At 69.3% G+C, this 112,784-nt stretch carries 107 protein-coding genes, 4 tRNA genes and 1 pseudogene (2 of these 112 only partly in view); 53 read left to right on the forward strand and 59 right to left on the reverse strand.

Features of this window, described 5'->3' with window-relative positions:
* Together JYK18_RS14915 and JYK18_RS14920 are read left to right on the forward strand one after the other, a co-directional pair.
* Positions 1-800: the 3' portion of a polyprenyl synthetase family protein gene (locus JYK18_RS14915; RefSeq protein WP_206802642.1), read on the forward strand. 199 nt of this gene lie to the left of the window's left edge; 800 of the gene's 999 nt are visible here — the last part of the coding sequence; the start codon falls outside the window, past its left edge; it ends in the stop codon at positions 798-800.
* Positions 801-882: 82 nt separating this feature from the next.
* Positions 883-2,247 carry a hypothetical protein gene (locus tag JYK18_RS14920; RefSeq protein WP_206802643.1) on the forward strand — a complete coding sequence of 455 codons (1,365 nt, stop codon included), beginning with the start codon at positions 883-885 and terminating at the stop codon, positions 2,245-2,247.
* A gap of 34 nt (positions 2,248-2,281) precedes the next feature.
* On the opposite strand, the gene JYK18_RS14925 is transcribed toward JYK18_RS14920, so the two are convergent.
* The 4 genes from JYK18_RS14925 to JYK18_RS14940 all read right to left on the reverse strand — a co-directional run bounded on the left by JYK18_RS14925 (position 2,282) and on the right by JYK18_RS14940 (position 6,668).
* Positions 2,282-3,346 (reverse strand): 2-oxoacid:ferredoxin oxidoreductase subunit beta, encoded by a 1,065-nt coding sequence (locus tag JYK18_RS14925; protein WP_206802644.1) that lies wholly within the window; start codon positions 3,344-3,346, stop codon positions 2,282-2,284.
* A complete protein-coding gene (locus tag JYK18_RS14930; protein ID WP_206802645.1) occupies positions 3,343-5,262 on the reverse strand; it encodes a 2-oxoacid:acceptor oxidoreductase subunit alpha in 1,920 nt (639 codons plus the stop codon). Before JYK18_RS14930 ends, JYK18_RS14925 begins: the two co-directional genes overlap by 4 nt.
* 178 nt (positions 5,263-5,440) lie before the next feature.
* Positions 5,441-6,214: an enoyl-CoA hydratase gene (locus tag JYK18_RS14935; protein WP_206802646.1), complete on the reverse strand. Its 774-nt coding sequence runs from the start codon at positions 6,212-6,214 to the stop codon at positions 5,441-5,443.
* Between the two features lie 7 nt (positions 6,215-6,221).
* A complete protein-coding gene (locus tag JYK18_RS14940; RefSeq protein WP_206802647.1) occupies positions 6,222-6,668 on the reverse strand; it encodes an Lrp/AsnC family transcriptional regulator in 447 nt (148 codons plus the stop codon).
* Positions 6,669-6,742: 74 nt separating this feature from the next.
* Here JYK18_RS14940 and ddaH point away from each other — a divergent pair, with 74 nt between their 5' ends.
* On the forward strand, positions 6,743-7,600 hold the full coding sequence (ddaH, locus tag JYK18_RS14945) for a dimethylargininase (RefSeq protein ID WP_374195016.1): 858 nt from the start codon (positions 6,743-6,745) through the stop codon (positions 7,598-7,600).
* Positions 7,601-7,671: 71 nt separating this feature from the next.
* On the opposite strand, the gene JYK18_RS14950 is transcribed toward ddaH, so the two are convergent.
* From JYK18_RS14950 to JYK18_RS14965, 4 genes are all read right to left on the reverse strand, one after another.
* Complete coding sequence (locus tag JYK18_RS14950; RefSeq protein WP_206802648.1) at positions 7,672-9,732, reverse strand: glycosyltransferase; 2,061 nt, start codon at positions 9,730-9,732, stop codon at positions 7,672-7,674.
* Positions 9,729-10,520, reverse strand: a complete 792-nt coding sequence (locus JYK18_RS14955) for a WecB/TagA/CpsF family glycosyltransferase (RefSeq protein ID WP_206802649.1) — start codon at positions 10,518-10,520, stop codon at positions 9,729-9,731. The genes JYK18_RS14950 and JYK18_RS14955 overlap by 4 nt, the downstream gene beginning before the upstream one ends.
* Positions 10,521-10,627: 107 nt before the next feature.
* Positions 10,628-11,605 carry a hypothetical protein gene (locus JYK18_RS14960; protein WP_206802650.1) on the reverse strand — a complete coding sequence of 326 codons (978 nt, stop codon included), beginning with the start codon at positions 11,603-11,605 and terminating at the stop codon, positions 10,628-10,630.
* Positions 11,589-12,839, reverse strand: a complete 1,251-nt coding sequence (locus JYK18_RS14965) for an MFS transporter (RefSeq protein WP_374195017.1) — start codon at positions 12,837-12,839, stop codon at positions 11,589-11,591. The genes JYK18_RS14960 and JYK18_RS14965 overlap by 17 nt, the downstream gene beginning before the upstream one ends.
* A 120-nt stretch (positions 12,840-12,959) precedes the next feature.
* Between JYK18_RS14965 and JYK18_RS14970 the strand changes: the two genes are divergently transcribed.
* From JYK18_RS14970 to JYK18_RS15005, 8 genes are all read left to right on the forward strand, one after another.
* Positions 12,960-13,814: a glycosyltransferase family 2 protein gene (locus JYK18_RS14970; protein WP_206802652.1), complete on the forward strand. Its 855-nt coding sequence runs from the start codon at positions 12,960-12,962 to the stop codon at positions 13,812-13,814.
* Positions 13,811-14,680: a DUF6492 family protein gene (locus tag JYK18_RS14975; protein WP_206802653.1), complete on the forward strand. Its 870-nt coding sequence runs from the start codon at positions 13,811-13,813 to the stop codon at positions 14,678-14,680. Before JYK18_RS14970 ends, JYK18_RS14975 begins: the two co-directional genes overlap by 4 nt.
* Before the next feature lie 8 nt (positions 14,681-14,688).
* Positions 14,689-15,420, forward strand: a complete 732-nt coding sequence (locus tag JYK18_RS14980; RefSeq protein ID WP_206802654.1) for a class I SAM-dependent methyltransferase — start codon at positions 14,689-14,691, stop codon at positions 15,418-15,420.
* Positions 15,421-15,530: 110 nt separating this feature from the next.
* Positions 15,531-15,971, forward strand: coding sequence for a hypothetical protein (locus tag JYK18_RS14985; RefSeq protein ID WP_206802655.1), 441 nt, complete (start codon positions 15,531-15,533; stop codon positions 15,969-15,971).
* A 1-nt stretch (position 15,972) separates the two neighbouring features.
* The gene (locus JYK18_RS14990; RefSeq protein WP_206802656.1) at positions 15,973-16,602 is read left to right on the forward strand and encodes a DUF3558 domain-containing protein; all 630 of its coding nucleotides are present in this window, start codon (positions 15,973-15,975) and stop codon (positions 16,600-16,602) included.
* Positions 16,603-16,690: 88 nt separating this feature from the next.
* The gene (locus JYK18_RS14995; protein WP_206802657.1) at positions 16,691-17,461 is read left to right on the forward strand and encodes a hypothetical protein; all 771 of its coding nucleotides are present in this window, start codon (positions 16,691-16,693) and stop codon (positions 17,459-17,461) included.
* An 11-nt stretch (positions 17,462-17,472) separates the two neighbouring features.
* Positions 17,473-18,846 (forward strand): O-antigen ligase, encoded by a 1,374-nt coding sequence (locus JYK18_RS47995; protein WP_206802658.1) that lies wholly within the window; start codon positions 17,473-17,475, stop codon positions 18,844-18,846.
* Positions 18,843-20,264, forward strand: coding sequence for a lipopolysaccharide biosynthesis protein (locus JYK18_RS15005; RefSeq protein ID WP_206802659.1), 1,422 nt, complete (start codon positions 18,843-18,845; stop codon positions 20,262-20,264). The genes JYK18_RS47995 and JYK18_RS15005 overlap by 4 nt, the downstream gene beginning before the upstream one ends.
* On the opposite strand, the gene JYK18_RS15010 is transcribed toward JYK18_RS15005, so the two are convergent.
* From JYK18_RS15010 to JYK18_RS15080, 15 genes are all read right to left on the reverse strand, one after another.
* A complete protein-coding gene (locus JYK18_RS15010) occupies positions 20,256-21,101 on the reverse strand; it encodes an aminoglycoside phosphotransferase family protein (protein ID WP_206802660.1) in 846 nt (281 codons plus the stop codon). The two genes, JYK18_RS15005 and JYK18_RS15010, sit on opposite strands and share 9 nt — an antisense overlap.
* 22 nt (positions 21,102-21,123) lie before the next feature.
* On the reverse strand, positions 21,124-22,422 hold the full coding sequence (locus tag JYK18_RS15015; protein WP_206802661.1) for a hypothetical protein: 1,299 nt from the start codon (positions 22,420-22,422) through the stop codon (positions 21,124-21,126).
* A complete protein-coding gene (locus JYK18_RS15020; RefSeq protein ID WP_206802662.1) occupies positions 22,419-22,991 on the reverse strand; it encodes an acyltransferase in 573 nt (190 codons plus the stop codon). Before JYK18_RS15020 ends, JYK18_RS15015 begins: the two co-directional genes overlap by 4 nt.
* Entirely contained in the window at positions 22,988-24,094 is a 1,107-nt protein-coding gene (locus JYK18_RS15025) for a DegT/DnrJ/EryC1/StrS aminotransferase family protein (RefSeq protein WP_206802663.1), read from the reverse strand. The genes JYK18_RS15020 and JYK18_RS15025 overlap by 4 nt, the downstream gene beginning before the upstream one ends.
* Complete coding sequence (locus JYK18_RS15030) at positions 24,091-25,338, reverse strand: glycosyltransferase (protein WP_206802664.1); 1,248 nt, start codon at positions 25,336-25,338, stop codon at positions 24,091-24,093. The genes JYK18_RS15025 and JYK18_RS15030 overlap by 4 nt, the downstream gene beginning before the upstream one ends.
* On the reverse strand, positions 25,335-25,970 hold the full coding sequence (locus JYK18_RS15035) for a NeuD/PglB/VioB family sugar acetyltransferase (RefSeq protein ID WP_206802665.1): 636 nt from the start codon (positions 25,968-25,970) through the stop codon (positions 25,335-25,337). The genes JYK18_RS15030 and JYK18_RS15035 overlap by 4 nt, the downstream gene beginning before the upstream one ends.
* On the reverse strand, positions 25,967-27,094 hold the full coding sequence (locus tag JYK18_RS15040) for a DegT/DnrJ/EryC1/StrS aminotransferase family protein (protein ID WP_307795913.1): 1,128 nt from the start codon (positions 27,092-27,094) through the stop codon (positions 25,967-25,969). The genes JYK18_RS15035 and JYK18_RS15040 overlap by 4 nt, the downstream gene beginning before the upstream one ends.
* Positions 27,091-28,287, reverse strand: coding sequence for a glycosyltransferase (locus JYK18_RS48000; RefSeq protein WP_206802666.1), 1,197 nt, complete (start codon positions 28,285-28,287; stop codon positions 27,091-27,093). Before JYK18_RS48000 ends, JYK18_RS15040 begins: the two co-directional genes overlap by 4 nt.
* Positions 28,284-32,396 (reverse strand): DUF4082 domain-containing protein, encoded by a 4,113-nt coding sequence (locus JYK18_RS15050; protein WP_206802667.1) that lies wholly within the window; start codon positions 32,394-32,396, stop codon positions 28,284-28,286. Before JYK18_RS15050 ends, JYK18_RS48000 begins: the two co-directional genes overlap by 4 nt.
* Before the next feature lie 206 nt (positions 32,397-32,602).
* Positions 32,603-34,132: an MBL fold metallo-hydrolase gene (locus JYK18_RS15055; RefSeq protein ID WP_206802668.1), complete on the reverse strand. Its 1,530-nt coding sequence runs from the start codon at positions 34,130-34,132 to the stop codon at positions 32,603-32,605.
* Positions 34,133-34,141: 9 nt separating this feature from the next.
* On the reverse strand, positions 34,142-35,101 hold the full coding sequence (locus JYK18_RS15060; RefSeq protein WP_206802669.1) for an NAD-dependent epimerase/dehydratase family protein: 960 nt from the start codon (positions 35,099-35,101) through the stop codon (positions 34,142-34,144).
* Positions 35,098-36,141, reverse strand: a complete 1,044-nt coding sequence (locus tag JYK18_RS15065; RefSeq protein WP_206802670.1) for a Gfo/Idh/MocA family protein — start codon at positions 36,139-36,141, stop codon at positions 35,098-35,100. The genes JYK18_RS15060 and JYK18_RS15065 overlap by 4 nt, the downstream gene beginning before the upstream one ends.
* A 101-nt stretch (positions 36,142-36,242) precedes the next feature.
* Complete coding sequence (locus tag JYK18_RS15070) at positions 36,243-37,454, reverse strand: BtrH N-terminal domain-containing protein (RefSeq protein WP_307795914.1); 1,212 nt, start codon at positions 37,452-37,454, stop codon at positions 36,243-36,245.
* Positions 37,455-37,530: 76 nt separating this feature from the next.
* On the reverse strand, positions 37,531-38,403 hold the full coding sequence (locus JYK18_RS15075) for an LLM class F420-dependent oxidoreductase (protein ID WP_206802671.1): 873 nt from the start codon (positions 38,401-38,403) through the stop codon (positions 37,531-37,533).
* 64 nt (positions 38,404-38,467) lie between these two features.
* Positions 38,468-39,403 (reverse strand): YncE family protein, encoded by a 936-nt coding sequence (locus JYK18_RS15080; protein WP_206802672.1) that lies wholly within the window; start codon positions 39,401-39,403, stop codon positions 38,468-38,470.
* A 193-nt stretch (positions 39,404-39,596) separates the two neighbouring features.
* On the opposite strand from JYK18_RS15080, the gene htpX reads away from it, so the two are divergent.
* Positions 39,597-40,457 carry a zinc metalloprotease HtpX gene (htpX, locus tag JYK18_RS15085; protein WP_206802673.1) on the forward strand — a complete coding sequence of 287 codons (861 nt, stop codon included), beginning with the start codon at positions 39,597-39,599 and terminating at the stop codon, positions 40,455-40,457.
* A gap of 158 nt (positions 40,458-40,615) precedes the next feature.
* Here the strand turns inward: htpX and rfbA are convergent, their stop codons facing one another.
* Entirely contained in the window at positions 40,616-41,494 is an 879-nt protein-coding gene (gene rfbA / locus JYK18_RS15090; RefSeq protein ID WP_206802674.1) for a glucose-1-phosphate thymidylyltransferase RfbA, read from the reverse strand.
* An 87-nt stretch (positions 41,495-41,581) separates the two neighbouring features.
* Between rfbA and JYK18_RS15095 the strand changes: the two genes are divergently transcribed.
* Together JYK18_RS15095 and JYK18_RS15100 are read left to right on the forward strand one after the other, a co-directional pair.
* Entirely contained in the window at positions 41,582-42,448 is an 867-nt protein-coding gene (locus tag JYK18_RS15095) for an alpha/beta fold hydrolase (protein ID WP_206802675.1), read from the forward strand.
* A gap of 4 nt (positions 42,449-42,452) precedes the next feature.
* Positions 42,453-43,067 carry a TetR/AcrR family transcriptional regulator gene (locus JYK18_RS15100; protein ID WP_206802676.1) on the forward strand — a complete coding sequence of 205 codons (615 nt, stop codon included), beginning with the start codon at positions 42,453-42,455 and terminating at the stop codon, positions 43,065-43,067.
* On the opposite strand, the gene JYK18_RS15105 is transcribed toward JYK18_RS15100, so the two are convergent.
* Both JYK18_RS15105 and JYK18_RS15110 read right to left on the reverse strand, forming a co-directional pair.
* Positions 43,040-44,197, reverse strand: a complete 1,158-nt coding sequence (locus tag JYK18_RS15105) for an exo-alpha-sialidase (RefSeq protein ID WP_206802677.1) — start codon at positions 44,195-44,197, stop codon at positions 43,040-43,042. The two genes, JYK18_RS15100 and JYK18_RS15105, sit on opposite strands and share 28 nt — an antisense overlap.
* A 111-nt stretch (positions 44,198-44,308) precedes the next feature.
* Positions 44,309-44,800, reverse strand: coding sequence for a YajQ family cyclic di-GMP-binding protein (locus JYK18_RS15110; RefSeq protein WP_206802678.1), 492 nt, complete (start codon positions 44,798-44,800; stop codon positions 44,309-44,311).
* Between the two features lie 117 nt (positions 44,801-44,917).
* On the opposite strand from JYK18_RS15110, the gene JYK18_RS15115 reads away from it, so the two are divergent.
* Positions 44,918-44,999: transfer RNA gene (locus tag JYK18_RS15115), tRNA-Tyr, on the forward strand.
* 122 nt (positions 45,000-45,121) lie between these two features.
* Here the strand turns inward: JYK18_RS15115 and JYK18_RS15120 are convergent.
* The 12 genes from JYK18_RS15120 to JYK18_RS15175 all read right to left on the reverse strand — a co-directional run bounded on the left by JYK18_RS15120 (position 45,122) and on the right by JYK18_RS15175 (position 54,744).
* Entirely contained in the window at positions 45,122-46,483 is a 1,362-nt protein-coding gene (locus tag JYK18_RS15120) for a tyrosine-type recombinase/integrase (protein WP_206802679.1), read from the reverse strand.
* Positions 46,483-46,671 carry an AlpA family transcriptional regulator gene (locus tag JYK18_RS15125; protein WP_153036086.1) on the reverse strand — a complete coding sequence of 63 codons (189 nt, stop codon included), beginning with the start codon at positions 46,669-46,671 and terminating at the stop codon, positions 46,483-46,485. Before JYK18_RS15125 ends, JYK18_RS15120 begins: the two co-directional genes overlap by 1 nt.
* A 160-nt stretch (positions 46,672-46,831) precedes the next feature.
* Positions 46,832-48,199 carry a DUF3631 domain-containing protein gene (locus JYK18_RS15130; protein WP_206802680.1) on the reverse strand — a complete coding sequence of 456 codons (1,368 nt, stop codon included), beginning with the start codon at positions 48,197-48,199 and terminating at the stop codon, positions 46,832-46,834.
* Positions 48,199-49,101 (reverse strand): bifunctional DNA primase/polymerase, encoded by a 903-nt coding sequence (locus JYK18_RS15135; RefSeq protein ID WP_242579128.1) that lies wholly within the window; start codon positions 49,099-49,101, stop codon positions 48,199-48,201. Before JYK18_RS15135 ends, JYK18_RS15130 begins: the two co-directional genes overlap by 1 nt.
* Positions 49,102-49,390: 289 nt before the next feature.
* The gene (locus JYK18_RS15140) at positions 49,391-51,547 is read right to left on the reverse strand and encodes a cell division protein FtsK (RefSeq protein ID WP_206802682.1); all 2,157 of its coding nucleotides are present in this window, start codon (positions 51,545-51,547) and stop codon (positions 49,391-49,393) included.
* Positions 51,544-52,647: a hypothetical protein gene (locus tag JYK18_RS15145; protein ID WP_206802683.1), complete on the reverse strand. Its 1,104-nt coding sequence runs from the start codon at positions 52,645-52,647 to the stop codon at positions 51,544-51,546. Before JYK18_RS15145 ends, JYK18_RS15140 begins: the two co-directional genes overlap by 4 nt.
* Entirely contained in the window at positions 52,644-52,919 is a 276-nt protein-coding gene (locus JYK18_RS15150; RefSeq protein WP_206802684.1) for a hypothetical protein, read from the reverse strand. Before JYK18_RS15150 ends, JYK18_RS15145 begins: the two co-directional genes overlap by 4 nt.
* A complete protein-coding gene (locus JYK18_RS15155; protein WP_206802685.1) occupies positions 52,919-53,155 on the reverse strand; it encodes a hypothetical protein in 237 nt (78 codons plus the stop codon). The genes JYK18_RS15150 and JYK18_RS15155 overlap by 1 nt, the downstream gene beginning before the upstream one ends.
* Positions 53,152-53,571 (reverse strand): RRQRL motif-containing zinc-binding protein, encoded by a 420-nt coding sequence (locus JYK18_RS15160; RefSeq protein WP_206802686.1) that lies wholly within the window; start codon positions 53,569-53,571, stop codon positions 53,152-53,154. Before JYK18_RS15160 ends, JYK18_RS15155 begins: the two co-directional genes overlap by 4 nt.
* The gene (locus tag JYK18_RS15165; protein ID WP_206802687.1) at positions 53,568-53,993 is read right to left on the reverse strand and encodes a hypothetical protein; all 426 of its coding nucleotides are present in this window, start codon (positions 53,991-53,993) and stop codon (positions 53,568-53,570) included. Before JYK18_RS15165 ends, JYK18_RS15160 begins: the two co-directional genes overlap by 4 nt.
* A complete protein-coding gene (locus JYK18_RS15170) occupies positions 53,990-54,424 on the reverse strand; it encodes an RNase adapter RapZ (RefSeq protein WP_206802688.1) in 435 nt (144 codons plus the stop codon). The genes JYK18_RS15165 and JYK18_RS15170 overlap by 4 nt, the downstream gene beginning before the upstream one ends.
* On the reverse strand, positions 54,424-54,744 hold the full coding sequence (locus JYK18_RS15175; protein ID WP_206802689.1) for a hypothetical protein: 321 nt from the start codon (positions 54,742-54,744) through the stop codon (positions 54,424-54,426). The genes JYK18_RS15170 and JYK18_RS15175 overlap by 1 nt, the downstream gene beginning before the upstream one ends.
* A 115-nt stretch (positions 54,745-54,859) precedes the next feature.
* Here JYK18_RS15175 and JYK18_RS15180 point away from each other — a divergent pair, with 115 nt between their 5' ends.
* Positions 54,860-55,201, forward strand: coding sequence for a winged helix-turn-helix domain-containing protein (locus JYK18_RS15180; protein WP_206802690.1), 342 nt, complete (start codon positions 54,860-54,862; stop codon positions 55,199-55,201).
* On the opposite strand, the gene JYK18_RS15185 is transcribed toward JYK18_RS15180, so the two are convergent.
* Entirely contained in the window at positions 55,198-55,401 is a 204-nt protein-coding gene (locus JYK18_RS15185; RefSeq protein ID WP_206802691.1) for a hypothetical protein, read from the reverse strand. The two genes, JYK18_RS15180 and JYK18_RS15185, sit on opposite strands and share 4 nt — an antisense overlap.
* Positions 55,402-55,601: 200 nt before the next feature.
* Here JYK18_RS15185 and JYK18_RS15190 point away from each other — a divergent pair, with 200 nt between their 5' ends.
* Together JYK18_RS15190 and JYK18_RS15195 are read left to right on the forward strand one after the other, a co-directional pair.
* Positions 55,602-56,315, forward strand: coding sequence for a helix-turn-helix transcriptional regulator (locus JYK18_RS15190; protein ID WP_242579130.1), 714 nt, complete (start codon positions 55,602-55,604; stop codon positions 56,313-56,315).
* A gap of 10 nt (positions 56,316-56,325) precedes the next feature.
* Positions 56,326-56,802, forward strand: a complete 477-nt coding sequence (locus JYK18_RS15195) for an NUDIX domain-containing protein (RefSeq protein ID WP_206802693.1) — start codon at positions 56,326-56,328, stop codon at positions 56,800-56,802.
* On the opposite strand, the gene JYK18_RS15200 is transcribed toward JYK18_RS15195, so the two are convergent.
* The gene (locus tag JYK18_RS15200) at positions 56,790-57,344 is read right to left on the reverse strand and encodes an HD domain-containing protein (protein WP_206802694.1); all 555 of its coding nucleotides are present in this window, start codon (positions 57,342-57,344) and stop codon (positions 56,790-56,792) included. The two genes, JYK18_RS15195 and JYK18_RS15200, sit on opposite strands and share 13 nt — an antisense overlap.
* Positions 57,345-57,479: 135 nt before the next feature.
* On the opposite strand from JYK18_RS15200, the gene JYK18_RS15205 reads away from it, so the two are divergent.
* Together JYK18_RS15205 and JYK18_RS15210 are read left to right on the forward strand one after the other, a co-directional pair.
* The gene (locus tag JYK18_RS15205) at positions 57,480-58,700 is read left to right on the forward strand and encodes an ATP-binding protein (protein WP_206802695.1); all 1,221 of its coding nucleotides are present in this window, start codon (positions 57,480-57,482) and stop codon (positions 58,698-58,700) included.
* Positions 58,701-58,714: 14 nt separating this feature from the next.
* Positions 58,715-59,656 (forward strand): DUF4435 domain-containing protein, encoded by a 942-nt coding sequence (locus JYK18_RS15210; protein WP_206802696.1) that lies wholly within the window; start codon positions 58,715-58,717, stop codon positions 59,654-59,656.
* 536 nt (positions 59,657-60,192) lie between these two features.
* Here the strand turns inward: JYK18_RS15210 and JYK18_RS48300 are convergent.
* Positions 60,193-60,897, reverse strand: coding sequence for a serine hydrolase domain-containing protein (locus JYK18_RS48300; protein WP_374195018.1), 705 nt, complete (start codon positions 60,895-60,897; stop codon positions 60,193-60,195).
* 69 nt (positions 60,898-60,966) lie between these two features.
* Here JYK18_RS48300 and JYK18_RS15220 point away from each other — a divergent pair, with 69 nt between their 5' ends.
* Positions 60,967-61,959 (forward strand): hypothetical protein, encoded by a 993-nt coding sequence (locus JYK18_RS15220; RefSeq protein ID WP_206802698.1) that lies wholly within the window; start codon positions 60,967-60,969, stop codon positions 61,957-61,959.
* 67 nt (positions 61,960-62,026) lie between these two features.
* Positions 62,027-62,461, forward strand: coding sequence for a hypothetical protein (locus JYK18_RS15225; protein WP_206802699.1), 435 nt, complete (start codon positions 62,027-62,029; stop codon positions 62,459-62,461).
* On the opposite strand, the gene JYK18_RS15230 is transcribed toward JYK18_RS15225, so the two are convergent.
* Complete coding sequence (locus JYK18_RS15230; protein WP_206802700.1) at positions 62,454-63,053, reverse strand: TetR/AcrR family transcriptional regulator; 600 nt, start codon at positions 63,051-63,053, stop codon at positions 62,454-62,456. The two genes, JYK18_RS15225 and JYK18_RS15230, sit on opposite strands and share 8 nt — an antisense overlap.
* Positions 63,054-63,064: 11 nt before the next feature.
* Positions 63,065-63,727 (reverse strand): TetR/AcrR family transcriptional regulator, encoded by a 663-nt coding sequence (locus JYK18_RS15235; RefSeq protein WP_206802701.1) that lies wholly within the window; start codon positions 63,725-63,727, stop codon positions 63,065-63,067.
* Positions 63,728-63,971: 244 nt separating this feature from the next.
* Between JYK18_RS15235 and JYK18_RS15240 the strand changes: the two genes are divergently transcribed.
* On the forward strand, positions 63,972-65,363 hold the full coding sequence (locus JYK18_RS15240; RefSeq protein WP_206802702.1) for an AarF/ABC1/UbiB kinase family protein: 1,392 nt from the start codon (positions 63,972-63,974) through the stop codon (positions 65,361-65,363).
* Between the two features lie 473 nt (positions 65,364-65,836).
* Here the strand turns inward: JYK18_RS15240 and JYK18_RS15245 are convergent, their stop codons facing one another.
* Together JYK18_RS15245 and JYK18_RS15250 are read right to left on the reverse strand one after the other, a co-directional pair.
* Positions 65,837-66,481, reverse strand: coding sequence for a response regulator transcription factor (locus JYK18_RS15245; protein ID WP_206802703.1), 645 nt, complete (start codon positions 66,479-66,481; stop codon positions 65,837-65,839).
* Entirely contained in the window at positions 66,472-67,602 is a 1,131-nt protein-coding gene (locus JYK18_RS15250; RefSeq protein WP_206804246.1) for a histidine kinase, read from the reverse strand. Before JYK18_RS15250 ends, JYK18_RS15245 begins: the two co-directional genes overlap by 10 nt.
* Positions 67,603-67,767: 165 nt before the next feature.
* Between JYK18_RS15250 and JYK18_RS15255 the strand changes: the two are divergent.
* Positions 67,768-68,397: pseudogene (locus JYK18_RS15255) on the forward strand (DedA family protein); the annotation flags it as partial.
* A 178-nt stretch (positions 68,398-68,575) separates the two neighbouring features.
* Here the strand turns inward: JYK18_RS15255 and lon are convergent.
* The 3 genes from lon to JYK18_RS15270 form a co-directional block, all read right to left on the reverse strand.
* A complete protein-coding gene (gene lon / locus JYK18_RS15260) occupies positions 68,576-70,969 on the reverse strand; it encodes an endopeptidase La (protein ID WP_206802705.1) in 2,394 nt (797 codons plus the stop codon).
* 106 nt (positions 70,970-71,075) lie between these two features.
* Positions 71,076-71,924: an SAM-dependent methyltransferase gene (locus JYK18_RS15265; protein ID WP_206802706.1), complete on the reverse strand. Its 849-nt coding sequence runs from the start codon at positions 71,922-71,924 to the stop codon at positions 71,076-71,078.
* Between the two features lie 40 nt (positions 71,925-71,964).
* Positions 71,965-72,918: a GNAT family N-acetyltransferase gene (locus JYK18_RS15270; protein ID WP_307795915.1), complete on the reverse strand. Its 954-nt coding sequence runs from the start codon at positions 72,916-72,918 to the stop codon at positions 71,965-71,967.
* A 219-nt stretch (positions 72,919-73,137) separates the two neighbouring features.
* Between JYK18_RS15270 and JYK18_RS15275 the strand changes: the two genes are divergently transcribed.
* The 7 genes from JYK18_RS15275 to JYK18_RS15305 all read left to right on the forward strand — a co-directional run bounded on the left by JYK18_RS15275 (position 73,138) and on the right by JYK18_RS15305 (position 78,616).
* Positions 73,138-75,750 carry a bifunctional diguanylate cyclase/phosphodiesterase gene (locus tag JYK18_RS15275; RefSeq protein ID WP_206802708.1) on the forward strand — a complete coding sequence of 871 codons (2,613 nt, stop codon included), beginning with the start codon at positions 73,138-73,140 and terminating at the stop codon, positions 75,748-75,750.
* A gap of 75 nt (positions 75,751-75,825) precedes the next feature.
* Positions 75,826-75,898 (forward strand) — tRNA-Thr (locus JYK18_RS15280).
* A gap of 52 nt (positions 75,899-75,950) precedes the next feature.
* A tRNA-Met gene (locus JYK18_RS15285) sits at positions 75,951-76,023 on the forward strand.
* Between the two features lie 179 nt (positions 76,024-76,202).
* Entirely contained in the window at positions 76,203-76,367 is a 165-nt protein-coding gene (gene rpmG / locus JYK18_RS15290) for a 50S ribosomal protein L33 (protein ID WP_005152047.1), read from the forward strand.
* Positions 76,368-76,583: 216 nt separating this feature from the next.
* Positions 76,584-77,684: a S1 family peptidase gene (locus JYK18_RS15295; RefSeq protein WP_206802709.1), complete on the forward strand. Its 1,101-nt coding sequence runs from the start codon at positions 76,584-76,586 to the stop codon at positions 77,682-77,684.
* Positions 77,685-77,759: 75 nt separating this feature from the next.
* Positions 77,760-78,209, forward strand: coding sequence for a MaoC family dehydratase N-terminal domain-containing protein (locus JYK18_RS15300; RefSeq protein WP_206802710.1), 450 nt, complete (start codon positions 77,760-77,762; stop codon positions 78,207-78,209).
* Positions 78,206-78,616 carry a MaoC family dehydratase gene (locus tag JYK18_RS15305; RefSeq protein WP_206802711.1) on the forward strand — a complete coding sequence of 137 codons (411 nt, stop codon included), beginning with the start codon at positions 78,206-78,208 and terminating at the stop codon, positions 78,614-78,616. The genes JYK18_RS15300 and JYK18_RS15305 overlap by 4 nt, the downstream gene beginning before the upstream one ends.
* Here the strand turns inward: JYK18_RS15305 and JYK18_RS15310 are convergent.
* From JYK18_RS15310 to JYK18_RS15330, 5 genes are all read right to left on the reverse strand, one after another.
* Positions 78,609-79,511 (reverse strand): SGNH/GDSL hydrolase family protein, encoded by a 903-nt coding sequence (locus JYK18_RS15310; RefSeq protein WP_206802712.1) that lies wholly within the window; start codon positions 79,509-79,511, stop codon positions 78,609-78,611. The two genes, JYK18_RS15305 and JYK18_RS15310, sit on opposite strands and share 8 nt — an antisense overlap.
* Positions 79,512-79,529: 18 nt before the next feature.
* The gene (locus JYK18_RS15315; RefSeq protein WP_206802713.1) at positions 79,530-80,471 is read right to left on the reverse strand and encodes a hypothetical protein; all 942 of its coding nucleotides are present in this window, start codon (positions 80,469-80,471) and stop codon (positions 79,530-79,532) included.
* The gene (locus tag JYK18_RS15320) at positions 80,468-80,818 is read right to left on the reverse strand and encodes a GntR family transcriptional regulator (protein ID WP_206802714.1); all 351 of its coding nucleotides are present in this window, start codon (positions 80,816-80,818) and stop codon (positions 80,468-80,470) included. Before JYK18_RS15320 ends, JYK18_RS15315 begins: the two co-directional genes overlap by 4 nt.
* Positions 80,819-81,082: 264 nt before the next feature.
* Positions 81,083-81,970, reverse strand: a complete 888-nt coding sequence (locus tag JYK18_RS15325) for a TIGR03619 family F420-dependent LLM class oxidoreductase (RefSeq protein ID WP_206802715.1) — start codon at positions 81,968-81,970, stop codon at positions 81,083-81,085.
* Positions 81,970-83,178, reverse strand: coding sequence for a pyridoxal phosphate-dependent aminotransferase (locus tag JYK18_RS15330; protein ID WP_206802716.1), 1,209 nt, complete (start codon positions 83,176-83,178; stop codon positions 81,970-81,972). Before JYK18_RS15330 ends, JYK18_RS15325 begins: the two co-directional genes overlap by 1 nt.
* A gap of 178 nt (positions 83,179-83,356) precedes the next feature.
* Between JYK18_RS15330 and JYK18_RS15335 the strand changes: the two genes are divergently transcribed.
* The 5 genes from JYK18_RS15335 to rplA all read left to right on the forward strand — a co-directional run bounded on the left by JYK18_RS15335 (position 83,357) and on the right by rplA (position 86,087).
* A tRNA-Trp gene (locus tag JYK18_RS15335) sits at positions 83,357-83,429 on the forward strand.
* Positions 83,430-83,460: 31 nt separating this feature from the next.
* Complete coding sequence (gene secE, locus JYK18_RS15340; RefSeq protein ID WP_206802717.1) at positions 83,461-83,874, forward strand: preprotein translocase subunit SecE; 414 nt, start codon at positions 83,461-83,463, stop codon at positions 83,872-83,874.
* Between the two features lie 82 nt (positions 83,875-83,956).
* The gene (gene nusG, locus JYK18_RS15345) at positions 83,957-84,775 is read left to right on the forward strand and encodes a transcription termination/antitermination protein NusG (RefSeq protein WP_206802718.1); all 819 of its coding nucleotides are present in this window, start codon (positions 83,957-83,959) and stop codon (positions 84,773-84,775) included.
* 77 nt (positions 84,776-84,852) lie between these two features.
* The gene (rplK, locus tag JYK18_RS15350) at positions 84,853-85,287 is read left to right on the forward strand and encodes a 50S ribosomal protein L11 (protein WP_113695832.1); all 435 of its coding nucleotides are present in this window, start codon (positions 84,853-84,855) and stop codon (positions 85,285-85,287) included.
* A gap of 80 nt (positions 85,288-85,367) precedes the next feature.
* Positions 85,368-86,087 (forward strand): 50S ribosomal protein L1, encoded by a 720-nt coding sequence (rplA, locus tag JYK18_RS15355; protein ID WP_153036045.1) that lies wholly within the window; start codon positions 85,368-85,370, stop codon positions 86,085-86,087.
* Between the two features lie 229 nt (positions 86,088-86,316).
* Here the strand turns inward: rplA and JYK18_RS15360 are convergent, their stop codons facing one another.
* Both JYK18_RS15360 and JYK18_RS15365 read right to left on the reverse strand, forming a co-directional pair.
* Positions 86,317-87,318, reverse strand: a complete 1,002-nt coding sequence (locus JYK18_RS15360; RefSeq protein ID WP_206802719.1) for an ABC transporter substrate-binding protein — start codon at positions 87,316-87,318, stop codon at positions 86,317-86,319.
* Between the two features lie 78 nt (positions 87,319-87,396).
* Positions 87,397-88,356, reverse strand: a complete 960-nt coding sequence (locus JYK18_RS15365; RefSeq protein ID WP_206802720.1) for a hypothetical protein — start codon at positions 88,354-88,356, stop codon at positions 87,397-87,399.
* Positions 88,357-88,944: 588 nt separating this feature from the next.
* Between JYK18_RS15365 and rplJ the strand changes: the two genes are divergently transcribed.
* The 17 genes from rplJ (at position 88,945) to JYK18_RS15450 (ending at position 110,726) form a co-directional block, all read left to right on the forward strand.
* On the forward strand, positions 88,945-89,496 hold the full coding sequence (gene rplJ / locus JYK18_RS15370; protein ID WP_206802721.1) for a 50S ribosomal protein L10: 552 nt from the start codon (positions 88,945-88,947) through the stop codon (positions 89,494-89,496).
* A gap of 47 nt (positions 89,497-89,543) precedes the next feature.
* Complete coding sequence (rplL, locus tag JYK18_RS15375) at positions 89,544-89,930, forward strand: 50S ribosomal protein L7/L12 (RefSeq protein WP_153036041.1); 387 nt, start codon at positions 89,544-89,546, stop codon at positions 89,928-89,930.
* 219 nt (positions 89,931-90,149) lie between these two features.
* On the forward strand, positions 90,150-91,313 hold the full coding sequence (locus JYK18_RS15380; RefSeq protein ID WP_206802722.1) for an ABC transporter ATP-binding protein: 1,164 nt from the start codon (positions 90,150-90,152) through the stop codon (positions 91,311-91,313).
* A complete protein-coding gene (locus tag JYK18_RS15385; protein WP_113695839.1) occupies positions 91,310-92,101 on the forward strand; it encodes an ABC transporter permease in 792 nt (263 codons plus the stop codon). The genes JYK18_RS15380 and JYK18_RS15385 overlap by 4 nt, the downstream gene beginning before the upstream one ends.
* Before the next feature lies 1 nt (position 92,102).
* Positions 92,103-92,951, forward strand: coding sequence for an ABC transporter permease (locus tag JYK18_RS15390; RefSeq protein ID WP_242579132.1), 849 nt, complete (start codon positions 92,103-92,105; stop codon positions 92,949-92,951).
* Positions 92,948-94,279, forward strand: a complete 1,332-nt coding sequence (locus JYK18_RS15395) for an MCE family protein (RefSeq protein WP_206802723.1) — start codon at positions 92,948-92,950, stop codon at positions 94,277-94,279. Before JYK18_RS15390 ends, JYK18_RS15395 begins: the two co-directional genes overlap by 4 nt.
* Complete coding sequence (locus JYK18_RS15400) at positions 94,276-95,304, forward strand: MCE family protein (protein ID WP_374195019.1); 1,029 nt, start codon at positions 94,276-94,278, stop codon at positions 95,302-95,304. Before JYK18_RS15395 ends, JYK18_RS15400 begins: the two co-directional genes overlap by 4 nt.
* Positions 95,301-96,287, forward strand: a complete 987-nt coding sequence (locus JYK18_RS15405) for an MCE family protein (protein ID WP_206802724.1) — start codon at positions 95,301-95,303, stop codon at positions 96,285-96,287. The genes JYK18_RS15400 and JYK18_RS15405 overlap by 4 nt, the downstream gene beginning before the upstream one ends.
* A complete protein-coding gene (locus JYK18_RS15410; protein WP_206802725.1) occupies positions 96,284-97,462 on the forward strand; it encodes an MCE family protein in 1,179 nt (392 codons plus the stop codon). Before JYK18_RS15405 ends, JYK18_RS15410 begins: the two co-directional genes overlap by 4 nt.
* A gap of 2 nt (positions 97,463-97,464) precedes the next feature.
* Positions 97,465-98,682, forward strand: coding sequence for an MCE family protein (locus tag JYK18_RS15415; RefSeq protein WP_206804249.1), 1,218 nt, complete (start codon positions 97,465-97,467; stop codon positions 98,680-98,682).
* Positions 98,682-99,950, forward strand: coding sequence for an MCE family protein (locus tag JYK18_RS15420; RefSeq protein WP_206802726.1), 1,269 nt, complete (start codon positions 98,682-98,684; stop codon positions 99,948-99,950). The genes JYK18_RS15415 and JYK18_RS15420 overlap by 1 nt, the downstream gene beginning before the upstream one ends.
* A gap of 25 nt (positions 99,951-99,975) precedes the next feature.
* Positions 99,976-100,554 carry a hypothetical protein gene (locus JYK18_RS15425; RefSeq protein WP_242579134.1) on the forward strand — a complete coding sequence of 193 codons (579 nt, stop codon included), beginning with the start codon at positions 99,976-99,978 and terminating at the stop codon, positions 100,552-100,554.
* A 13-nt stretch (positions 100,555-100,567) separates the two neighbouring features.
* Positions 100,568-101,671: a hypothetical protein gene (locus JYK18_RS15430; RefSeq protein ID WP_206802727.1), complete on the forward strand. Its 1,104-nt coding sequence runs from the start codon at positions 100,568-100,570 to the stop codon at positions 101,669-101,671.
* 561 nt (positions 101,672-102,232) lie between these two features.
* Positions 102,233-105,742 (forward strand): DNA-directed RNA polymerase subunit beta, encoded by a 3,510-nt coding sequence (locus JYK18_RS15435; protein WP_206802728.1) that lies wholly within the window; start codon positions 102,233-102,235, stop codon positions 105,740-105,742.
* 124 nt (positions 105,743-105,866) lie between these two features.
* Complete coding sequence (locus tag JYK18_RS15440; protein WP_206802729.1) at positions 105,867-109,778, forward strand: DNA-directed RNA polymerase subunit beta'; 3,912 nt, start codon at positions 105,867-105,869, stop codon at positions 109,776-109,778.
* 109 nt (positions 109,779-109,887) lie between these two features.
* Positions 109,888-110,370 carry a hypothetical protein gene (locus tag JYK18_RS15445; RefSeq protein ID WP_206802730.1) on the forward strand — a complete coding sequence of 161 codons (483 nt, stop codon included), beginning with the start codon at positions 109,888-109,890 and terminating at the stop codon, positions 110,368-110,370.
* Between the two features lie 20 nt (positions 110,371-110,390).
* A complete protein-coding gene (locus JYK18_RS15450; RefSeq protein WP_242579135.1) occupies positions 110,391-110,726 on the forward strand; it encodes a hypothetical protein in 336 nt (111 codons plus the stop codon).
* Positions 110,727-110,743: 17 nt separating this feature from the next.
* On the opposite strand, the gene JYK18_RS15455 is transcribed toward JYK18_RS15450, so the two are convergent.
* The 4 genes from JYK18_RS15455 to JYK18_RS15470 form a co-directional block, all read right to left on the reverse strand.
* The gene (locus JYK18_RS15455; RefSeq protein WP_307795916.1) at positions 110,744-111,373 is read right to left on the reverse strand and encodes an NAD(P)H-dependent oxidoreductase; all 630 of its coding nucleotides are present in this window, start codon (positions 111,371-111,373) and stop codon (positions 110,744-110,746) included.
* A gap of 83 nt (positions 111,374-111,456) precedes the next feature.
* Positions 111,457-111,669, reverse strand: coding sequence for a hypothetical protein (locus tag JYK18_RS15460; RefSeq protein ID WP_206802732.1), 213 nt, complete (start codon positions 111,667-111,669; stop codon positions 111,457-111,459).
* Positions 111,666-112,394: an ABC transporter permease gene (locus tag JYK18_RS15465; RefSeq protein ID WP_206802733.1), complete on the reverse strand. Its 729-nt coding sequence runs from the start codon at positions 112,392-112,394 to the stop codon at positions 111,666-111,668. The genes JYK18_RS15460 and JYK18_RS15465 overlap by 4 nt, the downstream gene beginning before the upstream one ends.
* A protein-coding gene (locus tag JYK18_RS15470; RefSeq protein ID WP_206802734.1) for an ABC transporter ATP-binding protein crosses the window boundary here: on the reverse strand, positions 112,391-112,784 show its 3' portion. 512 nt of this gene lie beyond the right edge of the window; the window shows 394 of its 906 coding nt (coding positions 513-906); the start codon falls outside the window, past its right edge; it ends in the stop codon at positions 112,391-112,393. Before JYK18_RS15470 ends, JYK18_RS15465 begins: the two co-directional genes overlap by 4 nt.

A 112,784-nucleotide genomic window follows, 5' to 3' on the forward strand; every position in this document is an offset into this window, starting at 1 on the left:
CGCAGTTCGGCGTCGGCGGCCGGGACGCGGTGGTGACCGCGGCGGCCGCGGTCGAGCTGGTCCACCTGGCGACGCTGTACCACGACGACGTGATGGACGAGGCGACCATGCGCCGCGGCGCGCAGAGCGTGAACGCCCGCTGGGACAACACCATCGCCATCCTCACCGGCGACTTCCTCTTCGCGCACGCCTCGCGGCTGGTCGCCGACCTCGGCACCGACGCCGCCCGGATCATCGCGGAGACCTTCGGCGAGCTGGTCACCGGTCAGATGCGCGAGACCGTCGGCCCGCTCGACGGCGAGGACCCGGTCGAGCACTACCTCTCGGTGATCGCGCAGAAGACCGGTTCGCTGATCGCCACCGCCGGCCGGTTTGGCGGCATGCTGTCGAACGCGCCCGCCGAGCACATCGACGCGCTCCGCCGCTTCGGCGACATCATCGGCACCTCGTTCCAGATCTCCGACGACGTCATCGACATCGCGTCGGCCTCGGAGCAGTCGGGCAAGTCGCCGGGCACCGACCTGCGCGAGGGCGTGCGCACGCTGCCGATGCTCTACGCACTCGCCGACCCGGCCACCGACCCCCGACTGGTTGAACTGCTCTCCGGGCCGATCACCGAGGATCACCTGGTCGAGGAGGCGCTCGGGCTGCTCCGGGTCTCTTCCGGACTCGATCGGGCGAAGGACACGCTGGCCGACTACGCTCAGCGCGCGCGGGTCGAACTGGCTTCGCTCCCCGCGTCACCGGCGCGGGACGCCTGCGAGTCGGTCGCCGACTACCTGGTGGCCCGCACCGGCTGAGGGGTCCCCCGAAAGGGGCGTAAGGAAGGCTGCCCGGTCCCGTCACTCAACCGAGGGGACCGGAAGGAGGGACGCGGCGGAGATGTCCATTTTCACGCAGGTCTGGCTGTGGAGCGTGGCGGCGTTCGCGATCGGGGTGCTGCTGACCGTTCTGCTGCTCGTCCTGCCCGCGCGCAAGCAGGTCAAGGAGCTGCAGCGACGGCTGACCGCCGCCGAGGCGGCGCCGCGCGAGGCGACCCGCCAGTTCACGCCGGAACCGAGGGCCGAACGCGAGCCGACGCGCACCTTCGACCCGGGGCCCGCCGCCGCGGCCACGGCGTACCAGCCCGCCTTCGAGCCGGAGGCACCACGCGGTTTCGAGTCCGAGGCGCCGCGGGGCTTCGAGTCCGAGCGGACGGAGGCTGTGGTGCCGACGCGCACGTTCGAGCCCGAGCCGCCGCGGGGCTTCGAACCGGCTGATCAGTCCCGTCAGACGTATGAGGCTGAGCAGGCCTACGCGGGACAGCAGGAGTTCGAGAGCGAGCGGACGTTCGAGCCCGAGCAGCCGTATGCCGCCGAGCGTCAGTACGAGGCCGAGCAGGAGTTCGGCGGTGACCGCCAGCACGAGGGCGAGCGCCAGTACGACGCCAGCCAGCCGTACGAGGGCGAGCAGTTCGAGGCCGAGCGCGGCAACAATGAGCCCGCCTACGACAACGGGCAACCCTACGAAGACGGGCAGGCCTACGCGAACGAGTCGACCACCGCGTACCAGCCGGCGCTCGACCCCGAGCCCATCCAGTCCGACATCGAGCTGCGCCCGCACTACGAAGAAGAAGCCGAGCCCCACCACGAGTCCGTGGAGCAGAGCTGGTTCTCCAGGGAACAGAAGGCCGAGGAGACCGTCTACTACAACGGCAGCGGCCTCCTCGACAAGGACGAAGACCGCCCCGGCAGCCTCTTCACCCCGGCGCCCGCCGAAGAAGAACCGCCCGCGTACGCCTTCAGCGACGAAGAAGCCGAGCCCTCCTACGAAGAGGAACTGGCCGCCGAGCGCACCCAGGTACTGCCCAAGCGCCAGCCCCGCCAGGCGCCGCCCGGGGGGTTCGATCCGCCCCAGCCGATCGAGCCGTCGGTCCGCCAGATCGAGCGTCGCGAACCGGCACTGGAACAGGGCCAGAACAGCGGTTCGCTCTTCGAGCCCGCCGGGACCAACGGCAGCATCCCCGAACCCCCGCCCGCGCGGGACTTCGTGCCGGAGACCTCGGTGCCGCTGGGACCGTTCGGCCCCGGCTCGGCCATGCCGAAACCGGGCGGCGGCCGCCCCTCCGACGACTTCACCGTCAAGGCCAGCGTGACCGCCCTCCGCTACTGCACCGAGGACTCCCCGCAGTTCCCGCGCATGGTCGCCGAGGTGTGGTTCCGCAGCGCGACCGACGCCGAGCGGGTCGGCTTCCGCCCGCTCGGCTGACCGCCGAAGCGCCCGCTCGGCTGAGCCACCAGAATCAGACGACCGTCCAGGTGTCCTTGCCGTGCAGCAGGGACTGCAGGTCCGGCTTCTTCGTCGCCGCGGCCTGCTCCACCTGGGTGCGGGCCTGGTCGTCGTAGGTCGGCCGGGAAACCTGGCGCAGGATGCCGATCGGCGTGTGGTTCAGGTTCTGGTCGCCGATCCGCGACAGCGCGAACGAGTACGAAGTGTCCTCAATGGACGGATCGTGCACGACCAGGTTGTCCTCGCCGATCTCGCTGACCTTGGCCACTTCGAGACCGCCCCAGCCGCCGCGCGTCACGCCGAACTCGTTCTCCGGCCCGAACCGGATCGGCTCACCGGCCTTCAGCGGGATCAGCCTGCGCTGCGCCTCGTCCTTGTCCTTGAGCACCTCGAACGCGCCGTCGTTGAAGATCGGGCAGTTCTGGTAGATCTCCACCAGCGCCGAACCGCGGTGCTCGGCCGCGGCCTGCAGCACCTCGGTCAGGCCCTTGCGGTCGGAGTCCAGCGCGCGGCCGACGAACGAGGCCTCCGCGCCGATCGCCAGCGACAGCGGGTTGAACGGGGTGTCCAGGCTGCCCATCGGGGTGGACTTGGTGACCATGCCCGGCCCGGAGGTGGGCGAGTACTGGCCCTTGGTCAGCCCGTAGATCCGGTTGTTGAACAGCAGGATCTTCAGGTTCACGTTGCGGCGCAGGGCGTGGATCAGGTGGTTGCCGCCGATGGACAGCGCGTCGCCGTCCCCGGTCACCACCCACACCGACAGGTCCGGCCGGGTGGTGGCCAGCCCGGTGGCGATGGCGGGCGCGCGCCCGTGGATCGAGTGCATGCCGTAGGTGTTCAGGTAGTACGGGAAGCGCGACGAGCAGCCGATGCCCGAGATGAACACGATGTTCTCGCGCTTGAGGCCCAGCGTCGGCAGGAACGACTGCACGGCGTTGAGCACCACGTAGTCACCGCAGCCGGGGCACCAGCGGACTTCCTGGTCGCTCTTGTAGTCCTTGGCCTTCTGCGGCTCGTCGGTGGTCGGCACGCCGTCGAGGCCGCCGAGCGTGGGCAGGCCCAGATCGATCGCGGTCATTTGCCCTCGACCCCCTTGATGATGTCGGTGAAGACGCCCTGCAGTTCCTCCGCCTTGAACGGCAGCCCGGCGACCTTGGTGTAGGAGTGCACGTCGACGAGGTACTTGGCGCGGAGCACCATGGCCAGCTGGCCCAGGTTCATCTCCGGCAGCACCACGGTGTCGTAGGAGTTCAGGATGTCGCCGAGGTTGGCTGGCAACGGGTTCAGGTGCCGCAGGTGCGCCTGCGCGATCGGCAGGCCCGCCTTGCGCACCCGGCGGCAGGCGGCACCGATCGGGCCGTAGGACGAACCCCAGCCGAGCGCGAGCACCCTGGCCTTGCCGCCGCTCGGGTCGTCGACCACCAGGTCCGGCACGTCGATGCCGTCGACCTTGGCCTGGCGCAGCCGCACCATCTTGTCGTGGTTGTCCGGGTCGTAGGAGATGTGCCCGGTGCCGTCGGCCTTCTCCAGCCCGCCGATGCGGTGCTGCAGCCCGGCCGTGCCGGGAATGGCCCACGCGCGCGCGAGCGTCTCGGGATCTCTGACGTACGGCCAGAACTCACCGGATCCGTCGGTGGCGTTGGGTTCCTTGGCGAACTCGACCCGGAGGTCGGGCAGGCTGTCCACGTCCGGGATCAGCCACGGCTCGCTGCCGTTGGCGATCGCGCCGTCGGAGAGCAGCAGCACCGGCGTGCGGTACTTCAGCGCGATCCGGGTGGCCTCGATGGCGGCGTCGAAGCAGTCGGCCGGGGTCTGCGGCGCGACCACCGGCACCGGGCTCTCGCCGTTGCGGCCGTAGAGCGCCTGCAGCAGGTCCGCCTGCTCGGTCTTGGTCGGCAGGCCGGTGGACGGGCCACCGCGCTGCACGTCGATGACCACCAGCGGCAGCTCGGTCATCACGCCGAGGCCGATGGTCTCCGACTTCAGCGCGACCCCGGGACCGGAGGTGGAGGTGACGCCGAGCGCGCCGCCGTAGGAGGCGCCGAGCGCGGCGCCGATGCCGGCGATCTCGTCCTCCGCCTGGAAGGTCAGGATGCCGAAGTTCTTGTGCTTGGACAGCTCGTGCAGCACGTCCGAAGCCGGGGTGATCGGGTAGGTGCCGAGCAGGATCGGCAGCCCGGACCGCTGCCCGGCGGCGACCAGCCCGTAGGCCAGCGCGGTGTTGCCGGTGATCTGGCGGTAGGTGCCGCGCGCCAGCTTGGCCGGGGCGACCTCGAAGGTGGTGGCGAAGGACTCGGTGGTCTCGCCGTAGTTCCAGCCGGCGCGGAAGGCGAGGATGTTCGCCTCGGCGATGTCCGGCTTCTTGGCGAACTTCTCGCGCAGGAAGCGCTCGGTGCCCTCGGTGGGCCGGTGGTACATCCAGGACAGCAGCCCGAGCGCGAACATGTTCTTCGCCCGCTCGGCGTCCTTCTTCGACAGCCCGGTCTCCTCCAGCGCCCCGCGGGTGAGCGTGGACATGGCCACCTTGTGCACCTGGAACGGCGCCAGCGTCTCGTCCTCGAGCGGGTTGCCGTCGAAGCCGACCTTGGTCATGTTGCGACCGGAGAACTCGTCGGTGTTGACGATCACCGTCCCGCCATGTGGGACGTCGGCGAGGTTCGCCTTGAGTGCGGCGGGGTTCATCGCCACCAGCACGTCCGGCCGGTCTCCCGGGGTCAGGATGTCGTAGTCGGCGAAGTGCACCTGGAAGCTGGAGACGCCGGGGATGGTGCCCTGCGGCGCGCGGATCTCGGCCGGGAAGTTCGGCATGGTGGACAGGTCGTTGCCGAAGGCGGCCGCCTCCGAGGTGAACCTGTCCCCGGTCAGCTGCATACCGTCGCCGGAGTCACCGGCGAAGCGGATGACCACGCGGTCCAGCTTGCTGATCTCGGTCTGCCTGGACGGCGACAGCGCGGTCAGTGCGTCTGCGCCGTTGCCGTTCGCACTCGTGCTCATGGGTCAGGGATTCCCTCTCTCCCGACTGGCAGTGCCTAGCACCGGGGATCTCACAATGCCGCCTCTACCTCAAGGCTACTTGGAGAGCTTCTGGTGTATCTCGTGGTGTGAGCCGACTTACCTGTGACTCATGGTAACAGGTACCTGTGGTAGCCCCGAGTGTGGCCGGTCACCCCACCTACTTGATAGCGCCGGGACCTATATCGCGGCTAATGCGTGCGCGGAGCGCACCGAGCCGCCTGGCGAACTCCGGCGACTCCAAAGACTCCAGTTGGGGCGCTATCTCGATGTTGACCGCGGCTTCGTGGGACGGCTCGACGGCGGTCGCGCGCATCGATTTCTTGGTCGCGATGACGAGTTCGCGGGGTGCCTCGGCGGCCGGGCCGGCGAGTTCCACAGCGGCTTCGAGAAGTTGGTCGTGGTTCCCATCGACCGTCCGCATGGTGAGACGGGCGGCCTCGGCGGCGGCCGCGTCGAGCACTTCGCCGAACAACGTCATCGCGGTCGCGCGCTGGCTCCCGACCGCGCGCTGGAGCATCCAGGTCATGCCGCCACCCGGGTGCAGTCCGAGTTCGAGGAACCGGGCGACGAACTTCGCGCGCGGACCGGCCAGCCGGACGTCGGCGGCCAGCGCCAGGTTGAGCCCGGCGCCGACGGCGGCCCCGCCGACCGCGGCGATGGTCGGCAAGGTGCACCTGGCCACCGAGAGGAAGCCCTCGTAGATCGCCCGCAGTCCTTCTTCCTTCGCCTCGCCCAGCGCGGAGAGGTCGGCCCCGGCGCAGAAACCGGGCGGGGTGCCGGTGACCACCACGGCGTGCACGCCCTCGTCGGCCTCCGCGGCGGCGACTTCGGCGGCCAGCCGAGCGGAAAGGTCCAGGGTGAGGGCGTTGCGGGTGTCCGGGGCGTCGATGGTGAGCACGGCGACCTTGCCGCGCTTCTCGCTGCGGATCATCCGTCCATCATGCGCTCGGGTTCGGCGGGCGCTCCAGCAGCCTCGACAACACCACGGTGGACACGGTCCGGTCGACGATCTCCAGTCCGCGCAGGCGTTCGAGCGCGGTTTCCAGCTGGTGGATGTCCCCGGCGCGCAGGTGCACGATGGCGTCGGCGGCACCGGTGACGGTGTAGGCGGCGACCACCTCCGGCAGCGGTTCGAGGCGGGCGCGGATGCGGGCGGGCGCGATGTTGCCCTGGCAGTGCACCTCGACGAAGGCCTCGGTGCCCCAGCCCAGCGCCTCCGGGTTGACCACCGCGGTGAACCCCTTGAGCACCCCGGTCTCCAGCAGCCGGTCGACGCGGCGCTTGACCGCGGGCGCGGACAGCCCGACCACCTTGCCGATCTCGGCGTAGCTGGATCGCGCGTTGGTCACCAGACACGAAACGATCCGCTGGTCGATGGTGTTCATTCGCAATGTTTAGCACGAATATGCGCAAGGAACGGCGATTGCTTGCACAGTCAGGTCACCCTTACCTTGGCGCTATGACGGTTGTCGATCAGGCTGTGCGGGACGCGGTGCGCGTTCCGACCACGCGCCGGTACCTCATGTGCGAGCCGCGGTACTTCGCGGTCGAGTACTCGATCAACCCCTGGATGGACCCGAGCAAACCGGCGAGCGCCGAGCGCGCCGTCGAGCAGTGGCGCGAGCTGCGGGACACCTACCGCCGCCTCGGCCACACCGTGGAGGAGATCACCCCGCAGCCGGGCCTGCCGGACATGGTCTTCTCGGCGAACTCCGGCACGGTGATCGACGGCCGCGTGCTCGGCTCGCGGTTCCGCGCGCCGCAGCGGACCGCCGAGGCCGAGCACTTCCGCCGCTGGTTCGTCGAGCACGGCTACCGCGACCTGACCATGCCGTCCAAGATCAACGAGGCGGAGGGCGACTTCGCCTGGACCGGCCGCCTGCTGCTGGCGGGCACCGGCTTCCGCACCGATCCCGAGGCACACGGCGAGGCGCAGGAGGCGCTGGGCGTGCCGGTGGTCTCGCTGCGGTTGATCGACCCGAAGTTCTACCACCTGGACACCGCGCTCTTCGTGCTCGCGGAGGCCACCGACAGCACCCCGGCGCAGGTCGCCTACTACCCGGCGGCCTTCTCGGCGGGCTCCCTGCGCGTGCTGCGCCGGCTCTTCCCGGACGCCGTCGAAGCCACCGCCGCCGACGCCGAGTGCTTCGGCCTCAACGCGGTCTCCGACGGCCGGAACGTGGTGCTGCCGGTCGAGGCCACCGCGCTGGGCGCCCGCCTCGCCGAGCGCGGCTACGAACCGGTGTACGTCGACATCTCGGAACTGCGCAAGGCGGGCGGCGGCCCCAAGTGCTGCACGATGGAGATCCGCAAGTAGTCAGACGAACAGCAGGGCCAGTGCGAGCACGCTGACGCCGATCACGGCCAGCAGCAGCGTGCCCTCCCTGGTCAGCGCCGGGCCGTCTCGGCGATCGCGGTGAGCGCCGCGGCACGGGAGCGCCACGAGTAGTCGGCGACCGAGGCCCGGAGCTGTTCCGGAGTGGACGAGCCGCCCCGGTGCAGGGTCTCGCGGACCGCTTCGACGAACCGGGCGTGCCCCGACGTCGCGCGCACGCGGCCGTCGTACTTCGCCAGTTCGGCGAACTCCGTGCTGACCACGGGCAGCCCGAGCGCAAGATATTCCTTGAGCTTGATGGGGTTCGAGTGGTGAATCCATGGGGTGTCCTGCCAGGGCATGAGTGCGACGTCGAAACCGGAGCCGTACGCGGGAATGGTTTCGTACGAACGGAAGCCCAGCCAGTACACGTTCGGGTACTTGTCGAAGCGGTCCATCGGGTGGCCCGAGTCGCCGATCAGCACGAGGGAGGCTTCCGGCAGCTCGGCGGCCACGCGCTCGAGCAGTTCGAAGTCGACCACGAACTCGTCCAGCGCGCCGAAGAACCCGATCCGGGGACCCGGGATCCGGCGCAGGTCGGCAGGCTGCTCGGAGACCGGCCGCGGCCGGAAGTGGTCGACGTCCACGCCGTGGTCGAGGAAGTGCGCGCGCTCGCCGGTCAGCGACCGCTCCTCGTCCATCAGGGCCTGGCTGACGTAGAGCACGGTGTCGGCGCCGCGCATCAGGCCGCGTTCCAGCTCCTGGATGGTCGCGCGGTCCGATTCGGGGAAGTCGGAGTGCCGGTCCGAGCGGTTGTAGACCAGCGAGCGGCGGGCCATCGGGCGCACCACGTCCCAGGCGGTCGGAATGGTCACCATGATCACCGGCTGCCGCAGGCCCAGCGCCCGGCTCACCGCCGTCACCTGCGCGCGCACCACGAAGGCGTTGATCCGGCGCAGCAGCGGGGAACCGTAGAACGGCAGCGGCAGCGGCGACATCACGTGGAAGTTCGGCAGCTCGGGCAGCGGCCGCCGGACCAGCATCGCCACGCTGCGCAGCTTCCGCAGGATCTTCCGGACCACCTGGGTGCTGCGGCCCGGTGACGGCATGCGCATGCCGATGCTGTTGACCACCAGCACCTTCCGGTGCTCGGCGACCGCGCGCATCAGCTGGAAGTCGGAATGGGCCCGGTTGTGGTACCACCAGTCCTGCGCGGAGAAGCAGATGTACCCGGTGTCCTCCCCGGGCGGCGACGGCCAGCGCCGCCAGCGAACCAGGTCGCGCAGCGCGAGCCGGTGCTTCGGCCCCCGCCGGACCCGCAGCAGTTCGTTGAGCACCACGGCGAACCACATCGCCAGCGCGGCGAGCCGTCCGGCGCGCTGGCGCCGCAGGCGCACCCGGTTCGTCGTCGCCATCGACCAGAGCTCGGGCGAGGTCGACTGCTCGCCGCCGAGGTGGGTCGCCGCGGCCCGCGGGGCGAAGCGGACCGCGAACCCCGCGTCGCCCGCCCGGAGCATGTACTCGGTTTCCTCGGAGTAGAGGAAGTAGCGCTCTTCGAGGCGGCCGGTCGCGGCGAGGCACTCCCGCGAGACCAGCCACGCGGCGCCGGTCGCCCAGTCCGCCGTGCCGGGTTCGCGGTACCGGCTGTGGCGGACCACGAGCTCGCCGAAGGCCGGGACGAGCCCGGCCCTGGTGCCGCCGAGCAGCGCCTCACCCAGCGCGCGCAGGGCGGTCGGCTTGCGGCGCAGGGAGAACGCCGGGCGGCCGATCTTGTCCAGCAGCAAGGGGACCGCGATGCCGGTGCCCGGCACCTCCAGCGCCTCCCGCAGGGCCCGGATCGCGCCCGGTTCGAGCCGGATGTCCGGGTTCAGCACGAGCACGTCCGCGCCACCGGCCGCGGTGATGCCCGCGTTGACCCCGGCCGCGAAGCCGAGGTTGCCGGGCAGGCGGACGATCTCGGCCTCCGGGCAGGTGGTCGCGGCCACTTCGAGCGTGCCATCGCCGGAGTTGTTGTCCACCACGATGATCCGCGCGTCCGCGATGCCCTCCAGCGCGATCCGCACCGAACCCAGGCACTCGGCCAGCACGTCCGCGCTGTGGTAGGTCACCACCACCACGGCGAGTGGTTCGGTCATCTCGTCACCCGCCGCGCCGCCGCCCCCGCCAGCAGGCGCAACGCGAACGGCGCGTCGTCGACGAAGTACCGGCGCGCCAGGCGTTTCGGCTCCAGCGCCAGCCGGTGCAGCCACTCGCCGCCCAGGCGCTGCACCCGCTCGGAGGCCCGTTTGAACTCACCGGCGGCCATCGGGATGCCCGCCCCGCAGCCGACGTACCAGGCCTCCGGGTGCACCTCGCGCAACCGCTCGATCAGCCGCTCCTGCTTGGGGAAACCGAGTCCGACCAGCACCAGGTCCGGGTTCGCCGCCCGCACCCGGTCGATCACCTCGGCCAGTTCGGCGGGGTCGCGCTCGAACCCGAACGGCGGCGAGTGCGTGCCTGCCACCTTCAGTTCCGGGTACTGCGCGCTCAACGCGTCGGCGGCGGCCTCCGGTACCCCGGGCTCACCGCCGAGCAGGTAGATCGAGCGACCGGCGGCGGCCGCGGCGGCGGACAGCGAGAACACCAGCGAGGAGCCGGTGACGCGTTCGGGCAGGTCGTCCCCGGCCAGCCGGGCCGCCCACACCAGCGGCATGCCGTCGGCGACCACCACGTCCGCCTGCCGGATCAGCTCGGCCAGTTCGGGGCGGCGGGTGGCCGCGCGGGCGATGTCGACGTTCGCGGTGACGACCCAGCCGCCCGCACCGCGGGTCCACGCGTGGTCGACGAGTTCGACGAGTCCGGTTTCGGTCAGCGGCGCTATTTCCAGCACACCGACCGTTACCGTTTCCTGCCTGGTTCGAACGCTGACCAGCTCAGCAGTCATGCACGCCGCCTCGAATTCCGGGGGGTGGGGAATTGCGCGACCGCGGGATGATCAGGGGTCGCGTGGAATTTAGTCGACCCGGCCCGGAAAACGTTACAGCTTCTCGTTCACCGCAATGGAACCGGAGATGAAGCTTCGGCGACGAGCAGTTCCGGCGGCGCCGATCCGTCGGCCGGAACGGTGAAGACGGAAGATTTCTGACCGTCCCCGGGAACTCGTCCATAGGCCAATCGGGTGTTGTCCAGCCAGACCGCCTGGTCGTCGATTCCGGTGGTTCCGGGAAGAACCTGCTCGTGGCGACTGGTCAGATCGAGCACCCCCAGTTCCCATTGCCCGAAGCGCCCGACCCGCTTTTTGTACGCCACCTTGGTGCCATCGGGTGAAAGTGACGGGCATTCGGGTCCCGGTCGCACTTCCACCATGGTTCTGGTGATCAGGTCGCCTTTCACCAACCAGGTGCGGTTCTGGGAAGAAACCGTCGCGTAGAAGGTGCGGTCATCACCGGCGACGGTCACGCCCCAGTAATTGCGGTCCGCCGAGAGCAGTGGTTCCCCGGCCACCGTGGTGGAGAAGTCCTCAAGGGACTCGACGAGCGCACCGGTGCGCAGGTCGAGCACGCCGGTGCGGGTGGAGAAGCCGCCGGGCACCGCGTACGAGTCGCCGGTGACGAACGAGGTCCACGAGACGATCTGGCCGGAGGCGGACACCCTGGCGCGGTTGGGGATCCCGGCCAGGCCGAGCGTGCGCAGGGCGCGGCCGTCCGCGCCGAGCACGGCCACCTCGTAGCTGGGACCCGGTCCGGCCAGGCGCAGGCACACCGTGGTGCCCGCCGCCGAGTAGACCCGCTGGCAGCGTTCCGCGGTGTCCTGCCGCGGCCCGTCCGGATCGGACAGCGGCACCCGCTGCACCACGTCCCGGCCGTCGGACTGGTCGATGAACAGCAGGTCACCGGGGATGGGCGCGCCCACCGAGGCGCCCGCGCGCTCGGTGGCCGAGGTCCAGAAGACGTACCCGCCGCCGGCCAGCACCACCAGGACCATCGCCACGATCCCCGCCCCCACGCGGTGTTCACGCAGCCAGCGCATCCGACCTCCGCTGTCGCACCAGGAACGCCGACCCGGCCAGCGCCAGCACGAAGGCGATGAGCACCAGCAACACCGCCGAACGCATGGTCATCGCGGCCAGCAGGAAACCGAAGGCCACCGAGGAGACCAGGCGCGCCACGGCCTGTCCGGTCTGGACCACGGCCAGTCCGCTGGCCCGCAGCGACTCCGGCACCAGCGGCCCAGCGCAGGCCATCAGCACCCCGTCCGTGGCCGCGTAGAACAGGCCGTGGCCGAGCAGCGCGGCGATCGCGACCGGGAAGCCGCCGCCGGGCACCAGCAGCACCGCGTACACCCCGAGCAGCACCACGTGCCCGGCGAAGAACACCGGCCAGCGTCCGAACCGGTCGGCGGCCAGGCCCATCGGCACCGCCGCGGCCAGGAACACCAGCGCGGTGCCCAGCGGCAGCAGCGGCAGGAGTTCCAGCGGCACGCCGGAGGTCTTCTGCAGCACCACAAAAACGAAGGCGTCGCTGATGGTGACCAGGCCGAGCAGGCCGGCCGCGAGGGTGATCCGCCGGATGCGGCGGTCGCGCAGCAACCCGGCGCAGGCCCGCCAGGACACCGGTGAGCGCGCCGGTTTCGGGGACGGTGGTTCGTGCTCGCGGACGAAGGTCGCCAGCACGATGCAGCCCAGCACGGCGAAGCAGAAGCTGACCACAAAAACCGGGGAGGCGCCGGTGCCCAGTTCGGCCAGGATCCAGAAAGTGACCAACGGGCCGAGCAGCGCGCCGAAGGTGTCCATCGCCCGGTGCACGCCGAACGCGCGGCCGAGCCGTCCCGGCGGGGTGGCCAGGGTGATCAGCGCGTCGCGCGGCGCGGTGCGCAGGCCCTTGCCCGCGCGGTCGAAGGCGAGCACCCCGCCGATGCCCGCGCCCGAGGCGCCGACCAGCGGGAAGGCCAGTTTGGCCAGTGCCGAGGTGCCGTACCCGGCCAGGGCGACCATTTTCGGTTTGCGCAGGCGATCGGAGACAAAGCCCCCGAACAACCGCAGCATCGCGGTGGCCCCGTTGTACAGCCCGTCGAGCAGTCCGAACTGGACATAACCGAGCTGCAACGTGTACAGCAGGTAGACCGGCAGGAACGCGGTGATCATTTCGGCGGACACGTCGGTGAGCAGGCTGACGAACCCCAGCGCGAACACCGTGGAGGGCAGCTTTCCGCCCGCCACCGGCTTTTCGGTGACCCGTGGGCTGTTCCGCGTAGTCAGATACACCAGTCGGCGCCTTTCGTCCGGCTGTTGCATCGATTAACCGGCCCATGCCGTTATCGGCCGCCAGGTCTCGGATCGGCATCCTTCGGTAACGGGCCGCCGAAACGACCCGATTAGCCGAGCATGCCGGTTGCGGTGATCGTGACCTACAACAGTGCTCGTGATCTTCCCGCGTTGCTCGCGGGGCTCGCCGAAGCGGATCTCCCCGCCGTGGTGGTCGACAACGATTCCGGGGACAACACCGTCGCCGTGGCCAGGGAAGCGGGGGCGCGGGTGGTGGAAACCGGGGCGAATCTCGGTTACGCGGGCGCGCTCAACGTGGCTTGGCGCCACGTCGGCGCGCGGGACGCGGTGCTGGTGCTGAACCCGGATTCCACTGTGGATGGCGAATCGGTGCGCGCGCTGGTGCGGGCGGCCGGAGAGGGCGTGGGCGTGGCGGTGCCGGTGCTCAGGGAGGCGGACGGGGCGCTGGCCCGGTCGCGCCGCTTCGAGCCGTCCCGGCGGCGCGCGCTGGTCGACGCCCTGCTCGGCAGGCGCGCGGCGTGGCTCCCGTCGGGCTGGAGCGAGACCGAATGGGCCGAAAGCGCGTACCGGCCCGGTGCCGCCGATCCCGAATGGACCTGTGGTGCGGCCCTGTTGATCACGGCTCGTTGCCGGGAACTGGTGGGGGACTGGGACGAACGGTTCTGGCTCTACTCCGAAGAGGTCGATTTCTTCCGCCGCGTCCGGGCCACCGGCCTGCGCACGGTTTTCGTGCCCGAAGCCACGGTGACCCACCGCGGTGGCGGTTCGGGTTCCGGGCCCGCGTTCACCGCCCTGCTCGCGGTCAACCGGGTGCGGTACTTCGCCAAGTACCACGGTCGTGGTGCGGTCGCGGTCTTCCGCTCGCTGGTGGCCCTGCACGAACTGCTGCGCTTCCGCGACGCCGGGCACCGGGCGGCCTTCAGAGCTGTTGTGAGACGGGAATGTGCTGGATGACCGATTTCGCCGTGCTGACGCCGAGTTACGCACCGGATGCGCCGCTGTTCGAGGCGTTGCACCGGTCCGTGCTCGACCACACCGACGCGGTGCACTACGTGGTGGTGCCGCCCGCGGACCGCGCGTTGTTCGCGCGTTACGAGGGTGACCGTTGTCGCGTGTGGACTTACCCGGAACTGTTGCCGAAGCGGTACCTGGCCACGCCGAAACCGGGCATTTGGCTCAACGCCAGGCGCCCGTGGCCGCCGGTGCGCGGCTGGGTGCTGCAGCAGGCGGTGAAACTGGCCGCCGCCGCGCGGTTCGACGCGCGGGCCGTGCTGATGATGGACTCCGACGTGGTGCTGGTCCGGCGCACCACGGCGGAGAGCTTCGCGGTGAACGGCCGGATCGGCTTGTTCCGCGCGGAGAACGCGGTGCACGCCGGCATGCCGAGGCACGTGCGGTGGCACGCCGTCGCCCGTGAACTGCTCGGGCTGCCGCCGTCGGCCGGGCCGCCGCTGCCGGACTACGTGAGCCCGTTCAACGTCTGGGAGCCCGCAGTGGTCCGGTTGCTGCAGAACCGGATCCAGGAGGTCACCGGCAAGAGCTGGCTCGACCTGTTCACCGGGCAGCTGCACATCTCGGAGTTCATCCTCTACGGCGTGTTCGCCGACGAGGTGCTCGGCGGTTCCATTCCCCGGGTGCCCTCGGATTCGCTGTACTGCCACACCTACTGGGACACCACCCCGCTCGACGAGGCCGGTGCGCGGGAGTTCGCCGGCCGGCTCGCCCCGGACGCGCTGGCCGTGATGATCTCCGCGAAATCCGGCACCTCCCCCGAAAACCGGCACGTGGCGCTGAGGGCCTGCGCCGAAGCGACCAGATAGGACCGATCATGCGCGCATTCGGCTCGGCGGACTTCACCCGTGCCTTCGACCAGGTGGTGCTCGCCGGGAGCTGGCAGGAGGAGCCGCAGTACTACCCGCGGTACCAGACCCGGTACGAGGCGGTGTTGCACCGGTTCGCCGCGCTGGCCCCGGAAGAGCCGGTGGACGTGCTGGAGGTCGGCGGCGGTCAGCTCGCGGCGATGGCCAGGCACCTGTGGTCCGACCGCGCGACGGTCGCCGACATCACCGACGCGTGCTTCCCGACGTTGGCCGAGCAGGGCATCGAGACTTTCCGCTTCAACCTCGCGGTGGACGAGAGCGGCGGGGACCGGAAGTTCGACGTGATCCTGCTGTCCGAGGTGATCGAGCACCTGCCGGTCCCGGGGCACGTCGCGCTCCGGCGGCTGCGGGCCATGCTGCGCCCCGGTGGGTACCTGATCTGCACCACGCCGAACCTGTACCGGTTGCGGAACATCGTGTACCTGGCACTGGGGCGGCCGATCTTCGACCACTTCGACACCCCCGGGGACAAGGGGTGCGGGCACGTGCTGGAGTACTCGGCCGAGCACCTGCGCTGGCAGATAGAACGCGCCGGTTTCGCCGACATCGAGCTGGAGCTGCGGGAGTTCGCGCACGTGCCGAACCGCCGCACGGACCGGCTGCTGATGCGCGTGGGCAAGCCGCTGCTGCGAGTCCCCCGTTTCCGGGACAACCTGCTGGCCACGGCGGTGGCCCCCTGATCCGCTGAACGCCGACCAAGCGGGGGCCGCGAGGGTGTAATTTACGAATTACGCACGGCGTTCGGATGGTGACCCGTTCGGTCGCCGTTGGCCTCGGGGAGGGGACCAGCTTGAGCGCGCCTGACCAGCCACCGGCGTACACGCCGCCCGGCGGTGGCTTCCTGGACCAACTCGGCGAGAGCGTGGGGCAACTGGGTAAACTGGCCCATGCCACTGGGGGTGCCGCCAATGCCCCAGCAGGTGGCTACTCGTTCGAACCGGAACAACTGCTCGAGATCGCCCGCGAGTGGGATGAGCTGGCTGATGGCTACATGGCGGACATGGAGCATGCGGAGGTGCTCGCGCGGGTGGAGGGGCCGGGTGCTGAATACGCTTCGGGGGACAACGCTCAGCTCGTGTGCCGATCGGGTGAAGCACTGTTGTCCGCGTTGCGGGGCCGGGTCGACTACTGCCGAGCCCAGGCCGAGAAGTTCCGCGCCGCAGCCGGGCAGTACGCCGAAGCCGAGTCCAGTGCCGGTGACCAGATCGGCAACCAAGGAGGTTCGCTCTAGCATGCGTCGCCCCACCCGGAACCTGCTCTGGGCAGCGTGCCTGGTGCTGCTGCTCGGCGGCTGCGGAGGCAACGACGTACCCGGCACGCCGACCGTGTCCACCACAGACGCGAGCGAACCGCCCGCCGCCCAATCCGACGCGCCCGGTCACGGTGCCCCCAAGGTCGACAACCCGCTCGACACCAGCGGGCCGGAGGCGCAGCCTTGCGAAAACCTGACCGATGCGCAGGTCACCGGCCTGCTCGGGGCGGACATCAACGAAACCAGGGACGACCGTTCGGGCCCGGGTTGCAGGTGGCACAGCTACGGGTCGCAGGCCGCCTCTGTGTCAGTCAACTTTCCGAAGGTCACCGACAACGGCCTCACCGCCATCTATGGCGCGGCGAAGAGCCAGCAGTACAAGTTCTTCAAGGAGATGAGCCCCGTGCGCGGTTATCCGGCCGTCGCCTGGGATACCACGGACGAGACCATGACTAGGGGTGAGTGCCACGTCGCCGTGGGCACCTCGGATCGGTCCACGGTGGAAGCGGCGGTCTCGTTATCGCAAAAGAACGTGGGCACGAAGGATCCCTGTGCGGCCGCGCATCAGGTGCTCGACCTGGTCATCGGCAACATCCAGGGCCGCAACTGAGCGCCCTGAGCAGCGGTAACGAATCCTCGCGGGAGGCGACTACACCAGTGACGCCTGGGCGCCCCAGGACCGGCTCGTGGAGGGGTAGATGGACTTCTGGGGATTCGTTCAGCTCGCCCGGAGGCGGTGGTACGTGGTACTCCCCGCCCTCGCCGTGGCGCTTGGGCTGACCGCGTTCACCTACCTCTCGATCCCGACGCGCTACAGCTCCTCCGGCACCCTCGTGCTCACCGCGCCGTCCACCGGGGCCAAGGTGACCGCCGACCCGACCGAGGGCTCGCTGACCAACCCGCTCCTCTCCTTCGACGGCAGCCTGGTCATCTCCGCGCAGATCGTCTCCCAGATCCTCAACGACCCCCTGACCAAGGAGCAGGTCGGCGCCGGGCCGGAGTCGGGGAGCACCTACCTGGCCAACAACGGCCAGACCAACGGCCCCTTCGTGTTTGTCACCACCGAAGCCACCTCCGAGCAGGAGAGCCGCGACCTCGTGGCCCGCGTCCTGGAGCGCGCGCGCACCGAACTGGACAACCGCCAGCGCGCGGTGCAGGCGCCCGAGTCGACCTTCATCAAGGCGCAGGAACTCGTGCAGCCCACCCAGCCGGAACCGCTTACCGGCGGCAAGATCCGGTTCGCCGGCGCCGCGCTGGTGCTGTCGCTGCTGCTGACCCTGGCCGGCACCTTCGCCTTCGACAGCGTGGCCCGCGCGATGCGGCGCCGCCGTGAAGAAGCCGCCGAGGTAGCCGCCGAGGCCAAGAGCGAGCCGCGCGCCCGGCCACGGCTGGAGAACGGGCAGCCGGACGACGACGCGACCGTGTTCATCGCGAGCGTCGGGCCCCTGCCGTCCGAGCCAAGACGCTGACGGGAACCGGCGTGCAGACCGCGCCCCTCGTCGGCCGGGCCGAGCCGATCTGGAAGCGGATCGACGGCGCCGGGCTGGTGTGCATCTACCTCGCCATGCTGCTGATCATCCCGGCCCGCCTGGTGTTCTCGCGCATCCCGATGACGCTGGCGCCGACCATCGCCTTCGCCGCGCTGCTCGGCGTGCTGTGGTTGTGCAGCCAACTGGTCGACACCCTCGGCGTGGCCAAGGGGCACAACGCCCCGCGCGTCGCGCTCGCCTGCTTCCTCGCCGCGAACCTGATCACCTACGGCGTCGCGACCCGGCGGCACCTGCCCGACGACGAGCTGAACCTGGCCGACAGCGGGATGATCCGGATCACCGCGATGACCGCGATCGGGGTTTTCGTCTGCGACACGGTGACCGTGCGCGACCGGCTGAACCGGGTGCTGCGCGTGCTGGTCAGCGTGATCGCGATCTGCGCGGGCATCGGGCTGGTCCAGTTCGCGCTGGACATCGACCTGACGCAGTACCTGCAACTGCCCGGACTGAAGGCCACTTCGGAGTACAGCAACCCGGAACGCGCCAGCTTCCGCCGGCCGTCCGGCACCACCAACCACCCGATCGAATTCGGCGTGGTGTGCGCGCTGGCCATCCCGTTCGCCGCGCACTACCTGTTCCGCGCGATGGACCGGGGTGAACCGCGCTGGAAGTGGGCGCTGTGCCTGGCCATGGTCGGCGGTGGCGCGCTGGTTTCGTTGTCCCGCACGGCGATCCTCAGCCTGGCGGTGGTGCTGCTGGTGGTGGTCGCCACCGTGCGCGGACGGCGGCGGCTGGTGGTCGCGGGCATGTCGCTCGGCTTCGCGTCGGCCGCGGTGCTGGCGGTGCCCGGCCTGTTCGGCACCCTGTACGGCCTGTTCGCCAACATCGACACCGATCCCAGCGTCACCTCGCGCACCGACGACTACGACGAGGCTTGGCGCCACATCGCGCTCCACCCGTTGTCCGGCCGCGGCTTCGGCACCTTCCTGCCGGACAAGTACCTGATCCTGGACAACCAGTACCTGATGACGTTGATCGAAACCGGCTGGATCGGCCTGGTCACCTTCGTCGGCATGTTCGTGGTCGGGCTGTACGCGGCGGTGCGCGTGTGCGTGATCAGCCGGAACCGGGAGATGCGCAGCCTGGCCGGCGCGATGATCTCGGCGATGCTGATCGCGTTGATCTCGGCGGCCACCTTCGACCTGCTGAGCTTCAGCGTGATCGCCGGGCTCAGCTTCTTCTCCGTCGGCCTGTGCGGTTCGCTGCTGCGCGTCGCCCGCGCCGAGAACCCGCCGCCCGCCAGGGTCGGCCGCGTCACCTGGACCGAGAAACTCAAGGCGAGCCTGAAGGCGGGGGCGGAATGACCACCCAGGAAGAGGCCCCGCCGAAGGTCCGGCGGGCGCTGGTGCTGAGCCTGCTGAACACGGTGATCGGCAAGTTCGGCGGCTTCTTCGTCTCGCTGCTGCTCGCCCGGCTGCTCGCGCCGGAGGACTTCGGTGTGTTCGCCGTGGCGCTGGTCGCGTTGCAGGCCGTGCTGTCGTTGAACGAACTGGGCGTGAGCCTGGCGATCGTCCGGTGGCAGGGCGATCCGCGCACGATCGCGCCGACGGTCACCACGATTTCCACGGTGTCCAGCGCGTTGCTGTACGTCGGATGCTGGTTCGGCGCGCCCGCGTTCGCCGAGGCGATGGGCTCACCGGAGGCCGTCGGCGTGCTGCGGCTGCTGTGCGTGTCGGTGTTGATCGACGGGGTGACCGCGACCGCCGTGCAGTTGGTGAACCGCGCGTTCCGGCAGGGCGCGCAGCTGGCGGCAGACCTGCTGAACCTGGTGGTCACCTGCGGCCTGACGGTGACGCTGGCGCTGAACGGAGCCGGGGCGTGGAGCCTGGCGTGGGGGCAGCTGGCGGGCAACGCGTTGTCCGCGCTGATGTTGCTCAAGCTGGTCGACTACTGGCCGCGACCCGGGTTCGACCGGCGGCAGGCCAAGGAGCTGCTGGCGTTCGGCCTGCCGCTGGCGGCGGCGAGCTTTGTCGTTTTTGCCATGCTGAACGTGGACTACGTGGTGATCGGCAGGCTGCTGGACGTCACCGCGCTCGGTTTCTACGTGGTGGCGTTCAACCTGGCGAGCTGGCCGGTGAACACGTTCTCCGTGGTGATGCGGAGGGTTTCCCTGGCGGCTTTCGCCCGGGTGCAGGACGAAGTTTCGTCACGCGGCGAGGCGCTGACGCGGCTCGCGGTGATCCTGGCGGTGCCGACCCTGCCGGTGTGCGCGGCGCTGGGCGTGCTGGCGCTGCCCGCGGTGACCACTTTGTACGGTGGCAAGTGGGCTGCCGCGGCGGCGGTCGTGCAGTTCCTCGCGATCCTCGGGGTGGTCCGGGTTTTCGCCGAGTTGTGCTACGACTTCCTGGTCGCGCTGGGCCGGTCGCGGACCTGTTTGTGGTTGCAGGTCGGGTGGTTCGGCTCGCTGGTCGTCGCGCTCCCGATCGGCGCGCTGTGGAACGGGATCGCCGGGGTGGCCGCGCTGCACGCGCTGGTGGCGGCGCTGGTGATCCTGCCCGCGTTCGCCTGGATGGTGCGGCGGACGGGGGTTTCGCTGCGGCAGCTGGGGTCCGCGTTGCTGCGGCCGGTGCTCGGCGTCGTGGTGATGATCGCGGTGATGTTCGGGGTTCGCCTGCTGACCGAACCGTCGGCGCTGCAACTGTTCCTCGGCGTGGGGCTGGGGCTCCTGGGATACCTGCCGTTCGTCTGGCCGCTGCGGCACCACCTGCGCGAACTACGTTAGGACGCGGTCGAGCGTGGCGTAACCGGCCGGCTCCCAGGTCGGTTTGCCGCCGGGCAGGCCGAGCCGCCCGTTGCGCCCGATCATGATCAGGCCGAGCGCCCGCAGGATGGCCCAGCCGCGGGCGCGCAGGATGGTCGCTTCGTCGGCTTTCCCGTAGGCGTCGAAGAACCGGCTCGCCCCGCCTTCGGGCAACAGGATCCAGGCGGCGGAGAGATCGGCGGCGGGGTCGCCCGCGCACAACTCGCCGAAGTCGAGCACCCCGGCGAGCGTCCCGTCCCGGGTGACCACGTTGGCCGGGTGCAGGTCGCCGTGCAGCCAAAGCGGTGGACCGTCCCACACGGGCGCGGCGAGGGCCGCCTCCCAGACGTCCCGCGCGCGGTCGTCGAGGTCGGGCGACCATTCGGCCAGCGGGCCGCCGCGCATGGGATTGACGGGCGCGTCGGCGGGGGCCGGTTCGTGCAGCGCGCTCAGGAACTCGCCGAGCACCTCGGCGGCGTCGGCGCGGGTGATCGGTGCGTGATCGGCCGGTTCACCGTCGACCCAGCGGGCGATCGTCCAGGTGTGCTCGAACAGCTCCGACGGCTCGCCCGTGCGCACCGGAACGGGCGTGGGCACCGGCAGGCGGTCCGCCAGCACCGGCAGCCACTTCCGTTCCATGGCCAGCAGGCCGGGCGCCCGCTCGGAGCGCGGCAGGCGCACGGCCAGCTCGTCGCCGAGCCGCCACTGCTGGTTGTCCCAGCCGCCGTCGACCTCGCGGAGTTCGAGGTCGGCGAGATCCGGGTGCTGGTCCCGGACCAGCGCGCGCACCAGGTCCGGGTCGAACTTGAAATCGCTCATCGATCTTGCACGTTACCGGGCCTCAGCCGGGGAGGACGTAGACGTGGTAGCTGTGCTCGGCCGCGAACGTGTCCGTGATGGTCCCGTTCACCACCGGCACCGAGCGGTCTTCGAAGAGCACCTTCGCCTCGCCGGTCAGCCCCGCGGGCAGGGCCAAGGCCTGCGGCCCGGGCGCCGTACCGCGCTTCGGCATTGCGAAGATGTACGTCGAACCGTTGTGCCGCTTGAACATGGTGTCCAGGTTCGGGCTGAACAGGTGGACCAGCGACTGCGTGTTCAGCACCGGCGCCAGTTCGGTCACCCGCCGGTTCACCTCGGTCACCGCGGGCCGGATCGCCGCCCCGCAGGCGTCGCGGAGGACGTGCTGCGAAACGCACTCGCCGCCGAAGTTGTGGTTGAAGTAGATGATCCCCCGAGCCTCGTGGATCAGGGAGTTGAACACCGCCCCCGCCAGCTGGTCACCGGTGATCGTGGGGGCGTCGGCCTCGGTGAACGGGTGGCCGTTCTCGATCAGCGCGTAGATCGGCTGCAGCTTCCCGTCGGCCAGGTCGAGCGAGCGCATCCGGTCCACCACCCGGCCGTAGTTCGCGGCCACCCGGCACTGCTCCGGCGCGACCCCGATCGCCGGCCCCTCCGACGGCGACGTGCAGATGTTCGGATCGGTGTACCAGTACAGATCCGCCGAGGTCGCCGTCGTGTAGTCGTTGACGAAGGTGCCCGCCTGCTCGTCGGTCTCCCAGAACATCACGCCCTTGCCGAAGTTCGCGTACCGCAGGCGGCCGTCGTCCGGGGGTAGCTTGTCCGCGAGCGTCTTCATCACCGTGTACCCGCACGGCTCCCCGACGCAGACCTCACCCTTGCCCGGCGCGTTCCCGGTCCACGCGCCGTGCCCGGGGCCCGCCCACATGTCGGGCTCGTCGGTCAGCGTCCAGCCGACCGTCTCCGGCCCGGCCGAATCGTTGGGACCGCTGGGAAAAGCGTGCATCCCGGCCTCGCGCACCAGCGGCAGCGAGCTGTTCGAGGTCAGTTCGAAGTACGTGTTGATCCCGGCGGCCTTGTCCAGCTCGGTGTCCTTCGGTTCGAGCACCGACTCGAACCAGACGCCGATCGGGAAGAACGACGGATCCGTCCAGCCCGCTTCGGCGGCCTTGCCGAACGCCGCGTAGTACGCCGGACCACCCTCCCACGGCACCGAGGCGAAGTTCGCCGGTGCCGGGCTGCTCGTGGTCACCGGGGGTGGCGGCACGGTGGGCGCGGCAGGCGAGCACGCGAGCGTGAGGAGCACGGTGCCCGAAAGTGCCGCCTGCCGCGCGGCCCTCATGCCGTTCGCCTCCGCAGCCCGCGGTCGTCCTCGCGGTGCTCGTACACCGACAGGCAGCCGGCGCAGGTCAGCGCGCTGTCCAGCGGCTCACCGCATTCGCACACCCAGCCCTTCTGCCGCGCCGGGTTGCCCGCGACGAACGCGTGCGCGGGCACGTCGCGCGCCACCACCGCCCCCGCCGCGGCGAACGAGTGCTCGCCGATCTCCGTGCCGCACACCACGACCACGCCCGCGCCGAGCGTGGCACCGCGGCGGACCTTGGTCAGCAGCAGCGAGTCCGGCCCGCGCTTGATGTGCGCGCGGGGGCGCAGGTCATTGGTGAACACCACGTTCGGTCCAAGGAAAACGTCGTTCTCACAGGTCACTCCTCGAAAGACGAGCGTCGCGTTCTTCACCGTCACGTTGTCGCCCAGCACCGCGCCGTCCTCGACGAACGCGCCATCGCAGATGTTGCAGTCCTTGCCGACCTTCGCGCCGGGCAGCACGTGGGCGAACGCCCACACCCGCGTGCCCGCGCCGACCTGGTCGCTCTCGCACAACCCCTGGGGATGCACCCGCACCTCGGTCATCGAACCGCCTCCATCAGCACTTCCACCACTTGTTCCTGTTGCGCCGCGGTGATCTCCGGGAAAAGGGGGATCGACAGCAGCTGCCCGGCCAGCCGTTCGGTGACCGGGAAATCGCCCGGCCGGTGGCCGAGCGAAGCGAAGGCGGGCGTCCGGTGCACCGGCGTCGGGTAGTGGATGCCCGCGCCGATCCCGTTGGCCTGGAGGTGCGCGAGGACCCGATCGCGCTCGGCCACCCGCAGCACGTACAGGTGCCACACGGGTTCGTTGCCCGGCAGCACCACGGGTGGCTGGACCTGCGGCAAGTCGCTCAACAGCGCGTCGTAGCGCGAGGCGGCCTCCCGGCGGGCGGCGTTCCACCCGGCCAGGCGGCGCAGTTTCGCCGACAGCACGACGGCCTGGAGGGTGTCCAGGCGGGAGTTGAAGCCGAGCGTGGTGTGCTCGTACTTCCGCGGGGAACCGTGCTCCCGCAGCAGTTTGACCCGTTCGGCGATCCCGGCGTCCTGCGTCAGCACGGCTCCGCCGTCACCGTAGGCACCGAGGTTCTTGCCCGGGTAGAAGCTGGTCGCCGCGACGTCACCGAGGCCGCCGGCCACCACGCCGTGACGCCGCGCGCCCTGCGCCTGAGCGGCGTCCTCGACCACGGAGGCCCCGGCCGCGCGCGCGATCGGCAGGATGTCCTCGACCGCCGCGGTCTGCCCGTACAGGTGGACCGGGAGGATCGCCTTGGTGCGCGGGTTGATCCGCGCGGCGAGCAGGTCCGGGTCGAGCAGCGCGGTCCGCTCGTCGACGTCCACCAGCACCGGCGTGGCGCCGGTGCGGGCCACGGCTTCCGCGGTCGCGATGAACGTGTTGGCGGGCAGCACGCACTCGTCACCGGGGCCGACGCCCAGCGCGCGCAGGGAAAGTTCGATCGCGTCCGTGCCGTTCCCGACCGCGGCGCAGTGCGCCACCTCGGAGAACGCGGCGAACTCGGCCTCGAACGCGGCGACCTGCGGGCCGCCGACGAACGCCGTCGCCTTGAGCACCGCGGCCCAGCCGTCGGCGACCTCGTCGGCCACCTGCCGGTGCTGTGCGGCGAGGTCGACCAGGGGAATTCCGCTCATTTGACTGCCCTTTCGCGGGAAAGAACCGGGTTGGCGTTGGCGTCGTCGGTGCGGGCCGTGCCACGGAGGCCCTGGTACTTGCGGTGCAGCTTGTAGCCGAACAACCCGGCGGCGCTGCGGGCCGCGTCGGCGGCGAGCGGGACGAGCGGCCGGGGCCCGTACCGCGCGGCGGTGTACTCGCGTTCCAGCAGTTCGGCGGCGCCGCGGAGGCTGAACCGCTCGAGTACCAGCTCCCGCGAGAACGCCCCGAGTTCCTGGCGCAGCACGGGATTGGCGATCACGTGGTCGAGCGTGTCCCGCAGTCCCGGCACACCCGAACCCCGCGACCCCGGGCCCTGCCCGTACCACCCGGCGGACAGGAACCGCGGTGCCGTCTCGCGGGTCAGCAGCTCGCTGAACCCGCGCTCGCCGACCACCACCAGCGGCTTGCCGAACGACATCCCGCGCAACGCCGAACCGCCCTGCCCGACCAGCACGTCCGCGGCGGCGTAGGCGGGCCGCGGATCGCTGATCTCGCCGGTCAGCACCACCACCCGCGAGCCGGCCAGCTCGTTCGCGCGGGCCGCGTGCGCCTCGACCTCGGGACGGCTGCGGCCGTCCCCGACGATCACCAGCTGCACCTTCCGGCCCGCGACCGCCAGCTCACCGACCGCGTCGCACGCGGCCAGCAGGCCTTCCAGCTTCAACTCCGGCACCAGGCGGCAGATCATCGCCAGCAACGGCACGGCCGGATCGAGCCCGTGCTCCTCGCGGAACGAGGTGTCCAGGTCCGGCCGGTCGGCGTCGGTGTCGACCGGCGGTTCGAGCAGGGTGACCCGCCGGTGCCCGGCGGCCAGCGCGGCCGCCCGGATCTCCTCGGTGCCCACGGTCATCGGCACCGCGCGCGGGAAGAACGGCACCACGGACATCGACATGACGGTGGCGTAGACCGCGGTCTCCCGTCGGGTTGCCGTCGCGGCCACCGCTTCCAGCACCGGCGGCCATTCGTGCCCGTGCACCACGTCGATGCCCAGGTCGTCGATGAGCCCGGCGATCCGCCGCGCCACCCGCGCCGACGGGCGACGGCGGTGCAGCGGGATCTCCACGTGCGGCAGCCGCAGCTCGCGCACGTAGTCGACCAGCGGCCCCGGCTCGGACAGCACGGTCACCTCGTGCCCGAGGTCGCGCACCGCCCCGGCCAACTGCAGCGCGTTGAGCTGCGAGCCGCCGATCTCCATCGCGTGCGGGTAGACCAGGATCCTCACTGTTCCCCCAGAGGTTTCGCCGGAACGCCTGCCCAGGTCTGCCCGGCGGGCACGTCGGTGAGCACCACCGAGCCCATGCCGATCACCGCGCCTTCGCCGATCTTGGTGAACTCGCGGACCAGCGCGCCCTGACCCAGGTACGCGCACTGTCCGATGTGGACTCCGCCGGCGAGCACCGCGCGGGCGGCGAAGCAGGAGTGGTCGCCGACCTCGTCGTCGTGCGTGAACACCACTTGCGGCATGGCCAGCACGTGCCTGCCGACCCGTTGCGGCGCGGTGACCACCACGCCCGCGAACAGGATCGAGCCGGCCCCGACCTCCGTGCCGGGGGCCAGCGAGGCGGCCGGGTGCACCACCGTGGCGTAGCGGTCGTCGGGCAGGTCCAGCCGCGCGGCGAGGTCCCGGCGCGCGTACGGGCGCCGGACGTTGGCCACGCAGATCACCACCGCCGCGTCGGTCCGCTCGTGGACCATGGCGGACGGCCCGAGCACGGGCAGGCCGTCGATCTCGGTGCCGTGCGTGGCGGGGTTGTCGTCGAGCGCGCCGATCGGGTTCCAGTCCGTCCCGGCACGAACCGCGGCGAGCGTCTCGCGGGCCAGGCCACCGGCGCCGACCAGCAGCAGTGGCCTCATCGGGTGACCACCGGACTCAGTGCGGCGGCGAGCGTGCCGACGATGTGGCGCTGGTCCTCGGCGGTGAGTTCGTGGTGCAGCGGGAGGATCAGCGAATGCCGCGTGAGCCGTTCGGTGACGGGCAGCGGGACGTGCGGGTGCCCGGCGTACGCGAGCTCCAGGTGGGACGCCATGATGCCGCGGCGCGCCGAGATCCCGGCCTCGGCGAGCGTGGCGAGCAGGCCGTTGCGGTCCACGTTCTCGTCGACCAGCACCCAGAACGCCTGGTAGTTCGTCTTGCCGTAGGCGGGATCGCGCAGCGGCCGCACGCCGGGCACCTCGGCGAGCAGTTCGTGGTACCGCGCGGCCAGCGACCGGCGTTGCGCGACCAGCGGCTCCAGCCGGGTCAGCTGCACCAGGCCCATCGCCGCCTGGATGTCGGTCATCCGGTAGTTGAACGCGGTTTCCAGGTACTGCTCGACGATCGCGGTACCGGCCGCGTGCCGGTCCGCGGCCGACACGCTCATCCCGTGCTCGCGCAGCCGCCGCAGGCGTGCGGCCAGTTCGGCGTCGTCGGTGGTGAGCATGCCGCCCTCACCGGTGGTCAGCAGCTTGCGCGGGTGGAACGACCAGGCGGCCAGCGGCGCGCCCGCGCCGACCTGGTGCCCGAGGTAGGTCGACCCGGCCGCGCAGGCGGCGTCCTCCAGCACCGGGATGCTGCCGCACAACCGGCGCAGCGCGTCCACGTCGGCGGGCACGCCGCCCTGGTGCACCGCGAGCACCGCCTTGGTGCGGGTGGTCAGCACCTCGTCCACAGTGGACACCGTGAGGTTGCCGGTCAGCTCGTCGACGTCGGCGAAGACCGGGGTCGCCCCGCAGTAGCGCACCGCGTTGGCGGTGGCGATGAAGCTGAACGAGGGCACCACCACCTCGTCGCCCGGCCGGACGCCGATGGCGTGCAGCGCCAGGTGCAGCGCCGTGGTGCACGAGGAGACCGCGACGCCGTGAGCAGCGCCGATCCGGGCCGCAAACGCTTGCTCGAACTCGGCCACCTTGGGTCCCTGGGCGATCCAGCCCGAGCGGACGACCGCCGCCACGGCGTCGGCCTCCTCGTCCCCCAGCATCGGCCGCATCACCGGAATCACGTGGTTCCCTCCCTGTTCTCCAGCAGCTCCATCAGGCGGGCCGCGCGTGCGGCCCACGAATGCCGGCGGGCGAACGCGCGCCGCGCCGCCACCCGCGCCTCGCCGGGCGAGGTGGACAGCGCGTCGAGCACCCCGAGCGCGTACGAATCCGCGTCGCCGGTGATCTCCAGTTCCCGGAACTCGGCCTGCAACCGGCGGCTCGCCGGCAGGTCCGTGCTCACCACGGGCAGGCCCGCGGCGAGGTATTCGAGCGTCTTCAGCGGGAAGGACGCGCGGTTGAACGCGGTGTCCGCGTACGGCGTCAGCCCCACCCCGAACCGGGCGAGGCAGGGCAGCAGCCGCTCGAACGGCACCGGCCCGGTGTGGTGCACGTTGTCCCGCGCGAGCAGCGCGTCGACCCGGTCCGGCTGCCAGCCCGGAGCACGCGGGCCGACCAGCAGCAGGCCCACCCCGGTGTCCGCGACCGCCTCCAGCAACCGCAGGTCGATCCGGTCGGACAGCTGCCCGGACAGCCCGGCGATCTTGTCCGGGAAGCCCGGCGGCAGTTCGATCGGCGTGACCTGGTCGATCCCGGCGTAGGCATCGGGATCGCAGCCGTTCGGGAAGACCTCCGGCGCCACCCCGGAGTCCCGCCAGCGCGCGGCCAGTTCGGGACCGACCGCCAGCACCACGTCCGCCCTGGCCAGGTTCCGCTGTTCCCCGGCGACGATCTGCCGGACGTCCATCCGCATCAGCTCGGCCCCGGCCACCCAGTCGTCGGTGCCGTAGAGCACGTTCGTCACGCCCGCGCCCCACCCGCCGAGCACGTCGTGGGTGGAGCAGGCGAGCACCGCGGTCGGCCACTGCCGCATCCCGCGCAGCGTGCGCCGGATCTGCGAGCGCACCATCGGCCAGGTGGCCGCGCGCACCCCCGGCCGGGACAGGCCCGGCAGGGCGACCGGGGTCAGCCGGGTCAGCCGGTCGGAGACCGGCCGGGTCCGCGATCGCCACTGCCTGCCCGCCCCGCTCAGCCCGCGGTAGCGCGCGGGCGTCGCGGGGGAGACCGGGGGATCCACCCACAGCACGTCGGTGTGCGTGGTGAGGGCCTCCGCGAGCTGCCGTTCGGAGCCCTTCACCCCGTCCCAGGGCACGCCCGAGACGACGACCGTGAGTCGTCGTCCCGCGCGGCTCGAGCGCCGGTGCCGTCCGGTCACGGGGCCGGCTGCCACACGACGTCGACCCAGTAGTTCGCCCCGCGGAAGGACGACTGCGGGAAGCCCGGCCCGACGTGGTAGACCCCGTTCGGGGTGTCCCCACCGGTCGCGCCCGCGGTCAGCGGGGTACTGGTCACCGCGGTTCGCTCGAAGTAGCTCCCGTCGGCCGCGTAGTGGCCGTTGGGCGCGGTGTACGAGGCGATGTAGGACTCACCGGCCTGGATGCTCACCGGTGTGGCGAACAGCAGGGTCTGCCAGCCCGTCGCGGTCTCGTTGACGAAGGTCCCGGTGGCCACCAGCTGACCGCCCGCGGTCCACAGGCTGCCGGTGTGCGTACCGGTGTTGCCCGTGCCCTTGAAGAACTTCACCCCGGTGACCGTGCCCGGCACGGACGAGCTGAACCGGACGCCCAGCTCGTACGAGCCGCTGTCGTTCTCGGCCTGCACCGTGGGCACGGTGGCCGAGGAGAACAGCGAGCACGGGCAGCTCGGCGTGGTCGTGGTGGTGAAGGACCAGGTGGTCGGCGTCGGCATGGCGTTGCCGTTGGCGTCGGCCACCTTCAGGTTCGCCGTGTAGGTGGTGCCCGGCGCCAGCTTCGCCGACGGGGTCCAGGTGACCGTCTTCTGGTCGGCGGACAGCGCCGCCGTGCCGGTCAGCTTGGCCAGGCCGGGGTCCTGCAGGGTGAACTGCACGCTGGACAGGTCGATCGGCTCGTTGAAGGTGGTGCTGACCGCGGTGGTCAGCGGCACGTTCGTGGCGGCCGAGGCCGGGGTGCGGCTGGTGACCGCCGGCGGGGTGGTGTCGCCGTTGAGCCCGTTCTGGAAGATCACGTCGACCCAGTAGTTCGACGAGCCCCACGAGTTCTGCGGGAAGCCGCCGCCCGAGCCGTAGCGGTAGACGCCGTTGCCGCCGTCGACCCCTTCGGCGAGCGCTCGGATGCCGGCGTGATCGGCCCCGTTGTCGCGGAAGTACGCGTTGTCCCCGGCGTAGTGCCCGTTCGGCGCGTAGTACGAGACCACGTAGGTGGTGTTCGCCTGCACCTGCACCGGCGAGCTGAACATCAGCGTCTGCCAGCCGACCGCGCTCTCGTTGACGAAGGTGCCGGTCCGCAGCGGCTGCCCGGCGGCGTTCCACAGCGTGCCGGTGTGCGTGCCGGTGTTGCCCGGTCCCTTGTAGAACCGCACGCCGAGCACGTTGCCCTTGCCGTCGAAGCGCACCTTGGTGCCCAGCTCGACCGGCGAGGAGTCGTTCGGATCGGCCTTGTTCACCGGGTGCGTGAAGTCGTCCCACACCGTGCACGGGCAGGCCGCCGGTCGGGGTGAGCCGGTGGTGAACTGCCACTGCACCTGCTGGGCCGCGTTGCCCGAGGCGTCCGAGGCCCGCACGGTCGCGGTGTAGACGGTGCCCGCGTCCAGCGCCAGCTGCGGGGTGAAGGTCACCTTGCCGCCGGTGGTGGACACCGTGCCGGGCTCGGAGCCGCCGGGATAGGTCAGCGTGAACTGCACGGTGCTCGGCGCGACGTTCTCGTCGAAGGTCACCGAGACCGGCGGGCTCGCCGTCGACACCGAGGTCTCGCCTGCCAGCGGCGCGGTGGACAACAGCATCGGCGCGCGGGTGTCCGGGCCGGGATCGAGCGCCCACACCACGTCCACCCAGTAGTTGGTGTCCTGGTAGCTGGACTGCGGGAAGCCGGGGCCACCGCCCTTGAACACGCCGTTCGTGCCGTCGACGCCGCTCTTCAACGCGGTCAGCGGGTCGAGTGAGACGCCGTTGCCGGTGAAGGTGAAGTTGTCCGCGCTGTAGCGCCCGTTCGGCGCGTAGTAGGAGGCCACGTAGGTGACCCCGGCGGTGACCGGCACCGAGGTCGGCAGCGTCAGCGTCTGCCAGCCGGTGGCCGTCTCGTTGGTGAACGTGCCGGTGCCGAGCAACTGGCCGTCCTTGGTCCACAGGCTGCCGGTGTGCGTGCCGGTGTTGCCCTGTCCCTTGTAGAACTTGATGCCGCGCACGTACCCGTCGGCCGAGGCGCGCCACTTCACGCCGACCTCGATCGCGCCGGCGTCGTTGGCCGCCGGGTTGGCCGGGGTCATCTGCGAGGTCCAGATGCTGCACGGGCAGGTCCGCATGTTGACCGTGATCACCCGCGACACCGGGGCGGACAGGTTCGCCGAATCGTCCACCGCGCGCACCTTGACCGTCGGCGTGCCGGAGGTGGCCGGGGTGAACTTGTACTGCCAGCTGGTGGTGCCCGCGGTCCACAGACCGGGGTGCCAGGTGGCGCCGTCGTCGACCGAGACCTCGACCCCGGCGACCTTGCCCGCGGCGTCGGTGACCGTGCCGGAGATGGTGTAGTCGGTGCCGACGGTGGTCGGCGGCGCGCTGGTGATGGCCACCGAAGGGGCCGCGGTGTCGGTGCTCGCCGACGCCGCGGCCAGTCCGGCCATCAGCGTGGTCGGCTGCACGCCCATGTCCGCCATCAGGTTCACCGTGGCCTGCTGGATCGCCGGGTCCGCGGTCTGGTCGTGCTCGGGGAAGGCGTGCTCGTTGTCCAGGCCCCACGCCCACTGCACGGTCCCGGCGCCGAACACCAGCGAGCCGCTGGGGTGGCGGTACAGCGTCAGCGCGTGGGTTTTGGTGCCGGAGCCGTATTCGTCGCCCTCGTTCTGCAGCACCCAGAACCCGTCCATGGTGACCGTGGTGCGCGAGAGCTGGGCCGTGCCGGGCGGGGTGAACCCGTTGTCCTCCACCGAGTTCCACTCGTAGCCGAGCGTGCCCGACTTGAAGGTGTAGACGTCACCGGCCGGTTTCTGCGCCACCGCGGTGTTGCGCCAGAGCCGCATCTTGCCGTACGCCGAGGGCACGGTGAGCGCGTCCTCGCGTTTGCCGTTGACGGTGAAGATGTTGCCCAGCAACGCGTTTTCCGGCTTGCCACCGTCCGACGGCGGGCTGTAGCGGGCGTCGCGCCAGGTACCGGTCCAGTCCGGGTGCGGGTCGATCTTGCCGTCGTGCTTGGTCTCCTTGTAGCAGACCAGCGTGCGCCAGTCGGTCGGCGCACCGGCGATGCTCGGCTCCCAGCGGGTCTTCCAGAACACCTCGTTGCCGGTCATGAAGGCCAGGTGCACCCCGGCGTCGCGGGCGGCCTCCACATTGGACCGCTGCTCCTTCGACCAGTACTCGTCGTGGCCGACGGCCATGAACACCTTGTGGTTCTTGATCAGCTGCCCGCGCCGCGCACTGTCCACATCGGTGGTGTAGCTCATGTCGTAGCCGTTGCGCTCCATGAACTTCAGCATCGGGAACTCGGCGTTGAAGATGAAGTTCTCGTCGCCCTGGCCGTAGAGCGGGCGGTTGTAGCTGACCTTGTACGCCGACCCCTGCGGGCCGGGGCCGGTCGGGTTGGCAGGCTGACCGGGCGCCGGTTCGCCGTAGGTGGTGAAGTACATGCTGTTGCCCGCGCGGTTCGGGCCGTTGCCGTAGGTGTTGTAGGCCTGCCAGGTCGAGTCCGAGGTCTGGAACAGGATCTTCGAGGTGCTCGCGTCGTCGCGGACGACAAAGGCGATCTCGTTCTCCGGCGGGTTGCTGGCCAGCTCCTCCGGCGTCAGGTTCGACCGCCGCAGCACCGCGTAGTACAGACCGGAGGTGGCGTTCGCGGGCACCGTCCAGGTCACCGAGGGCGCCCAGTTGCCGCAGTCGAGCAGGCCGGTCGGATCGGTCAGGCAGGCAGGCTGCGACTGGCTGCTGTTGCGGGTCGCGGTGCCCATGTACCGCGCCCCCTTGCCCTGGTAGTAGCCGAGCCGGTAGATCGTCACGCTGTACCCCGGCGCGTTCGTCTTCACCTTGAAGGTGACCGTCGAGCCGGGCGTGGCGCTGATGTCGGTGGTGAAGCCGGCGATGGTGTCGTCGAAATTGGACACCTGCCAGTCATCGGTGCCCGCCGCCTCGTTCTCGCAGGCGATCTTGTTCGCGCAGGCGGCCTGCGCCTGTGCCGTGGTGCCGAACGGCACCGGGGCGGCCACCAGGCAGCCCGCCAGTACGAAGAGGACCGAGGCCAGGAGCAGCGGCCGGTACCGGCGCCCCGCTCTGTGCTCCCCCTGGGTGGAATGGGCGTGCATGGTCGTGCCTTCCGTTCAAAGGGAGGTGACCGGGAAAACCCGGTGGCCAGACGCCGGGGAAATCGAGTGGAAGTCGAGTGTTGTTACAGCATTCCGCTCGGGCTCACGCGAATGAGTCGTCGCAATTCCATAACGTTGGTACTGGCAAGGAAAGCGCTACATAACGTAATGGCGGAAAGGGGTAAAGCGGCCGAACAGGTGGGAAATCACCCGGGTTCTTGATCTCGGGTTTTTTCCGCCACCAGCACCGGCGAGTTCTCGTCCAGCACTTCCACCCGCAGGTCGATCGACGCCTTGTCCACGCACTTGCCGGTCCGGGCGTCCCAGATCCAGTGGTGCCGGGGGCATTCGATCCGCCCGCCGCCGATGTCGGCGAAGCTGAGGTCCTCGCCGGCGTGCGGGCAGAACCGCTGCAACCGCAGCCCGTCGCGCTCGATGGTCTCGGTGTTCTGCCGTTCCCGCAGCATCTGCATGGTCTGCGCGGGGTGGTTCCCGTACCGCAGCAGGCCCATGAAGGTCAGGTCGAACACGTCCGGCTCGCGGTGCAGGCCCAGCCGCATCGACAGCAGCGCCTCCTCCCAGCCGGTCTTGCCGTCGACGATGGCGCGCAGCACGCGCGGCGGCACCAGCAGCGTGTAGTCCGGGTCGTAGGGCTCCTCGCCCTCGATCACGAAGTGCTCGGCGAGCCTGCCGAGCCGCACGTCCCAGTTGGTGGTGCCGGTGATCAGCCGGATGTCCTTGCTGAAGTCGCCGAGGAAGCGCTTGTTCCACCGCTGCAGCGTGCTGAAGTACGCCTCGACCTCGTCCATGGTGACCGCGGGCTCGGGGCCTTCGTGGAACTCCTCCCACTCGGCGCGGCGGCGTTCGCGGTAGGCGTCCAGGTCCTCGTCGAGCTTGCTGCCCGGCAGGCGCCGGGCGGTGGCGGTCTTCGCGGCCGGGTCCACCTCGATCGAGTCGCCGGGGCCAAGCCGCAGCACCTCGATCTCCGGGCAGGCCGTGGCGAAGCCGTCGGCGACCTGGTCCCAGACCGGGAAGATGGTGCTGTCGCGGTCGTTGTACTCGGCCAGGTCGGGGTCGAGGAAGCAGGCGGGCCCGGCCGAGGGCAGGTAGGTGCGCGCCCCGGTCAGCTTCGCCTTGCGGTAGAGCGTGTCCATCAGGTCGTCGCGGACCCCGGCCACCTTCTCCGCCATCATCGCGGGCGGGTAGTCGTAGCAGTTCGGGTACCACATCGCGCCGGAGAACTGGGCCGCCAGCAGGTCGATGTCCGTGGGCAGCTCGGACATCGCGGTGTTGCAGTCGTTCAGGTCGAGGAAGCGGTAGCCGTCGACGTCGACCAGCAGCCCGCTGTCCTCCTTGTGGCTGGTGTCCAGGTAGACGGTCACCGTGAAGCCCGGAGCCAGTTCGAGGGATTCCTTGTGCTCCAGGGCGATGACGTTCTCGAAGCCGAGCGCGCGGAAGTGCTTCACCATCACCTTGGAGCGGTACTTCGCCACCAGCACGGTGATCGACCGGTCCAGGCCGGCGAGCAGCTTCTCGTCGTAGTGGTCCTCGTGCGCGTGGGAGACGTAGAGGTAGTCCCACCGGCCCTCGACGACGTCGGGCAGGAGGTGCCGGTTGTCCGGGTAGGGGAACCACGAACCGAGGAACGCGGGGAAGAACCAGGGGTCCATCAGCAACCGGGTCCCGTTGTGCTCCACGGTGAACCCGGCGTGGCCGAGGTAGCGGATCGCCGACATCGAGGTTCCCTACGCTTTCTGCCACCACTCGACGAGCCCGCGCAGGCCGTCGGGCAGCTTGATCCGGGGTTCCCAGCCGAGGTCGCGCGCGGCCGCCGAGATGTCGGCCAGCCGCCGGGTGACGCCGTTGACCGCGCGCTCGGGGCCGTGCTCGGGTTCGAGGTCCGAGCCCATCGCGGTGAGCAGGCCCAGCGCCAGCTCGCGGAGGCTGGTCTCGGTGGCGTTGGCGATGTTGTAGACGCGGTCGGTGACCGGGGCGCGCGCCGCCAGGATGTTCGCCCGCGCGATGTCGTGCACGTGGACGAAGTCCATCGTCTGCGCGCCGTCGCCGAAGATCAGCGGGGGCTTGCCGTCGGCGATGCGTTCCATCCAGCGGATCAGCACCTCGGTGTAGAGGCCGTGCACGTCCATGCGCGGGCCATACACGTTGAAGTAGCGCAGCGCCACGTAGTCCAGGTCGTACATCGCCTTGAAGCTGCGGAGCATGCCCTCGTTGAACGCCTTCGCGGCGCCGTAAAAGGTGTCGTTGTTGTACGGGTGGTGGCGCTCGTCGGTGGGGAAGGTCTCGGCCAGCCCGTACACCGAGGCCGACGAGGAGGCGATCACCTTGCGCACCTTCGCCGCCGCGGCGGCTTCCAGCACGGTGAAGGTCCCGTCCACAAGGGACTCCAGGGCCAGGCGCGGTTCCTCGGCGCACTGGGTGATCCGGATGGCCGCGAGGTGGTAGACGAGGTCGATGCCCTCTGACAGCTCGTGGACCAGCTTGGCGTCGTTGATGTCGCCCTCGACGATGGTCAGCCGGTCGCCGGCCGCGTCGGCCAGGTTCTCCCGTCGGCCGCGCACGAAGTTGTCCAGCACGACGACCTCGGCGGCCCCCGCCTCGAGCAGCTGGTCGACCACCGCCGACCCGATCGTGCCCGCACCCCCGGTGACCAGGCACCGCTGTCCTTCGATGGGCTGCCCGCTCACGCGGCTACCTCCGTCTTGATCGGGACGAACGTCCCTCCGGCCGCCAGGCTTTCGCTGGCGGCTTCGAGCAGGGCGAGCACGCGCAGGCCGGACCGGCCGTCGGTGAGCGGGCGGCGGCCGCCGAGGATCGAGTCGGCGAACTCCGCCATCACCGCCCGCAGCGCCTCGCGCTCGGTCAGCGCCGGGGCCACCATGTCGCCGACGCGGTAGGAGATGATCGCCTGCTCGCGCTCGCCGGCGCCGAGATCGGTGCGCCGGTCCACGCCGCGGTCGTAGATCGACAGCCGCTGGCTCGGGTTCAGGTCGTCCCACACCACCGTGCGGCTCGACCCGCCGATCACCATCGTGCGGATCTTGGTCGGCGACAACCAGTTCACGTGCACGTGCGCCATCGCGCCGCCGGTCAGCCGGATGGTCAGGTGCGCGACGCAGGCGCGCCCGGCGCCAATCGGGTCGGACCCGTGCGCGGCCACCTCCAGCGGCTCCAGCCCGTCGGGCAGGATGGCGTCGAACACCGACAGGTCGTGCGGGGCCAGGTCCCACAGCACGTCCACGTCCGGCTGCACCAGGCCGAGGTTGATGCGCACCGAGTCCAGGTACTGGATGTCGCCGAGCTCGCCGCCGCGGACCAGTTCCCGCAGGTGGGCCACGGCGGGGGTGTAGCAGTAGGTGTGGTCGAGCATGAGCACCAGGCCGCGGCTCTCCGCCGCATCGACCAGCTGCCGCCCCTCGGCCAGGTTCGCCGCCAGCGGCTTCTCCACCAGCACGTGCTTGCCCGCTTCGAGCGCGGCGAGCGCCACCTTCAGGTGCGTGCCCGCCGGGGTCGCGATGGCCACCGCGCCGACCGAGTCGTCGGCCAGCACCTCGTCCAGCGAAGCGCTGGCGCGCACCGTCGAGTAACCGCCGAGCACCCGCTGCGCGCGGGAGATGTCCAGGTCACACAGGTACTCCAGGCGCAGGCCCGGTGTCGCCTGCGCGTTCCGGACCAGGTTCGGGCCCCAGTAACCGGCGCCGATCACGGCCAGGCCGATGCGTTCCACGTCCGACTCCCCGTTCCGCGGGCGCCCCTGCGGCCCGGCTCCACGCTGTGATTCGCCGGGCTGCGAGCAGTCGTTACACGCAGCGTGAACGCATGATCGCGCTACGGTTCGAAAATCACCGACCGGAGCGCGCCGATGGCCGCGGTCTCGGCCTCGTGGATCACCCGGAGCCGCGTGCCGAGTTCCTGGAACAGCACGTGGACCTCCTTTGTGGACAGTGGGCAGACGGCGTCGTGCTGGGCGCGGAGCATCCACAGCTCGGCCGCGGCCTGCCCGGCCGACTGCTGCATGGCGTCACCCTCGGTGAAGATGCCGCCGGAGATCGTCGAGGCCAGGTCGCGCATCCGGGCGAACGGCTCGATCTTCGGGTCGAGCGCGGTGTCGGCGAACTGGTGCCAGAGCCCGTTGATCTCCTGCCAGCGGTGCGCCTGCTCGGCGAGTTCGGGGAGGTCGAGCACGACGGCCGCTTCGGCCAGCGAGGCGGCGAACAACCCGCGCAGGCTGCCGCCGGTCATCCCGGCGGGCGTAACACTGTCCCAGATGGACAACAGCGTGCCGGTCAGCCCGCCGCGGTCGGCGAAGATGGTCGGCCAGCCCTTCGGCTTCTGCTCGTCGGTGAGCAGGCGCGCCCATTTGGCCCAGGCGGGCAGGGAGAAGGAGGCGGATTTGGCGGAGAGCCGTTCGGCGCATTCGGTGAGTCCGCCGCGCACCGCCGCCCGCAGGTCCGCCGCGCCGATCCCGTCCTCCGGCGGCAGCAGGCGGACCAGCAGGTTCTGGTAGGAGACCACGCGGCTGCGGGCCCGGTCGAAGGCGGCGCGCTCCACCGTGAGCGGCGCCAGGTTGCGGTCGTCGACCAGCACCCGGCCGTCTTCTTCGCCGTAGGCCACCACGAAGTGCCCGCCCATCGCCTCGGTGCTGGCCGGCAGGTGCCAGTAGCCGAGCAGGTAGCGGTCGGGCAGCACGATCGCCGGGTGCCCGGCGGCCAGCTCGGCGGTCAGCCGCTGCGCGGCGCCGGCCGCGCCACCGGTGGTGTGCACCTCGGCGGGTACGCCCAGGCGCTCCACTGTGGACTCCAGCCAGGCCTGCGGGTACTGCCAGCGGCCGCGGAAGCCGAGCACCAGCGGCTTGTTGCCGTCGTGCTGGAACTCCCACAGGATGTAGCCCGCGCCGATGCCGCCGGAGCAGGCGAACACCAGCGCCTCGCTCAGCGGTGTCCCATCGGGACCGTGGAATCCCTGCCCCGCCAACACGTTGGTCACCGCCGAGACGTCCGGCTGGATGCCGCCGCGCAGTTGGTGCCCCTGATCGCCCACTGGCCGTCCTCGGTGCCCTCGCCCGTTGGAAGCGACCAGTAAATTACGCGGCGGCGGCTACGTCAACGGACAGCGGCTAAAGTGGAGCGATCACCGGGATCACCTCGCGCGCCAGGTGCTCGACCGGAGCGATCCGTTCGGCCCCCGGCGTTCCGCCGATCACCGCGTCCACGCCGAGCCCGGCCAGCCGCCGCAGTTCCCGGACCAGCTCGTCAGTTCGCTCCCCGTGCTCACCGGTGACCAGCGGGTGGTACACGGTTTTGGTGATCTCGTCGTAGTTCCGGCCCTCGCGTTCGCAGTGCGCCCGCAGCACGTCGAGCTTGTGCTCCAGATCGGGCGTGTTGAACAGGTTGCACGCCTGCCCGTACTTCGCCACGAAGCGCAGCGTCTTCCGCTCGCCGCCGCCCCCGATCATGATCGGCGGGTGCGGCGAACTCAGCGCCGGCGGCGAGTTCAGCAGGCGCTCAGCCTCGACGTGCTTGCCGGAAAACGGTTTTTCGCTGTCCGACCACATCGCCAGGCAGTACCGCAGCGCGTCCTCGAGCAGTTCGAACCGCTCGGCGAGCGGTGGGAAGCGGAAGCCGAGCCCCCGCGCCTCCTCCTCGTTCCAGGCCGCGCCGACACCGAGCATCGCGCGCCCGCCGGACAGCACGTCGAGCGTGGTGACGGCCTTCGCGAGCAGGCCGGGGTGGCGGAAGTAGGCGCCGGTGACCACGGTGAGCAGCTTGACCCGCTCGGTGTGCGCGGCGAGGAAGCCCAGCGTGGTGTAGGCCTCCAGCATGTCCTTCTCCGGCGGGCCGAAGAGGTGGATCTGGAAGAAGTGGTCCATCACCGCCAGGTAGGCGAAGCCGCCCCGGTCGGCGGTGCGGGCGATCTCGGCGAGGTCCGCGCCCAGCCGCGCGGGTCCGCCCTCGAAGGTGAAGTCCGGAATCTGCAGCCCGAGTTCCATGACCGCAACGTACCGCCGTGGTCACCTCCGGTGACCGTAACTTCAGCGGGGCTTCACCCGGGCTTCAGAACCCGGCGATGGCGAGCAAGGAATCGCGCTGCGGGTCGGCCACGTAGACGATGCGGGTGTGCTGGTCGACCGCGACGTCCCCGGCGTTGGTGCCGAGCGACAGCTCCCCGGTCACCTTGTTCTCCCGGCCGTCGATCCGGACCAGCCCGTTCGGCCCGCCGTTGGTGTAGACGGTGTCGCTGGCCTGGTGCACCGCCACCGAGGAGGCCGCGCTGCGCAGGAGCACCGTGGCCGTCTCGGCCCTGGTCGCGCCGTCGACCACGGACATGTGGTGGATCCCGGAGTTCGCCACGTACAGCGTGTTGCTCGCCTCGTGCAGGTCGAGCCCGGCGGGCGCGTTGCCGACCGGCGCGGCGCCGACGAAGGTCTTGCCGACGGTGTCCAGCACCTCGACCGTCCGGCTCCGGTCACCGGTGAAGTAGGCGACCCGGCGGCCCGCGTCCACCCGGACCCCGATCAGCGGTCCCGCCGGCCCGGACAGGGTCTCGCGCAGCGTGTCGCTCACGCCGTCGAGCACGGTCACCGCGCCGGCCGGGCCGCCCGCCGCGTAGATCGTGTTCGCGTTCTCGTCGACATCCACAGTGGACGTTCCCGGCCCGGCGGCGATCACCCCGAGCACGGCGTTGCTGTCCCCGTCGAGCACGGTCACCGTGCCCGCACCGGGGTTGGCCGCGTAGACCCGGCCGGTGCGCTCGTTGACCGCGATGTCGCTGAGCGGGCCGCCGACGTCGACGGTGGCGATCACCAGGTTGGCCGCCACCACGGTGATCGAGCGGCTCCCGGCCACGTAGACCGCGCCGGTGACGGAATTCACCGCGACCGCGGCCGGCCGGTCGCCGACGGCGATGGTGACCACGTCCTCGGCGTGCGCCGGGGGCGCGGTGACCAGTCCGATGGCCAGTAACAGGGTCGAGATCAGCTTTGCCCGCATGGAGTCCTCACTGGTCAGCCGTGGGTAGCGCTCCTGTCGCGTGGTGTCACGATCGTCTCGACCCTAACTCCGCTCCCGGGTGACCGCCGGTTGTGCCGGACGCCCGACCGGGTGAGGATCCTGCTGGAACCTCGTGCGGTCCGCACGCGTTCTGACTCCGGGAGGCCCGGTACGCGAAGGGAGGCGGCCACCAGTGCACAAGCACCGGAACGGGGTGCGGACCGCCCTGCTGCTGGGCCTGCTCAGCGCGTTGATCATCGCGATCAGCGCCGCCTTCGGCCGCGGTGCTCTGCTGATCGGCCTGGTGCTGGCGCTGGGCATGAACGGGTTCGCCTACTTCCGCTCGGACAAGCTGTCGCTGCGGGCCATGCGCGCCCGGCCGATCTCCGAGGCGGAGTACCCGGCCATCCACCGCATCGTGCGCGAGCTGGCCACCAGCGCGCGGCAGCCGATGCCGAGCCTGTACCTGAGCCCGACCGCGGCGCCGAACGCCTTCGCCACCGGGCGCAGCCCGCGTCACGCGGCGGTCTGCTGCACCACCGGCATCCTGGAACTGCTCGACGAACGTGAGTTGCGCGCGGTGCTCGGGCACGAACTGGCCCACGTGTACAACCGCGACATCCTCATCTCCTCGGTGGCCGGGGTGCTGGCCAGCGTGGTCAGCGTGGCGGCCAACGTGGCGATGTTCGCCGGGGTGTTCGGCGGAAGTGACCGCGAGGACGACAACCCGCTGGTCACCCTGCTGCTGGTGCTGGTCGGGCCGATCGCGGCGGGCATCGTGCGGATGGGCGTGAGCCGCTCGCGCGAGTACGAGGCGGACGCCTCCGGCGCGGCGCTCACCGGGGATCCGCTGGCCCTCGCCGCCGCCCTGCGCAAGCTCGACGCGGGCACGAGGGCGGCTCCGCTGGTCCCCGAGCCGAAGCTCGTTTCCCAGTCACACCTGATGATCGCGAACCCGTTCCGGCCGGGCGAGAAGTTCTCCCGCTGGTTCTCCACCCACCCGCCGATCGCCGAACGCGTCCGCAGGCTGGAGGAACTCGCCCGCCGCGGCTAGGCGCTGTCCGGCAAGTCACGCTCGCGGTCTTCGCGCCCAGGCGGCCCCTGGCGGCACGGCGGCTTCGGCCGAGTACGGCCAGTACGAGGCCGAATCCGCCGCACCGCCAGGAACCACCTGGATCACGAAGCCCATCGAGCAGACTTGCCGGACAACGCCTAGTTGGCTCCCGCCGACTTGGCCACCGCCATCAGGTAGTCGCCGTAACCGGACTTCGCCAGCGCGGCACCGAGCGCGAAGCACTCGTCCGCGGTGATGAAGCCCATGCGCAGCGCCACCTCTTCGAGGCAGGCGATCCGCACGCCGGTGCGGTGCTCCAGCACCTGCACGAACTGCCCGGCTTCGAGCAGCGAGTCGTGCGTTCCGGTGTCCAGCCAGGCGAAACCGCGGCCGAGGTCGACCAGCTTCGCCCGCCCGGCACGCAGGTAGGCCAGGTTCACGTCGGTGATCTCCAGCTCACCGCGTGGCGACGGCTTGAGCGAGCGCGCGATCTCGACCACTTCGTTGTCGTAGAAGTAGAGTCCGGTGATCGCCTTGTTCGACTTGGGGTGGGCAGGCTTCTCCTCGATGGAGACCAGTTTGCCGTCGGCGTTCACCTCGCCGACGCCGTAGCGTTCCGGGTCCTTCACCGGGTAGCCGAACAGCACGCAGCCATCCAAAGTGGACACTTCGGTCTGCAGCCTGCTGGAGAAACCCTGGCCGTAGAAGATGTTGTCGCCGAGCACGAGGGCCACGTCGTCGCCGCCGACGAAGTCCGCGCCGATCACGAACGCCTCGGCGAGGCCGTTGGGGCTGGGCTGCTCGGCGTAGCTGAAGTTGAGCCCGAACTTGCTGCCGTCGCCGAGCAGGCGCTGGAAGTTCGGCAGGTCGGCCGGGGTGGAGATGATCAGGATGTCGCGGATCCCGGCGAACATCAGCACCGAGATCGGGTAGTAGATCATCGGCTTGTCGTAGACCGGCAGCAGCTGCTTGGAGACCGCCTGGGTGATCGGGTGGAGCCGGGTTCCGCTGCCCCCGGCCAGCACGATGCCCTTCATGCGTCGTTCCCCCATCTCGTCTCGGCTGCCACCGGAACACAGTATCGGGTCATTTACATACATACAGTCTGTATGTAACCTTGGGGCATGGAGCGAAGCCAGGAATTGGGGGTGCCCGCGGCGGTCGAACTGCCCCAGGGCACGGTGCGGTACTTCGAGCGGGGCGCCGGGCGGCCCGTGGTTTTTGTGCACGGACTGCTGGTCAACGCCGAGTTGTGGCGGAAGGTGGTGCCCGCCGTCGCCGAAGCGGGGTTCCGCTGCATCGCCCCGGATCTGCCGCTGGGCGCACACGAACTGCCGTTGCGGCCTGACGCGGACTTGAGCCCGCCTGGAGTGGCGGACCTCATCGCGGACTTCCTGGACGCGTTGGACCTCCGCGATGTGCTTTTGGTGGCGAACGACACTGGCGGTGCGCTGACCCAGCTGGTGCTCACGCGACGGCCCGAGCGCGTGGGCGCCGTGGTGTTCACGCCGTCCGACTGCTTCGAGAGCTTCTTCCCGCCGATCTTCGCGCCGCTGCCGAAGCTGGCGCGCGTGCCGGGGTTCGGCTTGCTCACCGCGGCCCTGTTGCGGGTGAAACCGTTGCAGCGCCTGCCTATCGCATTTGGCTGGGTGGCGAAGCACCCGGTGGAGGACAGGATCATCCGGCGTTACCTCGAACCGGCGTGGCGCAGCGCCGGGGTGCGCCGCGACCTGCGCCGGTTCGTCCGCCGGGTGAGCAACCGCTACACGCTGGAGGCCGCGCCGAAGCTGGCCGCGTTCGGCAGGCCGGTGCTGCTCGCCTGGGCCGGTGAGGACAAGCTGTTCCCGCTGCCGCTGGCGCGGCGGTTCGCCGAGGCCTTCCCGGACGCGCGGCTGGTCGAGATCGAGGACTCCTACACCTTCGTGCCGGAGGACCAGCCGGGCGCGCTGGCCGGGCACATCGTCGAGTTCGCGGGCGTCATGGCAGATTGACCGGGTGAGGCGAACGCAACGGGACCGGTCGGCGGGAACGAAGAACGCGCTGGTGACCGCGGCGCGCGAACTGTTCGCGGAACGCGGTTACCAGGCGGTGCCCGCCGACGAGATCGTGCGCGCGGCCGGGGTGAGCCGGGGTGCGCTCTACCACCACTACGGCGACAAGCAGGGGCTCTTCCGCGCCGTGGTCGAGGAGCTGGAGCAGGAGGTCACCGACGCGATCCGCGCGGAGATGGCCGCCCAGCCCGACTTCCTCACCGGCATGGCCGTCGCGCTCACCGCGTTCCTCGACGCCTGCTCACGGCCCGAGGTGCGGCAGATCTCCCTGATCGACGGCCCGTCCGTGCTGGGTTGGCAGGCGTGGCGCGAACTGGAGGCGCAGTACGGGCTGGGGCTGATCGAGGAACTGGTGGGCACGGCGATCGAGCACGGCCTGTTCGAGCCGCGGCCGGTGAAGGTGCTGGCGCAGCTGGTGCTCAGCGCGGTCGCCGAGGCGGCGCTGATGATCGCCTACGCGGACGACCCGGTCGCCACCCGCGCCGAGGCCGAAGCGGCGCTCGGCGCGTGGACGGCCGGGTTGTTGCGGGATCAGAACGCCGGGCCCTTGCCGAAGTAGGCGCGGCACATCCCGTTCGGCTCGAGGTCGGCGGCGATCTGCAGCACGTTCGTGCCGCCGTCCACCGGGAGCAGGGTGGAGCTGTAGTTCGGGCACCAGTGGTCGATCGGCTTGGTGACGCGCACCGGGGCGGGCAGCTCGTACCACGGGCCGGCGCCGAAGTTGTCGTTCGCGAGCAGGGTGGCGCCGTTGCCGGGCAGGGGATCGCCGTTGGAGCGCACGAAGATCTGGCCGACCATGAGCAGTCGCGTGCCGTTCGCGCCGCCGGGGAACAGCGTGATGGTCTGCGCGTGCTGGAAGTGGCTGCGGTCGTCGGTGGTGATCTGCGTGCCGGGGGCGCCCGGGTCGCCGAAGTTGGCGCCGTCCGGGGAGATCTTGTAGTACGGGTCGCAGAAGTGGCTGCCGTAGTTGCAGATCTCGTAGCCGAAGTAGTAGCGGCCGTCGGGCAGCCGCCGCACGATCGGCATGCCGGGGCGCACGCGGTGCGGCGGGATGGCCATGGTGCGCTGCTTGGTGCCCCACTTGAGGCCGTCGGCCGAGCCGATCCGGTTGAGCACCTGGGCGAACTGCGGGGCCTCGGTCTCGTCGGCGAAGTGCAGCCAGAGCGTGCCGCCGGCGTCGACGGTGAACTCGGGTTCCCAGATGCCGTCGTGGTTGTGCGAGCGGGCGGCCTCGGAGAGGAACTCCCAGTCGCGGCCCCCGTTGCGGCTGGCCCAGACCTTGAGCGCGATCCGGCGGCTCGGGCCGGCGTTCTGGCCGTAGCTGGCGGCCCAGAGCAGGGTGCCGGCACGGAGGCGGCCGACGCGCTGCGGAAGTTCGTAGAGGGTGCCGCAGCACATGCCGGTGGCGCCCTCGGGGTCGCGGATCTCGCTGATCTGGCGGAAGGTGGCGCCCTCGTCGTCGCTCTGGAACACCGGCGCGTACCGCCCGCGGCCGTCCTCGCTGGTCATCGCGGCGAGGATGCGGCCGTTGCGGGTGCCGGAGTGCTCCAGGCGGATCAGCCGGGGGTATGAACCCATGCCCTCGAAGAGCAGCTTGCGGTCGGCGGTCGCGGCCTGCACGGGACTGAGGAGGCTCCCGAGGACCGAGAGCGAAACCAGCAGGACCAGCCCGGTGAACACGCGGCGCATCGAACCCCTCTCGGACGGCGACCGCGCGATTACACCACGTCGTGCTCGCGATTCCCGGCTACGTCGCCCGCCCGGGTGACGCCCCGGTTCGGGGCGCCACCCGGTGCCGCGTCACCGGTAGTTGGTGAACTGCAGGGCGATCTCGAAGTCCTTGTTCTTCAGCGCCGCGATGACGTCCTGCAGGTGGTCCTTCTTCTTGCCGGAGACCCGCAGCTGGTCGCCCTGGATCTGGGCCTGGACGCCCTTGGGGCCCTCGTCGCGGATGAACTTGGCGATCTGCTTGGCCTTGTCCGAGGCGATGCCCTGCAGGATGCGGCCGCTGACCTTGTAGATCTTGCCGGAGAGCGCGGGCTCGTCGGCCTCGAAGGCCTTCAGGGAGATGCCGCGCTTGATCAGCTTCTCCTTGAACACCTCGACCGCGGCGAGCGCGCGCTCCTCGGTCTCGGCCTCGATCGCGATCGCTTCCTCGCCGGCCCACTCGACCTTCGCGTTCACCCCGCGAAAGTCGAAGCGGGTGGCGAGTTCCTTGCCCGCCTGGTTGAGCGCGTTGTCCACCTCCTGCCGGTCGACCTTGCTCACCACGTCGAATGAGGGATCCGCCACTGGTTCTCACACCTCGTCATCGCACTAGTCGGTCGGCCCAGCCTAGCTTGAGGAGACCGGGTGCCGACCCCGCCACGTCGGCCTGTATTCTCTTCCTCGGCCGGTTGATCCGGCTACGGCAGGTTGCCCGAGCGGCCAAAGGGATCTGACTGTAAATCAGACGGCTTCGCCTTCGGGGGTTCGAATCCCTCACCTGCCACACCAGCCAGATCGGCCCGGTGACCTGCGAAAACAGGACGCCGGGCCGATCTTGCTGTGTGCGGCCGTGTGCGGCCACAGGCAGCCGTTTGCGGCGGCTCGCCCCAAATGCGCCCCGACGTTTCAGAGCCCGTCCAGCGCGCGCTCGACGCGGTCCCGGGCGGCTTGCTCGCCTCCGTCGAGGCACTTCGCGTAGACGCGTAGGAGGACAGAGAGACTGTGCCCGGCCCACTTCGCGACCCTGGTCGGCTCCACCCCGCCGTTGAGCCACGTCGACACCGCGGCGTGGCGTAGGTCATACGGTCGCTTGGCGAGTGGGCCGGCGGCTATCTCCGGCGTGAAGACGCGCTCCCGAGCTGCTGCCCACACACGGCCGTAGACCGTGCTGCCCACCCGGCCGCCGTCGCGTGCGCCGCGAAACAGGCGTCCGTCTCGTGCTGTGCCGAACCTGGCCATGTGCTCGTGAAGCAGCTCGGTGAGCGCAGGTGGACAGGGCACCGTTCGGCCAATGTCCTTCTCCCGATGCTTCAGCGGAGCCAGTTCGTTCGCGGTGCCGGAGTCCGTCCACTCCCGACCGATCTCGGGCCGGGCGCCTTCCAAGTGGAGATCTCCCCAACCCTTCTCCGGCAACGACAGGTTGTGCTTGCTGAGGTTGGTCACTTCCTCCGGTCGCAAGGCCGCGTAGTACATGAGCCCGAAGAACGCGACCAGCCGGGGTCCCTGCTTGCTGACCTCGTTCACGGCTTCGAGCAACATCCGCCCCTGCATCGTGTTGACCACGGACTTCGGGTCGACCTCGTGCAGTACGAACTTCCGCTTCTTGGTCTTCACCTCCTGCAGCGGATTCGCCGTGAGTAGCTTCTTCTCAATCGCGTAGTCCACGGCGTTCCCCAACGTCACCCGCCGGATTCGAACCGTATTCGCGGCTGCCCGCTCACCGTCCAGCCGGAGATCGAGAGCGCGGAGCAAGGTGCGCAGGACATCCGGGTTGGTCAGCTCGTCCACTCGCCGGCTTGCTCGGCTTGCCTGCGCGATCGCGTGCTGAACCTCGCTCGGGTGCTCGTTGTCGCGGGCCTTGGTGTTGAAGGCGATCTTCAGTGCCGTGCGCAAGGTCCGCGGTTCGACCGGAACCGTCCCCTTCAGCATCGGAACCGTGATGGTCATCAACGATTCCGCGAGCGACTTCCGGTACTTGGGTGACGAGTCCGGCCACTTCATGTCGGCGTACTTGCAGGCGAAGTCGAACCACGTCATGGTCTCGGTGGTCCGAATCATCGAGACGGGCAGCCCAGTCACGACGTCGAATGCCAACCCGTCGCGTGACGCAGTGACCAGGCGAGAACGGAAGCTGTCCGCCAGGGCGTAGGTCTCGAAGGACTCGCCGAACTTCTTGCCGCCCACGAGCCACCGGACGCGGTAGGTGGTCTTGCGCTTCCCGGCGTACTTTTCGATCTTCCAGATTCGGACGTTGTAGCTCGTGTCCATCAGGCGGCCTCCTCGCACGTGTCCAGCCAGTTGTCGAGGTCGATTCGCCGGACTCGGATCTCGCCGTTCGGGAGCTTGATGCAGCGGGGCGCGCGCTTCTTGGCGCGCCACTCGTAGAAGGTGCGGCGGGAGATTTCCAGTTCTTCGCAGAGCGCGGCAATGGTGAGGTGCTGGCGTTTGGCAGCCATCGGTGTTGTTTCCCCTCGTCGCCGGCGGTCGCGCGGATCGCGCGCTGAGGCCGCCGGTGCGGTGTTGAAGTGGTTCAGGAGGTGTCCGCTACTGCCGCTACCTGGGCTACTTGCCTGCTCAGGCGGGTAGCGGATACGGAGGGGGTAGCGCTTGGGGCCGCTACCCGATGCCCACCTGAGCCGGGGGTGAGGTGCCGGAGGTAGCGCTTGTTGCCGCTACCCCACCCGTATCCGCTACCTCGTTGACCTGCTCGGTAGCGGAAGTAGCTCCGGTAGCGGCAGTGGGCAGGTAGCGGCTCCACGCGTCCGCGAGCCCGCCGGGGCCGGTGGCGCGGTAGCCCTTCGTCACCTTGCCCCCGGGTTGCTTGATGTCCTTCGACGCGACGCCGTACGGCTTGAGTTCCTTGGCGAGCCGCCGTGCGTCGAGCGCCTTGCCCTTGCCGTCGAGGTCGGCCCAGTCCGCCTCTTCGAGGCTGCACAGCGCGTCCAGGATCTCGACGGTGGTCAGCTTGTCGGTGTCGTGCCGGGTGAACAGCTCGTGTAGATCGGCAAGCAACTTCAGGCGGACCGCGCCGCCGCTGCGGTTGGTGTTGGCCGCTTCCACGAAGTGCGAGCAGGCAGCCCGCGCGGTGGTCGGCCAGTGCGCGCCGGCGGCATCGGCCAGGGCGATCAACGGTCGCCAGATCTCCGCGGACCGGTCGCGGACGCCGGGCGGCATGGCCGGTCGGCCCTTGCTCACCTTGTCGGTGACGGTGGCGACCCACGCGGCCAGCATCTCCCGCAGCGGCTCGGCTTCCTGCTCTACGTCTTCCTCCCAGAACTCGTCCACTTCCTCGTCCTCGCGCCGCCGCTGCATGTGGACGGTGATGGCGCGGGTGGTGATGGTGTCGGGCATGTTCCCGGCGATCCCCGCGAGCGCGGCCGGCGCGTAGACGGGAAACCGCTGCACCTTCATGGCTTTGGCGTCACCGACGCACCGCGGGATGGTCGCCGACCGCTTGTAACCCGCGTTGAGCAGCGCACGTAGGTCCTCGGTGTTGCCGCCGTTCTTCGGGTTGAAGATCGCATCCACCTCGTCGAACAGGATGGTGATCGGCCCGTCGTTGACCATCCGAAACAGGGCGGCGGCGGTCGCGGACATCGTCATTTCGGGCGACCGCACGAGGAACTGGGCGACTTCGAGCACCCGGGTCTTGCCGCTCCCCGGCTCCACCGACGACAGGATCAGCCTTGGCGTGACGTAGAAGTGGTCAGCGGCGTGGGTGTGCGCGTACCAGAGCGCGAGCATCGGCGCGCAGTGCTCGGACGGAAAGATGTTGAACCTCCTGACGAACGCGGTCACCCGGTCGAGCACTTCGTGTCCCGGCAGCACCGTCGCGTGCTCCGTGCGCCACAGGGCTTGGCAGTTCTCCGAGCAGAAGTCGTCGGACGGTGAGTCGGCCAGCGAACGTCCGCACTTCACGCACGTGCCGGCGGTCGCACCGATCGCCGCGTCGATGGCGGATACGGCGGTGTCCACGGCGGACATCAGGCCGCGTCCTTTCGGCGTGCCACCGGGTTCGCGGCCCCGGCCGTCAGCCCGGCGTCGACAACGCGCGCCACTTCCCGCGCGTTCGGCGGCCAGTGCGCGGACCCGATCAGCGTCTCGCCGGCGGCGACCAGTTCGGCGCGGGCCACTGCGGTATCGATGATCTCGGCGCCCACCTTGCGACCGATCGTGTACGCGGCAGACGACAGCACGCCGTTGTAGCTGCCTGGCTCCGCGTCTCGCACCCGCTTCACCTCACCGGCGAGCGCAGCCATCCCGTACGAACTGGTGTCCCGAGAGCGGATCTGCACGGGCGCTGAGTCGGCCGCTGCGGGCTTCTCGGCGCACGCCTGGACCAACCAGGCGGGCAGTGGGACCGGCTCGGTGTCGTCGGCGAGTTCGTAGCCGCCTTCCGGCAGGACCGATCCGGCCGCCACCACGTAGCCGCCCCACGCGCGGGTGTCCACATTGGCGCACACGTGCTTCTGCGTGCTGCGCAACCGGACACCGGGCGGGCTGGTGAAGTACAGGTGCCGCCCGCCGGTCGGAGTGGTCACGGTGTAGGTGTCGGGCAGCGGCCCGCCGCGCTGAGCGGCCAGCTCGGCGAGTGTGGTGGCACCGTCCACGCCGGACTCGCCTCCCTTCGGCACGTCGAGGTCCACCACGACCAGACTGGCCGGGCCGGTGGCGATTCCGATGTTCCAGCGCTGCCCGTCGGCCCAGGCGGAGCGGACCAGCTCGGCGTCGGTGGTCGCGCGGCGTTCCGGCGTCCAGTGCCCTTCGGCGCACCGGCCGGTCCGCGGGCAGTCGGCTTCACGGTGGCCGGTCGGCTTCTTGGTGTTCGGTCGCAGTGGGAAGACGTGCCAGCCCATCGAAGCGAAGTGGAGCGCCCAGGCGAGCATCGGACTGCTTGCGGTCGCGGAGTTCATCGTGATGCCTTTCGATGACTTTGGGTAGTCGAAGTTGGGTATGAGGTGCCGCCGCGATGACCCGAGCGATCGCGCGTTGTGGGTTAGTTCGGCGGGTTAGGTCGCGGAAACGGGGTTAGGTTCCTAACCCGGCGGGTTACCGCGTATACAGCCCTCTTGAGCTGCGAAAAGTTAGCTGGGTTAGGCGGTTAGGTCGGTGCGGAACACTCGGTTGAGTGCTGGATTCCGGCGTTTCACAGGCACCCGCACCGACCTAACCTCGCTAGTCCTCGTCGTCCAGATCCGCGGTCGCCTGCTTGGCCATAGCCTCACGGATAGTCACCGGATCGACGGGGTAGCGGTTCTTCGAACTGGGGACCTTGACGCCGATCGCTGCCAGGTCGGCGCACAGCCGCGTGCCGGTGAGACCGCGGTAGGCGGGCCAGTCCGGCGCGTGGTTGCTCAGCAGAACCGCCACCTTCGCGGCTGGAACCGGGTCGGCGTCGAGCACATCGGAGATGTCTTCGAGCAGGTCCCGCTTCGCCTCGATCTGCCGCGCCGGCGCAGTACCGCCGGGCAGTTCACCGCGCTTGGCGACCGCGGCCATGGCGCGCTCGATGATCGGCGTCACCTGGTCGTTCTCCCTTGCCACGTCCAAGAAGTAGACCTGCACGATGTCGGAGCGCTCCCCCGTGAAGCCCTTGACCACGGCGGTTCCCTTGTCGGTGCCCGGGATCAGCTCGGTGGCGCGGTGCCCGGCCGCGTAGGCGCCCTGGCCCAGCAGCGCATCGTTCGCCACGTGGTCACCGACCGCGAACGCGACGCCGTTCGAGCAGTTCCGCGTGACGTCGCGCGGCATGCTGTCCTTCGTCGGCGCCTGGGTGGACACGAGCAGGTGAATGCCGCGCTTCCGTCCCAACCGGACGATGTCCACCAGGAGTTGCGCAATCTCCTTGCCGTACTGGCTGTGCTGGATCGCAACGTGCGCCTCTTCGAGCAGGCCGAACAGCGGGTGCAACCCGACGTTCTTGCTGGCCAGCTCACGCGTGACGGCCGGGACCTCGTACTTGATCAGCAGTTCACCGCGTCGCTGCACCTCGGCGTGCAACTCCCGCAGGTGTTCCAGGATCTCGGCAATCTTCTCGTCTTCGGCGCCCATGACGTACCGGGAACACCGCGGCCTGAACGCCTCGAAGTCGAAGTTCGCATCGGGAACCCAGATGCGCAGTTCGGCGGTCGGGTCGAGCGCGGCGCCGGCCATAATGACCCGCGCGGCGCTCGACTTGCCCTGACCAGGCATGCCGCCGGTGATCGTGTTGCGCTCCATCAGCGGGGCCAGGATCGGCTCACCCCGCAGCGTCTTGCCGAACGGCGCGCCCTTGAACACGTCCACGGTGCCGTCTTCGAGAAGCGGATACGGCCCAGCACCCTCGGCGAGCGCGCCCTTGTCCGCCACCCACAGGTCCAAGATCCCGGCTTCGCTCCCGGTGGTCGGCCACACCTCCTTGGACAGTCGGTGCAGGCCGGTCGCCAGGTCAGCCCGTCGTCGCGCCACCTTCTCCGCGGTGACCCCGGCGGGAAGTCGGACAATCGCGTGCGTACCGCGCCCATCCCGGCGGGCCGGAGTGATGAACTGCAACGGCAGCCCTTCCTTGAGATACGCCGTGACCTGCGGAATTCGGAGCGCGGATAGCGCGCGGGCAATCGTGGTCTCGTCGATCGTGACGTCTCCGTCCGCATCGGAAGAGGTGGCGAGCCAGCTCGGCGCCTGGCCGCGTCGGCGTCCCTCACGCCATGCCGCGAACAGCACGCCGGTGCTCACCACGTACGGCGCGACCAGGATCAATGGTGTCCACGCCCAGGCGATCGCACCGAACGCCCACCGAAGTCCGCCCAACACCCCGCCGATCACGCCGAAGAACGATCCGGCGTCGGAGAGCTGCACTAGGAGGCCGATCAGCAGGACCAGCACGACCAGGGCTGCTAGGCCGATCAGCCCGGCTCGGGTCATGCCCCTGATCAGCTCCGGGAGGTCCATCAGCCGCTTGTGCCGACGTTCCTTGACCTGCTCCATCCGGTCGGTCCACTCCTTGATCTCGTCCACGTTGCCGACCGCCTCAGCGGCTTTGATCTGCCGCCGATACACGCCGAGCGTGGACGCGTCCCAGGTCCGCCGTGCCCACGACTCGAAGCCCTGCACGACCGTCATCCCGTGTCCGAGAGCGGCCTTGGTCCGGTCGTGCGTCGCCGCGGTTCGCATCACGCGGCCGGTGGCGACCACGGTGTTCCCGTAGGCGCGGTAGCGCTCGATCGCCTGGCGCTTCTGGCTGGTCAGCCGCGCGAACTCCTCGGCGCTGACGAGTTCGCCGTCCAGCACCTCAGGGTGCCCCGGCAGGTAGTGGACCTGAGCCAGCTCGGTCGATTCGTCGGTGGTGCTCACGCCGCGTTCCCCTTCCGGTATTCGTCCCGCAACTGCCTGGCTCGCGCCGGCGAGCAGCGCAGGGTCTTGCGGATCGACTCCGCCGACTTCGGGTCGATCGAGTCGGTGGCCACCGCGTCGGCGAACTCCCGCCGGAGGTCAGTGAGGGTGCGCTTCTGCCGCTGCGGAGACGGGTGGGTCGGGGTCGATTTACGCTGGTCGCCGGAGCGATCGAGGGTCGCCACCGGTCCGGCGTCCACCTCCGGGATTGAGGGTCGAGCCTGCGTAGCCAGCCACGCGGACACCTCGTCGCTGAGCACTTCGGCCAGCTCCGCCGGCGGCTCAACCGGCATGCCGGGCACGACGGCTTCGACCAGACGTCCGCGCCCGCTGAGGCAGTACCGACCGGGCACGTAGACCAGGCTGGCGCGGCCCGCCGCGTCGATCTCGGCAACTGCCTGCCGGACTGCCGCGCGCTGCACCTTGGCCACCTTGCGCGCCGCACGACGGTCTACCCGAGCGGCCCGCCGATCGGCAGCCGCCCGCCGGGGTGCCGCGGTCACGAGCTGGTGAGCGAGTACGCCGGCGATCGAGGCGACGCCCATCACCACCGCGGCGGACATGCCCCGGCTGAGCCCATGCAGCACATTGAGCCCGAAGGCGACGAGCGCGAACATCCACACGCCGGCCTGCAATGCCCACACCGGCCGGTCCGGGTGCGCCCGCCGGGACGCGGTGGTTGCCACGGCGAACGCCCACATGCCCAGTTCGGAGAGCACAGGCAGGACAACCCCGGTCGCGTTGCCGTAGACCTCCCACCCGAAGAGGGCCATCGACGGAATGGCCATGAGCGCGCTGGCGATCGCGAGCGGGTAGATGAGCAGGTCCACCGTGTGCGCGGTCGCCCAGGTGCGAAGTCGAGCCCAGAACGCGGTCCGCCGTGCGGCCTTGGCCTCACGCTCAGCGCGCTTCTGCTTGGTCAACAAGGCCGCGTCGGCACGGGCCTGCTCGGCCAGCGCGTTGCGCTCGGCGATCCGCCGCGCGCTGGCAGCGTCCGCGTTCAACCGGTCCTGTTCGGCTTCCGCCGCGCGGTTCGCTCGTCGTTCGGCTGCCCAGTTCATGCGCTGGCCTCCGTCCTGGTCTCGTCCTCGGTGGCGGTGGCCTCGATCTGCGCGGGGCGCTTCGGCGGCATCCGCCGGATGGCGCGCACCTCGAAGACGGCCCAAACCGCGGCGGCCGGTGCCGCCAACAACGCAATCCAGCCGTTCACGGTCAGCCCGAGCAGGAGCGGGACCGACACGGCGGAGAGCTCGCCGAAGTGCCACACGGTCCACTGCACGGCCAGTTCGGTGCGCGTCTGCTCGCGCAAAACGGTCTCGGTGGTCTCGGTCATCAGGCACCTCCCGAAGGCGTGGTGTGTGCGAAGAAGTGGTTGATCGGGCTGGTCGGCTTGGCACTGGCCTGCCGCACGGCGTAGCCGTCGATCCGGCGCATGACGCCTTCGAGCACGCGAGCGAGCAGTACGAGCGGGATGCGGATCAGGTGCAGGGTCAGGAACAGCGCCACCGCGCCGGCGAACCGCAGGAGAGCCGCGGTGCCGTAGCGGGACAGGACGTCGAAGGTGCTCATGCCGCCACCCCCGCCGTATCCGCGTCGAAGCAGTCCCAGCACCGGCGAGTCGAGGTCGGCACGACGTAGGGCTTGACCCGGTTGCAGCCGCCGCACGTGCGCCGCGCCTGGTTGGCTGCGTCGAGCTGCCCCGGCCGGAACGGGCGGACCTCAGCCGCGAGTTCGACGGAGAACAGCTCGGCCACCGTCTCGTGCCTGAACGGCTTGTGGTGGCGGAAGACCAGCAGCGCCAACGGGTCCTGCCCGTTCGGGCGGAGTCCGGCGTCCCGGAGCTGTGACTTGGTCAGCAGCACGGAGGGAGCTTCACCCCAGGCGAATACGGGAAGGCCGTCGAGGAAGCCGCGGCACAGGGCCACGTGGTGAATCCGGCCGTCGAAGACGGTTACCACGGTCTGCTTGCGGTTGCGCGGGTTCACCGGTCCTCACCACCGGCGATCCGAGCCAGCTCGGCGGCGGCCATCTTCTCCAACCGGCGCGCTTCGAGGATGTGCCAGGCAGCGCGCTTCCAGTCGTCCAACGAGCAGTCGGGAAGCGAGGTCAGGTCGGCAACGCGGCGGTGCCACTGGGCACGCTCGTTCAGGCAACCGGCGATCTCGCGCTTGACGGTGGTGTCGATGAGCGCGTTCAGGGCATGCGGGGTGTAGACCACCCGATCGCCGACCACTATCTGGGCGAATCGACGCGCGCGGGGGCTGATCCGGGCGCGGAGCTTGCCTACCATCGTGTTCCTCTCCGTGTAGCCATGCGACTGGTTGGGGAGACCCGGCCCGGTGGGCTTGTTCTTGGCGGGATGGGCCGCCGGTCCGGGGTCAGAAGGGGTGAGCAGCAAGCGGGTCATCGGTTGTCCCGTACGACCGGCTGCAAGATGTCTCGGTGAACCACCGACGTGGCGATCCCCGCGCGGTTGAGCGCATTCGTCAGCTCGTTGGCCAGCACAACCGACCGGTGGCGTCCACCGGCACAGCCGAAGGCGACGATCACCTTGCGCCGGCGCGGATTGTGGAGCTGGTGAAGCACGCGAGTGGTCTCCAGGACGCTCGCCAGTACATCGGCGGTGCCCGGGGTGTCGAGCACGTGCTGGCGGACCCGCGGGTACAGGCCGGTCAGCTCACGCATGGCGGGGTCGGCGGCCGGGTTGTGCAGGCAGTTCCGCAGGTCGACCACCAGGTGCGCGTCTCGCGGCGGAGCGTCGTGCAGGTAGCCGAACGACTCGACGTTGACCTTGATCAGTTCATTGACGGGGCAGTAGCCGATGACGCGCTCGTTCATCACGCGGCCTCTCCATCGAACGAGGCGGCCGGCACCTGGACCGGCAGAGACCGCAGCACCTCACGACCGGAGCGGCGACGGTTCCGGTGGGCACGGCGGGCGTCGGTGAAGCCGTGCAGGAAGGCGTGCATCGCGGCCTGCTCGTCCTCGGTCAGCTCCAGTTCCGCGGTCTGCGCGAGCCGGTCCAGCTCCGCGTCCCGGTCGATCTCCATACGCTCGAAGGACAGGGCGACAGCTTCCTGAACAGCGAAAACGTCGTCCCAGTCGAACCCATCGCAGGCGGCTTCGGCTCGGCGGCGGCTGATGTGTGCGGACCTCATCGGGAGTTCCTCTCTGCTGACTGACATAAAGCAATCTATATCAGTATGAGTCAGTTGCAAGACTGGCATTCGGGTGAACTATGTCGGTGTGAGTCAGATTCGCTAGACTGCGCAGATGGACGCCAACACGGCTGGTATGGCCGTCTACGAGCGTGTTGCCGAGTCGATCCGGGAGGACATCCGAGCCGGGGTGTTGAAGCCGGGAGACAAGCTCCCCGGCAACCGCGACCTTGCCGAGAAGTACGACGTCGCGCTGGGCACGGCGCAGAAAGCCTTGCGGCGACTGCAAGATGACGGTTGGTTGACCGCGACACCCGCGGTCGGCGTCTTCGTCAACGAGCTGCCTGCCGAGACCGGCCGCCTGGACGTTGCCGCGGAGTTGCGCGAGCTTCGACAAGCGGTCGCTGATCTGACTGAGCGGGTGCAGCGCATCGAAGAGGGCACGGGGAAGTCCTAGTTGCCGATGTGCCCGAGGAACGCCGAAACGCCGTCGATGACGCTGGTCGCCCAGGCGAACAGGTCCTTGACCCATTCCGCGGTCGGCCCCGGGTGCTTCACGACCAGCGCGGCCAGAGCGAGGAGGACCACGGTGCCGATGATCTTGGGCAGGATGCCGCCGCCGGTCTCGGGGACGATGGTGGGGGTCTTGCGGGCCATGTCTCGCTCCGTTCTCTTCGTTCCTGGCCACTCCGTTCGGTGGCGTGATCAAAGAAAACCGCAGCTCGGAGGACGTAGGCACCGCACTTTCGAAGACCGTCCGGGACGTCCTTGCGTCAGAACGCGTCCCGTGGAAACGTCCGAAACGTCCCGGGAAGTGGAGGGTCCGGAGCGTGGCAAATGATCGGTTCCGCACGGCGATGCTGGCGGCCAACCTGACCGTGGAGACGCTGGCCGCCAAGGTCGACGTCGACCCGAAGACGGTGGACCGGTGGATCAGCAACGAGGATCGGCGACCGCACCGCACCACGCGGCACAAGCTCACTGAGCTGCTCGGCGTGCGGGAAGCGGACCTGTGGCCCGCGCTCGCCGGAGACTCCCGGCCGACGCCGGTCGAGTCCGAGCTGGTCCACCTGTACCCGTCCCGATCGGCTATCACGGGGGCGAACTGGGAAGCGCTGCTGCACGGCGTCCGCGAGCAGATGGACGTACTCGTGTTCTCGGGGGCGTTCCTGGTCGAGCAGTACAACTTGGTGCCGCTGATCAGGCAGAAGGTCGCTGAGGGCGTGCGTTTCCGGCTTCTCGTCGGTGATGAGACGTCTCCTGCGGTCATCCAGCGTGCTCTCGACGAGAAGACGCCCGGCGGGCTGGAAGGCCGCATCCAGCTCATGCGCCGGTACCTGTCCGACGTCGTCGACCTGGACGGTGTCGAGGTCCGAACGCACGGGACGATCCTCTACAACTCGATCTACCGATTCGATGATGAGTTGCTGGTCAACGGCCATGCCCATGGCGCGCTTGCAGGTCAGAGCCCGGTTCTGCACCTGAAGCGCATCCCGTCCGGCCAGATGTGGCAGCACTACATGCGCTCGTTCGAGCGGGTGTGGTCGGTCGGCGTTCCCGAGACCAGCTAGGAGAGCGGCTATGGCACGCGTGGACTACTTCGACGACCCGAACGCGCCGGCCGCGAACAGCGTGGTCCCGTCGGTCACTGTGGTGATCCGGGACGATGCTGGCCGCGTGCTGCTCATCCACAAGATCGACAACAACCTGTGGGCACTGCCCGGCGGCGGGCACGATGCCGGCGAGCGGATCACGGACACCGCGGTCCGGGAGGTGCGGGAGGAAACTGGCCTGGACGTCGAGATTGTTCGCCTGATCGGCACGTACACGGACCCCCGGCACGTCATGGCCTACGACGATGGGGAGGTCAGGCAGCAGTTCTCGTTGTGCTTCGAGGGCCGGTGGACCGGGGGACAGCCGCGGGAAGACGGCACGGAGACGAAGGCGGTGCGGTGGGTCGAGCCCGCGGACCTAGACGGCCTGAACATCCACCCGTCGATGCGCCTCCGCATCGACCACGGCCTGGACACCGGCCGGACGGCGCCCTACCTGGGTTGAGCCTTCGCTAGGCGTTCCTCGGTGCGCTGAACAGCCTCTTTGAGGATCGGCGCGGCCTTCACCCAGGTCCGATGAACCGGGTCCTCCGGCAGGTAGCGCTCAAGGATTTCCGCAATTCGCTCGTCGTAGGTCAGCCGCTCGCCATTTGGCCCAGTAGTTAAATCGGCTGTGACGAGGGCGTCGAGCGCGGGCGTGTCTTCGAAGAGGAAGACACTTAGCTCTTTGCTGAGATTTCTCTCCTTGGCCTCGAACCTTGCGCCCGAGTGGTGCGCTACGAGGTTCACGACCGCGTTCGGCCAACCGTGAGCTTGGAGATAACGCGCCCCGTCCAACGGATGAAAGCCTGTGTGTCCAATTTTTGGACTGTATCCGATGTCGTGAAGCCATGCTGCGCTGACTAGATCGTTACGCGCAGGCTCCGGTATCGCGATTGACAGTCGGTGGGCGGCTTGAGCTACAGCTTGAACGTGGAGCCAGCGACGGCCAAGGGGGTACGTGAACTCCCGGCCGGTTTCCATCGCCCGCTCGATTGTTGCTGACATGCGGACTAGTTTAGCTCAACGTTGGTACTTGACAGTTATAACGATCGTAATCCTCTCCGGCGTGAGAGCTGGAAGCTCGGCTATCGGCTGCTAGAGTGCTTGACTCTGCAGTCAAGAGGAGGTGTCCGAGGGCATATGGCGACAGTTTCTCGTGTTCGAGTTGAAGGCTTAGCGGGTCAAAAGAAAATAATAGATGTTTCTTTGAATCCCGGAGTAAACGTTTTTTATGGCGCAAATGGGAGTGGTAAGACTTCCTTTCTGAAGTTACTTGATCGAGGTATTCGAGCGTCCGTGGAAGGCCTTCATCGAGTGAGGTTCAATGTTGCCACGCTTGAGCTAAAGGCGGGCCTTCCAGGGCGAAGCAAGTCGCTTACTCGGACCATTGATCGTACGCCTCTTCAAGATCCGGCATTAATGAGAAAATATCGGCGTGCGATCTTGGATCGCCAAGAGCATCTGCTGAGGGTCTCGGATGTAACCGATGATTTCAGTCCATCATTGTTCGACGAGTCGGTAATCGCGCCTGCTGTGCTTGAGTGGACTACGGTTCCGAAAGGAAAGGAATCGGAAAGGTCGCTTGGGGTTAGATATCTTCCGACATCGCGTATTACTGGCCATCAAGGCAGCTATCCTCGGGTTCGTAACCGCGGTGGTCCGGTCGAGATTCTAGACGAGGCCCAATATGACCAAATGTTTGCGGAGACAATCCAGGGTATTTGGGAGAGGTACTCCAGGCGCGAGCTAGTTCGGGTGCGTGAAATTCAGCAAGAAGGCATAGCTGCAATCCTCAATTCCGTCATCGCCCGCTCGCAGGACGGGCATTTGAAGACCACTTATGAACTAAGTTCGCGCGAAGCTTACGACTTGGTTCATAGGTTCTTTCTGTCGCAGAACATCAAGATGAAAGCCAACCTTAAGCAGTTCACGAGTTCGTACGAGCGCGAGAACGTGCTTCGCGGCGTGGTTGAAGAAATAATTGACGTCGAAGAAAAAATTGTAGAAGCTCAACGTCCTTCTCGTAAAATTGAGTCTATAGTAGATGAGTTATTCTTGGGAAGGAAGCATCTTGATCTTGCTTCTCGTCAAGTGTCTATCGAGTCGAGTGGGCACGGTAACATACCTCTTGAATTATTGTCGAGCGGGGAGAAGCAACTCATCCTCATTCTTCTTGAAACTGCGGTCGCGGAGAAGAATGCCATCATTATCGACGAGCCGGAACTTTCGATGCACGTCGACTGGCAGCGGAAGTTAGTTGACGCGATGCGCACGGTAAACCCGGACGCGCAAATAATCATTGCGACTCACTCGCCTGAAATACTCGCAGACCTACGTCCTTCTGAGATCTTCGAACTTTAAGGGGGCGGCGGATCATGAGCATGCCTTCGTGGAGTCCGCGCGCTTTCGAAATGCGCGTTAAGATGGCTATGAAACCGACAATTTTCCTCGTGTTTGAAGGTAAAGAGACTGATCCATGGTTCTATGAGCAGCTTGTTGCGAAATCCAAGCTGCGCGGCGAGTATGAGTATGAACTGCAGCCAGTAGAGCTGGTAGATGTTGAAAATGGAGACAGATCTGGCGGTAAAGCTCGTGTTCTCAATCTATATAAACGGATGAAATCCTCGGGGTCGCTAGATGTCAAAACAAGTGGGGGAAGAAAAGTGGTGATGTTCTGCGTGGACGCTGACCATGACCGCTTAACTGGAAGGTACATTAGGTCTAAGTATGTAACATATACGCGCCACGCGGACGCTGAAGCGGAGTTGTTGAATAGTTGCGACATTGTGAAGCTTATTCAAGTATTGACCTCATCCGGTAAGGCTGAAGCTGAGAAGTTTGCGGCGAGCATTGAGGGTTGGCAAGAAGAACTTGCGAAGAACTGGCGTGAATGGTTTTTCGTATGTCTGATTGCTCTTTTCTCGGGCGTGGGAGGACCTCGGGTTGGTGCGCCGCCGGTTGGTGCTAAGAGGGTCGCGGGGGATTGCGATGCGGATCACGTCAAGGCCACTCTGGTTAAAATGCGGCAAAGGTCGACCAGTTCTGCATCTTGGCAAAATGCGAACCGCTTGGCTAAATTGAAACTGGACCGCTATTATGATTCTGGACGCGAACGCGAGTTGCTGAAGGGAAAGTGGCTGGCAGCAGTGCTGAAGGGGCTTATTGATGGTTACTCTAGGAAAAATGGCGGCGGGCGAGTTCGCAGTGACGAAAGCATTTATGTAGCTATTCGAAGTGTTGCGGATTTCAGTGGTCGTTGGACTTCATACTATACGGCCAGGTTTGACGCGCTGGCAGGGATCGGTGAAGCGTCTTGAGGTAGATTTATCACAGTCAACCGTGTTGGGGTTGCTGGCGCGAAGAGGCCCTGAGTCGTCTGCACCACATCCGCTCGCTCCTCACCATCTCGTTTGCTCTGTTCGTTGAAAGCCCAGCCGGTGCGTTGACCGGCCGCGTGCCTCTCATCAAACGGTACGGCGTTGATGACCTCCAGCGAACGGCGAACCCAGCTGCTTGTAAGCAACAGTCAGGAGTTCGGGTCCGCTTGGCGGCTCCCGGTTGGCCGGGGATCTCTGTAGAGCGGAAGCGTTGCTTGCCCGTTCCAGGCTCAATCACACCGGTTACGCCGACTACTGGCTGTCCTCCGTTTCGTTCGCCCTCTCAGGGCAGCCCCGTCGAGCTGCATAGCGATCCGGCGCTCCGGGCGCCGAGTATGCCCCGAAGATCGGCTGACGCGGCCCATCGTGGCAGGTCACGTGTGGTTCGGACGCCGCACTGTAAATCAGACGGCTTCGCCTTCGGGGGTTCGAATCCCTCACCTGCCACACCAGCGGAAACGCCCCGGTGACCTCGGTCACCGGGGCGTTTCCGCGTTATCCCGCCGCCTGGTAAGCGCAGGTCCAGAAGTGCCGGTGCAAGGCCGCAGCCCAGGGCGGTTTGGGAGAGCAGGATCCCGCGGAAGCCGGATGGATCGGCGTAGGCCGTGGTTCCCAGGCCCCCGTCCCAGCCGAATTGGCCCGGAGGCGCCAAGTCCCGCCGGTGCGTGCGCACGACCATGCCGAAGCCATACCCCCCTCGTGCTCGTCGGGAGTCGGTGGAGCTCCGAGGACGGGACCGAGAATCCGGTGTCCTTCATCCCCAGCGGCGCGCACAACCGCTCCCGCAGGAACGCTTCGAACGACTGCCCGGCCACCCTCGAAACCAGCACCCCCAGCGCATCCGAGCTGAGGCGGTACTGCCACCGCTCACCCGGCTGGTACATCAACGGCACCGAACCCAGCCGCTTCAGCCACTCATCCTGGTCCAGCGTCGGCCACGCCGCGGTCCCGTCGCTGGTCACCGACAGCTCGTGCAGCGCGTTCTGGATCGGGTACGTGCCCGGCGCCAGCACTCCTCCACCGGGATCATCGTCGCCGCCGCGGTGAGCGGTTTGCTCAGCGCTCAGTACGTCCCGTATCCGCTGAAGCCCCGATTCCCGAGGTCTGCGAACGCTGTACGCATCAGAGAACGGCGCACGCGAGAAAGATCTTGGAAAAACTTCGAACCGGCTCCGGCGCACCCCCGTGTTGCCGGGTGTCGGTCACCGCGGCACGGGCGGGACCTTCCGACCAGCGAAGGAGTAAGTCCCATGGCACGCAAGCGAATCGTTCTCTCGGCTACGGCCGCGGCGCTCGGCATGGCCGTGCTGGGCGCCTGTGGGCAGGGAGCCGCACAGGGCGGGGCGGCGGCGCCGGTAGCCGACGAGCAGGCCGTGGTCGCCCCCGCCGCGCAGCAGGCCGCGCCCACCGTCAAGCTGGCCGCCACCGAGATCGACGGTCTCGGCCAGGTGCTCACCGAACAGGGCGGCAAAACCCTCTACCGGTTCGACAAGGACACCGCGAGTCCGCCGAAGTCCAACTGCGAAGGCGACTGCGCGAAGGCTTGGCCCCCACTACTGGCCGGCGACGGCGCCACTCCCGAACTGTCCGGTGTGGACGCTTCGGTGGTCGGCGAGGTGGCCAGGGCGGACGGCACCAAGCAGGTCACGGTCAAGGGCTGGCCGGTCTACACCTACGCCAAGGACACCGCGGCGGGCGAGGTCAAGGGCCAGGCCGTCGGCGGCACCTGGTACGCGGTGAACCCCCAGGGCGGCAAGGCGGTCAAGGCCGAGGAGCAGCCCCAGCAACAGCAGCAGGCCGCGGTGAAGCTGACCGCCGCCGAGGTCGAGGGCGTCGGCCGCGTGCTCACCGAGCAGAACGGCCTGACCCTCTACCTGTTCAGCAAAGACAGCAAGAAGCCGCCGAAGTCGGTCTGCAACGACGACTGCGCCACCACCTGGCCGCCGCTGCTCGCCAACGGTGACCCCGAACTGTCCGGTGTGGACGCGAAACTGGTCGGCAAGGTGAAGCGCGACGACGGCACCGAGCAGGTCACCGTCGGCGGCTGGCCGGTCTACACCTACGCCAAGGACACCGCCGCCGGGCAGGCGAACGGGCACGGCGTCGGCGGCACCTGGTACGCGATGATGCCGGAGGGCTGCAAGTCCGAAGCCCCGTTCGTCGCCCAGCAGAGCAAGCAGGAGAAGAAGTCCGAACCCGCCCCGGCCGGGTCGGCCTCGGACAGCGGCGGCAATGGCTACTGAGCCAGCGCGGAACCGGCCTGGCCATTCCCGGAATGGCCAGGCTTTTTCCTGTCCGGCACCGGATCCCGTGCTGCGGCGGGCGATCGAACGGGTGCGCGAGGAACGCCGCCGCGGTCACCGGCGGAGACGGTTCGCCGGACTGGTCGCCGCCGTGGTGCTGGCCGGCGGAGCGCTCGCCGGCGGCCTGCTGATCGGCCAGCCGGAGTTCACCGACCCGATCCTGAGCGCGGCTTCCGGCGACGGCGTGCACCTGACCGCCCGCCTCGCACCCGCGTCCGGCTGGACCCGGTTCGACGTGGAGGTCGCCGGGGTCGCCTGGGGTGAGCACTGCCGGCTGGTGGTCACCGACACCGCGGGCGCCGAGCACGAAGCGGGCAGCTGGGCGGCTTCGGAGAAGGCCACGCGGTTCGGCGGTTCGGTGCTGGTGCCGATGAACGAGGTGCGCGCGATCAGCGTGCGCGGGCACGGCGACCGCGAACTGGTGCGGGCGGTGCCTAGTTGACCCCGTGCATCGCGAAGCTGACGAACGCCTCGATCACCCGCTCGCGTTCGGCCGGGGTCAGCCCACCGCGCACCCCGGTCAGGATCGCCGAGATGATCAGCGACAGCAGGCCCTCACCGGCGATCTCGGTGTCCAGATCGGACTTCAGGAAGCCGCGGCGGACCCCGTTCGCGAGGAACGCGGAGGCGGTGGCGCCGAAGGTCCGGACCAACCGGAGCAGCCGCTGCAGCGAGGCGTCGTCGATGGCGGGCGCGTCGAGCAGGATGAACTGGACCAGCTCCGGCTCGCGGTCGACCAGGTCGAACACTCTGGTCAGAATGGTGCGGAACTGCGCGGCGAGTTCGTCCGCGGTGGACGCGTCGTCGGGCTCGTCGGTGCCGACCACCGCGTTCAGGATGAAGTCGACCCCGGTGTCGAGCACGTCGTCGAGGATGTGCCGCTTGTTGTCGAAGTAGTTGTAGAAGGTGCCGTGGCTGACGCCGGCTTCCTTGACGATGTCGGAAACCCCGGTGTTGCGATAGCCCTGTGAAGAGAAGACGTGGTGCGCGGCGCGAACCAGCTGGACCCGCCGCTCTGCCGTACGGTTGCGCACGGACGCTCCTATCACTTACTCACCCCGTGAACGGCGAACCCGACGAGGGTGTCGATGTACCGCACGCGTTTTTCTTCCGTCGCCTCACCGCGCAACGCCAGCAGGAACCCCGGCACGATCAGCGCGTTCAACCCGTGCGCGACCGCCGCGGTGTCGAGGTTCGAACGCAACCACCCCGCGCGCACACCGTGTTCCAGATAGGACGCCATCAGCGCGGACAGCGTCGCCTCCAGGCCGAGCAGCCGCGCCTTCAGCTCCGCGTCGATCGCCGCCGCCTCCACCAGCACCAGCTTGAGCAGGTCCGGTTCCTCGTCGATCAGCGTGAACAACCGCCGGGCGATCGCGCGCAGCTGCGCGGTGAACTCCTCGGCGTCACGCGGTTTCTCGCGCGTGGCCGCGGCGCGCACGGTGGTGATCAGCCGCTCCACGCAGTGGTCGAGCACGTGGTCGAGCAGCTCGCGCTTGCTCTCGAAGTAGCGGTAGACGGTGCCCTGGCCGACCTTCGCGTGCTTGGCCACTTCGGAGATGTTCGCGGCTTCGTACCCGCGTTCGGTGAAGATGACGCACGCGGCGTCGACGATCTGCCTGCGGCGCCGCTCGGCCAGGCCCTTCTCCGGCGGCCTGCCCCGGCGAGCGCGGGGCGTCGCCGGCGAAGACGTGGACGCGGATTCCATCCTGCTCAGCTTACGGGACCTGAACTTCCGTGTACGGCTCAGCTCTGCATTAGTCCAAACGATTACGCACCGCCACCTCGGGTTCTACGGAGCGCGCCGCTGGATTCGGCCGCGTGTTAACCACGGACGGCCGCGCCGTATTCTGGCGCCCGGTATTCGTGATTGGCGCCGGGCGATATGCGGAAAACGGTCGATTTCGCACGTACGGCACGCTATAAAGGCCGGTTACGCCCGGGGAGGGACGATGGCGAAGGCGCCACCGAGATCGCGGCTGGTGCGGGGGACCGCGCTGGGCAGGCTGGCCGCCGGGCAGGTGCTGCGGCAGGCGGGCGGCCGGGTGGCCGCGCTGGGCCGTTCGAGTGAAGAAAAGCGCAGGCTGCTCGATCGCCGGGCGCTCGCGGCGGCCGATCAGCTCGTTTCGGTGCTCGGCGGAATGAAGGGCGCCGCGATGAAGCTCGGGCAGCTCCTTTCCGTGCTCGATCTCGATCTGGTGCCCGAGTCGGTGCGCCCGGAATTCCGCGCGAAACTCGCGGTACTTCTGGCGCAGGCCCCGGCGGTGCCGTTTTCCGGAATGCGGAAGGTGATCGAGGGGGATTTGGGCGGGCCGATCGCCGAGGTGTTCGCCGAATTCGACGAGAATCCGGTCGCCGCGGCCTCGATCGGGCAGGTCTACCGCGCCCGGCTGGCCGACGGCCGCGAGGTCGCGGTGAAGGTGCAGTACCCCGGCATCGCCACCGCGGTGCGCGCGGACCTGAAGAACCTGGCGCTGTTCCTCCGGCTCGCGCCGAACATCTTCCCCGGGCTCGAAATGGACTCGCTGGCCGCGGAGATCCGGCTGCGCGTCGAGGAGGAATTGGACTATCGGCTGGAAGCGCGGACGCAGCACGAACTCGCCACGCGTTTCGCCGGGCACCCGTTCTTCGCGGTCCCGGATGCCATCGGGGAGGTCTGCGGGGAACGCGTGCTGGTCACCGAGTTCGTCGACGGCCTCGATTTCGATGCCATCGCCGAGCAGCCGCGGCCGGTGCGCGACCGGGTCGGGGAGATCATCTACCGCTTCTACTGCGGCTCGCTGTTCCACACCGGCGACTTCCCCGGCGACCCGCACCCCGGCAACGTGCTGCTGCAACCGGACGGGCGGGTGGCGTTCCTCGATTTCGGGCTGTTCAAGCGGATGAGCCCGGAAAGCCGGGAACTGGAACGGACGGTGCTCCGGGCCGCCGCCGACGGCGACGCCGAACAGGTGCACGCGCGCATGGCCGCCGCCGGCATCCTCGGCGAACCCGACCGGATCGAACCGGACGAGGTGCTCGCCTACATCGAAGACGCGGTCGGCTGGTACCTGGCCGACACCGAGATCGAAGCGACGCCCGAACTCGCCGCCGAGGCGATGATCAGCTCGATCGACCCGCGCTCGCCGCACTACCGGAAGATGCGCTGGCAGACCCTGCCGCCGGAACACCTCTTCGCGCGCCGGGCGGAGCTGTACGCGTTCGGCCTGCTCGGCAGGTTGCGGGCGCGGGGCAACTGGCACCGCATCGCACGGGAGTGGCTACACGGCGAGGCGCCGGTGACCGAGCTCGGTCGGGTGGACGCGAAGTGGCGGGCCGCTCAGGAACCCGGACTCGGCACCTGACCCCCGGCGGCGGTGGAGTGCCTGGGTGCCTGGGTGTCTGTGCGGCGGGTGGTTGGTGGCTGTGTGGTGAGGGATCGGTGATCGAGTTGGGTCGGGTGGAGGTGAGGTGGCGGGCTGCTCGGGAACCTGGGGTCGGCGCCTGACACCCGGCGGCGACGTGGCGGGATGGCTGGTGTCTGGGTGGCTGTGCGGTGTGGGATCGGTGACCGCGTTGGGCGGGGTGGAGGTGAGGTGGCGGGCTGGTCGGGAACCTGGGCTCGGCGCTCGGCGCTCGGCGGCTGGCGCCCGGCGGCTGGGTGTCTGTGCGTCGGGGTGGCTGGTGGCTGAGCGGTGAGGGATCGGCGGTCGAATTGGGTCGGGTGGGTGCGGGGTGGCGGGCTGGTCGGGAACCTGGGTTCGGCGGCTGACGTCCGGCGGCGGGGTGGTCGGGCGGCTGGCGCCCGAGCGTCTTTTGCGACGCGGAGCAGCGGTGCTCAGGAACCCAGGTAGCGCAGCACCGCGAGCACCCGGCGGCTGTACCCGCTGGTGCGCGAGAGGTCCAGCTTGTCGAAAATCGCGTTGGCGTGCTTTTCCACCGCGCTCAGCGAGACGTAGAGCTGACCGGCGATTCCCACGTTCGTGTGCCCCTGCGCCATCAGGTCGAGCACCTTGCGTTCGCGCGCGGTCAGCTTGCCGAGCGGATCGGTGTGCGTGGTCCTGGCGAGCAGTCGCCGCACCACCTCGGGGTCGAAGGCGGCGCCGCCCGCACCGACCCTGGCGAGCGCGTCCAGGAACTCGCCCACCTGCGCCACACGATCCTTGAGCAGGTAACCGACCCGGCCACCGTCGTCGGTGATCAGTTCGGTGGCGTAACGCTTTTCGACGTACTGGGACAGCACGAGAACGCCGGTTTCCGGGAACCGCGAGCGGATCTCCAGCGCCGCGCGCAGGCCTTCGTCGGTGTGCGACGGTGGCATCCGGACGTCGGTGACGATCACGTCCGGGCGGTGGGCGGCGGTGGCGGACAGCAGCGCGTCGGCGTCCCCGACCGCGGCCAGCACCTCGTGCCCCTCCTCGGCGAGCAGCCGGACCAGCCCTTCCCGCAGCAGGGTGCTGTCCTCGGCGAGCACTACGCGCACGGCAGTGCCGCGGTGATCGTGGTCGGACCGCCGACCGGACTGTCTACAGTGAACTCCCCATCCGCGGCGGCGACCCGGCGCGCGAGGCCGGAGAGCCCACCGCCCTGGCGCGCCCCGCCGACGCCGTCATCGCTGATCCGCACGACGATCATGGTGCCGGTCCGCCGCACCGACACGTCGATCCGGGTGGCCGACGCGTGCTTCATCGCGTTGGTGACCGCCTCGGACACCACGAAGTAGGCGACCGTCTCCAGCGCCGGCGGCGGCCGCGAAGCGAGCCGGAAGTCGAGGTGGACCGGCACGCCCGCGCTTTCCGCGACGGCCTCCAGCGCCGGGTGCAACCCGCCGTCGTCGAGCGCGGTCGGGTACACCCGCCAGGTCACTTCCCGCAGGTCACGAAGGGCCTGCTGGGATTCCTCGTGTGCCTGGCGCACGAGGTCCGCCGCGTGCGCGGCATCCCCGGCGCGGCGGGCGCGCCCGAGCAGCATGCCGAGCGCCACCAGCCGCTGCTGCACCCCGTCGTGCAGATCGCGTTCGATGCGGCGGCGTTCGTCGTTGACCGCCTCGACCACCTCGGCCCGGCTGATCGACAGCTCGGACACCCGGCGGCGCAACTGTTCCTGCTTGCTCGGCCCGAAGAACCGGCCGGCCAGCAGCAGGTCCACCTTGGCCACCCCGATCAGCCCCTGCACGGCGAGGAAGGCGAGCAGCAGGCCGAGCACCACGATGGTGATCCCGTCGTACCAGTCGGCGGGCTCGTCCCCGCCGCCGACGCGGCCACCGGTGAAGACCTGGCCGATCATGATCGCCACCGACGTGCTGCCGTAGAAGATCAGCATGAAGACCGAGAAGCCGACCGCGCCGGTGAGGCAGCGCAGCGCCAGGTAGAGCACCGCACGGTCGCCGGTGTAGTCGTCGCCGTTCTCCGCGGCGAACCACCGGGCCAGGCGACGCCGCTCGACCTCGGCCAGCGCCCGCGCCCCGCGGTAGACCCCGGCACGCGCGGGCGGCAGCGCGAGTGCCAAGGTGCCGAAGAACAGGTAGATCATTTCGGCGAACGAGGTGAGCGCGCCGAGCAGCAGCCCGGCGGTACCCCGCCTGGCGGTGCGTGCCCATCTCATGTCCACCCTGGTGAGGCTAATCGGCTGGTGACCCGGGCGAACTGCGGTTTCCCGCAGGTTCGCCCTGGGGTACTCGGGTGGATATGGGACGCCTCACCGCATGGTCCGGAACTCAAGCGGTTCGTAGCTTCGTTGGCAGGTGCAGACGACCATGAAAGGCCGCCGATGATCACGCAACTCGCCCAGCAAGCCCCGGAGATGGGAGGGCTCGCCGGTTGGGCGGTGAGTCTGATGGACACGCTCGGAGGGGTGGGCGCGGCCGTGATCGTCGGCCTCGACAACCTCTTCCCGCCGATCCCCAGCGAATTGGTGCTCCCGCTGGCCGGTTTCTCCGCCAGCCAGGGCACGTTCAGCCTGGCCGAGGCGCTGATCTGGACCACACTCGGCTCGGTCGCCGGCGCGGTGATCGTCTACTACCTGGGCGCGCTGCTCGGCCGCGACCGCTGCCGCGCGCTGATCTGCAAGGTCCCGCTGGTCAAGGGCTCCGACTTCGACAAGACCGAGCAGTGGTTCGCCAAGCACGGCACCAAGGCGGTCTTCTTCGGCCGGATGATCCCGCTGTTCCGCAGCATGATCTCGCTACCGGCCGGGATCGAGAAGATGCCGGTCTGGAAGTTCCTCTCGCTGACCACCCTGGGCAGCCTGATCTGGAACACCATCTTCGTGGTGGCCGGCTACATCCTCGGCGCCAACTGGCACGTGATGGAGGAGTACGCGGGCATCTTCCAGAAGGTGGTCATCGGCCTGGTCGTGCTGGCCGTGGTGGTCTTCGTGGTCAAGCGGCTGAAGAACCGGAACAAGGACGAGGACGCCGAGGAGGAAGAGGAAGCCGACGACCGCCCCACCCGCATGCTCTCCGTGTCGGAGATGACCGGCGGGCGGGGCCGCTTCGTCGGCGACCTGCACTCGGGAGACCAGCGTGACCGCAGGTGAGTGCGGGGGCCGCGCGGGTCCCCGCACCCTCCCGACTGGCTCAGGCGGCCTGGGTGACCGGTGCCGCCGCCGGGGTCAGCGCCAGCGCCAGCACCTCCCGCACCGAGGCCACCGGGTGCACGTCCAGTTCGGCGAGCACCTCGGCGGGCACGTCGTCGAGGTCCGGCTCGTTGCGCTGCGGGATGATCACCGTCTTCATCCCGGCCCGGTGCGCGGCGAGCAGCTTCTGCTTCACCCCGCCGATCGGCAGCACGCGCCCGGTCAGCGAAACCTCACCGGTCATCGCCACGTCCGCCCGGACCACCCGGCCCGACAGCAGCGACGCCAGCGCGGTGGTCATGGTGACCCCGGCCGACGGCCCGTCCTTGGGCACCGCCCCGGCGGGCACGTGGATGTGGATCCCGCGTTCGGCCAGGTCACCGACCGGCAGTTCCAGCTCGGCACCCCGCGACCGCAGGTAGGACAGCGCGATCTGCGCCGACTCCTTCATCACGTCGCCCAGCTGCCCGGTCAGCGACAGCCCGGTGCCGCCGGTTTCCTTGTCCGACAGCGACGCCTCCACGTAGAGCACGTCACCACCGGCCCCGGTCACCGCCAGCCCGGTCGCCACCCCGGGGATCGAGGTGCGCTGGGTGGACGCGGGCAGCGAGGACTCCGGCAGGTGCCGCGGCCGCCCGAGATAGGTGTCCAGGTCGGCGGCGTCCACCGCGACCGGCAGCTCGACCTCGCCCAGCGCCACCTTCGTGGTGATCTTGCGCAGCACCTTCGCGATCGTCCGGTTCGCCGCGCGGACACCCGCTTCCCGGGTGTACTCGGCGGCGATCCGGCTGAGCGCCGCGTCGGTCAGCGTCACGTCGCCCGCGGCCAGCCCGGCCCGCTCCAGCTCACGCGGCAGCAGGTGGTCGCGGCCGATGGTGACCTTCTCGTGCTCGGTGTAGCCGTCGAGGGTGACCAGCTCCATCCGGTCCAGCAGCGGGCCGGGAATGGTCTCCAGCGCGTTGGCCGTGGCCAGGAACACCACGTCCGACAGGTCCAGCTCGACCTCGAGGTAGTGGTCGCGGAAGGTGTGGTTCTGCTCCGGGTCCAGCACCTCCAGCAGCGCCGCGGTCGGGTCGCCGCGGTAGTCGGCGCCCACCTTGTCGATCTCGTCGAGCAGCACCACCGGGTTCATCGAGCCGGCTTCCTTGATCGCCCGCACCACCCGGCCGGGCAGCGCGCCGACGTAGGTGCGCCGGTGCCCGCGGATCTCCGCCTCGTCCCGGATGCCGCCGAGCGCCACCCGGACGAACTTGCGGCCCATCGCCTTCGCGATCGACTCACCCAGCGAGGTCTTGCCGACCCCGGGAGGACCGGCGAGCGCCAGCACCGCGCCGGACCGCCGTCCGCCGACGACCGCACCGCTGTCCACCCGGCGCTTGCGCACGGCCAGGTACTCGATGATGCGTTCCTTCACGTCGTCCAGGCCGGCGTGATCGGTGTCGAGGATCTCCCGGGCGCCCGCGATGTCGTAGGCGTCCTCGGTGGTGGTGTTCCACGGCATCTCCAGCACCGTGTCCAGCCAGGTGCGGATCCAGCCGCCCTCCGGCGACTGCTCGGAGGTGCGCTCCAGCTTGTCGACCTCGGCCAGCGCGGCCTTCCGCACGTGCTCGGGCAGTTCGGCCGCCTCCACGCGGGAGCGGTAGTCGTCGTCCTCGCCGCTGCCGTCCAGCTCGCCGAGTTCCTTGCGGATCGCCTCCAGCTGGCGGCGCAGCAGGAACTCCTTCTGCTGCTTCTCCATGCCCTCGGCCACGTCCTTGCGGATCGTGTCGGTCACTTCCAGCTCGGCGAGGTGCTCGCGGGTCCACTCCAGCGCCTTTTCCAGGCGCGTGGTGACGTCGAGCGTGCGCAGCAGTTCGAGCTTCTGCTCGGTGTCCAGGTAGGGCGCGTTGCCCGCCAGGTCCGCCAGCGCCGACGGGTCCTCCAGCTCCTGCACCGCGTCCAGCATCTGCCAGACGCCGCGCTGCTGGAGCATGGACAGCACCACGGCCTTGTACTCACCGGCGAGCTGCTTGCCCTGCTCACCGGCGGGCAGTTCGGTGGCGATCTCGGCGTGGACCCAGCGGGCGGCGCCCGGCCCGTCGCCGGTCGCGCCCACGTGGGCCCGCCGGACACCGCGCAGGACCACGACGGCGTTGCCGCCGGGGATCCGGCCGATGCGCTCGACGGTGGCGACCGTGCCCATTTCGGCGTACTCACCGTCCACGCGCGGCACGATCAGCACCTCCGCCTTGGGGGCGGTCCGGATGCCGGGTCCGGTCGGACCCTGGGGCTTGGCCTGCGCGGACTCCACCGCGGCGCGCGTCTCGGCTTCGGTCAGGTCGAACGGCACGACCATGCCGGGCAGCACCACGTCGGAGTCGAGGGGGAGTACGGGCAGGAGCCGGGTGTCGGTCATCGAATGCTCCTTCTCAGTTGAGTCTGCTCAGCTCAACTTTCCGGAGCGCGGGTTTGTTTCCGCTGGCTGTTCGCCCGTAGCGAGCGTCACCGGGGAATAAATCCGCCTACGGCTTCTCCGCGACGAAGCACCAGGCGAACGGCCTCGCCTTGGCCTCGCGGGCGGTCAGCGACCGGTCCGGGCGCCAGTCGGGGAGGTGCGTGATGCCCGGCTCCAGCAGCGTCCAGTCCGCGATCCAGTGCTCGATCTCCTCGCGGTCGCGCAGCCACACCGGGTTCTGCGTGTTCCGGTACTGCGCGGCGAAGTTCCGCACGCCGTCGGCCTCGGCGCCGGTGGTGCCGCCGACCGACATCTGCGACAGCGCCAGCCAGCTGCCCGGCGCCAGCTTGTCGCGGTAGGTCCGCACCAGGCCGTCCGGGTCGTCGTCGGGGCCGACGAAGTGCAGCACGGCCATCATCAGCAGGCAGACCGGCTGGTCGAAGTCGATCAGCCGCTGGGTGGTCTCGTGGTTGAAGATCGCCTTCGGGTTGCGCAGGTCCTCCTGGACGTGGCCGGCCCAGCCGGTGGCGCCCTGCCGTTCGAGGATGAGCGTGGCGTGCGCGGTGGCCACGGCCTCGTAGTCCACGTAGACCACCGTCGCCCGCTCGTCCTCGCCCAGCTCCTCGCGGATCACCTCGTGCACGTTGCCCGCGGTCGGCACGCCGGACCCGAGGTCGAGGAACTGCCGGATGCCCGCGTCCAGCGCCGCCCGCACCGCGCGGTTCATGAACTCGCGGTTGTGCTTGGCGCCCGGCTTCACGTGCGGCCACTGCTCTTCCAGCCGCTTGCCGAACTCCCGGTCCACCGCCCAGTTCTGCGTGCCGCCGAGGTACCAGTCGTAGACCCGGGCCGACGACGGCTTCTCGGTGTCCACCCCGGCCGGGGCTTCGGGCGCGGAATCGGTGCTCTCGGTCAACGGGATCTCCGGGCGGTGAGGCGAACTGCGTTCAACAGTTCTATCGCACCCCGGGCCGCCGGTACCAGTAGGTCCACATCGGGCGGTAACCCTGCGCGTACCAGAACGGCGTCGAACGCGGGTTCGCCAGCGCGTGGTGCAGCAGCGCGTGGCTCACGCCCTCGGTGTCGAAGACCTGGTGCGCGTGCGCGGCCAGCGCCGTGCCGACGCCCGTGCTGCGGGCCTGCTCGGCGACGTTCAGCGAGGTCAGGTAGCCGATCTTCGGGCGGGCGGTCTGGTCGATGTAAATCTTCGCCCAGTCCGAGGACGGCGGCAGCTGCACGCGGGCGACACCGAGCGCCTTGCCGTACACCTCGGCGATCCACAGCGGCGGCTCGTCGTGCGCGAGCACCTCCTCCACCTCGGCGGTCAGCGCGCGTTCGGTGCTCTCGCGCACGGTCGCGACGCCGAACTGCGCGTCGTAGTGCTGGAGCTCCAGCAGCAGTTCGACCACGTTCGCGAGGTCACCGCGGGTGGCCGTGCGCACGGCGACGCCCGGCGTCTGGCGAGGACCGCGACCGTGGCGTTCGGCGGGCCGGACCGCGACCACGCGCACCGGCGCGAAGCCGTGCCGCAGCAGTTCACCGGCGCCGGTCGAGTCGCGGCTGGGGCGGATGACCACGGCGGCGGTCTCCCAGTCCCCGCGGGCGGTGCCGGACTCGGCCAGCCGCTCCTGCCACTTCTCCAGCAGCAGGCCGAGCGCGGTGCCCGGGTCGGGACCGGCCAAGCGCAGGTCCAGCCGGTGCTCGACGAGCGCGCGCCACTGCGCGCCGGGAGCGTCGGCCGGGGTCTTCTCGCAGGAGAGCACGCCGAGGCCGGCCGAGCCGTTCGCCTCGGCGGTGAGCACCGAGCCGGTGTCCTCCGGCAGGTCGCCGGGCGCGGGCAGGAGCGGGTCGATGGCCTTGAGCCGAGCTGCGTGCTCGTCGGCGATGGCGGAAAAATTTGTGAGGTCCACGTCACACATTCAAGTCCCCGGCGTCTTCAGAGAGACACCCGGCCCACCGCGCCGCCGGACCCGAATACCACTCGCGTTTCACCCCGGTGGTTCCCCCAGGTCCACGCGGTTGGCTAGGAGTTAACCCTTAGCTGATCCCATAATGGTCGGAACGAGGCTCAAATACCCCCTCCGGGGTACAGTGAGCCCGCGTTCGCGATCAGGCCGTAAGGAGGTTGCATGCCGGACTCAGGCGGCAGAACCGCTACCGCCGGCCCGGTGCCCTCGGCAGCCGCGGACGAGGCGGCGGTGGACGAACGCCGGTTCCGCGTCTACACCGCCACGGTGCTCACCGTCGGCCTGGTCACCGCCGCGGTGGTCAGCTGGTGGCTGCCCTTCGAGGGCTCGGCGATGCTCTGGTGGATCACCCCGGTGCTCGCGCTGGCCTTCCTGCTCGCCGAACAGCTCGGCATCAACGTCGACGTCCGCAGCGGCATCTCGTGGACCATCTCCTTCACCGAGATCCCGCTGGTCATCGGCTTCTTCATCGCACCGTTCGAAGTGGTGCTGGTGGCGCACCTGATCGCCGGGGTCGGCACGCTGCTGGCTCGCAAGGTACGCGGTCGCGTGCTGTACAACGCCGGCGCGTTCCTGCTGGAGATCACCGGTGCCTTCGCGGTGGCCGGGCTGGTCAAGTTCGCCGTCGGCGGTCCCGGCATGCCGTGGGTGGCCGCGCTCGCCGGCACGCTGACCGCGCCGCTGGTCAGCACCCTGCTCGCGCTCGCCGCCGTCCGCGTGCTGCGCCGCCGGATGCGGGTCAGCACCGCGCTGCGGCTGACCGGCCGGATCCTGGTCGTCGGCTTCGTCAACGCCTCGGTCGGCCTGTCCGGCTACCTGGTGATCTTCCACGTCCCCGAGGCCTGGCCGCTGGTGCTCGCCGTGTTCCTCGGCCTCACCGCGCTCTACTGGGCCTACTCCGACCTGCTGCGCGAGCAGCGCGACATGGAGGCGCTGTCCGACGTGAGCCTGATGGTCGCGCGGTCCGGTCAGCAGGCGGCCGCCCGCCCGGCGAGCCGTGCCGACGACTTCGGCCGCGGCGTGGACGTCGTCGAATGGGGCGCGATCGCCGAACGCATCAAGGACCAGCTCGCCGCCGGCCGCGTGGTGCTGCGGCTGCGGCTCGAGCCCACCGACGCCATGCGCGCGGTCGTCTCGGGCGATCCTTTGCCCGCGGAAGACACCACCGCCGACGACCCGCTGGTGCGCCTGCCCGGCGCGCACGTCCGCCACTTCCGGCTCACCGAAGCCAATCCCGAGGTGCGCGGTGCCCTGCTCGACCGCGGTGCGCAGGAAGCGCTCGTGGTGCCGTTGCGCAGCGCGAACCAGCTCCTCGGCATCATCGAGGCGCACGACCGGCTGTCCCGCTGGCGCGGGTTCGGCAAGTCCGACGTGCAGCTGCTCGGCACCATGGCCAGCCACCTGGCCACCGCGCTGGACAACCGCCGCCTGCTGGCCACCCTGCGCCACGACGCCTACCACGACCCGCTCACCGGCTTGCTGAACCGGCCCGGCTTCCGCCAGGTGGCGCGCGAGCCGCTGCGCGAACGCCTCGGCTCGGTGGTGCTCCGGATCGAGCTCGACGTGTTCTCCACGGTCAGCGACGCGCTCGGGTACGCCTGGGCCGACCGCATGGTCATCGCGGCGGGCCGTCGCATCCGCGACACCCTCGGCAGCGATGTCCCGCTCGCCCGGCTGGAAGGCGCCTCGTTCGCCGCGCTGATCGTCGAGCGCACGCCGGAGCAGGCGCACGAGATCGCCGAATGCCTGCGTGCCGAACTGTCCGCGCCCTACCCGGTCGACCGGCTGACCGTCGAGGCCAACGCCAAGGTCGGGTACGCCTCGCCGACGCCGGAGGAGGAGAGTGCGGACGCGGTCGACGTGGACGCCCTGCTCCAACGCGCCGACGTCGCGGTGCGCGCTACGCGCGGCGGTGAAGAGGTCCGCGGCTACGTGCCGAGCATGGGCCAGATATTCATGCGCCGGTTCCAGATGGTCACGCAGTTCCGGCAGTCCGTGGAGGACGGCCAGGTCAGCGTGCACTACCAGCCCAAGGTGACGCTGCCGAACCGGCACGTGCAGGGCGTGGAGGCGCTGGTCCGCTGGGTGCACCCGGAGTTCGGCAAGCTCGACCCGGACGAGTTCGTGCCGGCGGTCGAGGCGGCCGGCCTGATCGGCGTGCTCACCGAGTTCGTGCTGGAGCAGTCGCTGCGGCGGGTGCGCAAGTGGCTGGACGAGGGCCTGCGGATCTCCGCGGCGGTCAACCTGAGCGTGCGGAACCTGGCCGACGAGGAGTTCCCGCGCAAGGTGGTCGAGGCGCTGGAGCGCTTCGAGGTGCCGCCGGAGCTGCTCACCTTCGAACTGACCGAGTCCGGCGTGATGTCCGACCCGCAGAAGGCGCTGCCGATCCTGCGCGAGCTGCACTCGCTGGGCATCGTGCTGGCCGTGGACGACTTCGGCACCGGGTACTCGTCGCTGGCCTACCTGCGGCAGCTGCCGGTCGACCAGGTGAAGATCGACAAGAGCTTCGTGCTCGGCATGGGCACCGATCTGGGCGATCTCGCGGTGGTCCGGTCCATCGTCGAACTCGGGCACTCGCTCGGCCTGACCGTGGTCGCCGAGGGCGTGGAGGACGACGTGGCGCGCGACCAGCTGGAGGCGATGGGCTGTGACGTGGCCCAGGGCTACCTGATCTCGCGCCCGCTCGCCGAGGACCGGCTGGAGGCGTGGCTGCTGGCCCGCACCGCGCGCTCGCCCGGACGGCACACCGAGACCGTGCTGACCCTGCTGACCTGAGGTTTTGCCAAAAGGGACCCCCCGCTCAGGGGCCCGGGAGGGCCTTGGTAATCTTTTCGAGCAAGAACAGAGCAGGCCCCTTTAGCTCAGTCGGCAGAGCGTCTCCATGGTAAGGAGAAGGTCTACGGTTCGATTCCGTAAAGGGGCTCGGTGACCTGCGCCGCGATGCGTAAGCGCGCATCGCGGCAACGGTCATGTGCGGCGGTGTAGCTCAGTTGGCAGAGCAAGCGGCTCATAATCGCTGTGTCGCCGGTTCAAGTCCGGCCACCGCTACGCGGGCTGGGTGGGCTGTGTTTGCGAACTGCGCAAACCCTGCCGCTTCGCCGTTTGACCCGGGGGTCGACCCCCCGGACCCCCGCCAGGGGGCGAGCCCCCTGGACCCCCGGTGGTTGCGCGCATGCACGCAACTCTCGTTGCCGGGACATTTTTCTGTGTAGAGAGAGGCTAGTGCCGTGGCTGCGACCGACGTGCGACCCAAGATCACGCTGGCGTGCGAAGAGTGCAAGCACCGCAACTACATCACCAAGAAGAACCGGCGCAACAACCCGGACCGCTTGGAGATGAAGAAGTTCTGCCCGAACTGCGGTACGCACCGGACCCACAAGGAGACCCGCTGAGCGCTCGGCGCTCGCGCGTTCCACACGACCTTCCCAGGCCGTCCCCGTTTATCGGGGGCGGCCTGTTGGCGTTGAACGGTGAATAACCAACACGTATGTCGTAGTTGGCAAGTTACCGACTAAAGTCGGTACCACTTTCGGGTGACCTTGAACACACTGTGTACTGCCGGTTACGGCCGGTGTTCTGTTCGGTCCCCTGCGAAAGTGAGTTGCCGAATGAAGATCAATCCTGGCCGGCGCCAGATCGCCCGGTCCACGATCGCGCTGCTGGCCGGCGCCACGGCGATCGGTTTCCTCACCCCGGCCACCGCGGCCGCCGGAGTCGACGGGTACGCGGCCGAGGTCGCCGACGCCGCCATCGCCTCGGTCACCGCGAAGGGCCTCACCGAAGCACAGGCGAAGCAACTGCTGAACACCCAGGAAGCCAGGGCGAACACGCTGACCACCGCCCTCGGCGCGCTCGGCGACCGCCAGGCCGGCGGCTTCTTCGAGACCGACGGCACCCCGGTGGTGAACGTGCTCGACGCGGCCGGCGCCGAGCGGGTCTCCGCGACCGGTGCGGTCGCCAAGGTGGTCAAGTACTCCCTCGCGCAGCTCGAGACCGCGCAGAGCGCGCTCGAGGCGGTGCCCGCCGTGGCGCACACCTCGATCGGCAAGGACGCCAAGACCAACCAGATCGTGGTCACCATCGCCGACGCCGCGCAGGGCACCGACGCGCTGCTGGCCGCGGTGGGCTCCCTCGGCGACCAGGTCCGCGTGCAGCACGTCGCGGGCGAGATGAGCCCGGCCATCCTCAACGGCGAGGCCATCACCGGCGGCGGCTCGCGCTGCTCGGCCGGGTTCAACACCAACAAGGGCGGCCAGAACTACATCGTCGACGCCGGGCACTGCACCGGCGCGGTGGCCAACTGGGACGGCATCGGCCCGTCGGTCGAGGCCAGCTTCCCCGGCAACGACTACGGCCTGATCCAGAACAACAGCGGTGACGCGCCGGGCGCGGTCACCCTGTGGAACGGCTCCACCCAGGCGATCACCTCGGCCGGCAACGCCAGCCAGGGCCAGGAGATCTGCAAGAGCGGCAGCACCACCAACCTGACCTGCGGTTCGGTCACCGGCACCGACGTGACGGTGAACTACCCGCAGGGCGCGGTGAGCGGCCTGATCCAGACCAGCGCCAGCGTGAACTCCGGTGACTCGGGCGGCTGCCTGTTCGCCGGCAGCGTCGGCGTCGGCATCACCTCCGGCATGGGCGGCGGCAGCTCGTTCTTCCAGCCGGTCACCGAGGCCCTCTCGGCCTACGGCGTCTCGCTGAACTGACCTGCTTCAGCCCGCGAAAGCGGGGCGTTCCTGGTCGGAATGCCCCGCTTTCGCTGTGCCCGGTAGCCTGCTCGAGTGCCCTTGGACCCCTCGTTCGCCGGCCGGTCGTACCCGCCGGACAGCGCCTACGCCGTGAGCCGGGCGAAGATCGCCGAATTCGCCGAGTCGATCGGCGACGACAACCCGCTCTACCACGATCCCGAGGCCGCCCGCGCCGCCGGTTATCCGGACGTCATCGCGCCGCCGACCTTTCTCACCGTGGTCAACCTGCGCGCGATCAACGTCATCGTCGGCGACCCGGAGCTGGGGCTGGACTACTCGCGGATGGTGCACGGCGACCAGAACTTCGTGCACAGCCGCCCGGTGCACGCGGGCGACGTGATCGAGCTGACCACGCACATCGACGAGATCATGACCCGCGCGGGCAACGACTTCATCACCCTGCGCGCCGAGATCACCGACACCGAAGGCGCGCACGTGTGCACCACGCGCGCCCAGCTGGTCGTCCGAGGGGAGGGCGCGTGAGCACGTTCACCGTCGGCGAGGAGCTACCGCCGCTGTCCGTCCAGGTAACCCGGGCGCAGCTGGTCCGGTACGCCGGGGCGTCGCTGGACTTCAACCCGATCCACTGGAACGAGCGGTTCGCCAAGGAGGTCGGGCTGCCGGATGTGATCGGCCACGGCATGCTCACCATGGCGCTCGGCGCGCGGGTGGTCACCGACTGGCTCGGCGACCCGGGCAGGCTCGCCGAGTACTTCACCCGGTTCACCCGCCCGGTCGTGGTCCCCGACAACGACGAAGGCGCGCTGGTCGAGTTCACCGCGAAGGTCGCCAAGGTGAACGAGGACGGCACCGCCCGGGTCGACGTCACCGCGAAGTTCGACGGCAAGTCGGTGCTGGGCAAGGCGCAGGCCGTCGTCCGGCCTAGCTGACCACCTTCTGCACGGCCTTCGCCATCGCCTGCTGGCCCTTGGCGTTGGGGTGCAGCCCGATGCCGGGTGAGGTGGCCACCAGGCCTTCCACCCAGCGGGTGTCGGGGTTCGTGCAGACGTCGTGGCCCTTGGTCGGGGCGGCCGTGTCGGCGAAACCGGCGTCGTTGTTCTTGGCGGTCTCGGAGAGCGTGTTGTTGAGGTCGGCGAGCGCGTCGCGGAGGTAGTTCACGTCGGGCGCGCCGACCGGCAGCGCGGGCCAGCAGCCGTCGCCGTCGGGCAGCACGGTCGGATAGCCGACCACCACGAGCTGCGCCTTCGGGGCCTTGCCGCGGATCTTCTTGAGCAGGTCGGCCACCTTCTTGCCGGTGGCGTCGATCTTCGCGGCGAGCTGGTCCTTGCCGCCCGAGGTGAACTTCTCCTTGCAGGGCCCGGCGTTCGGCGAGCCCGCCACGCAGTCGGCGGCGAAGCCGATGAAGCCGACGTCGTTGCCGCCGATGCCGAGGGTGACCAGCGTGGTCGCCTCGTTGACCGCGTTCAGCTGCGGTGGGTTGGTGCCGTTGTTCGTCTTCTGCGAGCCGGTGATGGAGGCGGTCACCGCGCCGCTGCAGCTGACGTCGGCGAACTCGGCGGGATTGATCTCGGCGGCGACCAGGTGCGGGTAGTTGTTGTCCGAGCGGGCGCACCCGGCCGGTTCGCCCGCCTGCTTCCCGGTTTTCGGCGACGAGGTGTAGGAGTCACCGAGTGCCACGTAGCGCCCGGTGCCGCCGCCGATGTCCGAGCCCGGCGGCGCCGGTGCCGCCTCGGAGCCGCCGTTCTGCGTTTTGTAGTAGCCGAAGCCCACGGCGGCCGCGAGCACTACGACGACCAGTAGGCAACCGCCCCCGTTTTTCGCCACATGACCGTTTGTACGCGATCAGGCGCGGGTTGCACTCCCCGTACCGGGTGACGACGCTCCGTTGCGCTGGAGCAGGTCGTTCAGCAGCCCGGCCGCCTCGCGGGGCCGGTCGACGGTGACGTACACGCTGCGCCCGGTCTTCAGGTCGATGCGGAGCGCGTCACCGCCGCGGACCTTGTACGCGGTGTCGCCGGTGAGCGGGTTGACGCGGACCCCGAGCCCGGTCCAGAAACTCACGCGCCCCACCCCGGCCCCCACGATCCGATCGAGCGTCATTTGCCTGCGAAAGCCGATCAGCCGGATGGTCACGCCGTCGGCGTCGACCCGCACCCGCAGCCTCGACATGGCGTACAGCGCCAGCGCGACGAGGATGGTGAGCAGCGGGTACACCACCAGCGGCAGGTCGACGGCGAACATGGTCAGCGGGGTGAACAGCGCGAGCAGCGGCAGGTAGTTGTTGCTCGAACCGCCGGTCCACAAGGCGCGCTCACCGGGACGCAGCCCGACGGTCGGCCCGTCCGTCCTGGGCGCGGGCACCACCGACTTCGGCGCGATGAGCGCCCCCAGCAGGCCGACGACGAGCGGGCCCACGAGCGGCCCGACCAGCACGAGCGTGAAGTTCTCCGCCTGCTGCCAGTCGGTCAGGTCGAGGTTGGCGGCGAGCACGGTCAGCGCCACGATGGCCGGGAAGGCCGCCATCCCGGCGGCGAGGCCCGCGCCGATCCGGTGGGGTCGCCGGTTGAGGACGAGACTGCCCGCGACCAGCAGGATCGCGGTGGCGGCGACCATGATCGAGACGAAGACGCCCGCGTCGGCGGTGCCGTCCGGGCCGCCGTTCTGCCAGTGCGCGGTGATCGGGTCGGGCAGGCGGCCGCGCCAGCTCTCGTACAGCAGCCCGGTGGTGATCGCGAGCGCGGCGGGCAGGCCACCGGTGGCGAGGGAGATGCGGAGTCGGTTCACGAGTAGCGCTCCTTGATCGTCCGGGTGAGCTCGTCGGCGTCGAGGCCGAGCCGCTTGGCCTCGGTGACGAGGTCGCCCACCAGTTCCGTCAGCCGCGCGCGTTCGCGTGCGCCGGCGATGACCACTGCGCCGCGCCTGCGCCGCAGGTCGATGAGGCCCTCGTCGCGGAGCAGCGCGTACGCGCGGAGGACGGTGTGGATGTTGATGTCGAGCGAGGCCGCCAGCTCCCGCGCGGGCGGCAGTTGCTCGCCGAGGGCCAGGTCGCCCTCGGCGAGCGCACGCCGTACCGCCGCTGCGACCTGCTCGAACAGGGGCAGCGGGGAGGCCGGGTCGATGCGTACCAGCATAGTTCTAACTGTACTAGAACTATGCGCTTTGTTCTAGCGAAGATAGAACTATTCGCACAGGGTTGTCCACATGCGGGGGTGACCTGTGGACAACTCGACTTGAGTGACGGGGGTGTGGCGTAGCGTGAACAGTGACTCGAAAAGGACCTTGGTCAGCCGGGGCCAGCCAGCTCGCCCCGTGAGAGGAGGTGATGAGCCGCGAGCGGCGGGAGGCCACGGCAGGCGAGGTCCACGTCTACGGAGCCTATGGAGAAAGGAGAGTGATCAGCCTCGGGCCACCAGGGCGAACAGGTCATCCGCGCGTTCCGTCGCCTCGGCGACGGAGGCGGTGATGAAGTGCAGGTCGACGAAGGCCTCCTCGATGCCGGCTTCGCGAGCGGCGGCGAGTTGGGCGGCGACGTCTGGTAGTTCCGCGCCCGGGCGCGGGTTCAGGCGCAGGATCCGCCGCAGCTTGCCGGGATCGCGTCCGGCGCGGTCGGCGGCCGTGCGGATCACGTCCCACTGCTGGGCCATGACCTCCAGCGGTCGTCCGGCGGGCAGCCAGCCGTCCGCCTTGCGGCCGACGCGCTCCAGCGCGGCTTCGGTGTGCGCGCCGAGCAGGAGCGGGGGGTGCGGGCGCTGCACCGGGCGCAGGTCCACCTGTGACGGCGGGATCTGCCACAGCGGTCCCTCGTGCGTCACGGGGTCGCCCGTCCACATGGCCACCAGCGCGTCCATCAGCTCTTCGAGCCGCCTGCCCCGTGCTGCCCACGGCACGCCGGCCGCCGCGTACTCCGAGCGCATCCACCCGATGCCGAGCCCGACGTCCAGCCGTCCCTGGCTGACGAGGTCGAGCGAGGTGAGGGTGCGCGCCAGCAGCAGCGGCGAGTGCAACGTGCCGATCAGCGTGCTGCTGCCGAGCCGGATCTGCTCGGTGGCGGTCGCCGCCACGGTCAGCGCGACCAGCGGGTCGAGGTACTTGGTGAACTGCGGCGGGTACGGCCGTTCCGGTGTGCCGCCCGGGTAGAGGTCGCTGGGCTCCAGCGGCGTCAGCACCCGGTCGCCCACCCAGATCGACTCGTAACCGACCTTCTCCGCGTGCGCGGCGAAGGTCCCGATGCCCGTCGCATCGGCGAGCGCGCCGTAGTGCGGAAGGCCGACGCCGAGTCGCATCAGCGCGCCTCTCCGAGGAGTCGCGCGACGCGGCCGATGCCTTCGACCAGGTCGTCCTTGGCCAGTGCGTAGGAGAACCGGAAATAACCGGGCGTGCCGAACGCTTCGCCTGGTACAGCGGCAACTTCGGCCTCGCGCAGGAGGATCTCCGCCAGCTGCACGGTATCGGTGGCGCGCTCGCCGCGGATTTCCTTGCCCAGCAAGGACTTCACCGAGGGGTACGCGTAGAAGGCGCCCTCCGGCGTCGGGCAGTCGACGCCGGGGATCTCGGACAGCATCGCGACGATCGTCCGGCGCCGTTCGTCGAACGACTCGCGCATCCGTGCCACCGCGTCGAGCGGACCGGCGACGGCGGCCAGTGCTGCCCGCTGCGCCACGTTCGACACGTTGCCGCACAGGTGCGACTGGTAGCTCGAGGCCGCCTTGATCACGTCCGCCGGGCCGATGATCCAGCCGACCCGCCAGCCGGTCATCGAGTAGGTCTTCGCCACGCCGTTCAGCACGAGCGTCCGGTCGGCCAGCTCCGGCACCACCACCGGCAGCGACTCCGCCTTCGCGCCGTCGTAGACCAGGTGCTCGTAAATCTCGTCGGTGATCACCCAGATGCCGTGTTCGAGCGCCCAGCGCCCGATCGCCTCGACCGCCTCGCGCGGGTAGACCGCGCCGGTCGGGTTCGACGGCGAGTTGAACAGCAGCACCTTCGTCCGCGGGGTCCGCGCGGCCTCCAGCTGCTCCACGCTGACCAGGTAACCGGTCGACTCGTCCGCGGTGACCTGCACCGGCACGCCACCGGCCAGGGTGATCGACTCGGGGTAGGTGGTCCAGTACGGCGCGGGCAGCAGCACCTCGTCGCCCGGGTCGAGCAGCGTGGCGAAGGCCGAGTAGACCGCCTGCTTGCCGCCGTTGGTCACCAGCGTCTGCGACGGCTCGACCGCCAGGCCCGAGTCGCGCAGGGTCTTCGCGGCGATCGCCTCGCGCAGTTCGGGCAGGCCCGCGGCGGCGGTGTAGCCGTGGTTCGCCCGATCGCGCACCGCCGCGGCGGCCGCCTCGACCACGTAGTCCGGCGTGGGGAAGTCGGGCTGACCGGCGCCGAAGCCGATCACCGGGCGGCCTTCGGCCTTGAGGGCCTTGGCCTTGGCGTCCACGGCGAGCGTGGCGGACGGGTTGATGCCGGCGATCCTGGCCGAGATGCGGTCGCGGGTGGTCATGGGGGCAGTTTTCCACGGCGGGTGTGCTTCGCCACAAGGTGGCCAAGGCCGTCGAGAGGGGTAGCTTGCACGCGCCGGTGGGCCTTGCCGTAGACTTCCGAACTTGGAACGCCCGACACTCGTCCCCGCAGGGATGCGGGGAGGGTCGAATGCGTCCAAGAGCGGCGGTTGCGCTCAAAGGGGTGTAGCTCAATTGGCAGAGCAGCGGTCTCCAAAACCGCAGGTTGCAGGTTCAAGTCCTGTCACCCCTGCGTATCAGTCGGTGAAGCGGAGGAGTGGTTCGTGAGCGAGGACGGCGAGAAGGACCAGGAGAAGGAGCCGAAGCGCCCCTCTCGTCCGGTCACCGCCGCGGCTCGGCGTGAGCGTCGCGCCTCCGCCCGGCCAGCCGGCAAGGCAGGCGCGGCCAAGTCGGAAGAGGACGGGGACAAGACCCGGCCGGCGGGCAAGGCGTCCGACGCCAAGGCCAAGCCGACGCCGAAGCGTGATCGCAAGGACAAGCAGGCCTCGCCGATCAAGCGGCTGGTCCGCTTCATCCGCGAGGTGTGGGCCGAGCTGCGGAAGGTCATCTGGCCGACCCGCAAGCAGATGGTCACCTACACCGCGGTGGTGCTGGTCTTCCTGGCGTTCATGGTGGCCCTGGTCTTCGGCCTGGACCTCGTGTTCCACGAGGCCATCGGTGTCGTATTCGGCAACTGAGCGCGCCGGGGGACGCCGCTGAGGACGGCGGTGCCACGGCTACGCCCCGAGTACGACACGTGATCAACTGAGAGGACGGAACGTGACCTCCGACAACGGCACAGGCAGCGGTCAGGAGCTGACCGACCTTTCCGACGCGCAGGTGTTCGAGGCCGTCGACAACGACGACGAGCACACCGAGCCGGTTGAGGCGAACAGCTCCGACGAGCCGGCCGACGACGCGGCGGCCACGGAACCGGAATCCGATTCGGAACCGGCCGAGGAGCCCGAGGCCGACGAGGACGAGGACCCGGTCGCCAAGCTGCGCGCCGAGCTCAAGGTCGCGCCCGGCGACTGGTACGTCGTGCATTCGTACGCCGGTTACGAGAACAAGGTCAAGACGAACCTCGAGACCCGTACCCAGACGCTGGACGTCGAGGAGTTCATCTTCCAGATCGAGGTGCCCACCGAAGAGGTCACCGAGATCAAGAACGGCCAGCGCAAGCAGGTGCAGCGCAAGGTGCTGCCCGGCTACATCCTGGTCCGGATGGAGCTCAACGACGCGTCGTGGAGCGCCGTGCGCAACACCCCCGGGGTCACCGGTTTCGTCGGCGCCACCTCGCGCCCGTCGCCGCTGACCATCGACGAGGTGCTGAAGTTCCTCGCGCCGCAGGTCGAGAAGGCCGCCCCGGCCAAGAGCAAGGGCGAGACCGCGACGGCGGAGGCTCCGCTCGGCGGGGGTACCGTCGAGGTGGACTTCGAGGTCGGCGAGTCGGTCACCGTGATGGACGGCCCGTTCGCCACCCTGCCCGCCACGATCAGCGAAGTGAACGCCGACGGGCAGAAGCTGAAGGTCCTGGTGTCGATCTTCGGCCGGGAGACCCCGGTCGAGCTGTCGTTCAACCAGGTCTCCAAGATCTGACGGCTCGGCACAGAGCCGGCAGTCCCCGCGTACTGGCAGGTGTGCGGGGGACTTGATAGTGAGAAGGACACGAAGCAATGCCACCCAAGAAGAAGAAGCTTGCAGCGATCATCAAGCTGCAGATCTCGGCGGGGGCCGCGAACCCGGCTCCGCCGGTCGGCCCGGCGCTGGGTCAGCACGGCGTCAACATCATGGAGTTCTGCAAGGCCTACAACGCCGCGACCGAGTCGCAGCGCGGCAACGTGGTGCCGGTCGAGATCTCCGTGTACGAGGACCGCTCGTTCGACTTCAAGCTCAAGACCCCGCCGGCGGCGAAGCTGCTGCTCAAGGCCGCGGGCGTGGAGAAGGGCTCCGGTGAGCCGCACAAGACCAAGGTCGCCAAGGTGACCTGGGACCAGGTGCGCGAGATCGCCGAGACCAAGAAGAGCGACCTCAACGCCAACGACATCGACCAGGCGGCGAAGATCATCGCCGGCACCGCCCGTTCCATGGGCATCACGGTCGAGGGCTGACCTCACCGCACGACCGTGGGAGGGCCAGCGCTGGCCCACACCACACCTGATCCGCATCTTTTGAGCTAGAAGGACAGAGCATGACCAAGCGCAGCAAGGCCTATCGCCAGGCCTCCGAGCTGATCGACCGCGAGCGGCTGTACGCCCCGCTCGAGGCCGCGAAGCTCGCCAAGGAGACCTCCAAGACCAAGATGGACGCCACCGTCGAGGTCGCCATGCGCCTCGGGGTGGACCCCCGCAAGGCCGACCAGATGGTCCGCGGCACCGTGAACCTGCCGCACGGCACCGGTAAGACCGCCCGCGTCATCGTCTTCGCCACCGGCGACAAGGCCGCCGAGGCCGAAGCCGCCGGCGCGGACGCGGTTGGCACCGACGAACTGATCGAGCGCATCCAGGGTGGCTGGCTCGACTTCGACGCCGCGATCGCGACGCCGGACCAGATGGCGAAGGTCGGGCGCATCGCCCGGATCCTCGGCCCGCGTGGCCTGATGCCGAACCCGAAGACCGGCACGGTGACCCCCGCGGTCGCCAAGGCGGTCTCGGACATCAAGGGCGGAAAGATCAACTTCCGCGTGGACAAGCAGGCCAACCTGCACCTGGTGATCGGCAAGGCCTCGTTCGACACCGACAAGCTGGTGGAGAACTACGCCGCCGCGCTGGACGAGATCCTGCGCGCCAAGCCGTCGTCGGCGAAGGGCCGTTACCTGAAGAAGGTCACCTTCACCACGACCATGGGCCCCGGCATCCCGGTGGACCCGGCTCGCACCCGCAACCTCCTCGCCGAGGACGCGAACGCCTGAGCCACCTGAACACAAAGGGCGGTCCCGCACCCCGCGGGACCGCCCTTTTTCATGCCCGCCCCCTCCCCAACTTCCGCACGCCACCGCACCCCCCACCTGCCGACCCGGCTTCCGCAGGCAAACGCAGGCCCACCCACCGATGCGGCTTCTGCGGGCAAAGGCAGGTTCGCCCGCCTGACCTGCTTCTGCGGGCTAAAGCAGGTCGGCGGGCGGGAGCGGCTTTCGCGGGCTAAAGCGTGGCCAGCTTGGCCTCGAGCTGGTCCGCGAGCTTGTTCATGATCTTCGCGTAACTGGCGTAGCTCAGCGGCGCGACGGCATCCCATTCGACGAAGCGGTCGTTCGCGGCGGCGGGCATCGCGGCGAACACCGGGTTGGCCTTGAGCTGCGCGGGCGGGATCGACGCCGGGCGCGTGTCCCACATCAGCAGGTCGCCCTGGTACTTGTCCGCCCGTTCCCACGACAGCGTCTCGAAGTAGCCGCCGCCGGTGGCGTCCGGGTTGTCCGGCGTCTTGATCGGCAGGCCGAGGCCCTCCGTGTAGTACGCGAGGTCGGGGTTGCGGGCGGGGACCACCACGAAGTACTGGTCCGGCAACCCGCCGATCGCCACGATGCTGCGGTTCTCCGCCTTCATCCGCGCGCCGATGTCCTTGACCCGCTGGGCGGCTGCCTGGAAGGCCTGCTCATCCGCCTTGACCTGCGCCGATTCGACGTCGGCGCCGAGGCTGCGGGCGAGGTCCTTATAGCGCGAGATCGTCTTGGGCAGGTCGGCGCCGGACTGCACGATGCCCGCGGTCGGGGTGAGTTCGAGCGCGCGCTTCTCCTGGTCCTCCTCGAGGTGCCAGAGGCCGGGGAACTCGGCGTACTTGCCGCTGACCAGCAGTTCCGGCTTCAGCGACGCGAGGCGTTCGAGGTTGAGCGTGCCGTAGGCCTGGCCGGTGACGTCGGTGACCTCGGCCGGGACCAGGCTCCCCGCCTCCGGTTCGACCGTGCCGTCGGGGCGGACCAGCGGACCGAAGGTGCCGGTCACCTTCACCCCGAAGTCTTTCAGGGCCGCCGCCGACGAAACCTGGGCGACGATCCGCTGGGGCGTCCCGGCCGCGGTCACCGTGGTCCCGCGGTCGTCGGTGAAGGACCAGCCTCCCGGCGCGGCGGCCTGATCGCCGCCCCCACCACACGCCGTCAACCCCACCAGAGCGACGGCGACCGTCGCCACCAGCGTCTTTCTACGCACTTGGAACAACCTCCGTTGAGTTAGGTGAAGCTACCCTAAACGCGAAGGCTGTCTGATGTGGACAGGGTGTGACGAGCGTCAGTTGGACGGCGGGGCGCTCGGCTTGGGCGGACACGGGTTGGGCTCCTTCTCGTGTCCGATGATCAGCCACTGGCTGTGCTGGACTTCCTTCACGGTGAAGGCGCCGAGCGAGGGGCCACCCTTCACCGTGTAGTCGCAGGAGCTGATCCGCATGGTGCTCTGGATGGGCACGTTGGACCGCTTCTGGATGGACTCTGCGTAGTCGTTGTCGTGCTCGACCTGAATGTTCAAGGCCCCGGCGGCGGCTTTGCAGTCCGGGTAACCCATGTTGACCGCGAACTCCTGCCGAGCCTTTTCGTCGAAGAGATTGCAGGCGTCGGTCGGGTCGTTCTGCGCTATCGCGTCGTAGACACCGCGTACCGACTCGAAAGGTGTCGGCGCGAGCAGGGGGCGTTCCTGATAGTTGCCGCCACCGGTCTCCGCTGCTGGCCGGTCATCTTCATCGCCGGTGCCGAAGAAATGGTTGTAGGCGAGCTTGCCCGCGATCAGCAGCACGATGAGCAGGAGGAAGGCGCTCAGCAACTTGGCGCCGAAGCGCTTCAGCCACCGCGGCACCGCGACCTTGGGCGGTGGTGGCGGCTGGGGTGGCTGCGCGGGAAGCCACTGCTGGCTCGGCTGGGGCAACTGCTGATGACTGGGCTGAGGCAGTGACTGCTGACTCGGCTGGGGTAGCGGCTGGTGGCTGGGCTGGGGCAGCGGTGGCTGGGTCGACTCGAGGGGTGACTGCGGGGCCAGGCCGGACGACGGCTGCTGGGTCAGCTCGCTGCCCGGTTGCTGGGCTTGCTGGGCCTTCTGTGCCTCAGAGAACTTGAGGAACTCCTGGAATTGCTGAAACTGCTGGAACTGGCGCAACTGCTCCGGATCGGCCGGCGGCTGGGGGGCCGGCTCCGCCCGGCGGGCAGGTTCGACCTCGGCCCCGGGGTGCTCTTCTCCACGCTGGTCCGCCACGTGACCCATGATGCCGGTCCACCCGCGCCCCGTCTGCCCGCCACCCTGCTTTAGCGGGCAAAAGCCGGGTGACGCCGCGGGGACCTGCTTCTGCGGGCAAAAGCAGGTCCCGGCGGTCAACCGGCTTCTGCGGGGAGAAGCGGGTCCACTCGCCTGACCGGCTTCTGCCTGTGAAAGGCAGGTCTGCCCGCCCGACCGGCTTCTGCGGGGTAAAGCAGGTTCACCCGCTCAACCTGCGTCTGCCCTCAGAAGCAGGTCTCCGGCGGTCGCCTGCTTCTGCCCGCAGAAGCAGGTCTCCGGGGGTCGCCCGTTTGCCCGCGGAAGGTGGTTTTGGCTGTTCGGGTGGGGTGGGTGTGGGGGGCTCGCAGGCGGGTCGTATAGTTGTCGGCGGTTCTACCGAAGACCGCTGGTCTTCTCCGGGCGTCAAGCCCGGGGAACGAAGGTCCCCCACGGAGTGGCGGGCGGCCCGCGCAGGAGGAACGAGGCTTGGCCGCCCCTACGCGACCTGTGACGCCCCGCGCCTGTCTGCGCTGGGGCGTTTTTCCATTCCGGGGTTCCTCCACCCGAGCGGTCAACTAGCCAAGAGAGGAGGCGACCATGGCGAAGCCCGACAAGGTGACGGCCGTCGCCGAGATCGCGGACAGGTTCCGTACGAGCTCGGCCACCGTTGTCACCGAGTACACCGGCCTCTCCGTCGCCCAGCTGTCGCAGCTGCGTGTCGCTCTCGGCTCCAGTGCCAAGTACCGCGTCGCGAAGAACACCCTCGTCCAGCGCGCTGCGCAGGAAGCCGGTGTCCAGGGTCTGGATGACCTCTTCGTCGGCCCGACCGCGATCGCCTTCGTCGAAGGTGAAGCGGTCGACGCCGCGAAGGCGCTCCGTGACTTCGCGAAGGACAACAGCGCCCTTGTCATCAAGGGCGGCTACATGGACGGCAAGCCCCTCAGCGTCTCCGAGATCAACCGCCTGGCGGACCTCGAGAGCCGCGAGGTGCTGCTGGCCAAGGCCGCCGGCGCGTTCAAGGCCAAGTTGTCCCAGGCCGCCGCGCTCTTCCAGGCGCCGGCTTCCCAGGTCGCCCGGCTCGCCGCCGCGCTCGAAGAGAAGCGCAAGGGCGAAGAGGGCGGCGCGGGCGAAGCACCTGCCGAAAGCTGAAATCAACCCCTGAACTCTAGAGTTCACATCCAGAGAGGAACGCCATCATGGCGAAGCTGAGCACCGAAGAACTGCTCGACGCCTTCAAGGAGCTGACGCTGCTTGAGCTGTCCGAGTTCGTGAAGCAGTTCGAGGAGACCTTCGACGTCACCGCGGCCGCCCCGGCCGCCGTGGTCGCCGCCGCCCCGGGTGCCGCCGCGCCGGCCGCCGCCGAGGAGCAGGACGAGTTCGACGTCGTGCTCGAGTCCGCCGGTGACAAGAAGATCCAGGTCATCAAGGTGGTCCGCGAGGTCGTCTCCGGCCTGGGCCTGAAGGAGGCCAAGGAGCTGGTCGAGGGCGCGCCCAAGGCCATCCTGGAGAAGGTCGACAAGGAGGCCGCCGAGGCCGCCAAGGAGAAGCTCGAGGGCGCGGGCGCGAAGATCTCGCTCAAGTGATCCTGGGCTGACCCAGTACTGCCGGAAGGGGCGGGCACCGCGAGGTGCCCGCCCCTTCCGCTATTTGCTGCGCGATTCCCCCTGATGGGCTACGGTGCTGCCACCGCGCCCGACCCCGCCCGCCGGGGAAAACTCGTGAGTAACCTGTGTCCGGCCTGCTCGTTGCTACACCAGGGTGGGTTGCAAGAGCCGACAATGAAGACTGCTCCTGGAGGTGCGATGGGTGCCGAGGTGGTCGTCGAGGGTCTGACGAAGTCCTTCGGAAGGCAGGCCATCTGGCGGGACGTGTCACTGACCCTGCCGCCAGGCGAGGTCTCCGTCCTGCTCGGCCCGTCGGGTACCGGCAAATCGGTGTTCCTGAAGTCGATGATCGGGCTGCTCAAGCCGGAACGCGGCAGCTGCACGATCAACGGCGTCGACATCGTCCGGTGCTCGGAGTCGAAGCTGTACGAGACCCGCAAGCTGTTCGGCGTGCTGTTCCAGGACGGCGCGCTCTTCGGCTCGATGAACCTCTACGACAACGTCGCTTTCCCGCTTCGCGAGCACACCAAGAAGTCGGAAACCGAGATCAAGCGGATCGTGCTGGAAAAGCTCGAGATGACCGGTTTGGCCGGTGCGGAGAAAAAGCTCCCCGGCGAGATTTCCGGCGGTATGCGCAAACGCGCCGGGCTGGCCCGCGCACTGGTGCTGGACCCGGAGATCATCCTGGTCGACGAGCCGGACTCCGGCCTCGACCCGGTGCGCACCACCTACATCAGCCAGTTGTTCATCGACGTGAACACGCAGATCGACGCCACCTTCCTGATCGTCACGCACAACATCAACCTGGCGCGCACGGTGCCGGACAACATCGGCATGCTCTTCCGCAAGGAACTGGTCATGTTCGGCCCGCGCGAGGTGCTGCTGACCAGTGAGGAACCGGTGGTCAAGCAGTTCCTGAACGGCCGGATGGACGGCCCGATCGGGATGAGCGAGGAAAAGGACTCCGCCACCATCGCCGCCGAGAAGGCGATGTTCGACGCCGGGCACCACGCCGGTGGCGTCGAGGACGTGCGCGGCGTGCCGCCCCAGATGCAGCCCACCCCCGGCCTGCCGGAGCGCATGGGCGCCCGCCGCCGCCAGGACCGCGTGATGCGCAACCTCCACACGCTGCCCGCGGCCGCGCAGGAGAAGGTCATCGAGTCGCTCTCCCCGGAGGAGCAGCAGCACTACGGCGTGCACCCCCACCGGCTGGTCGGCGCCAGACCGCAGCAACCCCCGCAGTACCAGGGGCAGCCGCCCAACCAGCACCGCGGTCAGCTGCCCGCGGACCAGGTGGCCAGCATGCCGCAGAGCGGCTGGTCCGAACCCCGATCGCGTGATCCCAGGCAGGGCGGTACATGAGTTCGGCCACTTCCGCCAAGATCCCCGGGATCGGGATGCTCCGCGAGACCGGGAAGCTCTTCGCGCTCGGCCTCGACGTCATCCGCGGGATCTTCCAGCGCCCGTTCCAGGTACGCGAGTTCATCCAGCAGTCGTGGTTCATCGCCAGCGTCACGATCCTGCCGACGGCGCTGGTCGCCATCCCGTTCGGCGCGCTGGTCGCGCTGCAGCTCGGCTCGCTGATCACCCAGCTCGGCGCGCAGTCGTTCATCGGCGCGGCCAGCGTGCTGGCGATCATCCAGCAGGCCGCGCCGATCGTCACCGCGCTGCTGGTGGCCGGCGCCGGTGGTTCGGCGATCTGCGCGGACATCGGCGCTCGCACCATCCGCGAGGAGATCGACGCGATGGAGGTGCTGGGCGTCTCCGCGGTGCAGCGGCTGATCGTGCCGCGCGTGCTCGCCTCGATGCTGGTCGCGGTCCTGCTCAACGGCGTGGTCAGCGTGATCGGCGTGCTCGGCGGGTACTTCTTCAACGTGGTGCTGCAGGGCGGTACCCCGGGTGCTTACCTGGCCAGCTTCTCCGCCCTTGCCCAGCTGCCCGACCTGTGGATCAGCGAGCTGAAGGCGCTGATCTTCGGCTTCATCGCCGGCGTGGTGGCCGCCTACCGCGGGCTGAACCCGCCGCCGGGGCCGAAGGGCGTCGGCGACGCGGTGAACCAGGCCGTGGTGATCACCTTCCTGCTGCTGTTCTTCGTCAACTTCATCCTCACCCTGCTCTACCTGCAGGTCGTTCCGGCGAAGGGGAGCTGACATGGCCTTTCGCCACACCATCGGCCAGGGCGCGCGCCGCGCGGTGAACGCCCCGCTCGGCCTGCTCGACCAGCTCGGGGACCAGCTGTCGTTCTACCTTCGCGCGCTGGCGTGGATCCCGCAGTCGCTGCGCAAGTACATGAAGGAGACGATGCGGCTGCTCGCCGAGGTGAGCTTCGGCTCCGGCGCGCTGGCCGTGATCGGCGGCACGGTCGGCGTGATGGTCGGCCTGACCGTGTTCACCGGTGTGGTGGTCGGCCTCCAGGGCTTCGCCGCGCTGGACCAGATCGGCACCGCGGCCTTCGCCGGGTTCGCCTCGGCCTACATCAACACCCGCGAGATCGCGCCGCTGGTCGCCGGGCTCGCGCTCTCGGCCACCGTCGGCGCCGGTTTCACCGCGCAGCTCGGCGCGATGCGCATCTCCGAGGAGATCGACGCGCTGGAAGTGATGGGCGTGCCGAGCCTGCCCTACCTGGTGACCACCCGGATCATCGCCGGCTTCATCGCGGTCATCCCGCTGTACATCATCGGCCTGCTGATGTCGTACCTCGGCTCGCGAATAGTCACGGTGTACTTCTACGGCCAGTCGGCGGGCACCTACGACCACTACTTCAACCTGTTCCTACCACCCGAAGACGTGTTCATCTCGTTCGTCAAGGTGCTCATCTTCGCGGTGATCATCATCCTGTCGCACTGCTACTACGGCTACCGCGCCAGCGGCGGCCCGGCCGGCGTCGGCGTGGCGGTCGGCCGCGCGGTGCGGACCACGATCGTCACCGTGGCGATCGTGAACTTCTTCATCGGGTTCGCCATCTGGGGGACCACGACCACGGTGAGGATCGCGGGATGAGCACGATTCGCAAGCGGCTGCTGGGGCTCGCCTTCATCGTGGTGATGATCGGCGGGGTCACCCTCAGCATCGCCATGTACAACAAGGCGTTCAGCTCCTTCGTGCACGTCAAGCTGCAGGCCGACAAGGTGGGCAACCAGCTGGCCAAGCAGTCCGACGTCAAGGTGCGCGGGCTGATCGTCGGGGTGGTCTCCGACATCGCCCCCACGGCGAACGGGTCCGAGCTGACCCTGGAGCTGCTGCCGGAGTCGGCGCAGCTGATCCCGGCCGACGTCTCCGCGAGGTTCCTGCCGAAGACCCTGTTCGGCGAGCGGTTCGTCTCGCTGGAGATCCCGGAGAACCCGACCGCCACCAAGATCGCCGACGGGGACGTGATCCCGCAGGACCGCAGTTCCAGCGCGGTCGAGCTGTCGCAGGCCTTCGAGCACCTGCTGCCGGTGCTGCAGGCGGTCCAGCCGCAGAAGCTGTCGACCACGCTCACCGCGATCTCCAGCGCGCTGCAGGGCCGCGGTGAACCGCTCGGCGAGACGCTGAGCGAACTCGGCCAGTACGTCGGCGACCTGAACCCGCACCTGCCCGACCTCCAGCGCAACCTCCAGGAACTGGCGAAGTTCTCCGACAACTTCGCCGACAGCGCCCCGGAACTGGTGCAGGCGCTGGACAACCTGACCACCACCACCGGCACGATCGCCGAGCAGAAGCCGAACCTCGAGGCGCTGTACGCGAACGTGACCAACGCGTCGGTGGACCTCGGTTCGTTCCTCGCGGCGAACAAGTCGAACCTGATCGCGCTCGGCGAGACCGCCCGTCCGACCGCGGAGCTACTGGCCAAGTACGCGCCCGAGTACCCGTGCGTGATCGGGCAGATGGCCGACACCGTGCCGAAGGTGGACAAGGCGCTGGGCAAGGGCACCAGCCAGCCGGGCCTGCACGCCACCATCGAGATCACGGTGAACCGCGGGCCGTACAAGCCGGGCCAGGACGAGCCGGAGTTCAACGACAAGCGCGGTCCGCGGTGCTACGACATGAAGCAGTTCCCGATCCCGTTCCCGCAGCACCCGCCGGACGGCCCGATCGACGACGGCAGCGTGCACCCGCCGCCGGCCCGGTCGCAGAACGACGGGCTGCTGCCGCCGAGCAACGCGGCGAACGCGGTCGGCGTCGGCGGTGGCGCGTCCGGCGGTGACCTGGCGTACAGCCCGGCGGAGCAGCGCTTCCTGAACGAGCTGGTGGGCATGCAGACCGGCGTGGACGCCGCGCAGGTGCCGGATTGGAGCGGATTGCTGGTGGGACCGCTGTACCGCGGGGCGGAGGTGACCTTCAAGTGAAGGTGACCGGATCACTGGTCAAACTGATCGTCTTCATCGTGATCACCGTGCTGTTCACCGCCGTGCTCGGCATCAGCATCGCCAACCTGAACCTGACCAGCACGGCGAAGTACACCGCGCGGTTCACCGACGCCACGCTGCTGCTGCCCAACGACGACGTGCGCATCGCCGGGGTCCGCGTCGGCCAGGTGTCCGACGTGCGGATCGTGGACCGGCGCCAGGCCGAGGTCGAGTTCGAGGTGGACGCCGGGCGCAGGCTGCCCGCCGGGGTGACCGCGACGATCAAGTTCCGGAACCTGGTCGGCCAGCGCTACATCTCGCTCGCCCAGGGCACCGGCACCCCCGGCGACCTGCTGCCCGAGGGCGGCAACATCCCGCTGGAGCGCACCAAGCCGGCCCTGGACCTGACCGAGCTGTTCAACGGGTTCAAGCCGTTGTTCCGCGCGCTGAACCCGGAGGACGTGAACAAGCTGTCCTACCAGGTCATCCAGGTTCTGCAGGGAGAAGGCGGCACGGTGGAGAGCCTGCTCGCCCACACCGCGTCGCTGACCAGCACGATCGCCGAGAAGGACCAGGTGATCGGCGAGGTGATCACCAATCTCAACGGCGTGCTGGACACGATCAACCAGCGCACCCCGCAGCTGTCCGACCTGATCGCCACGCTGCAGCGGCTGGTCTCCGGCCTGGCCGAGGACCGCAAGCCGATCGGGGACGCGATCGACTCGCTCGGCGGGCTCGCCGAGACCACCTCCGGGCTGCTCAGCGAGGCCCGTGAGCCGTTGAAGAACGACATCGCCGCGCTGGGCACGCTGACCGAGAACCTGAACGAGAACGAGCCGGTGGTGGAGCACTTCATCCAGTTCCTGCCGTACAAGGTGTCCACGCTGAGCCGGACCGCCGACTACGGTTCGTGGTTCAACTTCTTCGCCTGCGAGGTCACCGGCAGCGTGGCGCTGCCGCCGTTGATCAGCCAGCCGATCAACGTGCCGATCGCGCCGGTCAACCGGGAGCGGTGTGGCGCATGAAGAGCTTCCAGCAACGCAACCCCATTCCCATCGCGCTCGCCGGGATCGCGGTGATCGTGCTCGGCGTGCTCGCCGCGCTGAACTCCGAGGACCTGCCGGTGATCGGCGGCGGCACCAGCTACACCGCCGAGTTCGGCGAGGCGGCCGGGCTGGTGCCCGACGACGAGGTCCGGATCGCCGGGGTCAAGGTCGGCGCGGTGTCCGACATCGAGCTGGCCGGGGACAAGGTCCGCGTCTCGTTCAAGGTCAAGGACGCCTGGCTGGGTGACAAGACCAGCGCGGCGATCAAGCTGAAGACCCTGCTCGGGCAGAAGTACCTGGCGCTCGACCCGATCGGCGACGAGGTGCTCGACCCCGGCGTGGCCATCCCGCGCGAGCGGACCGCCTCGCCGTACGACGTGCTGGAGGCCTTCCGCGGGCTGTCCAGCACGGTCGACGAGATCGACACCACCCAGCTGGCGAAGAGCTTCGACGTGCTCTCGGAGACCTTCTCCGACACCCCGGACGACGTGAAGGGCGCGCTGTCGGGGCTGTCCGAGCTGTCCGACACCATCGCCAAGCGCGACGACCAGCTGGCCCAGCTGCTGTCCAACACCAAGCAGGTCAGCCAGACCCTGGTCGACCGCGACGCCGAAGTGACCAAGCTGATCCAGGACGGCAACAAGCTGCTTGACGAAGTGGGCAAGCGCAAGGAGGCGATCAGCAAGCTGCTGGAGGGCACCAAGACGCTGTCCACCGAGCTGCGCGGCCTGATCGACGACAACGACGCGCAGCTGGACCCGGTGCTCACCCAGCTCGACCAGCTCACCTCGATGCTGCAGCGCAACCAGGACTCGCTGGCCGCCGGCCTGCGCGAGTTCGCCCCGTTCATCCGGGTCTTCAACAACACCATCGGCAACGGGCGCTGGTTCGACAACTACATCTGCGGCCTGCTGCTGCCGTCCGTCGGCCCGATCAACGAAGACGGGTGCAACGCGAAATGACCGATACCCGCTTCGGAATGAACGTGGCCCGCTGGCTGAGCGTGGCCTGCGTGCTGGCGCTGCTGGTGGCCGGTGGCCTGTGGTGGACGCTGAAGGACCCGGGCCGCAAGCACCTGACCGCCTGGTTCCCCACCGCGGTCGGCCTGTACGAGGGCAACAGCGTGCGCATGCTCGGCGTGCAGATGGGCACCGTGGAGAAGGTCGAGCCGCTGGGCGACCGGGTCCGGGTGACCATGGAGTACGACCGCGCGGTCGCCGTGCCCGCCGACGCGCAGGCGGTGATCGTGTCGCCGTCGCTGGTCAGCGACCGGTACGTGCAGCTGACCCCGGCGCACACCGGCGGGCCGGTGATCGAGGAGGGCGCGACCATCCCGATCGAGCGCACCGCGGTGCCGCTCGAGGTGGACGACCTCTACGCCAGCCTCAGCCGGGTCAGCCAGTCGCTGGGCCCGAACGGGGTGAACAAGGACGGCTCGCTGAACACCCTGCTGACCACGCTCGCCGACAACTTCGACGGCAACGGCCAGGCGCTGCACGACACCATCACCCGCCTCGGCCAGGCCTCCGGCACGCTGGCCGGCAACAAGGACGACCTGTTCGCCACCGTCCGCAACCTGGGCGACTTCTCCACCACGCTGGCCAACAGCGACGGCCAGATCCGCGAGTTCGAGCGCCAGCTCGCCGACGTCACCGGCTTCCTCGCCGACGAGCGCGGCAACCTGGCCGAGACGGTCCAGCAGCTGGGCCCGACGCTGGAGCAGGTGCAGGGCTTCGTGGAGAAGAACCGCGACAAGCTCAAGTCCAATGTGGACAAGCTGGCCAGCATCACCAGGACGCTGGTGGACCAGCGCGGCGCGCTGGCCGAGATCCTGGACGTGGCGCCGGTGGCGCTGGGCAACCTGGTCAACACCTACAACGCCTCCTCCGGCACGCTCGACGCGCGCGCGAACCTGAACGAGCTGACCCAGCCGCCGGTGCTGATGGTGTGCAACCTGCTCAAGCAGACCCCGGACCAGCTCGACGTGGTCGGGGACCTGTGCAAGGGCCTGCAGCCGGTGCTCGACGGCGCGCTGCCGCTGCCCTCGGTGGCGCAGGTGGTGGCCGCGGCCAAGAAGGGCGAGGCACCGCCGTTGCCGTTGCCGCTGGTCGACGTGATGTCGGGAGGGGCCCAGTGAAGCTGAAGCGGACGGCCTTCGCCGCGCTCGGTGCGGTCACCGCGGTGACCCTGTCCGGCTGCGGGTTCACCGGCATCTACGACATCCCGCTGCCCGGCGGCGCCGACCTCGGCGACCACCCGTACACGGTGAAGGTGCAGTTCCGGGACGTGCTCGACCTGATCCCGCAGGCCGGGGTGAAGCTCAACGAGGTGCCGGTCGGCCGGGTGGAGAGCATCGGGCTGGCACCGGACGGCTGGACCGCCGAGGTCAGCGTGCTGGTCAACGGCAACGTGGAACTGCCGTCGAACGCGCTGGCGAACCTGCGGCAGTCGAGTCTGCTCGGCGAGAAGTACGTCGAGCTGAGCCCGCCCGCCGAGGCGAAGGCGCAGGAACGGCTGGCCGACGGCATGCTCATCCCGGTCGAGCGGACCAACCGCAACGTCGAGGTGGAGGAGGTGCTCGGCGCGCTGTCCATGCTGCTCAACGGCGGTGGCGTGGAGCAGCTCAACACCATCACCAAGGAGCTGAACGCGGCCACCGAGGGCCGCGCGCCGGACCTGAAGAACCTGCTCAACAACGCCAACGACCTGGTCACCAGCCTGGACGAGCAGTCGTCCAACATCACCAGGGCGCTCGACGGGCTGAACCGGCTTTCGTCCACTTTGAACGGTCAGCGCGACCAGATCGCCGGCGCGCTGGACAACCTCGGGCCGGGGCTGAAGGCGCTGGAGGACCAGCGCGGGCAGCTGGTCACCATGCTGCAGGCGCTCAACGACCTGTCCGGCGTCGCCACCGACACGGTGAACAAGAGCCAGGAGGACCTGGTCGCCAACCTCAAGGCGCTGCAGCCGACGCTGCAGAAGCTCGGTGAGGCGGGCAACGACCTGCCGAAGGCGCTGGAGCTGCTGCTGACCTTCCCGTTCAGCGACGCGGCCGTCGACGGCGTGAAGGGCGACTACTTCAACCTGTACGCCAAGATCGACCTGAACCTCAACGAGGTGCTGGCGAACCTGGGCCGCAGCAGGCAGAACCCGCTGCAGGACATCCTGCCCGAGGGCCTCGGCCTGACCGGCGGGCAGAACGGGGTCGACCCGAACGCGCCCCCGCTGCTGCCGCTGCCGACCTCCACCCCGCTCGGCACCGGCGCGCCCGCCGCGCCGACCGGCGGGCAGGCCCCGGCCCCGCAGCAGACCGGCGTCGGCGGCATCTTCGACGTGCTCTCGGGAGGTGCCGGCTGATGTTGGTGCGCAAGACGAAGCTGCAGCTGGTGGCCTTCTTCGTGATCGCCGTGCTGTCCATCGTGTACGCGTTGTTCCGGTTCACCGACGTGGGCCGGGTGTTCGGCCAGGGCGGCTACACCGTGCACCTGGAGCTCAGCTCCAGCGGCGGCATCTTCACCAACGCCGAGGTCACCTACCGCGGTTACAACGTGGGCCGGGTCGGCGAGCTGTCGCTGACCGAGCGCGGGTTGCAGGCGGAGCTGAACATCGAACCGGACATGCCGCAGATCCCGTCGGACCTGCAGGCGATGGTGGTCAACCGGTCCGCGGTCGGGGAGCAGTTCGTCGACCTCCGGCCGAAGAACGAGAACGGGCCGTTCCTGGCGCAGGACTCGGTGATCCCGGCCGAGCGCGCGGTCACCCCGGTGCCCACCGACCAGGTGCTCGGCGATCTGGACAGCCTGGCCTCCTCGGTGCCCACCGACGCGCTGCGCACCGTGGTCGACGAGTCGTACGACGCCTTCCAGGGCACCGGGGACGACCTCCAGGTGCTGATGGACACCGCCCGCGACTTCACCAGGGCCGCGCAGGACAACCTGCCGGAGACGGTCAACCTGCTGGAGCAGGGCGGCAAGGTGCTGGAGACGCAGAACGACCTGGCCGGGTCGTTCGCCTCGTTCAGCGGGGACCTGAACAAGCTGTCGGAGACGCTGAAGAACTCCGACGGCGACCTCCGGAAGGTGATCGGGGTGACCCCGCAGGTGGCGACCCAGATCAGCGAGGTGGTGCAGGAGACCGGGCCGGGGCTCGGCGCCGTGGTGGCGAACCTGCTCACCACGTCGAACCTGCTGGTCACCCGGCTGGACGGGCTGGAGCAGGGGCTGGTCACCTACCCGCTGCTGTCGGTGGGCGCGCAGACGGTGGCGCCGAACGACGGCACCGCGCACCTCGGGCTGGCGCTGAACCTGTTCGACCCGCCGTCGTGCACCAAGGGCTACCGGGACGTGGACGAGTTCCGCACCGGGAACCGGCCCGAGGACCTCACCCCGCGCCCGGCGAAGGGCGATGCGTACTGTGCGGAACCCAAGGGCAGCCCGATCAACGTCCGCGGTTCGCAGAACGCGCCGTACAACGGGGTGCCGGTGGTGCCGTCCGACGAGGAGCTGAAGGCCAACGCCAACCGCTCGCAGGAGGAGCTGGCCGCGCTGCGCGGGGTGCCCGGGATCGCCGGCAGCCCGGGGCTGAGCCTGACCAGCCTGCCCTCGCTGTTCGGCCTGCCCGGCTGAGCAACCGCATTTCGTCTGGAGAGTTATGGATTCGGAGCAGGACGCGGTGACGACCGACGAGGTCGTGGACAAGACCCCCGGGCCGCGGGACCGTTCGCGGCCGCTGCTGCTGGGCGCGGCGGCGCTGGCCACCGCGGCCTTCCTGGCCGCCGCGATCTTCGGCGCCCAGTGGGTCTTCGCGGCCACCGGGGACGACGCCGAGCTGGCCCAGGCGCGGGACGAGGTGCTGGTCGCCGGGACGGCCGCGGTGAAGGCGTTCACCGAGTTCGACTACAACAACCTCGACCAGTACTTCCAGAAGCAGCAGGAGCTGTCCACCGGCACGATCCAGGAGCAGGCCCGCCAGTCCGAGGGCAAGTTCCGCGAGGCGATCAGCCAGGCGAAGACCGTGGTGGTGTCCACCGTGCAGGACATCGCGGTGGAGGAGCTGAACGAGCACGAGGGCAAGGCGACCTGCCTGGTGGCGCTGTCCACGGAGGTGACCCAGGGCGACCAGAAGGGCGTCAAGTCGCTGCGCGTGGAGATCGAGATGACCAGGGTCGGTGACGAGTGGAAGCTGTCGAGCATCGGCAACGTTCCCGTCGTCGGCGCTGGACAGCAGTGAGGAGCTTGTACTGATGGCCAACCGTCGCCAGCCGCCCCGCCCCGGCAGCACCCCGGTGCGGCGGCCCAAGGTGGCCGGCATCCGCAGGCCCGGCGCGGAGTCCGAGACCCAGTCCCTGAACCGGCCCAGCCCGAAGCCGCGCCCGGCGCCCGCTCCCGTGGAGCCCGTCGAGCCCGAGGCCACGGAGGTCGTGGGGGCCGAGACCACCGAGGCCACCGAGGCTGTCGAGACCGCGGAGACCACCGCGGCCGTCGAGTCGCCGGTGGCCGAGCCGGAGGCCGCTGAGCCCGAGGCCGCCGACGCTGAGTCCGCCGAGGACGAGGTCGCTGGGGCCAAGGGGGCCGAGGCCGAGGTGGCTGGGGTCGAGACGACCGAGTCCGAGGCTGCCGAGTCCGAGGTTGCCGAGGCCCCGGCCAAGGCGGCGAAGCCGAGCCCGCGGCCCAAGGCGCGCGACACCGGCGTCCGCAAGCCGTCCTCCGAAGCCGAGGCCGAGGAGCTCGCCGCCGAGGACGAGCCCGTCGCCGCGACCGTCTTTTCCCCGCGGAAGCGTGGTGGCGCGCTGATCGCGCTGCTGCTGGTGGCCGCCGTGGTCTTCGCCGGGCTCGCGGTCTGGTTCAAGATCGAGGAGAGCGAGGTCTCCGCCTCCACGGACAACACCGCCCTGCTCGACGTGGCGAAGACCGCGCAGGTCAAGCAGGCCGTGACGAGTGCGGCCGAGGCGCTGTTCTCCTACGACTTCAACGACATCGCCAAGACCGAGAACGCCGCCAACGACCTGCTGGTCAACGACGAGGTCCGGCAGAAGTACAACGGCTTCATGGGCGAGGTGAAGCGCCTCGCGCCGGAGCAGAAGATGGTGGTGACCATGAAGGTCACCCGCAGCGCGGTGGTGCTGCTGGACGGCGACCGCGCCAAGGTGATGGTCTCCGCCGACCAGACCTCCACCCGGACCGCGCAGAACCAGACCTCGGCCGGTGGCGCCCAGATGTGGTTCACCACCGAGCTGCGCGACGGCAAGTGGAAGATCACCGACCTGAACACCTACTCGGGCGGCCAGCCGGCGCAGCCCACCCAGCCGGCCCCGGCCCCGGGCGCCCCACCCGCCCCGGGGAACTGACCCCCGAGGCCCGTGTCCAACCGTCACGAAGGTGGCTTTCGAGACCCCACGCGTCTCGAAAGCCACATTCGTGACACCCCCCGAACCGCCCCCGGCGCGACCTGCTTCTGCGGGCAAAAGCCGGTCGAGGCGGGTTAAAGGCCTGGTGGGAGCACGCCGCGAGCTTGTGACTCTGTGCACAAGGGGGCTGCACGCTCCGCCATCCGGCGGAAAATCCGCCCGCGAACCTGCGGTTTGGCCTCCTGGCGGGAGTGGCATCTTGACTCGCGGTCTCCGGGGGGTCACGCTTACTCCCAACGGCCCGCCTCGTGCGGGAGGGCAGGGCCGGTGGACACCGGGAAACCGGCGTCGTGGAAGGCAGGCGAATGAGGCTGGGCCCCCGTCGGGCGTGCCCCCTCGACAAGCGCGGCCTTCGGGGCTAGACTGCTTCTTTGCGCTGCCCTCTTTCAGGCTGCCCGAAGCAGGCAGCTAGGATGGTCGGCACCACCGCACCCTTGACAGTCCGTGTTACGCCCTGCTAGCGCGTCTGTCAGCCGCTCATTGTCCCTGGAAGGACGCATCTTGGCAGTCTCTCCCGCGAACCAGGCCACTGCTGCGACCACCTCGGCTGTATCTGCTTCGGAGTCTCCAGAGCTCTCGGGAATCCCCGGCGCCCCCAAGCGGGTGTCCTTCGCGAAGATCCGCGAGCCGCTGAGCACCCCGAACCTGCTGGACGTGCAGATCCGGTCATTCGAATGGTTCACCGGCGACGAGGCGTGGTTCGAACGCCGCGTCGAGGAAGGCGAAGAGAACCCGGTCGGCGGTCTGGAGGAGGTCCTCAACGAGATCTCCCCGATCGAAGACTTCTCCGGCTCCATGTCCCTCTCCTTCTCCGACCCGCGCTTCGACGAGGTCAAGGCCTCGGTCGAGGAGTGCAAGGACAAGGACATGACGTACGCGGCGCCGCTGTTCGTCACCGCCGAGTTCGTCAACAACAACACCGGCGAGATCAAGAGCCAGACGGTCTTCATGGGTGACTTCCCGGTGATGACCGACAAGGGCACCTTCGTGATCAACGGCACCGAGCGTGTCGTGGTGTCCCAGCTGGTCCGCTCGCCCGGTGTCTACTTCGACTCCAGCGTCGACAAGGCCACCGACAAGGACGTCTTCAGCACCCGCATCATCCCGAGCCGCGGCGCGTGGCTCGAGTTCGACGTGGACAAGCGCGACACCGTCGGCGTCCGCATCGACCGCAAGCGCCGCCAGCCGGTCACCGTGCTGCTGAAGGCGCTGGGCTGGACCACCGAGGCGATCCGCGAGCGCTTCTCCTTCTCCGAGACGCTGATGGCGACCCTGGAGAAGGACCACACCGCGGGCACCGACGAGGCCCTGCTCGACATCTACCGCAAGCTGCGCCCGGGCGAGCCGCCGACCAAGGAGAGCGCGCAGACCCTGCTGGAGAACCTGTTCTTCAAGGACAAGCGCTACGACCTGGCCAAGGTGGGCCGGTACAAGGTCAACAAGAAGCTGGGCCTGACCACGCCGTACGACACCGGGACGCTGACCGAAGAGGACATCGTCTCCACCATCGAGTACCTGGTCCGGCTGCACGCCGGCGAGGACAAGATGACCGTCGGCGACCAGACGATCCCGGTCGAGACCGACGACATCGACCACTTCGGCAACCGCCGCCTGCGCACCGTCGGCGAGCTGATCCAGAACCAGATCCGGGTCGGCCTGTCCCGCATGGAGCGCGTCGTCCGCGAGCGGATGACCACCCAGGACGTCGAGGCGATCACCCCGCAGACCCTGATCAACATCCGCCCGGTGGTGGCGGCGATCAAGGAGTTCTTCGGCACCTCGCAGCTGTCGCAGTTCATGGACCAGAACAACCCGCTGTCCGGGCTGACCCACAAGCGCCGCCTGTCGGCGCTCGGCCCCGGCGGTCTGTCCCGTGAGCGCGCCGGCATGGAGGTCCGCGACGTCCACCCGTCGCACTACGGCCGGATGTGCCCGATCGAGACGCCGGAAGGCCCGAACATCGGCCTGATCGGCTCGCTGTGCTCCTACGCGCGGGTCAACCCGTTCGGGTTCATCGAGACCCCGTACCGCAAGGTGGTCGAGGGCCGGGTCACCGACCAGGTCGACTACCTGACCGCGGACGAGGAGGACCGGTTCGTCAAGGCCCAGGCCAACGCCGTCATCGACAACGAGGGCAACTTCCTCGAGGACCGCGTCATGGTCCGGAAGAAGGGCGGCGAGGTCGAGCTGATCGACCCGCTGGACGTGGACTACATGGACGTCTCGCCGCGCCAGATGGTGTCGGTCGCGACGGCGATGATCCCGTTCCTCGAGCACGACGACGCGAACCGCGCGCTGATGGGCGCGAACATGCAGCGCCAGGCCGTGCCGCTGCTGCGCAACTCGGCGCCGCTGGTCGGCACCGGGGTGGAGCTGCGGGCCGCGGTCGACGCCGGTGACGTGCTCGTCGCCGAGCAGGCGGGCGTGGTCGAGGAGCTCTCCGCCGACCTGATCACGATCATGCACGACGACGGCACGCGGAAGAGCTACGGGCTGTACAAGTTCCGCCGCTCCAACCACGGCACCTGCTTCAACCACCGCCCGATCGTGAACGAGGGCGACCGGGTCGAGCAGGGTCAGGTCATCGCCGACGGCCCGTCCACCGAGAACGGTGAGATGGCGCTCGGCAAGAACCTGCTCGTCGCGGTCATGCCGTGGGAGGGCCACAACTACGAGGACGCGATCATCCTGTCGCAGCGCCTCGTGCAGGACGACGTGCTCACCTCGATCCACATCGAAGAGCACGAGATCGACGCCCGCGACACCAAGCTCGGTGCCGAGGAGATCACCCGGGACATCCCGAACGTCTCCGAGGAGGTCCTGGCCGACCTCGACGAGCGCGGCATCATCCGGATCGGTGCCGAGGTCCGCGACGGCGACATCCTGGTCGGCAAGGTCACGCCCAAGGGTGAGACCGAGCTGACCCCGGAGGAGCGCCTGCTCCGCGCGATCTTCGGCGAGAAGGCCCGCGAGGTGCGCGACACCTCGCTGAAGGTGCCGCACGGCGAGACCGGCAAGGTCATCGGCATCCGGGTGTTCTCCCGCGAGGACGACGACGAGCTGCCCCCGGGCGTCAACGAGCTGGTCCGCGTCTACGTGGCGCAGAAGCGCAAGATCCAGGACGGCGACAAGCTCGCCGGCCGCCACGGCAACAAGGGCGTCATCGGCAAGATCCTCCCGGTCGAGGACATGCCGTTCATGGAGGACGGCACCCCGGTCGACGTGGTGCTGAACACGCACGGTGTGCCGCGTCGTATGAACATCGGCCAGATCCTCGAGTTGCACCTCGGGTGGCTGGCTTCGCAGGGCTGGAAGGTCGAGGGCAACCCCGACTGGGCGAAGAACCTGCCCGCCGAACTGCACGACGTGGACCCGGGCACGAACACCGCGACCCCGGTGTTCGACGGCGCCAAGGAGGAGGAGCTGACGGGTCTGCTGTCGGCGACCAAGCCCAACCGCGACGGCGAGCGCATGGTCAAGCAGAACGGCAAGGCCACGCTGCTCGACGGCCGCTCCGGCGAGCCGTTCCCGTACCCGGTCTCGGTCGGCTACATGTACATCCTGAAGCTGCACCACCTGGTCGACGACAAGATCCACGCCCGCTCCACCGGCCCGTACTCGATGATCACCCAGCAGCCGCTGGGTGGTAAGGCGCAGTTCGGTGGCCAGCGCTTCGGTGAGATGGAGTGCTGGGCGATGCAGGCCTACGGCGCGGCCTACACGCTGCAGGAGCTGCTGACGATCAAGTCGGACGACGTGATCGGCCGGGTGAAGGTGTACGAAGCCATCGTCAAGGGCGAGAACATCCCGGAGCCGGGCATCCCGGAGTCGTTCAAGGTGCTGTTGAAGGAGTTGCAGTCGCTCTGCCTCAACGTGGAGGTCCTGTCCTCCGACGGTGCGGCGATCGAAATGCGGGACTCCGACGACGAGGACCTCGAGCGCGCCGCGGCGAACCTCGGCATCAACCTGTCCCGCAACGAGTCGCCCTCGGTGGACGACGTCGTTCAATGACCGCGCGCCCGGCCGGTACCTGCCTCCCGCGGGTACCGGCCGGGTAGCCACCCCCTCTAGCCACAGGGACCCTCTGGGGAGCGACCCCCAGACCCCCGAACAGACCCCAAGGGGATGCAACGACGTGCTGGACGTCAATTTCTTCGATGAGCTCCGGATCGGCCTCGCCACCGCTGACGACATCCGCCAGTGGTCCTTCGGTGAAGTGAAGAAGCCGGAGACCATCAACTACCGCACGCTCAAGCCGGAGAAGGACGGGCTCTTCTGCGAGAAGATCTTCGGTCCGACCCGCGACTGGGAGTGCTACTGCGGTAAGTACAAGCGGGTCCGCTTCAAGGGCATCATCTGCGAGCGCTGCGGCGTCGAGGTGACCCGCGCCAAGGTGCGCCGCGAGCGGATGGGCCACATCGAGCTCGCCGCCCCGGTCACCCACATCTGGTACTTCAAGGGCGTGCCCTCGCGGCTGGGTTACCTGCTCGACCTGGCCCCGAAGGACCTCGAGAAGATCATCTACTTCGCCGCGTACGTGATCACCGGCGTGAACACCGAGCTGCGGCACAACGACCTGCCGACGCTCGAGAACGAGATCGGTGTCGAGCGCAAGAACCTCGAGCTCAAGCGCGACGCCGACATCGAGGCCCGCGCGCAGAAGCTGGAAGCCGACCTGGCCGAGCTGGAGGCGGAGGGCGCCAAGTCCGACGTCCGCCGCAAGGTCAAGGAGGGCGGCGAGCGCGAGATGCGCCAGCTCCGCGACCGCGCCGGTCGTGAGCTGGACCGTCTCGAAGAGGTCTGGACCACCTTCACCAAGCTCGAGCCGCGTCAGCTGATCGCCGACGAGCTGCTCTACCGCGAGCTGATCGACCGCTACGGCGAGTACTTCACCGGTGGCATGGGCGCGGAGGCCATCCAGAAGCTGGCCGCCGAGTTCGACGTGGCCGCCGAGGCGGAGAACCTGCGCGACACCATCCGCAACGGCAAGGGGCAGAAGAAGCTCCGCGCGCTCAAGCGGCTCAAGGTGGTGGCGGCCTTCCAGGTCACCGGCAACGACCCGCGCGGCATGGTGCTCGACGCCGTCCCGGTCATCCCGCCGGACCTGCGCCCGATGGTGCAGCTCGACGGTGGCCGCTTCGCCACCTCGGACCTGAACGACCTGTACCGCCGCGTGATCAACCGGAACAACCGGCTCAAGCGGCTGATCGACCTCGGCGCGCCCGAGATCATCGTGAACAACGAGAAGCGGATGCTGCAGGAGGCCGTCGACGCGCTGTTCGACAACGGCCGCCGCGGCCGCCCGGTGACCGGTCCCGGCAACCGCCCGCTGAAGTCGCTGTCCGACCTGCTCAAGGGCAAGCAGGGCCGGTTCCGCCAGAACCTGCTCGGCAAGCGCGTCGACTACTCCGGCCGTTCGGTGATCATCGTCGGGCCGCAGCTGAAGCTGCACCAGTGCGGTCTGCCGAAGGACATGGCGCTGGAGCTGTTCAAGCCGTTCGTGATGAAGCGGCTGGTCGACCTGAACCACGCGCAGAACATCAAGTCCGCCAAGCGGATGGTGGAGCGCTCGCGCCCGCAGGTGTGGGACGTGCTCGAAGAGGTCATCACCGGCCACCCGGTGATGCTGAACCGCGCACCGACCCTGCACCGCCTCGGCATCCAGGCCTTCGAGCCGCAGCTGGTCGAGGGCAAGGCCATCCAGCTGCACCCGCTGGTCTGCGAGGCGTTCAACGCGGACTTCGACGGTGACCAGATGGCGGTGCACCTGCCGCTGTCGGCCGAGGCGCAGGCCGAGGCCCGCATCCTGATGCTGTCGGCGAACAACATCCTCTCCCCGGCGTCGGGTCGCCCGCTGGCGATGCCGCGTCTGGACATGGTGACCGGGCTGTTCCACCTCACCCGCCTCACCGAGGACGCCGAGGGCGCCGGGCAGGCCTTCTCCTCGCCGGCCGAGGCCATCATGGCCTTCGACCGCAAGGCGATCAGCCTGCACGCGCCGATCAAGATCCGGGTCAAGGACCGCCAGCCGGCCAAGGCCGACGAGGCGCGCCTGGCCGAGGCGGGCTGGGAGCCCGGCAAGCCGTGGCTGGCCGAGACCACCCTTGGCCGCGTGCTGTTCAACGAGCTGCTGCCGGCGGACTACCCGTTCGTGAACGAGCCGATGCCGAAGAAGCGGCAGGCCGCGATCGTGAACGACCTCGCCGAGCGGTACTCGATGACCCAGGTCGCGCAGACCCTGGACCGCCTCAAGGACGCCGGTTTCTACTGGGCCACCCGGTCCGGCGTCACCGTCGCCATCTCCGACGTGCTGGTGCCCGACGAGAAGAAGGGCATCCTCGAGGAGTACGAGGGCAAGGCCGACCAGGTCGAGAAGCGCTACCAGCGCGGTCAGCTCTCGCACGCCGAGCGCAACAACGAGCTGGTGAAGGTGTGGACCCAGGCGACCGAGGACGTCGCCAAGGTGATGGAGGCGCACTTCCCCGACGACAACCCGATCTCGGTGATCGTGAAGTCCGGGGCGGCGGGCAACATGACCCAGGTCCGGTCGCTGGCCGGGATGCGTGGGCTGGTGTCGAACCCGAAGGGTGAGTACATCCCGCGCCCGATCAAGGCGAACTTCCGCGAGGGCCTGTCGGTGGCGGAGTACTTCATCGCCACGCACGGTGCCCGCAAGGGTCTGGCCGACACCGCGCTGCGTACCGCCGACTCGGGTTACCTGACCCGTCGTCTGGTGGACGTCTCGCAGGACGTCATCGTCCGCGAGATCGACTGCGGCACCACCCGCGGCATCAACATGATCATCGGTGAGGACATCGGTGGCGGCAAGGTGGTCCGCGACCAGCACGTGGAGACCAGCGTCTACGCCAGGACCCTGGCGGCCGACGCGGCCGACGCGAGCGGCAACGTGGTGCTCAACGCCGGTGACGACCTCGGCGACCCGGCCATCGAGAAGCTGGTCTCCAGCGGGATCTCGAAGGTCAAGGTCCGCTCGGTGCTGACCTGCGAGTCGGCCGTCGGCATCTGCGCCACCTGCTACGGCCGCTCGATGGCGACCGGTCAGCTGGTGGACGTCGGCGAGGCGGTGGGCATCGTGGCCGCCCAGTCGATCGGTGAGCCGGGTACGCAGCTGACCATGCGTACCTTCCACCAGGGTGGCGTCGCCGGTGACGACATCACCACCGGTCTGCCGCGTGTCCAGGAGCTGTTCGAGGCCCGCGTGCCGAAGGGCAAGGCGCCGATCGCCGACGTCGACGGCCGCGTGCGGATCGAGGAGAGCGAGCGGTTCTGGAAGATCACCCTGATCCCGGACGACGGGTCGGAGGAGATCGTGTTCGACAAGCTGTCCAAGCGGCAGCGGCTGGCGAACACCCCGGACGGCCCGCTGGGCGACGGCGACCACGTCAAGGTCGGGCAGCAGCTGCTCGAGGGCACGCCGGACCCGCACGAGGTGCTCCGCGTGATGGGTCCCCGCGAGGCGCAGATGCACCTGGTGGACGAGGTCCAGAAGGTGTACCGGGCGCAGGGTGTGTCGATCCACGACAAGCACATCGAGGTCATCGTGCGGCAGATGCTGCGCCGCGTGACGATCATCGACTCCGGTGCCACGGACTTCCTGCCGGGTGAGCTGCCCGAGCGGACCAAGTTCGAGGCGACGAACCGGGCCGCGGTGGCCGAGGGCGGCGAGCCCGCCTCGGGTCGCCCGGTGCTGATGGGGATCACGAAGGCCTCGCTGACCACGGACTCGTGGCTGTCGGCGGCGTCGTTCCAGGAGACCACCCGCGTGCTGACCGACGCGGCCATCAACGGCCGGTCGGACAAGCTCGTGGGCCTCAAGGAGAACGTGATCATCGGTAAGCTGATCCCGGCCGGTACCGGGATCAACAAGTACCGGAACATCCAGGTGCAGCCGACCGAGGAGGCACGGGTCGCCGCCTACGCGATCCCGTCCTACGACGACGGTTACTACACCCCGGACGTGTTCGGCACCGGCACCGGCGCCGCCGTCCCACTGGACGACTACGACTTCGGTCGCGACTTCCGGTAAGCAGTACCACCGCGAGAGCCCCCGTTCCCTGGTTGGGAGCGGGGGCTCTCCGCTGTTCAGGCCCTGATCAGCGGATGACATCCCACGACTTTGCAAGTAGTGTGAAACTATGCCGGTGTCGGAGGTCAACTTTTCGGACCTGTCCAACCAGCCGCTCAAGGTGGTGGGACAGGTCGAGCGTTCGGCGACCCGTTCGGTGCGGATCCGCCGTCGCGGCAAGGACGTGCCGGACCTGCTGCTGGTCACCGAGGAGCGGGCGGCGCAGGTGACCGAGGTGGTCACGGCGACCACCAAGATGTTCCTCGCCCTGATGGAGCACGACGACGAGGCTCGTTCGCTGGCCACCGAGGTCGTGCCGGTGGCCTTTCCCTGGGTGAGGTTCCTGCCCAAGGAGGACGTGCGGGCGTTCGTCGTCGAGCTGGTGGAGACGCTCGCGGCGGCCGAATCCCTGCGCAACCCGGCGCCGGTGGCGAATCTCGTGGCGGCCTGGCGGCACACCGCCGAGGTGCACGCGGACCCGGAGCTGGCCGCCATCCTCCAGCGCGACGGTGACGATCTGGGCCTGGTGCCCGCCCCCGGCGAGGTGGAGTGAGCCCGAAACGCGGAGACCGCGTGGCACCCCCGCCGACCGGCGACGAGTGGGATGTCCGGTTCAGCACCAACGAGGCGGTGAAGGGCTGGCAGGACCTGTGCCAGCAGGCACCGGGCAACACACGAGCCGCCTGGGTGACCATGCGGTCGGACCCCGGGGCCGGTCCCGGGAAGCCCACGAGCAGGCACCACCAGCTCAAAGGCACCCTCGCCACCGGCAGGCACAGCGGCCGGGTGCTCCCGATGTGGCAACTCGAGGTCACCGGCGGCGGCCGGGTCTGGTACCTGGTCGACGAAGCCGCCCACACGATCTGGGTGCAGCACGCGAGCACCGGTCACCCCGCCGCCACCGACTGACCTCCTGCCCCCGCTGTTCAGACCGTGTCGGCCAGGTGGATCAGGCGGGCCCGGGCCGCGGCGAGTGACTCGGCGGCGGCCGGTCGGTCGGGTTCCCGGCCCGGTACGAGCCAGGCCAGGGTCCGGTCCGCCGTGACGATTTCGAGGTTCACCACACCCTGTTTGCCGAAGTAAGCCCGCAGGTACGGGGTGAGGAAGTCCCGCTCGCTGGTCTCGTAGGCGCCGCCGCACGCGGTCACCACGACCACCCGCAGGTCCGCGAGCTCGAGCACGCCGGGGAAGCTGACCCGGTCGATCCACGCCTTGAGCGCGGCGGGCGCCGAGTAGTTGTACATCGGCGCGCCGATCAGGAGGACGTCGCTGGCCAGCAGTTCGTCGACCAGTTCCCGGGTCAGCGCCCACTCGCGGCGCTCGGCCGCGGTCTCGATCAGGCCCTCGGCGGGCGCCATGCCGTGCTGTTCCACGCGACGGCCGAGTGCGCAGTACGCCGCACCGATCGGCGCGACCGGCTCGGCCGCGAGATCCCGGTACCGGTAACCGGCACCGCGATGCCGGGCGAGCCAGCGCCGGGCGAACTCCGCGGTGAGCTGACGGCTGGTCGACTCGGCAGCACGGTGCGCGCTGGAGTCCAGATGCAACAAAGCCACCCCCACCTGACGCCCCCACCCCCACGAAGGTGACAACCTGCTTTTGCCCGCAGAAGCATGCGGCTTCCGCGGGCAAGAGCAGGTCAGGGGGTGTTGTCGCGCCGGGCGACGATCGTGGTGCGGATGACCGCCGCGACCAGCAGGCCGCCCGGCAGCAGGGTCCACGCCCACACGTTCGTCACCCCGCCGATCAGCAGGATCGCGATCGCCAGCGCCACCCCGGTCAGGTCGACGGCCAGCTGCACCCCGGGCGTCTTGGCCAGTTTGGTGCCCATCAGGAGTTCGAAGTGCTTCACGAGCGTGGCTCCCACTTGAAGAAGCGGCCGATGACCGCGGCGAACACGACAGCCCACAGCAGGGTCGACCCCAGCGCCGTGGTGATCGGGACGGGGCCGGTGTCGAAGCCCGTCCACCCCTTCGCGAGCAGGTCGGCCGGCCCGAGCAACGGCATCAGCACCCCCGCGGTGGCCACGCCGGTGCTCGACGAACCCACCATGAACAACCCGGCCAGCGCCCCCACCAGCACCGGGAACGAGGTCACGTGCGTCGCTTCGACGCTCTTGCTCAGCGCCGCCGTGGCCATGCCGGCGGCCACCGTCAGCACCAGCCCGGCGGCCATGCCCAGCACCACCAGCCACAGGTGCACCGGCATCGGCGCGCCGAGGTACAGGCAGAACCCGAAGTACACCAGCGCCTGCACCACGCCCATCGCCACCACCGGCATGGTGATCGCGCCGATCACCCCGGCGTCGGGCAGCTCCGTGGTCCGCAACCGCTTGAGCACCAGCGACTGCCGCCGCGCGGTGTAGATGGTCATGCTGGTCATGAACACCGACAGCACCATCAGCATGGTGAACCGGTCGCCGACCAGCGTGCCCCAGTTCTCCGGCGGCGCGTCCCGCACGGTGAACCAGGTCAGCACGCACAGCCCGACCGGCAGCACGGTCGCCGAGAACAGCGTCAGCTTCCGCCGGAACAGCAGCCGGATCTCGAACCACCCGTGTCGCAGCATCATCGTCATCGCCCGGCTCCCACCGTGAGGAAGATTTCGGAGAGGGACGCCTGCGTCGCGGACAGCCGCTCCAGCACCACGCCGTGCTGCCGCGCCCAGTCGATCAGCAGGCCGAGGTCGTCCTGCAGCGCACCGGTCTCCACCACCAGCAACGCCCCCCGTTCGTCCAATGTGGACTCGAGGGTGCCGTCGAACAGCGGCAGCGGGTGGTCGAGCGCGGGCATGGGCACCCGCGCGGAGATCCGCGACGGGTGCGCGGCGAGCACGTCGGTCAGCGCGCCCGCCACCGAGATCCGGCCCTGGTGCATGATCGCCACCCGGTCGGCCAGCGCCTCGGCCTCCTCCAGGTAGTGCGTGGTGAGCAGGATCGTGCTGCCCTCGTCGCGCATCCGCTCGACC

This window comes from Amycolatopsis sp. 195334CR, assembly GCF_017309385.1.
Lineage (GTDB): Bacteria > Actinomycetota > Actinomycetes > Mycobacteriales > Pseudonocardiaceae > Amycolatopsis.

Excerpts from the sequence above, each read along its gene's own strand:
- JYK18_RS14920 (WP_206802643.1), top strand. The coding sequence starts at position 883 with ATGTCCATTTTCACGCAGGTCTGGCTGTGGAGCGTGGCGGCGTTCGCG.
- JYK18_RS14925 (WP_206802644.1), bottom strand. The coding sequence starts at position 3,346 with ATGACCGCGATCGATCTGGGCCTGCCCACGCTCGGCGGCCTCGACGGC.
- JYK18_RS14930 (WP_206802645.1), bottom strand. The coding sequence starts at position 5,262 with ATGAGCACGAGTGCGAACGGCAACGGCGCAGACGCACTGACCGCGCTG.
- JYK18_RS14935 (WP_206802646.1), bottom strand. The coding sequence starts at position 6,214 with ATGATCCGCAGCGAGAAGCGCGGCAAGGTCGCCGTGCTCACCATCGAC.
- JYK18_RS14940 (WP_206802647.1), bottom strand. The coding sequence starts at position 6,668 with ATGAACACCATCGACCAGCGGATCGTTTCGTGTCTGGTGACCAACGCG.
- ddaH (WP_374195016.1), top strand. The coding sequence starts at position 6,743 with ATGACGGTTGTCGATCAGGCTGTGCGGGACGCGGTGCGCGTTCCGACC.
- JYK18_RS14950 (WP_206802648.1), bottom strand. The coding sequence starts at position 9,732 with ATGACCGAACCACTCGCCGTGGTGGTGGTGACCTACCACAGCGCGGAC.
- JYK18_RS14955 (WP_206802649.1), bottom strand. The coding sequence starts at position 10,520 with ATGACTGCTGAGCTGGTCAGCGTTCGAACCAGGCAGGAAACGGTAACG.
- JYK18_RS14960 (WP_206802650.1), bottom strand. The coding sequence starts at position 11,605 with ATGCGCTGGCTGCGTGAACACCGCGTGGGGGCGGGGATCGTGGCGATG.
- JYK18_RS14970 (WP_206802652.1), top strand. The coding sequence starts at position 12,960 with ATGCCGGTTGCGGTGATCGTGACCTACAACAGTGCTCGTGATCTTCCC.
- JYK18_RS14975 (WP_206802653.1), top strand. The coding sequence starts at position 13,811 with ATGACCGATTTCGCCGTGCTGACGCCGAGTTACGCACCGGATGCGCCG.
- JYK18_RS14980 (WP_206802654.1), top strand. The coding sequence starts at position 14,689 with ATGCGCGCATTCGGCTCGGCGGACTTCACCCGTGCCTTCGACCAGGTG.
- JYK18_RS14990 (WP_206802656.1), top strand. The coding sequence starts at position 15,973 with ATGCGTCGCCCCACCCGGAACCTGCTCTGGGCAGCGTGCCTGGTGCTG.
- JYK18_RS14995 (WP_206802657.1), top strand. The coding sequence starts at position 16,691 with ATGGACTTCTGGGGATTCGTTCAGCTCGCCCGGAGGCGGTGGTACGTG.
- JYK18_RS15005 (WP_206802659.1), top strand. The coding sequence starts at position 18,843 with ATGACCACCCAGGAAGAGGCCCCGCCGAAGGTCCGGCGGGCGCTGGTG.
- JYK18_RS15010 (WP_206802660.1), bottom strand. The coding sequence starts at position 21,101 with ATGAGCGATTTCAAGTTCGACCCGGACCTGGTGCGCGCGCTGGTCCGG.
- JYK18_RS15015 (WP_206802661.1), bottom strand. The coding sequence starts at position 22,422 with ATGAGGGCCGCGCGGCAGGCGGCACTTTCGGGCACCGTGCTCCTCACG.
- JYK18_RS15020 (WP_206802662.1), bottom strand. The coding sequence starts at position 22,991 with ATGACCGAGGTGCGGGTGCATCCCCAGGGGTTGTGCGAGAGCGACCAG.
- JYK18_RS15025 (WP_206802663.1), bottom strand. The coding sequence starts at position 24,094 with ATGAGCGGAATTCCCCTGGTCGACCTCGCCGCACAGCACCGGCAGGTG.
- JYK18_RS15035 (WP_206802665.1), bottom strand. The coding sequence starts at position 25,970 with ATGAGGCCACTGCTGCTGGTCGGCGCCGGTGGCCTGGCCCGCGAGACG.
- JYK18_RS15050 (WP_206802667.1), bottom strand. The coding sequence starts at position 32,396 with ATGCACGCCCATTCCACCCAGGGGGAGCACAGAGCGGGGCGCCGGTAC.
- JYK18_RS15055 (WP_206802668.1), bottom strand. The coding sequence starts at position 34,132 with ATGTCGGCGATCCGCTACCTCGGCCACGCCGGGTTCACCGTGGAGCAC.
- JYK18_RS15075 (WP_206802671.1), bottom strand. The coding sequence starts at position 38,403 with ATGGAACTCGGGCTGCAGATTCCGGACTTCACCTTCGAGGGCGGACCC.
- JYK18_RS15080 (WP_206802672.1), bottom strand. The coding sequence starts at position 39,403 with ATGCGGGCAAAGCTGATCTCGACCCTGTTACTGGCCATCGGACTGGTC.
- rfbA (WP_206802674.1), bottom strand. The coding sequence starts at position 41,494 with ATGAAGGGCATCGTGCTGGCCGGGGGCAGCGGAACCCGGCTCCACCCG.
- JYK18_RS15095 (WP_206802675.1), top strand. The coding sequence starts at position 41,582 with ATGGAGCGAAGCCAGGAATTGGGGGTGCCCGCGGCGGTCGAACTGCCC.
- JYK18_RS15105 (WP_206802677.1), bottom strand. The coding sequence starts at position 44,197 with ATGCGCCGCGTGTTCACCGGGCTGGTCCTGCTGGTTTCGCTCTCGGTC.
- JYK18_RS15120 (WP_206802679.1), bottom strand. The coding sequence starts at position 46,483 with ATGGACACGAGCTACAACGTCCGAATCTGGAAGATCGAAAAGTACGCC.
- JYK18_RS15125 (WP_153036086.1), bottom strand. The coding sequence starts at position 46,671 with ATGGCTGCCAAACGCCAGCACCTCACCATTGCCGCGCTCTGCGAAGAA.
- JYK18_RS15130 (WP_206802680.1), bottom strand. The coding sequence starts at position 48,199 with ATGTCCGCCGTGGACACCGCCGTATCCGCCATCGACGCGGCGATCGGT.
- JYK18_RS15135 (WP_242579128.1), bottom strand. The coding sequence starts at position 49,101 with ATGCTCGCCTGGGCGCTCCACTTCGCTTCGATGGGCTGGCACGTCTTC.
- JYK18_RS15145 (WP_206802683.1), bottom strand. The coding sequence starts at position 52,647 with ATGAACTGGGCAGCCGAACGACGAGCGAACCGCGCGGCGGAAGCCGAA.
- JYK18_RS15150 (WP_206802684.1), bottom strand. The coding sequence starts at position 52,919 with ATGACCGAGACCACCGAGACCGTTTTGCGCGAGCAGACGCGCACCGAA.
- JYK18_RS15155 (WP_206802685.1), bottom strand. The coding sequence starts at position 53,155 with ATGAGCACCTTCGACGTCCTGTCCCGCTACGGCACCGCGGCTCTCCTG.
- JYK18_RS15165 (WP_206802687.1), bottom strand. The coding sequence starts at position 53,993 with ATGACCCGCTTGCTGCTCACCCCTTCTGACCCCGGACCGGCGGCCCAT.
- JYK18_RS15170 (WP_206802688.1), bottom strand. The coding sequence starts at position 54,424 with ATGAACGAGCGCGTCATCGGCTACTGCCCCGTCAATGAACTGATCAAG.
- JYK18_RS15175 (WP_206802689.1), bottom strand. The coding sequence starts at position 54,744 with ATGAGGTCCGCACACATCAGCCGCCGCCGAGCCGAAGCCGCCTGCGAT.
- JYK18_RS15180 (WP_206802690.1), top strand. The coding sequence starts at position 54,860 with ATGGACGCCAACACGGCTGGTATGGCCGTCTACGAGCGTGTTGCCGAG.
- JYK18_RS15185 (WP_206802691.1), bottom strand. The coding sequence starts at position 55,401 with ATGGCCCGCAAGACCCCCACCATCGTCCCCGAGACCGGCGGCGGCATC.
- JYK18_RS15190 (WP_242579130.1), top strand. The coding sequence starts at position 55,602 with ATGCTGGCGGCCAACCTGACCGTGGAGACGCTGGCCGCCAAGGTCGAC.
- JYK18_RS15195 (WP_206802693.1), top strand. The coding sequence starts at position 56,326 with ATGGCACGCGTGGACTACTTCGACGACCCGAACGCGCCGGCCGCGAAC.
- JYK18_RS15200 (WP_206802694.1), bottom strand. The coding sequence starts at position 57,344 with ATGTCAGCAACAATCGAGCGGGCGATGGAAACCGGCCGGGAGTTCACG.
- JYK18_RS15205 (WP_206802695.1), top strand. The coding sequence starts at position 57,480 with ATGGCGACAGTTTCTCGTGTTCGAGTTGAAGGCTTAGCGGGTCAAAAG.
- JYK18_RS15210 (WP_206802696.1), top strand. The coding sequence starts at position 58,715 with ATGAGCATGCCTTCGTGGAGTCCGCGCGCTTTCGAAATGCGCGTTAAG.
- JYK18_RS15220 (WP_206802698.1), top strand. The coding sequence starts at position 60,967 with ATGGCACGCAAGCGAATCGTTCTCTCGGCTACGGCCGCGGCGCTCGGC.
- JYK18_RS15235 (WP_206802701.1), bottom strand. The coding sequence starts at position 63,727 with ATGGAATCCGCGTCCACGTCTTCGCCGGCGACGCCCCGCGCTCGCCGG.
- JYK18_RS15240 (WP_206802702.1), top strand. The coding sequence starts at position 63,972 with ATGGCGAAGGCGCCACCGAGATCGCGGCTGGTGCGGGGGACCGCGCTG.
- JYK18_RS15250 (WP_206804246.1), bottom strand. The coding sequence starts at position 67,602 with ATGAGATGGGCACGCACCGCCAGGCGGGGTACCGCCGGGCTGCTGCTC.
- lon (WP_206802705.1), bottom strand. The coding sequence starts at position 70,969 with ATGACCGACACCCGGCTCCTGCCCGTACTCCCCCTCGACTCCGACGTG.
- JYK18_RS15275 (WP_206802708.1), top strand. The coding sequence starts at position 73,138 with ATGCCGGACTCAGGCGGCAGAACCGCTACCGCCGGCCCGGTGCCCTCG.
- JYK18_RS15295 (WP_206802709.1), top strand. The coding sequence starts at position 76,584 with ATGAAGATCAATCCTGGCCGGCGCCAGATCGCCCGGTCCACGATCGCG.
- JYK18_RS15320 (WP_206802714.1), bottom strand. The coding sequence starts at position 80,818 with ATGCTGGTACGCATCGACCCGGCCTCCCCGCTGCCCCTGTTCGAGCAG.
- JYK18_RS15325 (WP_206802715.1), bottom strand. The coding sequence starts at position 81,970 with ATGCGACTCGGCGTCGGCCTTCCGCACTACGGCGCGCTCGCCGATGCG.
- JYK18_RS15330 (WP_206802716.1), bottom strand. The coding sequence starts at position 83,178 with ATGACCACCCGCGACCGCATCTCGGCCAGGATCGCCGGCATCAACCCG.
- rplK (WP_113695832.1), top strand. The coding sequence starts at position 84,853 with ATGCCACCCAAGAAGAAGAAGCTTGCAGCGATCATCAAGCTGCAGATC.
- rplA (WP_153036045.1), top strand. The coding sequence starts at position 85,368 with ATGACCAAGCGCAGCAAGGCCTATCGCCAGGCCTCCGAGCTGATCGAC.
- JYK18_RS15365 (WP_206802720.1), bottom strand. The coding sequence starts at position 88,356 with ATGGGTCACGTGGCGGACCAGCGTGGAGAAGAGCACCCCGGGGCCGAG.
- rplJ (WP_206802721.1), top strand. The coding sequence starts at position 88,945 with ATGGCGAAGCCCGACAAGGTGACGGCCGTCGCCGAGATCGCGGACAGG.
- rplL (WP_153036041.1), top strand. The coding sequence starts at position 89,544 with ATGGCGAAGCTGAGCACCGAAGAACTGCTCGACGCCTTCAAGGAGCTG.
- JYK18_RS15380 (WP_206802722.1), top strand. The coding sequence starts at position 90,150 with ATGGGTGCCGAGGTGGTCGTCGAGGGTCTGACGAAGTCCTTCGGAAGG.
- JYK18_RS15385 (WP_113695839.1), top strand. The coding sequence starts at position 91,310 with ATGAGTTCGGCCACTTCCGCCAAGATCCCCGGGATCGGGATGCTCCGC.
- JYK18_RS15390 (WP_242579132.1), top strand. The coding sequence starts at position 92,103 with ATGGCCTTTCGCCACACCATCGGCCAGGGCGCGCGCCGCGCGGTGAAC.
- JYK18_RS15395 (WP_206802723.1), top strand. The coding sequence starts at position 92,948 with ATGAGCACGATTCGCAAGCGGCTGCTGGGGCTCGCCTTCATCGTGGTG.
- JYK18_RS15405 (WP_206802724.1), top strand. The coding sequence starts at position 95,301 with ATGAAGAGCTTCCAGCAACGCAACCCCATTCCCATCGCGCTCGCCGGG.
- JYK18_RS15410 (WP_206802725.1), top strand. The coding sequence starts at position 96,284 with ATGACCGATACCCGCTTCGGAATGAACGTGGCCCGCTGGCTGAGCGTG.
- JYK18_RS15420 (WP_206802726.1), top strand. The coding sequence starts at position 98,682 with ATGTTGGTGCGCAAGACGAAGCTGCAGCTGGTGGCCTTCTTCGTGATC.
- JYK18_RS15425 (WP_242579134.1), top strand. The coding sequence starts at position 99,976 with ATGGATTCGGAGCAGGACGCGGTGACGACCGACGAGGTCGTGGACAAG.
- JYK18_RS15430 (WP_206802727.1), top strand. The coding sequence starts at position 100,568 with ATGGCCAACCGTCGCCAGCCGCCCCGCCCCGGCAGCACCCCGGTGCGG.
- JYK18_RS15445 (WP_206802730.1), top strand. The coding sequence starts at position 109,888 with ATGCCGGTGTCGGAGGTCAACTTTTCGGACCTGTCCAACCAGCCGCTC.
- JYK18_RS15465 (WP_206802733.1), bottom strand. The coding sequence starts at position 112,394 with ATGACGATGATGCTGCGACACGGGTGGTTCGAGATCCGGCTGCTGTTC.